This window comes from Streptomyces resistomycificus (assembly GCF_001514265.1).
Lineage (GTDB): Bacteria > Actinomycetota > Actinomycetes > Streptomycetales > Streptomycetaceae > Streptomyces > Streptomyces resistomycificus.
Window position 1 is genome coordinate 1 of sequence record NZ_KQ949003.1, and the last position, 112,935, is coordinate 112,935.

Consider the following 112,935-nt stretch of genomic DNA (forward strand, 5'->3'; position numbering starts at 1 on the left):
CTCGAGGTCTGTGGTGGTCGGCTTGGTGCTCACCCTGGGTCAGGGCTCCTCTCCACATGTCACGCATGTCGAATGCCGGTGCACTGAACGCCCCGGCCGTTGTCGAGCCTACCCCCGTAAGTACGTGCGTTTTTTCGAGTCATTCCAGACTGCCGGGAGTGTCGCGGATCCGCCTCCCCACTGGGTCGTTCCGTGTTCGGCAACTGAATACGGAGCCGCTCGTACGAGTGCTCAATCGAGTGCCACCGGGCTCTTCGGACGGTGCCGCCCAACACGACCCCACCCCCGCGAATGTCGGGGTATGGGCAACGTCTACAGTGGCGTGGTACGCGCGGGCCTTTACCGAGACTTCACACGGCTGAGGCTTGCTGGGATGTCTCTGTAGGGGTGTGCGTGACGGCCGTCGAATCCCGTCCAGCGGGGGTACTCGGTGCGAGCCAGAGGCCGAGCCACCGGCCGTTCGGGGCCCGTGTCAAGGCGTTCGTAGCTCTGACCAAGCCTCGGATCATCGAGCTGCTGCTCATCACCACGGTCCCGGTGATGTTCCTGGCCCAGCAGGGTGTCCCGGACCTGACGCTGGTGCTGCTCACCTGCGTGGGCGGTTACCTCTCCGCGGGCGGCGCCAACGCGCTGAACATGTACATCGACCGTGACATCGACGCCCTGATGGACCGCACCTCGCAGCGCCCGCTGGTCACCGGCATGGTCAGCCCGCGTGAGTGCCTGGCCTTCGGCATCACCCTCGCGGTCGTCTCGACGCTGCTGTTCGGCCTCACCGTCAACTGGCTCTCGGCCTGGCTGTCACTCGGGGCGCTCCTCTTCTACGTCGTCGTCTACACGATGATCCTCAAGCGCCGTACGTCGCAGAACATCGTGTGGGGCGGCATCGCGGGCTGTCTGCCGGTGCTCATCGGCTGGTCCTCCGTCACGAACTCCCTGTCCTGGGCGCCGGTCATCCTCTTCCTGGTCATGTTCTTCTGGACGCCGCCGCACTACTGGCCGCTGTCCATGAAGGTCAAGGAGGACTACGCGCGCGTGGGTGTGCCGATGCTGCCGGTCGTCGCCTCCAACAAGGTGGTCGCCAAGCAGATCGTGATCTACAGCTGGGTGATGGTCGCGGTGTCGCTGCTGCTGACCCCGCTCGGCTACACCGGCCCGTTCTACACGGCGGTCGCGCTGCTGGCCGGCGGCTTCTGGCTGTGGGAGGCGCACGGCCTGCAGAACCGGGCCAAGGCCGAGGTGACCGGCGTCAAGCTCAAGGAGATGCGGCTGTTCCACTGGTCGATCACCTATGTGTCGATCCTCTTCGTGGCGGTCGCGGTGGACCCCTTCCTGCGGTAGGTCCCCCCGACGCCTCCGGCGGCCGGGGTGCGTGGTCAAGGCCACGCACCCCGGCCGTCGCCGTTTGATCTACCCGTCGGTAGCATCCTGGCCATGGCAGACACGCAGCAGACGGACCCCAAGGCCGAGCGCAAGGTGACCCGGCTCGCCCAGCAGATCAGCGGCTTCTCCAAGGCACACGGCGGCGCCGAGGGCCAGGTCGCGTACATCGGGGAGCGCGGCGCCCGGATCGTCCTCGTCGGTGAGGACGGCGCCTGGGGCGACCTCGTCGCACCCTCCTACGCCATCGCCGAGCAGGCAGTGGCGAAGGCCGGCATCACCGTTCACGAGGACTTCGACGGAGAGTTCGCGGCCAAGGTGAAGACGGGACCGTACGAGTGGAGCCGCATGGCGGGCATCCAGGTCGGCGGCCCGAGCAACGACTGAGACCGGCCGGCCGTTCACACGGGGTGTGTCCCTCCAACACCTAGTGCCGGGTTCACCCGTTAGGACCTGTGAAGGACAGAGTCCCAGCGCGGGGAGCCCGGATGATCGAGACGCCGTCCCTCGTGGACCAGTACTGCCACGGGGTGCTGAGAACGGAGCTGGGCCTCGGCACCTTCGAGGCCCAGCTGGCCCGGACGGAGGGGCCGCCCGCACCGGGTACGACACTCTTCGACACCCAGACCGGGTTCGCCGTACGCCGCTGGTGCCCGCCCCTGCTCGGTCTGGAGCCGCACTGTCCGCCGGCCCGCTATCTCGCCCGGCGCCGTGAACTCGGCGTGCTGGAATCGGGCCGCAGGCTGCTGCGGGGCAGCGGGATCACCACCTATCTGGTCGACACCGGGCTGCCCGGCGACCTGACCGGGCCGGTGGAGATGGCGTCCACGGCGGCGGCCGAGGCCCGCGAGGTCGTGCGCCTCGAACTCCTGGCCGAACAGGTCGCCGACACCTCCGGCACCGTCGAGTCCTTCCTCGCCAACCTCGCCGAGTCGGTGCACGGCGCCGCGACCGGAGCGGTGGCCTTCACCTCCGTGGCGGGCGTACGGCACGGCCTCGCGCTCGCCCCCGAGCCACCCGGGCCCGGAGAGGTGCGCGGCGCCGCCGGCCGCTGGCTCGCCGGGCGCCGGGTGGGCGGGGAGCTGAGCGATCCGGTGCTGCTGCGGCACCTGCTGTGGATCGCCGTCGCCTCCGGCCTGCCACTCCAGCTGCACGCCGGACTGGGCGAACCGGGGCTGCGCATCGACCGGACGGATCCCGTGCTGCTCACGGACTTCGTCCGGGCCACGGCCGGCCTGGGCACGGACCTCGTCCTGCTGCACGGCTATCCGTACCACCGGCACGCCGCCCATCTCGCCGGGGTCTTCCCGCACGTGTACGCCGACTCGGGCGCCGCGCTGGTGCGGACCGGGGCCAGGGCCGCCACCGTCCTCGCGGAGATCCTGGAACTCGCCCCGTTCGGCAAGATCCTCTTCTCCAGCGGCGCCCAGGGCCTGCCCGAGTTGCACGTGGTGGGGGCGCGGCTGTTCCGGGAGGCGCTGGGCCGGGTGCTGGGCACCTGGGTCGCCGAGGGAGCCTGGTCGCTGGCGGACGCCCAGCGGGTGGCGGGACTGATCGCGGCGGGGAACGCCCGGCGGGTGTACGGGCTGGAGTGAGCCGGGGCGGCTACGGCCGGGCTGGAGTGAGCGGGGGGCTACGGCCCGGGCTGTGGAGTGAGCCGGGGGGCTACGGCCGGGGGCTCACGCCCGCGTCAGCGCCGCCTCGCTCGTAGGCCCCGGTACCTCGGCCGCCGTCTCCGGCCGCTGACGCAGCGACAGCAGCACGCGGACGACCGCGATCCACACCAGGGCCGAGCCGAGCATGTGCAGGCCGACCAGGATCTCGGGGAGGTCGGTGAAGTACTGGACGTACCCGAGGACGCCCTGCGCCAGCAGGATGAGGAACAGGTCGCGGGTGCGGGCCAGGGGGGCCTTCGGGGCGTCGACCGCCTTGAGGACGAACCACAGGGCGAACGTCAGCGACACCACGATCCAGGCCAGCACGGCGTGCACCTTGGTCACGGTCTCCCAGTCGAGCGGCATCCGCTCGACCTCGCTGGAGTCGCCCGCGTGCGGCCCCGCTCCGGTGACGACCGTGCCGACCAGGATCAGCAGGACGGAGGCCGCGACCAGGAACCACACCAGCTGCTGCACCGCCTTGCCGACCAGCGGGCGGGGCGTTCCGTCGCCCTCCCGGGTGCGCTGCCACATCACCGTGGCGACCGCGATCAGGGCCGACGTCGCCACGAAGTGCGCGGCGACCGTGTAGGGGTTCAGGCCGACGAGGACCACGATGCCGCCGAGGATCGCGTTGCTCATCACGATCCAGAACTGCACCCAGCCCAGCCGGGTCAGCCCACGCCGGGCCGGCTTCTCGGAGCGCGCGGCGATGATCGCCCAGCCGACCGCGGCGCACAGCACGTAGGTCAGCATGCGGTTGCCGAACTCGATGGCGCCGTGGAAGCCCATCTCGCTGGTGGCGGTGAGCGAGTCGGCGGTGCACTTGGGCCAGGTCGGGCAGCCGAGCCCGGATCCGGTGAGTCGCACGGCACCGCCGGTGACCACGATGACCACCGACATCACCAGCGCGGCGAGGGCCGCCCGCCGGACCGTCCGAGGGGTCGGGGTCCAGCGTTCGGCGATGAAGGCGAGAGGGTTGCGGAGGGCCGCCAGGGCGTCGGCACGGGTCACGTTCGGCACGCGCTCCATCGTAGGGGGCCCGCTTGTGCACGCTTTCACGAGGGTCGGCCCCCGCACCTTCTCCGTGCGTGCGGACCTACTCCCAGCGGAAGAAACGCCCCGCCGCGGCCAGCCCCACGACCGCCCACGCGGCGAGGATCGCCAGGTCGCCCCACGGCATCCCGGCACCGTGCTGGAGCACGTCGCGCAGGCCGTCCGACAGGGCCGAGATCGGCAGCAGGCCGAGGACGTCCTGGGCGCCGGAGGGGAACCTGTCGAGCGGGACGATCACCCCGCCCCCGACGAGCAGCAGCAGGAAGACCAGGTTGGCGGCGCCCAGCGTGGCCTCCGCCTTCAGGGTGCCCGCCATCAGCAGGCCCAGGCCCGAGAAGGCGGCCGTCCCGAGGACCAGCAGGAGCAGTACGGCCAGGGGGTTGCCCTGCGGCGACCAGCCCAGGGCGAAGGCGATCACCGTCAGCAGGACGATCTGGAGGACCTCCGTGACCAGCACGGCCAGCGTCTTCGCGGCCATCAGGCCCCAGCGGGGCAGCGGCGAGGAGGCGAGACGCTTGAGAACCCCGTACCGGCGCTCGAAGCCCGTCGCGATGGCCTGGCCGGTGAACGCCGTCGACATCACCGCGAGCGCCAGGACGCCGGGCGTGAGGAAGTCGACCGCCTCGCCGGCGCCCGTGTCGACGATGTCCACGGAGCTGAACAGGACGAGCAGCAGGGTGGGGATGACGACCGTCAGCAGCAGCTGCTCGCCGTTGCGCAGCAGCATCCTCGTCTCGAGCGCCGCCTGGGCGGCGATCATGCGGGGGAGCGGAGCGGCACCCGGTCGCGGTGCGTACAGGCCGGTGGTCATGAACGCAGCTCCTTGCCGGTCAGCTCCAAGAACACGTCTTCCAGGGTGTGCCGTTCGACCGAGATCCGCTCCGGCATCACGCCGTGCTGTGCGCACCAGGAGGTGACCGTCGCGAGCAGCTGGGGGTCGACCTTGCCGCCGACCCGGTAGGAGCCCGGCGTCAGCTCGGCGGCCGTGCAGTCGGCCGGGAGGGCCTTGAGGAGGGAGCCGACGTCCAGGCCGGGGCGGCCGCTGAAGCGCAGGGTGTTCTCGGCGCCACCGCGGCACAGCTCCTCGGGCGAACCCTGGGCGATGACCCGGCCGGCGTCGATGATCGCGACGTCGTCGGCGAGCTGTTCGGCCTCGTCCATGTAGTGCGTCGTGAGGATCACGGAGACGCCGTCGGCGCGCAGGTCCCGCACGAGGTCCCAGGTGGCGTGGCGGGCCTGCGGGTCGAGGCCGGCGGTGGGCTCGTCCAGGAACACCAGTTCAGGGCGGCCGACGACCGCCATGGCGAGCGCGAGCCGCTGCTGCTGGCCGCCCGACAGGCGCCGGTAGGTGGTGCGGCCGCAACCGCCGAGTCCCAGGCGTTCGATGAGCGCGTCCACGTCCAGCGGGTGGGCGTGCAGCCTGGCGACGTGCCGCAGCATCTCGTCCGCCCGCGCGCCCGAGTAGACGCCGCCGGACTGGAGCATGACGCCGATCCGGGGGTTCAGGGCACGGGACTGTCTCACCGGGTCGAGGCCCAGGACGCGTACCGTGCCGGAGTCCGGCTTCCGGTAGCCCTCGCAGGTCTCGACCGTCGTCGTCTTGCCCGCGCCGTTGGGGCCGAGTACGGCGGTCACGCCCGCCCGGGCCACCAGGTCGAGGCCGTCCACCGCGGTCTTCGTGCCGTACCGCTTCACCAGGGCCTGGACCTGGACCACGGGCTCACTTCGCATGGGTCCAGAGTCTAGGTTCGCGGGCCGGGCCCGAGACGGGCGGGTGCGAGATCTCCACTCCGGCCTCCCGCGGGGGGCCTCAGACCTCCTCCTCACGCGACCGGTGCAGCGCCAGCCAGCGCTGCGCGTACGCCACCGCGTCCACCACCGGGAACAGCCGTACGTCGGCCGCCCCCACCTGTCCCCGGACGACGCGGCGGTCCCGTTCGAAGTCGTGGCCCAGCTCGTCGAACCGGTCCGAGGTGATCGACACCTCGGTCACCACCTCCCAGCCGGCCGGGCCCGGGCGGCCCACCTTCACGCGTGGTGACGGGATGCGGTACTCGGCCAGGTGGAAGGCGGTGCACGTGGCGTAGCCGGCGCCCAGCAGGAGGATCCGGGCGCCGAGCGCCTCCAGCCGGGCGAGCGGGCTGTGCTCGCCCAGCTGGCAGTCCGGGGCGTGTCCGCCGGTCACCTCCGCCGCGCGGGGGCCGAGCGCCGCGAACGAGGTCTGGGGGTGCGCGCTGCGCAGGGCGCCCGGCCAGGTCCGTACGGTCTCCGGGATCACCCCGACCCCGCGGGAGGGCGTGACGCGGGGGTCGTAGGCGGGCATGGTGGCCCGGATGGTCTCCCACCACTCCTCGGGCACCGGCGGGTTCTCCCAGTCCGCCGGGTCCGAGAGGTCCCCGGACTGGGTCGGGACCACCAGCGTGCCCTGGGGGCCGAGCGCGTCGAGAAGTCCCCGCACGACCGCTGTGGCACCTCCGCAGACCCAGCCGAGCGAGCTGAGGGACGAGTGGACGAGGAGGGTCTCGCCGGCTCGGACACCCGAATGGCGCAGCTGGGCCGCGATGGTGTCCCGGGTGACAAGAGGGCCGGTGGGAGCGGGTGTGGGCATGGTCCCGGAGTGTCCCGGACGTGACCGCGCGGCGCCACCGATTTGATCGATCAAAGATCGTTTTCGCAGGTCAGATTAGGTAAACCTAAGTGACGTAGGGCACCGTCGCCGCGTCGGGCCGCGGCTTGCCTGCCTCAGAGGAATTACGCAACAATGGCGTTGTGAAATACGTCGGCGAGGCTCGGGAGACCCCCAAGGGGGCCGGGCAGGAGGAGCTAGCGACCGGTGAGCGCTCGACGCGCAACCGGGTCGCGCGATCCATCCTGGACCACGGGCCCTCGACCGTGACCGAGCTGGCCGGACGCCTCGGGCTCACCCCGGCGGCGGTACGCCGGCATCTGGACGCACTGGTCGCCGACGATGTCGTCGAGGCCCGGGAGCAGCGGGTCTACGGAGCGCGGACGCGCGGCCGGCCCGCCAAGGTCTTCGCTCTCACCGACTGCGGCCGCGACGCCTTCGACCAGTCCTACGACAAGCTGGCCGCGGACGCCCTGCGTTTCATCCAGGAGCGGTTCGGCGGGGACGAGGCGGTCGTCGCCTTCGCCCGCGCGAGGATCGCCGAGCAGGCCACCGCGTACCGCGCGGCCGTCGAGGCCGCCGCCCCCGAAGAGCGGACCGAAGCCCTGGCCAAGGCCCTGAGCGCGGACGGGTACGCTGCTACGGCGCGAAGCGCACCGGTCGGCGAGCAGCTCTGCCAGCACCACTGCCCGGTGGCCCACGTCGCGGAAAAGTTCCCGCAGCTCTGCGAGGCGGAGACCGAGATCTTCTCCCAGCTGCTCGGCACCCACGTCCAGCGACTGGCGACCATCGCGCACGGCGACGGCGTCTGCACGACGTTCATCCCCAAGATTTCCCACACCACTGATAACGCATCTGCAAGCACGGCCGGGAGGAACCCCGCATGACTCTCCCCACGGAGACTGCCCACCCCGAGCTCGAGGGACTGGGTAAGTACGAATACGGCTGGGCCGACTCCGACACGGCCGGCGCCTCTGCCAAGCGCGGCATCAACGAGGACGTCGTCCGCGACATCTCGGCGAAGAAGAGCGAGCCGGAGTGGATGACCAAGCTCCGCCTCAAGGGCCTGCGCCTGTTCGACAAGAAGCCCATGCCGAACTGGGGCTCGGACCTGTCGGGCATCGACTTCGACAACATCAAGTACTTCGTACGCTCCACGGAGAAGCAGGCGGAGTCCTGGGAGGACCTGCCCGAGGACATCAAGAACACGTACGACAAGCTCGGCATCCCGGAGGCGGAGAAGCAGCGCCTCGTCGCCGGTGTCGCGGCCCAGTACGAGTCCGAGGTCGTCTACCACCAGATCCGCGAGGACCTGGAGGAGCAGGGCGTCATCTTCCTCGACACCGACACCGCCCTGAAGGAGCACCCGGAGCTCTTCAAGGAGTACTTCGGCACCGTCATCCCGGTCGGGGACAACAAGTTCGCCTCCCTGAACACCGCCGTGTGGTCGGGCGGCTCCTTCATCTACGTGCCGCCGGGCGTCCACGTGGAGATCCCGCTCCAGGCCTACTTCCGTATCAACACGGAGAACATGGGCCAGTTCGAGCGGACCCTGATCATCGTCGACGAGGGTGCCTACGTGCACTACGTCGAGGGTTGTACGGCCCCGATCTACAAGTCGGACTCGCTGCACAGCGCGGTCGTCGAGATCATCGTCAAGAAGAACGCCCGCTGCCGTTACACGACCATCCAGAACTGGTCGAACAACGTCTACAACCTGGTCACCAAGCGCGCCGTGGCGTACGAGGGCGCGACCATGGAGTGGATCGACGGCAACATCGGCTCCAAGGTGACGATGAAGTACCCGGCCGTCTACCTGATGGGCGAGCACGCCAAGGGCGAGACCCTCTCCATCGCCTTCGCGGGCGAGGGGCAGCACCAGGACGCCGGCTCCAAGATGGTCCACATGGCGCCGAACACCTCGTCCAACATCGTCTCCAAGTCGGTGGCGCGCGGCGGCGGCCGTACGTCCTACCGCGGTCTCGTCGAGATCGGCGAGGGTGCCCACGGCTCCAAGTCGAACGTGCTGTGCGACGCGCTGCTCGTCGACACGATCTCCCGCTCCGACACGTACCCCTACGTGGACGTCCGCGAGGACGACGTGTCCATGGGACACGAGGCGACCGTCTCCAAGGTCTCCGAGGACCAGCTCTTCTACCTGATGAGCCGTGGTCTGACCGAGTTCGAGGCGATGGCCATGATCGTGCGCGGCTTCGTCGAGCCGATCGCGAAGGAGCTGCCGATGGAGTACGCCCTGGAGCTCAACCGGCTGATCGAGCTGCAGATGGAAGGCGCGGTCGGCTAAGACCCGCCTCCACAGCAGCCAGCGAATTTCTGACGTAGGAAGAGAGCAGACCGACAGCCATGGCTGAGGCTCAGAACATCCCGGTGGGGTCCACCACCGCCGGCCAGATCGCGGTGGCCGCCGAGTCGACCGTCGCCACGCGCATGAGCGCGCCCCCCTCCTTCGACGTGCGGGACTTCCCGGTCCCGCACGGCCGTGAGGAGGAGTGGCGGTTCACCCCGCTGGAGCGGCTGCGCGGCCTGCACGACGGCACCGCGGTCGCCACCGGCGACGGCCTGAAGGTCGACATCGTGGCGCCCGAGGGCGTCGTCGTGGAGACCGTCGGCCGTGACGACGCCCGCCTCGGCAAGGCGGGCACTCCGGTGGACCGCGTCGCCGCCCAGGCCTACTCGGCGTTCGAGAAGGCCGGCGTGATCACCGTCCCCAAGGAGACGGTCCTCGCCGAGCCGATCCGCATCGCCGTGCACGGCGAGGGCGGCACCGCCTACGCCCACCAGGTCGTCGAGCTCGGAGCCTTCGCCGAGGCCGTCGTCGTCATCGACCACACCGGTGACGCCGTGCTCGCCGCCAACGTCGACTACGTCCTCGGGGACGGCGCCAAGCTGACCGTCGTCTCCGTCCAGGACTGGGACGACAAGGCCGTGCACGTGGGCCAGCACAACGCGCTCATCGGCCGGGACGCCACGTTCAAGTCGTTCGTGGTCACCTTCGGCGGCGACCTCGTGCGCCTGCACCCGCGCGTCGCCTACGCCGGCACCGGCGGCGAGGCCGAGCTCTTCGGCCTGTACTTCACGGACGCCGGCCAGCACCAGGAGCACCGGCTCCTCGTCGACCACAACACCCCGCACTGCAAGTCGAACGTCGCCTACAAGGGCGCGCTCCAGGGCGAGGGCGCCCACGCGGTGTGGATCGGCGACGTGCTCATCGAGGCCAAGGCCGAGGGCACCGACACGTACGAGATGAACCGGAACCTGGTGCTGACCGACGGCGCCCGGGTCGACTCCGTGCCGAACCTGGAGATCGAGACCGGCGAGATCGTCGGCGCCGGCCACGCCTCGGCGACCGGCCGCTTCGACGACGAGCAGCTCTTCTACCTGATGGCCCGCGGCATCCCTGCCGACGAGGCCCGTCGCCTGGTGGTCCGCGGCTTCTTCGCCGAGCTCGTCCAGCAGATCGGCGTCGACGACATCGAAGAGCGGCTTCTCGTGAAGATCGACGAGGAGCTGGAGGCGTCGGTCTGATGGCTGACTCTGCGACGTTCCTACGCGCCTGCGGGCTGAGCGAGCTGGAGGAGGACACCCCCAAGAGGGTGGAACTCGACGGCACGCCGGTCTCGGTCGTGCAGACCGAGGGGGAGGTGTTCGCGATCCACGACATCTGCTCGCACGCGAACGTCTCGCTCTCCGAGGGCGAGGTGGAGGACTGCCAGATCGAGTGCTGGCTGCACGGCTCCGCGTTCGACCTCAGAACCGGCAAACCGTCCGGCCTTCCCGCGACGCGCCCCGTTCCCGTATATCCCGTAAAGATCGAAGGGGACGATGTGCTCGTCTCCCTCTCCCAGGAGTCCTGAGGCACCCATGGCAACGCTTGAAATCCGAGACCTGCACGTCACCGTCGAGGTCGAGAACGGCACGAAGGAAATCCTCAAGGGTGTCGACCTCACCGTGAAGCAGGGCGAGACGCACGCCATCATGGGCCCCAACGGCTCCGGCAAGTCGACCCTCGCCTACTCGCTCGCGGGACACCCGAAGTACACGATCACCGGCGGCACCGTCACCCTCGACGGCGAGGACGTCCTGGAGATGGAGGTCGACGAGCGTGCCCGGGCCGGCCTCTTCCTGGCGATGCAGTACCCGGTCGAGGTGCCCGGCGTCTCCGTCTCCAACTTCCTGCGGACCTCCGCCACCGCGATCCGCGGCGAGGCCCCCAAGCTGCGGACCTGGGTGAAGGAGGTCAAGGGGGCCATGGAGCGTCTCAACATGGACCCCGCCTTCGCCGAGCGCAACGTGAACGAGGGCTTCTCCGGCGGTGAGAAGAAGCGCCACGAGATCCTTCAGCTGGAGCTCCTCAAGCCGAAGGTCGCGATCCTCGACGAGACCGACTCCGGCCTGGACGTCGACGCCCTGCGCGTCGTCTCCGAGGGCGTCAACCGGGTCCGCGAGACCGGCGAGGTCGGCACCCTGCTGATCACGCACTACACGCGCATCCTGCGCTACATCAAGCCCGACTTCGTCCACGTCTTCTCCGCGGGCCGGATCGTCGAGTCCGGCGGCGCCGAGCTCGCCGACAAGCTGGAGAACGAGGGTTACGAGGCATACACGAAGGGTGGCGTATCCGCGTGACGCAGCTGCCGGGCCTCCTCGACACCGAGGCGATCCGCAAGGACTTCCCCATCCTGGACCGCCAGGTCCACGACGGTCAGAAGCTCGTGTACCTGGACAACGCGGCGACCTCGCAGAAGCCGCGCCAGGTGCTCGACGCCCTCAACGAGTACTACGAGCGCTACAACGCCAACGTCCACCGCGGTGTGCATGTGCTCGCCGAGGAGGCCACGGCGCTGTACGAGGGCGCACGCGACAAGGTCGCCGCCTTCATCAACGCGCCGAGCCGCGACGAGGTGATCTTCACCAAGAACGCCTCCGAGTCGCTCAACCTCGTGGCGAACATGCTGGGCTGGGCCGACGAGCCCTACCGCGTGGACCACGAGACCGAGATCGTCATCACGGAGATGGAGCACCACTCCAACATCGTGCCGTGGCAGCTGCTGGCGCAGCGCACGGGTGCGAAGCTGAAGTGGTTCGGCCTGACCGACGACGGCCGCCTCGACCTCTCCAACATCGACGAGATCATCACGGAGAAGACGAAGATCGTCTCCTTCGTGCTGGTGTCCAACATCCTGGGCACGGTCAACCCGGTCGAGGCGATAGTGCGCCGTGCGCAGGAGGTCGGTGCGCTGGTGTGCATCGACGCCTCGCAGGCCGCCCCGCACATGCCGATGGACGTCCAGGCCCTCCAGGCCGACTTCGTGGCCTTCACCGGCCACAAGATGTGCGGCCCGACCGGCATCGGTGTCCTGTGGGGCCGTCAGGAACTCCTCGAGGACCTGCCGCCGTTCCTCGGCGGCGGCGAGATGATCGAGACGGTGTCGATGCACTCGTCGACGTACGCTCCCGCTCCGCACAAGTTCGAGGCGGGTACGCCCCCGATCGCCCAGGCGGTCGGCCTCGGCGCGGCGATCGACTACCTGTCGTCGATCGGCATGGACAAGATCCTCGCCCACGAGCACGCGCTCACCGAGTACGCGGTGAAGAAGCTCGGCGAGGTGCCCGACCTCAGGATCATCGGCCCCACCACGGCCGAGGACCGGGGCGCGGCGATCTCCTTCACGCTGGGCGACATCCACCCGCACGACGTGGGCCAGGTCCTCGACGAGCAGGGCATCGCGGTACGCGTGGGTCACCACTGCGCACGCCCCGTCTGCCTGCGCTACGGAATTCCCGCGACCACGCGAGCGTCGTTCTATCTGTACTCCACGCCGGCCGAGATCGACGCACTGGTCGACGGTCTGGAGCACGTACGGAACTTCTTCGGCTGAGGAGCTGGCTGAGTCGTGAAGCTTGATTCGATGTACCAGGAAGTCATCCTGGACCACTACAAGCACCCCCACGGGCGTGGTCTTCGGGACGGTGACGCCGAGGTGCACCACGTCAACCCGACCTGCGGCGACGAGATCACGCTGCGTGTGAGGTACGACGGCACGAAGATCGCGGACGTCTCGTACGAGGGTCAGGGCTGCTCCATCAGCCAGGCGTCGGCCTCCGTGCTGAACGACCTGCTGGTCGGCAAGGAACTGGCCGAGGCGCAGACGATCCAGGCGACCTTCCTGGAGCTGATGCAGTCCAAGGGCCGCATCGAGCCGGACGACGCGATGGAGGAGGTCCTGGAGGACGCGGTCGCGTTCGCCGGGGTCTCGAAGTACCCGGCCCGCGTGAAGTGCGCGCTGCTGAGCTGGATGGCCTGGAAGGACGCGACGGCCCAGGCCCTGGGCGAGGCCGACGCCGAAAGGAAGACGGCATGAGCGAGACCATCGAGATGAAGCCTGCCTCGGAGGAGGAGGTCCGCGAGGCGCTGTACGACGTCGTCGACCCCGAACTGGGCATCGACGTCGTCAACCTCGGCCTCATCTACGGCATCCACATCGACGACGCGAACATCGCGACCATCGACATGACCCTGACCTCGGCGGCCTGCCCGCTGACGGACGTCATCGAGGACCAGGCCAAGTCCGCCACGGACGGCATCGTCAACGAACTGCGCATCAACTGGGTCTGGATGCCGCCGTGGGGCCCGGACAAGATCACGGACGACGGGCGAGAGCAGCTGCGGGCGCTCGGCTTCAACGTCTGAGACCCACCGGCCGGTTCACCGGCACAGCGAACGGCGACGTCCCCTCGGGACGTCGCCGTTTCGTGTGCTCAGGCCAGCCCGCCGACCAGCCGGAAGGACGAGTCCGCCTGGTACAGGCCGCTGTGCTGGTACGGCTGCAGGCGCAGCTGGAAGTTCTCGTGGCGCAGGAAGCGGCCCGGGTAGTTCACCGACTCCAGCATGACCGCGCCCGGGGAGGAGGCCGTACGGGCACAGAAGGTGGCGTCCTGCTCGAAGAGGGCGGAGCCGTCGTCGTGTTCGGCACGCAGGACGAACTGACGGTGGCGCAGATACCCGCCGTCGGCCGTGGCGAAGGAGTAACAGGAGCTGTCCGCCAGGCCCTTGACCAGCTTGAAGGTGGAGTCCTCGCGGGATTCCGAGCCGCGGACCGGGTCGAGCCTGACCGCGCCGCCGCTGACGTGCCAGTAGCGGTCGGGGTAGTTCACCGAGCGGACCGAACGCCAGGTCGTCGCCGGCGGCTTCGGATTGGCCGAACCGGGCTGCGTGCTCGGAGACTTGGGCGGATCGGCGGGTCGGGTCACGGAGGCCGAGCCCTGGGGCTCGGGGGCGCTCGTGGTGGTCCGGGCGGACGGTGAGGAGCGCTTCGTGGCGGGGGGCGACCCGTCACTCGGGGCCGGGGTGGGGTACGAGATCAGGCCGGGGCCGCTGGGAACCGCGGCGCCCGCCTGGTCCTTCTTGGGTGACGGGTCGCCGGGCTGCTGCTCCGTCACGGTGATCGCCGTGACGCACGCGGCGACCGTGGCTATCGCCAACGCTCCGGCCAGCCACAGACGTCGGGTTCCCGGCACCCGGGTGGCGTCCGGTGACCAGCCGCTCTCCCATGGCTGATGCTGCGGAGGCCGGGACTTGCTTTTTGGCATGCGCTATTCCTCCGGCGGGCACCCGGGATGACGGCTGCGGCCGTGACGGGGAGGTATGTGAACGGTGAAACACTAGTGGAGCCCGTCAACTCGCGGCAGCCGTTTCGGTGAGCCGTTTCCGCTCCCACGGGATTCACACCGCCCCCTGTGTTCACATCCCGTTCTCTTCGCCTCTCCCTTCGTACGGCCCGGTGCCGGCGCACCCGCGCGATGTGTACGCTCGTACACATGGGTTACCTGTTGCTCGCCGGGGCCATCGCCGCAGAGGTCGGCGCGACCACCGCCATGAAGTACACCGACGGCTTCAGCAGGCTGGTGCCCTCGCTGCTGACCGTGCTCGGCTACGTCGTCTCCTTCGCGCTGCTCGCCCAGACGCTGCGGACGATCTCCGTCGGCACCGCGTACGCGATCTGGGCCGGGGCCGGCACCGCGGCCATCGCCACCATCGGGATCGTGTTCCTCGGCGAGGGGATGACCGTGGCCAAGGCCACCGGGATCGCGCTGATCATCGCCGGTGTGGTGGTGCTGAACCTGGGCGGGGCCCACTGATGGCCCGCCGCTACGACCCCGAGCGACGCCAGCGGATCATCGACGCGGCGATCCGCGTCGTCGGGGAGAAGGGGCTCGCCGGGCTGAGCCACCGCTCCGTCGCCGCCGAGGCCGATGTGCCGCTCGGCTCCACGACGTACCACTTCAGGACGCTCGACGAGCTGATGGTCGCGGCGCTGCGTCAGGCCAACGAGGGTTTCGCCCAGGTGATCGCCGCCCGCGGCCGTCTCGCCGACCCGGGCACCGACCTGGCCGCCGAACTCGCCGGCCTCCTCGGCGAATGGCTGGCCGGCGACCGCACCGGCGTCGAGCTGGAGTACGAGCTCTATCTCGCCGCCCTGCGCCGCCCCGCCCTGCGCCCCGTCGCCGCCGAATGGGCCGACGACCTCGCCACCCGGCTCGCCACCCGCACCGACCCGGTCACCGCGCGGGCCCTGGTCGCCATGACGGACGGGATCTGCCTGCAGGTACTGCTCACGGGGGCGCGATACGACGAGGAGTCCGCCCGGGAGATGCTGGCGAGGGTGATCGACGCGGGAGCGTGAGCCGGGGTCGGCCAGGGTGGACGCCCGGGGTCCGGGCGGTGGCCCGAGCCGAGGACGCCGCCGACACTACAGGGAACCCTCCTGTCCGCCTTCCGGGGGAGCGCCGGCGGATACCGCGACGAGGTGCTCCTCGACCCGGACACCTCGGGGGCCCCACGTCGTGCCGCTTGCCGACGTGCATCCGGTGCCGGCTCCGATCGGCGCGACCTCCACTCAAGTTACCGGTCGGTGGCGCTGCACGGCGGCGCCGGGTGGGCCGAGGGAGACGTCGTGGGAGACGGCGTGCTCGGCGGCGCACGGCTCGCGTCGGCGGTGGTCGACGGGAGGGGCCGACGGCCGTGAGCACGGTGTGAACCGCCGGCGGCAGGTGTGACCGGCACCTGAGACGGGGTGTGTACCGGTTCGCCCGGGCGGGGGCCGCCACGTTAGTTTGCCCTTATGACCGACACGACTGCTCTTCGTACCACCGGCGCCGTGGCCGCCGGACTTGCCACCATCGCCGCCGACGGCACCGTTCTCGACACCTGGTTCCCCGCGCCCGAGCTCGCCGGCGAGGCCGGCCCGTCCGGCACCGAGCGCCTGTCCGCCGAGCGGGCCGTGGAGCTGCTCGGCGACGGCGCCGCGAAGGCGATCGGTCCGGACGCCCGCCGGGGCGTCGAGGTGGTCGCGGTCCGCACGGTCATCGGCTCCCTCGACGACAAGCCCATCGACGCCCACGACGTCTACCTGCGCCTGCACCTGCTCTCGCACCGCCTGGTCCAGCCGCACGGCCAGAGCCTGGACGGCATGTTCGGCTTCCTCGCCAACGTCGCCTGGACCTCCCTCGGCCCGGTCGCCGTGGACGACGTCGAGAAGGTGCGGCTGAACGCCCGCGCCGAGGGCCTGCACCTCCAGGTGACGTCCGTCGACAAGTTCCCGCGGATGACGGACTACGTCGCCCCGAAGGGTGTCCGGATCGCCGACGCCGACCGGGTGCGGCTCGGCGCGCACCTCGCCGCGGGCACCACCGTCATGCACGAGGGCTTCGTGAACTTCAACGCCGGCACGCTCGGTACGTCGATGGTCGAGGGCCGTATCTCCGCGGGCGTCGTGGTCGGCGACGGCTCGGACATCGGCGGCGGCGCCTCCACCATGGGCACCCTCTCCGGCGGCGGCAACGTCCGTATCACCATCGGCGAGCGCTGCCTCATCGGCGCCGAGGCGGGCGTCGGTATCGCGCTCGGCGACGAGTGCGTGGTCGAGGCCGGGCTCTACGTCACCGCGGGCACCCGGGTCACCATGCCCGACGGCCAGATCGTCAAGGCGCGCGAGCTGTCCGGCGCCTCCAACATCCTCTTCCGCCGCAACTCGGTCACGGGCGCGGTCGAGGCCCGTCCGAACAACGCGGTGTGGGGCGGCCTGAACGAGATCCTGCACAGCCACAACTGAGCCCTCCAAGATCACGTACGGGTTGCTCAGCGTGACCTCGTGGTGGTTTCGGCAGATGAACGGTTGGACGCAGTGTCCGATCAGACGCCGAAACGACGAACGAGGGGCCGTGCAATGACGAACGAGCGGGCGAGGACCGTGGCGCGTTGGCTGTCCGGGGCGCTGACCCTGGCGGCGGTGTACGGGATGCCGGCAGGGGCCGCCTACGCCGACGAGACCAACAGCGCCTCGCACAACGGCCCGCGGATCGGACTGGTCAACGTGGGCCAGGTGGACGATCCGATGGAGGACGTACTGGAGCACGTGCTGCTGATCGGCGACGGGCACGCCTGGAACTGATCGCGCCCGCTGTGGGACCGGGGCCCGTACCGCACGCCTGTGCGGTACGGGCCCCGGTCCTTCCTGTTTTCTCCCCGCCGGAAACTTTTTTCGCGGGGGTGGCATAGCGGAGGGGGCCCGCACGCGTCATCAGGGGCAACGGGGCGGGTCATCGGTACCGCCGGGGAAGAGAAGGTGACGATGAATGCCGAAAGGCTGGACAGTTTCCGGGAGTTCGTGGACACCAGGTCTTCGGCGCTGCTGAAGACCGCCGTGCTGCTCTGCGGGGGAGACCAGCACGCCGGCGAGGACCTTCTGCAGACGGCCCTGGTCAAGGCGGCGGGCAGATGGCAGCGGATCGACGAGCCCGAGGCCTACGTACGACGGATCCTCTACCGCCAGCAGGTCAGCCGCTGGCGGCTGAAGTGGCGCAGACGGGAGGTCAGCGTCGCCGAGCCGCCCGAGGCGGGAACGGGCGTGGCCGACGCGGCGGCCGCGGCGGAGCTGCGCCTGGTGATGCGCGAGGCGCTGTCCCGGCTCACCGCGCGCCAGCGGACCGTCCTCGTGCTGCGCTACTTCGAGGACCTGCCCGAGGCCGACGTGGCCCGGCTGCTGGGCTGCACGGTCGGCACCGTACGGTCCACCACCCATCGCTCCCTCGCCCGGCTGCGCTCGCTCGCGCCGGAGCTGGCCGCCCTGGGACCCGCCGACGCCGAACGGCGGTCGGCTCCTGACTACGCGCCGGTGGAGGTGCGGCCGTGAACGTCGACGAACTCGTGCGCGACGCCCTGCGTGAGCAGGCCGCGGAACAGGCCCCGGCGGGTGCCGGCCTCGCCGACCGGGTGCTCGCCGTCCGCCGGCGCCGCCGTACCCGACGGATCGCCGCCCTCGCCGCCGCCACAGTGGCCGTGGTCGCCGTCGCGGTGGCCGTGCCGGTGCTGGACTCGGACCGCGGCAACGACGTGCGCCCCGCGGACGTCGTACCGAAGACCGAGGTCACCGCCCATCCCGACCAGTCGCCGCCGCGCGACCTGATCGCGGCGGGGAACACCGCGCTGGCCGCGTACTACATCCCGAAGACCGTCAAGAAGACCTCCGACACCGCGGTCTACCAGCGCACCTACTGGCTGCTGAACCAGAAGACCGGTACGTACGAGAAGACCACCAAGTGGTCCTGGGTCGCCGTGGCCCCCGGCATGAAGACCGCCGCCGTCCTGGAACAGGACCTGCCCGCCTCACGGATCGGGCTGCTCGACCTGACCACCGGCAAGGTGGAGCGGTGGATCCCGGTGGATCACGGGGTCGGCGGACTCGCGTTCTCGCGCGACGGCAGCAAGCTGGTCGCGACGACGTACGGGGAGAACCCCGACCTGCGGGTCAAGATGGAGGGTTCGGACGGCTGGGACCAGAAGCAGCCGTCGAGCCGCACCGGCTTCCACGTCCTCGACGTGGCCTCCGGCAAGGGCTCCTGGAGCGAGGTCGCGCTCGGGAGCGAGAACGACCCCGACGAGCCCATGGGCGGCGGCTTCCTCAACTCCCGCCAGGACTTCGCCCTCACCGGCGACGGCACGCACGTCTGGGCCGGGCACCCGATGGGGGACATCGGCAAGCAGTTCTTCGACCTCTCGGGCGCCGAGGTCTCCGTGCCGGCGAAGGACAAGTACCTGGAGTGGTACGTCGAAGCGGGCAAGTCGCCCGACGGCAGGCTCGTCGCCGGCCAGTTCGCGGGCGAGAAGTGGAAGACCTCCTCCTGGGTCGTCGACGCCGTGACCGGGAAGCGGACCGAGGTGCACGGGCAGCAGCTGCTCGCCTGGGTCGGCAACTCCTCGCTCGTCGCCTGGGACATCGCGAAGGGCGGCAAGAACGAGTTCCACCAGCGGCTCGTGCTGGTCACCATCGGCAGCGACAAGATCGTGCCGCTCAGCGACTTCCGCAAGGGCAGCGACGGGGACGCCGGGCGCTGGGAGCCCGTCTTCGCCGAGCGCTGATCAGGCGGACATGAGCTGTTCGTACACCGCCAGCAGTCCGTCGGCCGTCTCACGGTCGGCGGGCCTGAACGGTGCGCGGACCGGGCCGGCCGGCAGGCCGAGTGCGTTGAGGAGGGCCTTGGCGGTGACCGCGCCGGGCAGGCCCGCCGACATCATCGCCTCGATCAGCGGGGTGGCCTGTTGTTGGAGGCGGGCGGACACGGGGGTGTCGCCCGCCTCGAACACGTCGATGACCGCGCGGATCCGGGCCGGGACGACGTTGGCGACCGTACTGACGTAACCCGCGGCGCCCACCGCGTACAGGGCGAGGTTGTGCTCGTCGCAGCCCGCGTAGTACGCCAGCTCCGTGCGGCCCAGGACCTTCTGGGTGCCGAGGAAGTCGTACGAGCAGTCCTTGACGGCGACGATCCGGGGGTGTTCGGCGAGACGGATCATGGTGTCCGGCTCGATCCGGGTGCCGGTGCGTGCCGGGATGTCGTACAGCACGATCGGCAGTCCCGACGCGTCCGCGACCGCCCGGAAGTGCGCCTCCAGCGCGTCCTGCGGGGGCCTGCTGTAGTACGGGCTGACCACCAGCAGACCGTCCGCGCCCGCCTTCTCGGCCGCCAGGGCCAGCTCGACGGTGTGCCGGGTGTCGAAGGTGCCCACACCCGCCACGACCGACGCCCGCTCGCCCACCGCCTCCCGGACGGCGGTGACCAGCGCGGCCTTCTCCGCGTTCGTGGTGGTCGGCGCCTCACCCGTCGTACCCGACAGGACGAGCCCGTCGCAGCCCTCCGTCACCAGCCGGTCGGCCAGCCGCTGGGCGCCGTCGAGGTCGAGGGCGCCCGCGTCGGTGAAGGGCGTGATCATGGCACAGAGGGCGCGGCCGAACGGGCGAGGTGTCGTCATGGGAGTAGTGTCGGTGCGACCACAGTGAAGCTCCACTTAATTCTTCTACGCGGTATGGATAAGCAAAGCTGAGAGGTTCCGGTGGTTCCGGTGGTCGGGCGGTCCGCGATGCCCTGTGTCCGCTCGGCAGGCCGTCGCGGCGCGGCCTCCGAGGCCCACCTGGGTGGGCTGCCTGTGCGGTCGTGGGTCCGAGTCACTCGGCGGATTCGCCCGGCCGCCGGGGACGGGCCGCGGGTGGTGGCCGGTAGAGGGCTGCCCGTGGCGGCGGGGGACGGCGACGGCGGCGGACGGCGGCGGGGGGGACGGCGGCGGGGGGCGGGCCGCCGCCGAGCGACGGTCCGGGCGTGCCCGACGGGCCGGGGGTGCCCGACGGGCCGGGGGTGCCCGACGGGCCGGGGGTGCCCGACGGGCCGGGGGTGCCCGAACTGGTCGCGGAGACCGCCCGGTTGCAGGCGCGGCACGACTGGTTCCAGGGCCGGCCGGCCCGGCTCGACGAGCGCGGTTCCGGGCGCGGCTCGCAGGGGTAGTGGCGGGCCGGTCCGGGTACCCGGGGGTTCCCAGACCGAGAGGAGGCGGAACAGTGACCGGGACCACGGCCCCCAGGCCAGTACATGACGATCACCAATCGGTGGGCGAGCTCGTCCAGCAAGCCACCGAACAGCTCTCCCGGCTCGCACGACAGGAAGTGGCCCTCGCCAAGGAGGAACTGGCGGAGAAGGGCCGTCGCGCGGGGCGCGGCGGCGGGCTGCTCGGCGCGGCCGGCGCCGTCGGTTACGCCGGTTTCCTCGCCCTGGCCGCCACGGGTGCCGCCGCGCTCTCGCTGGTCCTGCCCGTCTGGGCGGCGGCGCTCATCGTGACGGCCGTGCTGTTCGCGCTCGCCGGCCTGCTCGCGGTGACCGGGCGCGCCCAGCTGCGCCGCGCCACACCGCCCACGCCGGAGGAGGCACTCGGCAGCGTCAAGGCCGATGTCGAGGAGATCAAGGAAAGGGCGCACCGATGACGGACAAGGCAGCGGAGGGGTACGAGTCGGGCGGCGAGGCCGCGCAGGAGGCGGGCGCCAAGGGCCCCGACGAGCTGCGTCGGCAGATCGAGCGGACCCGCAGCCAGCTCGGCGACACGGTCGAGGAGCTGGCCGGGAAGGCGGACGTGAAGGGACGCGTCCAGGCACGGGCCGCCGACATGAGGGACCGGGCCGGCGCGATGACCGTGCAGCTGCGCAGCAGCGCGGCGCAGGCCGGACACACGGTGCAGGGCAAGGCCACGCAGGCGGGCCACGCCGTGCAGGACAGGGCGAACCGTGCCGGTCACACCGTCGAGCACAATCTGCCGGAACCGGTGCGCAACGCGGTCCACGCGGGGGCACGCCACCGCGGGCCGATGGTGGCCGCCGGGGTGGCCGTGGGCGCGGTGGCCGCGGTGGCCGTGCTGCGGCACCGGCGCCACGGTCGCTGAGGTCGGCTGCGCCGGGCGCCGGGTCTCCCGACAGGGGTGACTTGGGCGCCCGGCACCGCTGTGCCCGGGGCCGGGGGCGGCGCCCCCGGCCCCCGACCTGTGCCCACCCGGGTGGGTGGGTGGAGAGGTGAGGTGAGGCAGCGCCCCCCGCCCCGCGGCCGGGTCAGGCTTCCGTGGCGTGAAGGTCCGCGGGGCCCACCTCCACATCGGCGAGCACCCGCACTCCGGGGACGCTCCCGCGGGCCAGCCGCGCCGTGACCAGTGTGGTCAGGGCCTCGTGCAGGTCCCGCTCGTCGCCGGGCGCACACGCACGGTCGAGCGCGGACGGTCTGCCGTCCCGGGCGAGGAAGCGGCGGGTGTCCGAGACCGCTTCCGTGCCGCGGGCCCGGACGACCGCGACCGGGTCGACGACCGTGCAGCGGTAGGTCACCCGGACCGGGAAGTCCAGCGCCGAGTCGCGCGCCGCCAGCGACCAGGCGAGGACCAGCCCCACGTCGCGGCTCAGGTCGACGACGCTCACGGCGCTGGCCCGCGCCGCCAGTGTGGTGTCGGAGAGGCCGGCCGTGTACGCGTCCCGGCCGGTCCGGTACACGAGGATCTGGTCCGCCCCGGCGACCGGGGGCCGCCGGCGCAGCGCCCTCCAGGGGAGGGAGGGCCACAGCTCTCGATGCCGGACGATCGGGTACCGGCGTGTCATATGGCTGGTCATGGCTGGACTCCGAGGTGGGGAAGGGAGTGGGGAAGACGCTTTCGAACGGTGTCGGCGCGGTCAGTACTGCAGCGCTGTCGCCACGTCCCGGCCGATGCGCTCGACGGCGGTGAGGTCGAGGCCGTAGTGGACGTAGCGGCCGTTGCGTTCCACGCGTACGAGGCCCAGGTCGCGCAGGGCGCGCAGATGGCGGGAGACCTGGGGGCGGGTCATCTGCAGCCGGTCCGCGAGGTCGGCGGTGGTCATCGCCTGGCGGGCGATCAGCCGGCACAGCCGCACCCGGCGCGGATCGGTGAGCGCGAGCATGCGGCTGCGGGCCAGGGTGACGCCCACCTCCGGGGTGTCGACCGGGAAGTGCACGACCGGCGGCAGGCCCGGCTCGTCCTTCACCAGCAGGTGCGGGGCTCCGTACCTGGTGGGGATCAGCAGGACGGGCGTACGGACCGGGGTGATCACCGCGTGGTGCACCTTGTCGAAGACGACGCGTGCGGGTCCGGACAGCCGGGAGCTGGACGTGCCGAGCGAGAGCAGGGCCGCCGCGGGCCCTTCGTCCGCGAGCCGTTTCCGCAGACGGTGCGCGGCGCGGGTGAGCTCGGGCTCGGTCTCCCGCCACAGGGAACCGAAGAAGACCCGACGGCACAGATCCAGGAACCCGAGGACGTCCGCGCGCAGCGCCTCCGGGTCGCGCAACAGGTCCTCGGCGAGGGCGAGATGCGGTTCAGGCAGCCCGGAAGCGGCCTGGCGCAGTACCAAGGCCTGCGCCGGATCGTGGCGCAGTCGTCCGAAGTCGAAGCCGCGGTAGCCGCTGGCGCAGGTGTAGGCGGTGAGCTCGGCGAAGCGGTCGAGCGGCAACCGGTCCACGGGGACGTCGAGCCCCGGGTAGAAACCCCGCCACCGCAGCGCCGTCCACAGCGGTGCGAACCGTCGCAGGCCGGCCCGGAAGGCGGGCGGGGCCGCGCGGGTGACCTCCTCGGCCCAGGGCGCGTGCCGGGTGTGGTGCGCGTGCCCGGTCAGCACGTGCAGACTCGCCGCGAGCTCCGCGAGCGGCGACACGGTGACGGCGAAGCGGTCGGGGGAGGCCCCTTCCAGGACGATCACGACCGACATGATCGGGAGTGTAGGTCCGCGGCCCGCTCACGTCAGCACCTCGGCCCCCGCCGCGAACTCCGCCCTCGCGGCCTCCAGCAGTCCCGGCTCCGTGAGCAGTTCGGCGACGACCGTGGCCAGGCCCGTCGCCGCGACCTGCGTACGCTCATGGGCGAAGGGTGTCGCCGCCGCCGCGCACATCGCCTCCGAGTGACTCGGGGTCCCGGCCGGGGCGACCTGGATGTACGGATGGATCACCGGCAGCAGCTTCGAGAGGTTGCCGATGTCGGAGGAGCCGGCCGGACTGTCCTGGTCGCCGGGCTCGATGTCCACGCCGAGCGCGCGTACCGCCTGGCCGAACCGCTTTGCGAGCACGGTGTTGTTGCGGCGCTCCGCGTACAGCGGACCGGTCTCGGAGAGCTCCGCCTGCGTCTCGGTGGCAAGCGCCGCGCCCACCGCGGCCGCGCGCACCCGCTCCACCAGGGCCCGGGCCGAGGCCGCCGTGCGGTCCCGTACGTACAGGTCCACGGCGGCGTGGGCCGGCACGACGTTCGGAGCCTGCCCGCCGTCCGAGACGATCCCGTGGATCCGGGCGCTCGGAGGCACGAACTGCCGCATGGTGTCGAGTGCGTTGAAGAACAGCTGGGCGGCGGCCAGCGCGCTGCGCCCCTCCCAGGGCGACTTCGCGGCGTGCGCGCTCACACCGGTGAAGGCGACCCGCAGATGCGCCGCCGCCAGCGCGTGCGCGGCGGTCAGCGAACGGTCCCCCGGATGGAACATCACCGCCGCGTCGACGCCGTCGAACACCCCGGCCTCGGCCAGCCGCACCTTGCCCGCGCCGCCCATCTCCTCTCCGGGCGTGCCGATCACGGCGACCGTGCCCGAATGCCCGGGCAGGGCGCGTACGGCACCGATCGCGGCCGCCGCCCCGCCGGCCGCGATGAGGTTGTGGCCGCAGCCGTGCCCGACGCCGGGCAGCGCGTCGTACTCCGCGAGGACCGCGACGTACGGCCCGGGCCGCCCACCGGCGTGCACGGCCACGAAGGCGGTGTCGAGCCCGCCCACCGGGGACGTCACCGAGAAGCCCGCCTCCGCGAGCCAGCCGGTCAGCACGTCCCGGGCGTGGAACTCGGCGAACTTCAGCTCCGGCCGCCCGTGCACGGCCAGGCTCACCTCCTCCATCCGGGGCCGTAGCGCGGTGATCTCGGTGACCAGGCTCTCCAGCAGGGGCGACACGGCAGGCGCGGCGGACTGGGCGGACATGGCGGACTGGGCGGACTGGGCGGACTGGGCGGACATGAGGGCTCCCGTCGTACGAGACCGAGGCGACACGCCTCACGTGTCGCGTACGACGAGACTGCGGCCCCGACGGCCGGGGAGGGGGCGGGTTACCGCTCCCCAGGTAATCCTCGGGACGGGCACGTCGGGCGGCTCGGGAGCCGAGAGGCGCGGGCCGGGCCCGAGGTCACTTTCCCCGCGTGGCCCGCAGCCTCGCCGGCCACTTCCGGGTGTCCCGGGGTTCCACGTACGGCTCCTCCGTCGGCGGGGCTCCGTCCGTGATCGCCCGTTCCCGGGCGAGCTCCGCGTCGAACTCCAGGCCCAGCAGAATCGCCAGGTTGGTCAGCCAGAGCCAGATCAGGAAGACGATGGCCCCCGCGAGGGTGCCGTACGTCTTGTTGTACGAGCCGAAGTTGGCCGCGTAGAGGGCGAACCCCGCGGACGCCGCCAGCCAGAGCAGGGTGGCCAGGACGCTGCCGGGGGAGATCCAGCGGAAGCCGCGGCCGCGGACGTTGGGGGCGGCCCAGTACAGCAGGGCGATCATCAGGACGACCAGGAGGAGCAGCACCGGCCACTTCGCGACGCCCCACACCGCGATCACCTCGTCCCCGAGCCCGATGGTCGTGCCCGCCCGCTCGGCCAGCGGGCCCGTGAACACCACGATCAGCGCGCTCGCGGCCAGCATCAGCATCAACACCACGGTCAGCCCCAGCCGCAGCGGGGTCAGCTTCCACACCGGGCGGCCCTCGGGCAGGTCGTACACCGTGTTGGACGCGCGGATGAACGCGGCCACGTACCCGGACGCCGACCAGAGCGCGAAGAGCAGGCCCAGGACGGCCAGCACGCTGCCGGTACCGCCGCTGTCGCCGAGTTGGACCACCGCGTCCCGGAGGATGTCGCGGGCCGGGCCGGGGGCCAGGTCCCCGATGTTGTCGAGGATCTTGTCCGTCGCGGTCTGTCCCACTACGCCCAGCAGGGACACCATCACCAGCAGCGCCGGGAACAGGGACAGGACGCCGTAGTACGTCAACGCGGCGGCACGGTCCGCGAGTTCGTCGTCCAGCAGCTCCTTCGCCGTGCGCCGCAACGCCGCCCGCCACGATCGTGCGGGCAATTCGGAAGGGCTGTCCGTCTCGGTGCCCTCGCTCTGCTCGGCCTTGTCGGCCTTCTCGTCCATGACCAGGCGGGTCACCCGAATTCGCCGCTCGAATCGGCGACTTGACCTGAATCTTGGTTGAGGTTGAAGAGTCGTGGGTGCACGCATCCCGTACCGATCGCCGGAGGCCGCCATGACCCGCCGTACCACCACCCACCCCGACCTCACCCGCCCCGAGACCGGCGCCCCCTTCTTCAGCACCTGGCGCGTGGGCACCCCCGAACGGCAGCGGCAGGCCGTCGAGGCCATCGCCCGCACCTGGGAGCGCCGCCCGTGGCCCGCCGCAGACCTGCTCGGCTACCACGTCTACGCCGGGCACGACGGCGAGACGCTGATGCACCACTCCCAGTGGACGAGCGAGCAGGCGTACGAGGCGTTCGTGCGCAGCCACCGGCAGGAACGCAACGACGAGATCGACACCGCCGTGCCGGGGATCGAACGGCTGTGGCTCGGCCGCTACCGGCGCTACCGCAGCGTGGTCCGGGAAGGTGACGCACGGGTGCCCGGTTGCGTCGTAATCGTCGACGTCGAGTTCGAGGGCCCCGACCCGGACCGGCAGCGTGCCTGGGTCGACGCCGTGCTCGAGGCGCTGGAGAGCGATCCGGACCAGCACCCCGGCGGCATCTCCGCCCACTTCCACCTGAGCACCGACGGCACCAGGGTCCTCAACTACGCCGAGTGGGAGAGCGCCCAGGCCCACATCGACGCACTCGCAGCGCCGGGAGACGGGATCGGCTCGGCCACCGCCCTCTGGCGGCGCGTGCAGACCTGGCCGGGGGTGAAAGGCGGCAGCGTCAGCCGCTACGACCACGTCCTCGGCCTCGTGCCGGACGCAGGCGCACCGGACGCGGATGTACCGGGCTGAGACGCACCGGACGCAGATGTACCGACTGAGACGCACCGGACGCAGACGCGCGGGACGCAGACGTGCCGGGCTGAGACGCACCGAAGAGACGCGGGGACACTCCGAAAAGTCAAACCGTCTGGACAAAAAAAGTGTTCGGTGAGACGGTGGATCCATGCTGGACGTGACCGTGATCGAGGACCCCGAGGCCGCAGCCGCCTCCCTGGACCCCATAAGGGCCCGGCTGCTCGCCGAACTGGCGGCCGGCCCCGCGTCGGCCGCCATGCTGGCCGGAAGGGTCGGACTGCCCCGGCAGAAGGTGAACTACCACCTGAAGTCACTGGAGCGGCACGGCCTGGTCGAGCTGGCCGGGGAGCGCCGCAAGGGCAACGTCACCGAGCGGCTGATGCGCGCGACCGCCGCGTCGTACGTCATCTCGCCGCTCGCGCTCGCCTCCGTGCAGCCGGACCCGGACCGCTTCCGCGACCAGCTCTCCGCCCGCTGGCTGCTGGCGCTCGGCGCCCGCCTGGTGCGGGACGTCGGCTCGCTGATCACCGGCGCGGCCAAGGCGAAGCAGCGGCTGGCGACGTACGCGCTCGACGGCGAGGTGCGCTTCGCCTCCGCCGCCGAACGGGCCGCGTTCATCCAGGAGTTGACAGCGGGTGTCGGCGCCCTGATCCGCAAGTACGACGTGCCCGACGCCGAGGGCGGGCGGGACCACCGGATCGTCGTCGCCGTCCATCCCACCCTGAAGCCGGCGGCCGAGGACCGGCCCGCCCCGGAACTGGACGAGTAGTACTCAGGAGCCCACCATGTCCAAGGAATTCGAGATCGCCCGCGAGTTCGAGGTCGACGCCACTCCGCAGGAGGTGTGGGAGGCGATCACCACCGGAACCGGAGGCTATCTGTGGCCGATGGAGCCGCCGGAGCCCAGGACCGGCGGCAGGGGGCCCTTCGGGTCCACGGTCACCGCCTGGGACCCGCCGCACCGCTACACCAACCGCGTCGAGAACGTCGAGGGCATCACGGAACAGACCGCCAACCAGCTCGACTACACGATCGAGCCGCGCGACGAGGGCCGACGGGCCTGGGTGCGCTACGTGCACAGCGGCATCTTCGTCGACGACTGGGACAACCAGTACGACGGCGCCGCCCGGCACACCGACTTCTATCTGCACACACTGCGGGAGTACCTGGTCCACTTCGCGCCCAGGCCGGCCGCCTTCGCCACCTTCGACGGACCCGAGGAGTCCAAGGCCCCCGACGCCCTCGTCGCCGTCGGCCGGGCGCTCGGCGTGGGGGAGGAGGTGGCGGCGGGCACGCGGGTGACGGTCCGCGGGCCCGACGCGTTCGACGCCGTGGTCGACTTCCGCAACCCGTACTTCATCGGGCTGCGCACGGACCGCGGTCTCACCCGCTTCTTCGGGCGCAACCACTGGGGCTACCCGGTCGGCGTCTCCCTGCACGACTTCACGCCCGGCGCCGACGTCAAGGAATGCGAAGCCGCCTGGCAGAGCTGGCTGAACGAGGTGTTCAGCCGGCCCTGAACCAGGGGGAGTCGCCTACGGCTCGAACCGCAGCACCTGCGGGTCGTGGTCGCTGATCTGGTCGTGGAACTCCGAGTTGACGTGCACGCTGTCGTACTCGAAGTCGCAGGACTTGCGGATCGACGGGCTGACCAGGATCTGGTCGAGGACCTGGGCGTTGCCCTGGTACACGTACGAGTAACGCTCGCTCTTCGGCAGCGACTTGATCGCCGACCAGAGCGCGCCGTCGCCCTCCAGGATCTCGGCCGTGCCGGAGAACTCGAAGTCGTTGATGTCGCCGAGGGTGACGACGTCCGCGTTCTTCTGGGCGGCCAGGATCTCCTTGACGAACGTGTTCACCGCGGTCGCCTGGAGGGCACGCTGGGTCTCCGAGCTGCGCGCCGGCGGCTGGTACTGCGAGGTCAGCCCCTGGTCGCCACCCTTGGAGTTGAAGTGGTTGGCGATCACGAAGACCGTCTTGCCACGGAAGACGAACTCGCCGGCCAGCGGCTTGCGGCTGTTGGCCCAGGCGGCGTTCGCCGGGTCGATCCGGCCCGGCGAGACCGTCAGCGCGGCCTTGCCCTTCGTCCTGGTGACACCGGCGGCGGTCGTGGCGTCGCCGCCCGCCCGGTCGGTGAAGGAGACCCGCTCCGGGTTGAACAGGAACACCTGGCGGATGTTGCCGCCCGGCTCGCCGCCGTCGGTGTTGTTCACCGGGTCGATGGAACGCCAGTCGTACGTCGGGCCGCCGGCCGCCGCGATCGCGTCGATCAGCTTGCGCACCGTCTGGTCGGCGGCGACCGTGCCGTCGTTCTTCGCGCCGTCGTTGTCCTGGATCTCCTCCAGGGACACGATGTCGGGCGAGCGCAGGTTGTGCACGATCGCGGCGGCGTGCTCCTCGAAGGTGGCGTCGCCCGGGTCGAGGTTCTCGACGTTGTACGTCGCGACCGCGAGCTCGCCCTTCTTCTGCTTCTCGGTGGTCTCCCGCGCGAGACCGGCGCTCTTCAGCGTGCCGATCCGGTTGGCGACCAGGGTGTAGCCGCCGAACTGGTTGTAGTCCAGCGGGCCCGCGGTGGTGCCGGTGAGGACGTCGCCGACGTTCGCCTTCGGGAAGTCGGCGGTGGCGCCCAGGGACTGGATCTGGAGCCGGCCGGTGTTCTGCGACGCGTAGGAGCCGTAGACCGTGCCGCCGCGACGGTTGTCGTTCTCGCGCGGCTTCACCGTCACCCACAGCTCGGTGAACGGGTCGGTGGCGCCGACCACGCGGGTGTCGGCGACCTGGACGTTCATGCCCTCCAGGGACTCGTAGTAGTCCAGGGCGTACTTCTTCGGCTGCAGGGTCAGACCGTTGACCGAGCCGTTCGCGGCGGCGTCACCGGCCGGCGCGTAGGCGCTCGGCACCGACCTGGCGCCGACGACGGTGGCCGCCGGAACCGCGTTGCCGCCGGAGACCACGGTGAAGGTCGGCTTGGTGATCTCGGTCAGCGCCTGGTTCCCGGAGGCGGCGCCGCCCGGGACGTACTCCGCGACCGTGCCGGAGACGGTCACCGCGTCGCCGACCGCGACCTTCGGGACGGAGCCGGTGAAGACGAAGACGCCCTCACTGGTGGCGGGGTCGGCGTCCGGGTTCGGGTCCTGGATCCAGAAGCCTCTGGAGGAACCGTAGGTGCGTACGCCGGTGACGATTCCGGCCACGTCCGTGACCGTCTTGCCGGCGTACGGGGATATGCGGGTGGTGCCCTGAATGTCATGGATGCTCACCGACTCCGCGTGCGCGGGCGAGGTGAGGACGACGGTGGACGCCGCGGAACAGACGGCGGCGACGGTGAGCGCGGCGAGGCGCGCGGAAGACTTGCTCGGCAACGGGATCCCTCCGGGGACGTACATGAGCGCCGGGACGAGGGTGAAACGTGGAACCGTGGAGCCGCGACCTGTGGGGCGGAGGCGACGCGCGTAGAAAATACAGTGAACAGATGTCCGCCGGGTTTCTACGCGCGTCAATCTCGTGCCTGGTCAGGCCAGTTGTCAAGGTTTCGGCCATGTACTCCTCCCTACCGGGAGATGAACCGGGCGGCATGGGTGGATATCCGTCTAGGCTGAGCGGCTGAGCCGTACGACCGCCCCGCGGGCGCCGCACGGCCCCGCACAGTCGTAAGGCCTTCGAGGCGTCCTAGGAGAACCAGCCGATGTCAGACAGCTCCCCCCTGCCGCCGGCGCGGCTGCACCCCGAAGCGGAGCTGGCGCGGGACGCCCTGTCCACGCCGCTGCTGTCACGGGCCGCGCGGCTCGCCCGCTGGGCCGGTCCCGAGACCCGGATCGACGCCGGGGGCGGGCTGGTCGAAGAGCAGTTGCCGGCCGCGGCCGAGGTCCTCGGGCTGAGCGGCGAGGAGGCCGCCGCCGAGGCGAGCGAGGCCTGGCGGGTCGCCGTCGACACCGGGCTCGTCGAGGTCGTCGACGAGGAGGCAGGCACCGTCGCCGCGGGCGAGGACCTGGCCCTGCTCACCGGCGGGGCCCCGCACGACGTGCTCGCCGTGTGGCTGGCCGCGCTGGAGACCGTGCTCGCCGACGCGAGCGTGCCGGACCTGGACGACCTGGTCGGCGCGATGAACCCCGAAGACGGCGTCGGTGAGATCGACTTCTCGTCCCTGGACTGGGACCCCGAGGCCGAGGCCGAGTTCCTGGACGGCGTGCTCGGCAACCTCTACCTCCTCACCGTCGGCGAGGAGGGTCCCGGCGGGTCACCCGTGCCGCTGCCCGCGCTGGCCGCCTCGATGATCGTCCCCAGCGACATGGGCGAACCCACCAACGACGTGCTGGAGCAGGTCTCCGACGCGATGATGCGGCTCGACGACCAGTTCCGGCTGCTGGAGCCGGTGGGACTCGTGGCCTACCAGCCCGTCGACGAGGCGCTGATGGCCGACGCCGACGAGGAGCCCGCGTCCCCCGTCGACGACACCGACGTCACCCGCTACGGCATGGTCCGCCTCACCCCGCTCGGCCTGTACGGCCTCAGGGCACGACTGCTCGAGGCCGGGTTCGAGGCACCCGCGGTCGGCGACCTCGCGGACAAGGGTGCCGACGCGCTGCTCGACGGCACGGCCTCCTTCCCGCCCGCGGCCGCCCAGGCCGAGACCGAGCAGTGGCTGGCCCGCCGGGAATCCCTCGCCTCGGCGCGCGAGTTGCTGGCGGCGGCACGGGGCCTGGACGCCGGCGCCCCGCTCAGGCGGCTGCGCTGCCAGCAGGCGCTGTCCCTGGTCGGCGCCGAGGCCGAGCCCGCGCTGCGCGAGGTGCTCGACGACCCCGAGCTCGGCGGTCTGGCCCGGGTCTGGCTGGCCGAGCGGGGCGCCGGCGACGTGCCGGCGCCGTCCGAGGAGCTGGTGTTCTGGCTGACCGTCGACACGCTCGCCGCCCAGCTCGCCGCCGAGGGCAACTCCGACGAGCTGCGCGGCCTCGTGGAGGGGCTGGCCCAGCAGCACAGCGGGTTCTTCGCGGCGGCCTGGCGGGTCGAGCACCCGGCCACCGCGGACGTGCTGGAGGCGATGGGACGGCTGCACCCGGACAAGAAGATCGCCAAGGAGGCACGCAAGGCCGCCTTCAAGGCGCGCTCGCAGCAGGGCGGCTGAGCAACGGCCAGATCGTCTCCGGCGTCGGCTGCATCCAGGGTGCGGGGCGGCACAACCGGAGTCGGGCTCACAACCCTGCGGAAGAGCTGACCGGGACGTCTTCGGTGGCGGTGTGTACGGGTTCACCGAAGACTGCCCGGTGCCGTCGCCCGGCGTTCAACCGGCGTTCAGGCGTGGGCGGGACGGTGGCGCGGACCGAGGTCCGCCACCCTCCACGGCACACCCCCCGTCACAGGAGACACCATGTCGCTCACCCGCAGGGACTTCGCCAGACAATCCGCGCTCACCGGTGCCGGTGTCGCGCTGGCGGGCAGCGTCGGCGCCCTCGCCACCGCTCCGAACGCCCTGGCGTCCACCGAGACCGAGAGCGCGCAGGAGGCGGCGGACCTCCACGGCGGCGTCGGCTACGGACCGCTGATCCCCGACCCGAAGGGCGTCCTCGCGCTGCCCGCCGGCTTCACGTACCGCATCCTCACCCACAGCGGGAAGACCAGGCTGGAGTCGGGCGAGTTCACCCCGTCCAACCACGACGGCACGGCCACCTTCGCCGGCCCGCGCGGCACCACCCTCCTCGTCAACAACCACGAGCTGAAGGGCCCGCGCGCCAACTGGGACCACCCCGTCCCGCTCACCGAGGGCCTGGTCTACGACCCGGCGGCCGCCGGCGGCTGCACGGTCGTCGAGGTACGCCCCGGCGGACACGTCGCCGAATGGGTCGGCATCGCCGGTACCTCCACCAACTGCGCGGGCGGCAGCACGCCCTGGGGCACCTGGCTCACCTGCGAGGAGAACTCCGACCGGGCCGGCACCAACGGCATGACCAAGGACCACGGCTACGTCTTCGAGGTCGACCCGATCGACCGCCGCGCCAACAAGAACCCCAAGCCCCTGAAGTTCTTCGGCCGCTACGACCACGAGGCCGTCGTCATCGACCCCAGGCGGGGCCACGCCTACCTCACCGAGGACGCCGCGAGCCCCAACGGCCTGCTCTTCCGCTGGACCCCGCCCAGGGGCTTCGAGCACGGCCGCGGCAGGTTCCGCACCCTCGCCGACGACGCCGGCGTCCTCCAGGCGCCCAGGTGCTACGACTCCGGCGGCAAGTTCGTCGACGACCTCTCCCGCGCCACGAGGATCGGCACGGTGTACGGCGTCGACTGGATCGACGTCCCCGACCGCGACGGCAAGACCGTCGACGTGCGCGAGCAGTTCGCCGCCGGTGAGATCACCCGCGCCCGCAAGCTGGAGGGCATGTGGTGGGCCGACGGCGGCGCCTACGTCGTCTCCTCCTACGCCCGCGCGGAAAGCCCCGTCCAGCACGACGGCCAGGTCTGGTTCTACGACCCCAAGCGCCGCACCCTGACCCTGAAGGTCCTCCTCGGCGTCAACCCCGACCCGTCCGTCGACGGCGCCCTCGACGGCCCCGACAACATCACCGTCTCCCCGTACGGGGGCCTCGTCATCGCCGAGGACGGCGAAGGCGTCCAGCACCTGTTCGGCGCGACCGACCGCGGACGCACGTACCCGATCGCCCGCAACGAGCTCAACATCGGCACCGAGGAGGAGCCGGAGTACAGCGAGTTCACGGGCGTGACCTTCTCGCCCGACGGAAAGACGTTGTTCGCCAACATCCAGACGCCGGGAATCATGCTGGCGATCACCGGGCCGTGGAAGCGGCAGAAGCGGTAACCCGGACGGGAATTAATTGGCTCGCTCCGTCCGAGCCGCGCCTCCTACAGTGAGATCAGAACGTCACGCACCTCCCGGTGCGATGGCAGCGGCTACTTCTCTTCCAAAGAATCCACAGCCGCAGCCGACTTGATCTCGGGAGGCGCAGCTCATGGTGGGTGCCCGGTGCGCAGGCAACGGATACTTCCGGGACCTGGTCAGAAATGGTGCGGGTTCGAATCCCGTCATCGGCTCAGGGCCGATGTGGCGGAACTGGAAGACGCGCCAGGTTAGTCCCGTCGCCGAATTCTGATCTCGGGCGCCCACCTCTTGCTGCCCTCCTCCGAAACTCCAGCGAATTCGGGGGAATTCAGCATGTCCCGCTTCAACACCAGAACCGCGAGGGCGCAGCCCACCTCGCGCGTCACCTCGACGGGCCGGGTGCTCCGTACCTACGAGGGCGGTCGTGGCCGTGAGCGTGACGCGCGCTCCGAGCTCTTCCTCCTGTCGGTCGCCAACTTCGTGTCGCAGCAGACCTTCTACGAGTCCGGCGCCGACCGCGACGACCGCTTCGCGCGTCTGGTCGGCGAGCTCGCCGTCACCGATCCGACGTGGACCGCGGGCCTGCTCGGCTGGCTGCGCGGCGAGGGCAACCTCCGTACCGCCGCGATCGTGGGCGCCGCCGAGTACGTCAAGGCACGCCTCGACGCGGGCGTCACCGCGGGCCCGTCGAACCGCCAGGTCGTCGACTCCGTGCTCCAGCGGCCCGACGAGCCCGGTGAACTGCTCGCGTACTGGACCGCCACGTACGGCCGCAACGTGCCCAAGCCCGTCAAGCGCGGCATCGCCGACGCCGTACGCCGTCTGTACGGCGGCAGGTCGCTGCTGAAGTACGACACCGCCTCCAAGGGCTACCGCTTCGGCGACATCCTCAACCTCGTGCACGCCGCGCCCGATCCGGAGAAGCCGTGGCAGGGCGAGCTGTTCCAGTACGCGCTCGATCGCCGGCACCACCCGGACACCGCTGTGCCGCCCGCGTCCGACCGCCTCCTGACCGCGCACCGCGAGCTGACGGCGCTGCCGGTCGAGGAGCGGCGCGCGGTCGTCACCTCGGACGGCGGCGCCGAGCGGCTCGCCGCGGCCGGGATGACGTGGGAGGCGCTGGCGGGCTGGCTGCAGGGGCCGATGGACAAGGCGGCCTGGGAGGCGGTCATTCCGTCGATGGGGTCGATGAGCCTGATCCGCAATCTGCGGAACTTCGACGAGGCCGGTGTCTGCGACGAGGTCGCGGCCCGGGTCGCGGCGAAGATCAGCGATCCGGCCGAGGTGGCGCGCTCGCGGCAGTTCCCGTTCCGCTACCTCGCCGCGTACCAGCACGCGCCGTCGCTGCGCTGGTCGTACCCGCTGGAGCAGGCGCTCGGTCACTCGCTGGCCAACGTGCCCGCGCTGCCCGGCCGGACCCTGGTCCTCGTGGACCGCTCGGGTTCGATGTTCTCGCGAGTGTCCGACCGGTCGAGGCTCAACCGGGCCGACGCGGCGGCGGTCTTCGGCGCGGCACTCGCGCTACGGGCGGCGGACGCGGATCTCGTCCAGTTCGGCACCAACAGCCACCAGCTGCCCTTCCGCCGCGGCGAGTCGGTGCTGAGGATCCTCCAGGGCTTCCGCAGCCTGGGCGGCACGGACACCACCGAGGCGGTGCGCCGGCACTACCGCGCGCACGACCGGGTGCTGATTGTCACCGACGAGCAGTACACCTTCAGCCGCCACGGCGACCCGACCGAGCAGATCCCGGCGAACGTGCCGGTCTACACCTGGAACCTGGCCGGGTACCGGGCGGGCCACGGCCCTTCGGGCAAGGCGAACCGGCATACCTTCGGGGGCCTGTCGGACGCGGCTTTCCGCATGGTGCCCCTGCTGGAATCCGCTCGGGACGCCGACTGGCCCTGGGCGGTGTGAGTCGGTGCCCTGGACGGCCGGGGCGCTGACATCTAACATTTCAGTTCATGGAGGCCATCCGACCCGTGGGCCGCACCCTGCTCAGGGACCGTGCCTACGAAGCCATCAGAGACGCCATCGTCGCCGGGGAGATCGAGCCCGGCGCGGTGGTGCGGGACGCCGAGCTCGCCGAGCGGCTCGGGCTGTCCCGGGCGCCGGTGCGGGAGGCGTTCACGCGGCTGGTCGACGAGGGGCTGCTGGAGAGCAAGCCGCAGAGCTACACCCGGGTGACCCCGCTCGTGGCCGCCGACGTCCGGGACGCGGCGGCCGTGGTCGGGGCCATGCACGAACTGGTCACCAGGGTCGCCGTGCCCCGGTTGTTCGCCGCGGACGTGGAGTCGATGCGCACGGCCAACGAGCGGTTCGCGGCGGCCGTCACGGCGGGCGACGTGGACAGCGCGCTGCGGGCGGACGACGACCTGCACGACGTTCTCGTCCGGGTCAGCGGCAATCGGGCCGCCGCCGCCACCGCCGCCCGCTACACCCCGCTCATCCGGCGGCTGGAGCGACGGCGCTTCGGCGAGGGCGGCAACTGCCGTTCGGCCGGCCTGCACGACCGGCTGATCGAGGCCTGCGCGGCTGGTGACGTGGACGCGGCCGTCCGGGTCACCGCGGAGATCTGGCGAGGACTCGCCGAGCTCGCCGACAGCGACTGAGCCGACAGCGACCGATCCGACAGCGACTGAGCCGACGGCGACCGATCCGACAGCGACCGAGCCGACGGCGACCGATCCGAGGAGGATCCATGGCGTCCAAGTCCCTTGCCAAGTCCCTTGCCTCGTACGAGCGTTACCCCCTCCTCTTCGGCCCCTCCCCGGTGCACCCCCTGGAACGGCTCACCGCCCACCTCGGCGGCGCCACGCTGTGGGCCAAGCGTGAGGACTGCAACTCCGGTGTCGCCTACGGGGGCAACAAGACCCGCAAGCTGGAGTACCTGGTCGCCGACGCCCTCGCCCAGGGCTGCGACACACTCGTCTCGATCGGCGGAGTGCAGTCCAACCACACCCGCCAGGTCGCCGCCTGCGCCGCCCGTGCCGGACTCAAGTGCGTGCTGGTGCAGGAGAGTTGGGTCCAGTGGCCGGACTCCGTGTACGACAGGGTCGGCAACATCCTCATCAGCCGGCTCGCCGGGGCCGACGTGCGGCTGGTGAAGGCGGGCTTCGGGATCGGGTTCAAGGAGAGCTGGGAGCAGGCGCTCAGGGAGGTCGAGGAGGCCGGCGGCAAGCCGTACGCCATTCCGGCCGGCGCCTCCGACCATCCCTACGGCGGTCTCGGCTTCGCCGGATGGGCGTACGAGGTCGCCGAGCAGGAGCGGGAGCTGGGCGTCTTCTTCGACACCGTCGTGGTGTGCTCGGTGACCGGGTCCACCCAGGCGGGCATGGTCGCCGGGTTCCGTGCCCTGGAGGAGGCCGGCGGGCGGACCCGCCGGGTGATCGGCGTCGACGCCTCGGCGGCACCCGACCGGACCCGGGAGCAGATCGCCCGGATCGCCCACCATACCGGACAACTCATCGGCGTGGAGCGGGAGTTGACGGAAGCGGACATCGAGCTGGACGACCGGTACCACGCGGGCACGTACGGGATCCCCGACGAGACGACTCTGGCGGCGATGCGGCTGGCGGCACGCACCGAGGGGATGGTCACCGACCCCGTGTACGAGGGGAAGTCGATGGCCGGGATGGTGGACCTGGTGACGCGCGGCGAGATCGCACGGGACTCGACCGTGCTCTACGCCCACCTGGGCGGACAGCCGGCGCTCAACGCGTACAGCGCTCTGTTCTAGGCCCGGCCTGTCCGACGGCCCCCGGTTCCCCGCTCGCAGGCCACGCCGTCGCCTGGGCCCGCTCGGCGTGATCCGCCGGACGGGCCCTCACCCTTGCCCCCGCTCGTAGGATACGGAGAGGGCCCCCGGTTCTGCGAGGAGAAGGTGCTGGATGATGGCGCAGGTCAGAGCCATGCGCGCGGATGCCCGGCGCAACTACGAGCGCTTGCTGGAGGTGGCCGCCGAGGCCTTCGCCGAGCACGGCGAGGGCGCGTCGCTCGACGACATCGCCAAGCGGGCCGGCGTCGGATCCGGCACGCTGTACCGGCACTTCCCGACCCGGCAGGCGCTGCTGGAGGCGGCGTACGTCGACCGGATCGAGGCCATCGCGGCGCGCGCGGACACGCTCGCCGGGCAACTGCCGCCCGGCGAGGCACTGGTGGAGTGGCTGAACGAACTCGGCGCGGGGCTGACGCAGGTCCGCGGCCTGCGGGCGTTGCTGGGCTCGGCCGTCACCGAAGGGAGCTCGGCGGCGGCCACCGTGTGCGCGGGGACGCTCCGCTCGGCGGCGGCGCGGCTGGTGGAGGCGGCGCAGCAGGCCGGGGGCCTGCGGCAGGACGTCGACGCGGTCGACATCCTGCGGCTGACGCACGGGGTGGCCACGGCGGTGGAGCTGGCGGACGGGGAGGGGCAGCAGATCCGGCGCTATCTGGCGTTGCTGGTGGAGGGGCTGCGGGCGTGAGCCCGGCCGGTTCAGCCGGCCGGGCCCCCGCCCGCGCTCCGGTCGGAGGCCGTGGCGCTACAGCGCCTGAGCCCCCGGCTTCACCATGTTGCGTACCGTGCGGGCCTTCACGAAGTCGCCCATCGCCGTCATCTCCCACTCGCCGGAGAACTGCCTGATCAGCTTGGCCATCAGCACGCCGGTCTGGGGCTCGGCGCCGGTGAGGTCGAAGCGGACGAGTTCCTCGCCGGTGGCGGCGTCGAGGAGGCGGCAGTAGGCCTTGGCGACCTCGGTGAACTTCTGCCCGGAGAAGGAGTTGACGGTGAAGACCAGGCCGGTGACGTCCTGGGGGAGGCGGCCGAGGTCGACGACGATCACCTCGTCGTCACCGCCGCCCTCGCCCGTGAGGTTGTCGCCGGAGTGCTTGATCGCGCCGTTCACGATCGACAGCTTGCCGAAGTAGCAGCTGTCGATGTGGTTGCGCTGCGGGCCGTAGGCGATCACCGAGGCGTCCAGGTCGATGTCCTTGCCGCGGAACGCCGGCTCCCAGCCGAGGCCCATCTTGACCTGGGACAGCAGGGGGCGGCCGCCCTTGACCAGGGACACGGTCTGGTTCTTCTGGAGGCTGACCCGGCCCTTGTCGAGGTTGATCTTCCCGGCGCCGGGGGCGGCGGCGGGCGGGGCCGGGGGAGCGGCCGGCGGCGGGGGCGTGGCGACCCGGGGGTCCAGCGGCGGGGCGGACGGCGCGACCGGCGTCTGCACGGTCGGCGCCGGCGGGGCGACCGGCTGGGCCGGCGCGGCGGGCTCCTCGACCGAGACGCCGAAGTCGGTGGCGATGCCGGCCAGCCCGTTGGCGTAGCCCTGGCCGACCGCGCGGGCCTTCCAGGCGCCGTTGCGCAGGTAGACCTCGACGATGACCAGGGCGGTCTCGGTGCCGAGCTGCGGGGGCGTGAAGGTGGCCAGGACGCTGTTGTCGTCCGCGTTGCGGATGGTGGCCGTCGGTTCGACGCCCTGGAAGGTCTGGCCGGCGGCGTCCGGGCTGGCGGTGACGACGATCTTCTCGATGCCCGGGGGCACGGCGCCGGTGTCGACGATGATCGCGTCGGGGGCCGTACCGCCGCCGGAGCGGTAGGTCACGCCCGGTCCCTGGGGCTGGTTGTAGAAGATGAAGTCGTCGTCGGAGCGCACCTTGCCGTCGGCGGTGAGCAGCAGGCCCGATACGTCGAGCCGCACCGGGGCGGCGACGTCCACCGTCACGCGGGCGGCGGACAGGGGGATGTTCGAGCCGGGGGTCATAGCTGTCATGCCCCGAAGAACGAGCGAGGGCGTTTTACCGTTCCCTTACCCGAGGCCAATCGGGTAAGGGATCCGTCGCCGGAGGCCGCACGCGGCCCCCGGCGACGGAGGCGGGCGGCTACTTGAGGTACACGATGCCGTCCGTCGTGACCGCGGGCCGGCCCGCGGTCCCGACCACCACGATCCTGACGGTGTGCCGGGCGCTGGTGGGCCAGCTCTTGGTCCAGATCGCGTCACGGTACTTCGAGGTCGGCGACTTCAGGTCGACCGTCGTCACCTTGGTGCCGTCGACGAAGATCTGAGCCTGGCCGGAGGTGGCGGCCCGGGACACCACCCAGGCGACGGAGCGGCCGGTGAAGGTCCAGGTCAGCGAGGCGTTCTTCTGGGAGGCGGAGAGCGACTTGCCGCCCAGGTAGCTGGTGGAGGACTTGCTCGTCCAGGTGCCGGACCTGACGGCCGAGTTCTCCTGGAGGATGACCGGCGTACGGGAGGCGGACGCGGTCGCGGTGTTGCCCGCCAGGTCGGAGGCGGTCATCGACCAGGTCGTCGCCGTACCGGCCTTGGCCGTGGGGTTCGCGGAGGTCACCGTCGGGCCGTAGGTCGCGGTGGCCGGTGAGGTCAGCTGCACCTGCTTCAGGGCGGCCGCGTCGGTGGCCTTCCAGGTCAGCTTCAGCGGGACGGCCGTGGTGTTCACCGTCCCGGTGCGCAGGACGAGGCTCGGCTTGGCGGTGAACGAGGGGGCGGTGGTCTCCGCGACGACCGTCGCGGCCGCCGAGGTGGTCGTCGCGCCCGACTGGTGGGTGGCGCGCACCTGCACCTTGTGCGAGCCCACCGCCAGGGTGGCCTTCGCCGAGGTGGCGGTGGCGCCGGCGGTGGCCGCGGTCCTCCCGTCGACGAGCAGCTCGTACTTCGAGATCAGCGAGGCGGGTGTGGTGGCCGTCCAGCCGACGGTGACGCCGGCCTTGGTGTAGTACGTGGTGCCCGAGACGCCGCCGCTGACGGACTTGACCGCGAGCCCGGTGACGGGTCCGGCGGCCCAGCCGCGGAGGGTGGGCAGCTTGGCGTAGAGCGAGTCGCCGGGGCACTCGGTGTTGTAGCCGTCACGGTGACCGTGGATGGTCGGGAAGCTCCGCTGGGCGCCGGCGGTCCAGGACTCCCGGAAGTAGTTGGTGCCGGCCGCGCCCGCGGTGAGGGTGGTGGTGGCGGTCGGGCTGACGCCGTACTGGCCGAGCTTCCAGGCGGAGATCCTGGCGACCGAGACCAGCGCGGCCTCGCTCGGCGCCACGTCGGTGTAGGTGCCGAGGACCGAGATACCGGTGGTCTCGGAGTTGAAGCCGTAGGCGTGCGCGCCCATCACGGGCAGGTCCACACCGCCCTTGCGGCCCTCGTAGACGGTGCCGCACTTGTCGACGAGGAAGTTGTAGCCGATGTCCTTCCAGCCCAGCTGCTGGACGTGGTACGCGTAGATGCCGCGTACGACGGCCGGGGCCTGGGCGCACGTGTAGTCGTTGCTCTCGGCGGTGTGGTGGACCACCACCGCCTTGATCTTCCCGCCCGGGAGATAGCCGGGTTCCTCGGGGCTGATCGACTCGTCCGCGGCCCAGCCGGCCCGTGAGGTGATCGCGGGGCGGGGTGCGGTGGACCGCGGGGCGGTGGGCGCGGTGGCGGTCGGGCTCGCGGACGTGGCGGGCGCAGTCGTGCTCGGCGGGGTCGTCGGGGTGCCGCTCGCCGGGGCCGACGTCGTGGGAGCGGACGTCGTCGGGGCCGCCGGGTCGGTGGGCTCGCTCGGCGGGGCCGGGCTCGTGGTGGTGTCCGCGGGAGCGGGTTCGCTGACCTCGGGGGTCGCCGTCGGATCCGTGGTCGGGTCGGCGGCGAACGCCGCCGGCTCCATTTCGCCCTGGGCGGCCCTGCCCGGGTCGATCATGTCCAGGCGCAGTCCGGCGGGCAGCCGGTCGGAGGTACGTCCGCCCGCGGTGACGCGCACCTGAACGCCGTCTGAAGCCCCCACCCACGCCGGTTCGGTACCACCGCGCCGGGCCGTGCTCTCGCCCTGCCCGCTGTCGCCGTCCAGCCGCAGCCAGTCGGACCACTGACCGGTGCCCGCGGTCCGGGTGCGTGCCTCGACGGTTCCCGCGACCCGGACCGAGGGGTCGGTCCAGGTCACGCCGAGCATGCTGAACGGCTTGGTGTCCTGCTGCCGTAAGGCCGCGCGGGTGCCGCCGCCGGCCGTCCGCAGGGCGACGGTGCTGGTCTCGGCCCGGACCGGGCCCGGCTTGCCGTCGGCGGCGGGGCTGTCGGCGGACTCGCCGGGGAGCCCCTGGAGTACGAGTGCGGCGGAGAGCCCGGCGACGGCCGTCGCGGCCGCACCCCAGAGATATCGAGGTCTGCCCATGGTTGTTGTGTGCCGTCCTTCGTGGTGACGTGGGGCGAACGAGGTCGATGGGCACGCCACGCCAGAAGGGAGGGGGCGGCCGGGAGGGAGACTCCCGACATCCCCGAAAGGTTGTGCGATTGGAGCGGCCGTGTCCGGGCCCGCCGTGGGCCGTGACTCCGGAGTATGACGCCCCGTCAGTTAGTGGCCCTCCCGCCACGCTGTGTACGGCCGCCGACGCCTACGGCACCACCACGATCTTCCGGCCGACTCCCGCCGCGAACTGCTCCAGGGCCTGCGGATAGCGCTCCAGCGGGATGCGGTCGCTGATGAAGACCTCCGGGTCCAGCACCCCGTTCGCGAACAGCTCGGCCGCCCGCTCGAAGCTGTGCAGCACCGCCATCGACCCGGTGATGGTGATCTCCTGGTTGTAGATCCGGTACGGGTCGACGCTCACCCGGGTCGCGTAGTCGGCGACCCCGAACTGCAGGAAGGTGCCGGCCTTCGCGACCCGCTCCAGCCCGTCCTGGATCGCCGCCGCGTTGCCCGTCGCGTCGACCACGACGTCCCAGCCCTGCGGCCGTTCCAGCTCGTCCGCGTTCGCCGCCGCTCCGGAGACGCCGAGCCGCCGTGCCGTCTCCAGCCGCGCCGGGTTCACGTCGATCACGTCCACGCTCGCCGCCCCCGTGCGCTTGGCGAGCTCCAGCATCATCAGACCCATCGTGCCGGAGCCGTAGATCAGGACGTGCGCGCCGAGGCGGGAGTTGAGGACGTCGTAGCCGCGCACCGCGCACGACAGGGGCTCCACCAGCGCCGCGTCCTGGGTACGGACGTGCTCGGGCAGCCGTACGCAGTTCGCCACCGGCGCGAGGGCGTACCGGGCCGCGCCGCCCGCCGTCGTCACGCCGATCGCGGCCCACCGTTCGCAGAGGTTGTTGTGGCCGGTACGGCAGTACCGGCACTCGTGGCAGTAGAGCGAGGGGTCCACCGCGACCCGGTCGCCCACCGACACCTCGGTGACCTGGGCGCCGACGCCGACCACCTCGCCCGCGAACTCGTGCCCGGGCACGATCGGCAGCTTCGGCGCGAACTCGCCCTGGAGGATGTGCAGGTCGGTCCCGCACAGCCCGCAGGCGGCGACCTCGACGACGACGTCACGGGGACCCGGCGTCGGGTCCGGGACCTCGGTGACCACGGCACGGCCCACGGACTCGATGACGGCGGCCTTCATTTCACGGCTCCCAAGGACAGGCCCTGGACCAGTTTGTCCTGGGCGGCGAACCCCGCGGCCAGCACCGGCAGGGAGATGACGAGCGACGCGGCGCACACCTTCGCCAGGAACAGGCCCTGGCTGGTGATGAAGCCGGTCAGGAAGACGGGGGCGGTCTCGGCGACCACACCCGTGAGCACCCGGGCGAAGAGCAGTTCGTTCCAGCTGAAGATGAAGCAGATCAGGGCGGTCGCCGCGATGCCCGGCAGGGCGATCGGGGCGACGACCCGCGCGAGGACCGTCGGCAGGCGCGCGCCGTCGACCCGGGCCGCCTCGATGATCGCCACCGGCACCTCGGCGAGGAAGGACTGCATCATCCACACCGCGATCGGCAGGTTCATGGACGTGTAGAGGATGACCAGCAGCCAGATGTTGTCGAGCATCCCGGTGTTCTTCGCGAACAGGTAGATCGGCAGCAGGCCCGCCACCACCGGCAGCATCTTGGTCGACAGGAAGAAGAACAGGACGTCCGTCCACTTCCTCACCGGCCGGATGGAGAGGGCGTACGCCGCCGGCAGCGCCAGCAGGAGGACGAACAGGGTCGACGCGAGGGACGCCACCACCGAGTTGACCAGCGAGGGCCACGGGCTCGCCCCGCCGCCCGAACCGAAGAACTCGCGGTAGCCGTCGAGGGTGAGCGCGGCGGTGAAGGACGGCGGGTTGGTCGCCGCGTCCTCCTCCGAGTGGAAGGAGGTCAGCGCCATCCAGGCGATGGGCAGGAAGAAGACGATGCCGGCCAGCCAGGCCACCAGGCCGAGGCCGGCACCCTTGCGGCGGACTGCTGCGGTCGTCGCGCTCATGCGCGCCCCACCTCCTCGCGGAACAGCGACGACACCACGCGCAGCGCGAAGGTCGCGATGACGATCGAGCCGATCACCACCAGGACGCCCGCGGCCGAGGCGAGGCCGTTCTCGTGGGCCTGGTAGAAGCTCTGGTAGACGGTGTAGGGGAGGTTGGCGGTGCCCAGACCGCCGGACGTGATCGTGAAGACCGCGTCGAAGTTCTGGACGATGTAGATCGAGCCCAGGAGCGCGCCGAGTTCGAGGTAGCGACGCAGGTGCGGAAGGGTGAGGTGGCGGAAGATCTGCCAGTCGCTCGCGCCGTCGACCCGGGCGGCCTCGATCTGCTGCTGGTCACGGCTCTGCAGGCCGGCCAGCAGGATCAGCATCATGAACGGCGTCCACTGCCAGACGAGGGAGGCCTCGACGGCCAGCAGTGGGGTGGTGGAGATCCAGTCGGGCTGTGGTCCGCCCACATAGTGCAACAGCCCGTTGAGCAAGCCGTATTCGGGGTTGTAGAGCACGTGCTTCCACAACAGCGCCGCCGCGACCGGGACGACGAGGAAGGGGGCGATCAGCAGGGTGCGGACCACACCCCGGCCCCGGAACCTCCGGTCGAGGAGCAGGGCCAGCGCGAGGCCCAGGACCAGGGAGGCCAGCACCACCGCGACCGTCAGCAGGATCGTCGTCCACACCGACTGGCGCAGGTCGGCGTCGGTCAGCACCTGCTGGTAGTTGTCGACCCCGGTGAAGTGGCGGGCCTTGGGGTAGAGGGCGTTCCAGTCGAAGAAGGAGATCACCAGCGTGGCCACGAACGGGAGTTGGGTCACGGCGATCATGAAGACGAGGGCCGGGAGCAGCGGGCCCCGGGTGGCCCAGGCGCGCAGACGGTCGGAGGGCTGCCGCACGGTGTGTACGGGTGGGGTGGCTGTCGGAGCCGTGGTGGTCGCGGTCATCGTCCCTCGTACTCCTCGGAGATCCGCTCGGCGAGCTGCTGGGACTTCTTCAGGGCCGACTCGACGGACTGGCGTCCGGCGATGGCCGCGCTGATCTCCTGGGAGACCTTGGTGCCGAGGTCGGTGAACTCGGGGATGCCGACGAACTGGATGCCGGGCGCGGGGCGCGGCTGCACGCCGGGGTCGTTCGGCCGGGCGCCCTCGATGGCCTCCTTGGTCATCTGCTGGAAGGCGGCGGCCTCTTTGACGTAGGCCGGGTTGGTGTACGTCGACGCGCGTTTTCCGGCGGGCACGTTCGACCAGCCGATCTCGTCGCCGACGAGTTGCTCGTACCGCTTTCCGGACGCCCAGGAGACGAACTTCCAGGCCTTGTCGGCGTTTCGGGACGCCTTCTGCATGCCCCAGGCCCAGGTGTAGAGCCAGCCGGAGGATTCGGTCTCCTCGACGGGAGCGGGGGCGTAGCCGATCTTGCCCTTCACCGGGGAGTCCGACGACTCCAGGGAACCGGCCGCGGAGGTGGCGTCGTACCACATGGCGACCTTGCCCTGGGTCATGTTGTTCAGGCACTCGGCGAAACCGGCCTGGGCGGCGCCGGACTCGCCGTGTTCACGGACCAGGTCGACATAGAACCTCGCCGCCTTCTGCCACTCGGGGGAGTCGAGGCGGGCCTTCCAGTCCTTGTCGAACCAGGTGCCGCCGAAGGTGTTCACGACCGTCGTCAGGGGGGCCATCACCTCGCCCCAGCCCGGCAGGCCGCGCAGGCAGACGCCCTTCATGCCGGCCTCGGCCCCGTCCGCCTTCGCGGCCAGATCGGCGACCTGGGTCCAGGTGGGGTGGGCGGGCATCGTCAGGCCCGCCTTCTCGAAGACATCCTTGCGGTACATCAGGAAGGACGACTCGCCGTAGAAGGGCTGGCCGTAGAGCTTGCCGTCGTCACCGGTGAGGGACTGCCGCATCGGTTTGAGGACGTCCCGCTCGTCGTAGGCCGGGTCCCTCGCGAGGTAGGAGTCCATCTCGTGGAGCCAGCCGTTGCGGGCGTAGATCGGTATCTCGTAGTTGGACAGGGTGGCCACGTCGTACTGGCCGGCCTGGTTGGCGAAGTCCTGGCTGATCTTGTCGCGGACGTCGTTCTCGGGCAGCACGGTGAAGTTGACCTTGATGCCGGTCTCTTCGGTGAAGTGGGCCTTGGTCAGCTTCTGGAGTTCGGTCATCTGGGGGTTGTTGACCATCAGGACGTTGATCGAGTCGCCGCCCGACCCGGCCCCGCCGGCCCCGACCCAGCAGCCGGAGAGCAGCGGGGCGAGCAGCGTCCCTGCGACGGCCGTGGCGAGCGTGGCTCGCGGGGGCCGTCGTCGGCTCTGGGTTCGCATGGATCGCTCCTGGACGTATGGGGAGATTCGGGGCGCGTGGAGGCAAGGGGGTGCCCCATGAGGGGTGAGACGGATGAGGTTGAGACCGATGAGGTGAGACGGATGAAGGTGAGACAGGTGAGGGGGAGACGGAGAGGGGGAGGCGGAGAGGGGGAGGCGGGTGTTCAGACGCGGATGACCTGCGGTCCCAGCAGTGAGTAGCGGTGTGCCTCGGCCGTGGGCAGGAGGGTGCTGGTCACGATCGCCTCCAGGACGCCGACCTCGGCGAACCGGCAGAAGCTGACCGCCCCGAACTTGGTGTGCACGCCCGCGAACACCGTGCGGCGCGCCGCACGGACGGCCTGCGCCTTGACCTCGCTGACCGCGGGATCGGGCGTGGTCAGGCCGTGCTCGCGGGAGATGCCGTTGGCGCCGATGAAGGCGAGGTCGACCACGAAGCCGGCCAGCATCTTCGTCGTCCAGTGGTCGACGGTGGCGAGGGTGCCGGAGCGGACCCGGCCGCCGAGCAGCAGCACGGACATGTTCTCGGCCTCGGCGAGCGCGCCCGCGACCGGCAGGGACGCGGTGACCACGGTCAGCGGCCGGTCCCTGGGCAGTGCCTCGGCGATGAGCTGTGGGGTGAAGCCCTCGTCGACGAAGACCGTCTCGGCGTCCCCGAGGAGTTCGGCCGCGGCGGCCGCGACCCGGCGTTTCTCGGGCACGTGGCTGGTGGCGCGGAACGCGAGCGTCGTCTCGAACCCGGCGCTCTCCACGGGGTAGGCGCCGCCGTGGGTGCGGCGGACCAGACCGTGATCCTCCAGGGCGCGCAGATCCCGTCGTACGGTCTCCTTGGCCACGCCCAGCTGTGCGGCCAGCGCGGTGACGTCGACCGAGCCGGTGGCGCGCGCGGCCCGCACGATCTCCCGCTGCCGCTCCTCCGCCGTCCTGATCTCCATGGCCGACACCTGCCTCCGTGCTGCCGCGCTTGCCCGTTCGGGCCCGGTGCGACCCATGGGGGAAGTTCTACAGCGGGGGAGCGGCACTGACCAGGTCTGTTGCGGAGCCGATGCTGACCGTTTCGGTCCGTTTCGCTCGCCGGGTGCCCGCCCCGGACCTGCGCGGCTGTCGGACGCGGAGTGGGACCGGGCAGGTCCGGTGCCCGAACACGGCGGCGGGCGGGCCCGTTCGGTGCCCGCCCGCGTGTGTCGGGTGTCCGTCAGTACGGCATCCGCTGTCCGTCAGTACGGCCAGATCGGCGGGTCGGTGACGAAGTGGCCGCCCAGGTAGGCGTGCGCCTCGTTGTCCGGGTCCAGTTCGCCCTGCTCGGCGATCAGCTTCTCGGCCCACGGCTCGGAGTCGTCCTGCGGTTCGTAGCCGAGCGCCCGCGCGCTGGTCAGGTCCCACCACAGCCGGGTGTTGGCGGAGGAGCCGTGGACGACGGTGTGCCCCACGCCCTCGGCGGTCAGGGCCGCGTGGAAGAGACGGGCGCCGTCGGCGGGGCTCATCCACACCGAGAGCATGCGCACGCTGGTGGGTTCGGGGAAGCAGGAGCCGATGCGCACCGACACGGTCTCGATGCCGTGCTTGTCCCAGTAGAACTGCGCGAGGTCCTCGCCGAAGGACTTGGACAGTCCGTAGAAGGTGTCCGGGCGGCGCGGCGTGTCGACGGGGATGAGGGGGTCGTCGCCCTGGGGGCGCGGCGTGAAGCCGACCGCGTGGTTGGAGGAGGCGAAGACGATCCGGGTGATGCCCTCCTCGCGGGCGGCCTCGTACAGGTTGTACGTGCCCACGATGTTCGCCTGGAGGATCTTCTCGAAGGGCGCTTCCAGGGAGATGCCCGCGAGGTGGATGATCGCGTCGACGCCCCGCACGGCCTCACGCACGGCGTCCTTGTCGGCGAGGTCCACGGTGACGGCGTCCGGATCACCCTCGATGGGGCGCAGGTCGAGCAGGCGCAGTTCGTACCCGAAGGCCGGAAGCAGGTTCTGCATCAGGGTGCCGAGTCCGCCGGCGGCGCCGGTGAGCAGAACGGTGCTGGGAGCGGGCATCCTCGGGTCTCCTTGGTCCGCCGCCTGTGGGCCAGGTGGGCGTATGTGTGGACGGTATTCACATTCGTGGAAACGCTAAGGACCGTTCTCGTATCCCGTCAAGTATCGCGCGGGCGGCGGGATTCCGCTCCAATCCTCTTCTGTGACGCGGGTTTGCGCGCTTGACCGGCCCTGAAGGGGCTCCCTAGGGTGGACGTGTTCATAAACATGGATGAAAGTCATAGACGTGAGCGACTGTTCTAGGGAGAGCCCGTGACGTCAGCCCCCCTCGCCGCTCGGCTCGGCCTGCCCGGCGGGCCCCTGTTCTTCCCCGTCACCGCCTATGGCCCCGACGGCTCCGTCGACCTCGAGACCTATCGCGCGCACGTGCGCGGCGGGCTGGAGGCGGGAGCCGCCGCGGTCTTCGCGTGCTGCGGCACCGGGGAGTTCCACGCGCTCACGCCCGAGGAGTTCGAGGCGTGTGTGCGGGCGGCCGTGGAGGAGACGGCGGGCCGCGTCCCGGTCGTCGCCGGCGCCGGGTACGGCACCGCGCTCGCCGTCCGGTACGCGCGGCTGGCCGAGGCGGCCGGCGCCGACGGACTGCTCGCCATGCCGCCCTACCTCGTGGCCGCCGGACAGGAAGGGTTGCTGCGGCACTACCGCGAAGTGGCCGCGGCGACCCCGCTGCCGGTGATCGTCTACCAGCGCGACAACGCGGTGTTCACCCCGGAGTCGGTCGTGGAGCTGGCCCGCACGGACGGGATCATCGGCTTCAAGGACGGGCTCGGCGACCTCGACCTGATGCAGCGGATCGTGAGCGCCGTCCGCAGCGAGGTACCCGGCGACTTCCTCTACTTCAACGGACTGCCGACCGCCGAACAGACCCAGCTCGCCTACCGCGGCCTCGGCATCACCCTCTACTCCTCCGCGGTCTTCTGCTTCGCGCCCGAGATCGCCCTGGCCTTCTACGAGGCCCATCGCACCGGCGACGACACCACAGCCCACCGGCTGCTCGACGGCTTCTACCGGCCCTTCGTCGAACTGCGCGCCCAGGGCCGCGGCTACGCCGTCGCCCTCGTCAAGGCCGGCGTACGGCTGCGCGGGCTCGACGTGGGGGAGGTGCGGCCCCCGCTGCACGAGCCCAGCGAGGATCATGTCAAGCAGCTCGCCCGGATCACCGAACGCGGATACGCGCTGCTCGACGAGGGCAGGTGACCGCGGAGGACGAGCGCGCGAACGTGAACGATCGGGTGAGCGGCCACGTGAGGACGGAGTGGAGCGCGTGCGCGTGAGCGTGCGCGTGAGGGCGGAGTACGGACGCGTGCGCATGAGCGGGCGCGTGAAGGCGGAGTGCGAGCGCGTGCGTATGAGCGGGCGCGTGAAAGCTGAGTACGCACGCGTGAAGGCGCGGGACACGTACGTGAAGGCGGAGGACAAGTGAAGGCGTCGACGTTCGTCTACCCCTGGGATGTCAACGGGGACCCGGAGGCCGCGGGCCGCGTCGCCGCTCTCGGCGTGCGGCAGGTGACCCTGGCGGCCGCCTACCACTCCACCCGCGCACTGACCCCCCGCCACCCGCGCCACCGCATCGTCACCGCGGAGCACGCGGCCGTGCTGTACCCCATGGACGACCGCTGGCAGGGGCGCGAGCTGCGCCCGTACGCCGCCGGCGACTGGGCTCCCGGGGACGCCTTCGGCGAGGCCGCCGGCGCGCTCGCGGACGCCGGCCTGGAGGTGCACACCTGGGTCGTGCTCGCCCACAACTCCCGCCTGGGCGCCGAGCACCCGGACACCTCGGCCGTCAACGCCTACGGCGACCGCTACCCGTGGGCCCCCTGCATCGCGCAGCCCGCCACGCGCGCGTACCTCGTCGATCTGGCGGCGGAGGCGGCCGTACGGCCCGGCGCACGGGGCACCGAACTGGAGTCCCTCGGCTGGTACGGGCTCCAGCACCTGCACGCCCACGACAAGACCGGCGGGGTCGGCCTGGGGGAGGCCGGGCAGTACCTGATGGCGCTGTGCTTCTGCCCGGCCTGCCGGGAGGGCTACGGCGTTCACGGCCTGGACGCCGACGAGCTGGCCACCGCCGTACGGGCCGCGCTGGAGCCGGTGTGGCAGGGGGCGCCCGACGACGCGGGCTGGGCGGGGGTCGAGAAGCTGCTGGGGGAGGAGACGGCGGCCGCCACGCGCGCGTGGCGCGACGAGACCGCCCGCAGCCTCCAGGAGGCGGCCGTCAGCGCGGTCCGGGCGGCCGCTCCCGACGGCTTCCAGGTCCTCCTGCACGCGGACCCGGTGTCGTACCACGTCGGCGCGAACCCGGGTGTCGACCCCGGGCACATCCTGTCTGTCGCGGACGGTGTGGTCGTGCCCTGTGCGGGCGGGCCCGCCCTGCTGACGCCCTTCGTCCGGCAGCGACGGGAGGCCGCCGTCGTCGCCGCCAACCTCGGTGTCGTCTCGGGCATGGGAGGCAGCCCGGCCACGCTCGCGGCGGACGCGGCGCGGGCCCGGGAACTGGGAGCCACGGAACTGCGGCTGTATCACGCCGGACTGGCGTCGGACGGAGACCTGGAACTGGTACGGGAGGCGCTCGCCGGGCTCTGAGACAACGGCACCGCGGCTTGGTCACGCGGCGCCGAGGACGGCCGGCGGCAGAGGAACACCGCGGGAGCGATGAGTTTTCGCGGTCCGGACGGTCCACCCTCCGAGGGACCCGCAGCAGGGTCCCGCCGTCCCGGAGGAGCAGCAGATGACCGACCAGACGACCGACCCGACGATCCTCGACCTCGGACCCCAGACCCGGATCGTGGCCCGCCTCGCGGAGGGCGTGGGAGACGAGCGGCTGGCGGACCCCACGCCGTGTCCGGACCTCGCGGTGCGCAATCTGCTGGGGCACCTGACAGGACTGGCCATCGCCTTCCGGGACGCCGGCCGCAAGGACCTGGGCGTCACCACGGACACCAGCCCCGACGCCGCCCTGCCCGACATCGGCCCCGGCTGGCGCGAGGAGCTGCCCAAGGTCCTCGACGAACTCGCCGACGCCTGGCGTGACCCGGCCGCCTGGACCGGCATGACCCGCGCGGGCGGAGTGGACCTGCCGGCCGCGGTCGCCGCCGCGGTCGCGATCGACGAACTGGTCGTCCACGGCTGGGACCTCGCCCGCGCGACCGGCCAGGACTACACCCCCGATCCCCTCGCGCTGCGGGCGGCGTACGACTTCCTCCTCGCCTCCGTCGACGATCCCGGCCGCGGCGAGATCTTCGGCCCGGTCGTCCAGGTCCCCGCCGAGGCCCCGCTCCTGGACCGGACGGTGGGCCTGAGCGGCCGGGACCCGGGGTGGACTCCGGTGTCCCAGGCGCACTGATCACGAGCGTTGCCGACACCGGCAGGGCTTGACCATGGCGAGGACCTGGCGAGGACCACCCCCGGTGCCGGGTCCACCGGACGCCGTACGCTCCCCGCATGTCCCTCACCCTCACCGTCCTCGGCACCGCCTCCCCGCACCCCCGGCCGGACCGGCCCTGCTCCGGCTATCTCGTGCGCGCCGGCGGTGCGGAGGTGTGGGTGGACGCGGGCCCCGGGAGCTTCGCGGAATTGCAGCGGCACACTGATCCGGCACGGCTCAGCGCCGTCTGGATCTCGCATCTGCACGCCGACCACAACGCCGATCTGCTGTCCGCCGTGTACGGCCTCGCCTACGGCGGGCTCACCCCGGCCGCCCCGATACCCGTCTACGCCCCGCAGGGCTGCGCCCAGCGTCTGGCCGGGTTCTTCGGACGGCCGGACGCCGGTTTCCTGAGCGGCATCCTCGACTTCCGGACCCTGCACGACGGCCACACCGCACGCCACGGCGACCTGGTGCTCACCTCGCGTGCCGTCGTCCACGACGTCGAGGCCTACGGCCTGCGCGCCGAGAGCGGCGGGCGGGTCCTCGCGTACTCCGGGGACACCGGGCCGTGCGACGCGCTCCCGCGCCTGGCCGCCGGCGCAGACCTGTTCCTCTGCGAGGCCGACATCGACACGCATCACGAAGGCGAACAGGTGCACCTGACTCCGGAGGACGCCGGAGCGGCCGCGCGACAGGCGGGCGCGGGAAAGCTGCTCGTCACCCATGTCGGGCCCACGCTCACTCCTGAAGCGGCGGCGTCCCGGGCTGCCGGATCCTTCGGCGGACCGACCGCCTTCGCCCGCGTGGGGGAGACCCGGACCGTGTGAAACCGGCCCGTCCGCGACCGGTCCGGTCGGCGCCGACCCGCTGACCGGCGGTCTTTACGCGACGCTCAACTTCTCTTGCCGGAAGCATTGACGAAACATCCGCGCCCTCCTACCTTCAAGCCGTCGTACTTCGTACGTCATATATGAGACGCGATACGTGAGATCCGATACGCGAGATCCGAGAGGCGCGCATGACCTCTGTGCCCACGCCGATCCCCTCCCGCACGCAGTACGTGCTGGAAGGGATCAAACACCGCATCCTCACCGGGCAGTTGACCCCGGGGCAGGCTCTGGTCGAGACCGAGCTCGCCGCCCAGTTCGGGGTGTCCAAGACCCCGGTGCGGGAGGCGCTCAAGACCCTGGCCGGCACCGGGCTGGTCGTGATGAACCAGTACAAGGGCGTCACGGTGCGCATGGTGGACGCGGACATGGCTCGCGAGGTCTACGACGTCCGGCTGCTCCTGGAGCCGGAGGCGCTGAAGCGTTCCGTGCGACGAGGCGCCTCCCTGGAGGCCGCCCGCTCCGCGCTGACCAGGGCCGACGAAGCCACCGACACCGCCGAACGCTCCCTGGCCAACCGGGAGTTCCACCGCGCGCTCTACCTGCCGTGCGGCAACCCGCTGCTGGGCCGGATGCTCGACGAGGTCCGCGACCAGGCGGCCCTGGTCTCGGCCGTCGCCTGGGCGGCCTCGCCGTCCTGGGAGCGGGAGGCCGGCGAGCACCGGGAGATCCTGCGGCTGGCCCTCGACGGTGACGCCGACGGCGCGGCACGCGCCCTCCACGGGCACATCGCGTCGTTCGTGCACCGGGCCTTCCCCGGGGTCCTCGAGCAGGAAGGTCAGGAATGAGCAGCGTGACGTTCGAGACCCAGCGGACGGCCCTGGCCGACGTGGTGGCGATCCCGGTGACACCGTTCGCCGCGGACGGCACCATCGACGAGGCCACCCACCGGGCCCTGCTGCGCCGCCTGCTCGACGGAGGGGTCCGCACCCTCACCCCCAACGGCAACACCGGTGAGTTCTACGCCCTCACCCCCCAGGAGCGGCAGCAGGTCACCGAGTGGACCATCGACGAGGCCGGCGACCGTGCCGTGTTCCTCGTCGGCGTCGGCCACGACGTGCCGACCGCGATCGCCTCCGCCCGCCACGCCCGCGAGCACGGCGCCCAGATGGTCATGGTCCACCAGCCCGTCCACCCCTACGTCTCGCAGGGCGGCTGGGTCGACTACCACCGCGCGATCGCCGAGGCCGTGCCCGAGCTCGGCGTCGTCCCGTACATCCGCAACGCCCAGCTGCTCGGCCTGCGCCTGGCCGAACTCGCCGACGCCTGCCCGAACGTCGTCGGGGTGAAGTACGCCGTCCCGGACGCGGCGAGATTCGCGGCGTTCGCCCGCGACGCGGGGCTCGACCGCTTCGTGTGGGTCGCCGGGCTCGCCGAACCGTACGCCCCCTCGTACTTCTCCGCGGGCGCCACCGGCTTCACCTCCGGCCTGGTGAACGTCGCCCCGGCCGTTTCGCTGAACATGATCGAAGCGCTTCGATCCGGTGACTTCCCGGCCGCCATGAAGGTCTGGGAGCAGATCCGCCGCTTCGAGGAACTGCGCGCCGCCAACGGCTCCGCCAACAACGTCACCGTCGTCAAGGAGGCCCTCGCCTCCCTCGGCCTGTGCCGCCGCGACGTCCGCGCGCCGAGCAGGCCGCTGCCCGAGGAGGAGCGGGCGGAAGTCGCCGCCATAGCCGCCGGGTGGTCCGTGTGAACGCGCCGGCCGGCAAGCGCCCCGAAGAGCTCAGAAGCCACCAGTGGTACGGCACCGAGGGCCTGCGCTCCTTCAGCCACCGCGCCCGCACCCGTCAGCTCGGCTACCTGCCCGAGGAGCACCTCGGCAAGCCGGTCATCGCGATCCTCAACACCTGGTCGGACATCAACCCCTGCCACGTCCACCTGCGCGACCGTGCGCAGGCCGTGAAGCGGGGCGTGTGGCAGGCCGGAGGCTTCCCGCTCGAGTTCCCGGTCTCCACGCTCAGCGAGACCTTCCAGAAGCCGACCCCGATGCTCTACCGCAACATGCTCGCGATGGAGACCGAGGAGCTGCTGCGGTCCTACCCGGTCGACGGGGCGGTCCTGATGGGCGGCTGCGACAAGTCCACGCCCGCGCTGCTCATGGGCGCCGCGACCGCCGACCTGCCCGCCGTGTTCGTGCCCGCCGGACCCATGCTGCCGGGCCACTGGCGCAACGAGGTCCTCGGTTCGGGCACCGACATGTGGAAGTACTGGGACGACAAGCGGGCCGGCCTGATCGGCGACTGCGAGATGACCGAACTGGAGTCCGGCCTCGCCCGCTCGCCCGGGCACTGCATGACGATGGGCACGGCCTCCACGCTGACCGCCGCCGCCGAGGCCCTCGGCGTCACGGTGCCGGGTGCCTCCAGCATCCCCGCCGTCGACTCCGGTCACGACCGGATGGCCGCCGCGGCGGGCCTGCGCATCGTCGAACTGGTCCACAAGGACCGCAAGTTGAGCGACATCCTCACCCGTGACGCCTTCGAGGACGCGGTGACGACCGTCCTCGGTCTCGGCGGCTCCACCAACGCGGTGATCCATCTGATCGCCATGGCGGGCCGGGCCGGCGTCAAGCTCACGCTCGACGACTTCGACCGCATCGCCCGCACGGTCCCGGTGCTCGCCAACGTACGGCCCGGCGGACAGACGTACCTGATGGAGGACTTCCACTTCGCCGGCGGTCTGCCCGGCTTCCTCTCCCGCATCCCCGACCTGCTCCACCTGGAGCGCCCGACCGTCTCCTACGACACGATGCGCGAGCAGATCACCGGCGCGCAGGTGCACAACGACGACGTCATCCGCACCCGCGACAACCCGGTCGCGAGCGAGGGCGGGGTCGCCGTGCTGCGCGGCAACCTGTGCCCGGACGGCGCGGTCATCAAGCACATCGCCGCCGAACGGCACCTGCTCAAGCACACCGGCACCGCGGTCGTCTTCGACGACTACAGGACCATGCAGCGCACCATCAACGACCCGTCGCTGGACATCACCGCCGACAGTGTGCTGGTGCTGCGCAACGCCGGGCCCAAGGGCGGCCCGGGCATGCCGGAGTACGGCATGCTGCCCATCCCCGACCATCTGCTCAGGCAGGGTGTGCGGGACATGGTCCGGATCTCCGACGCCCGGATGAGCGGCACGAGTTACGGCACCTGCGTCCTGCACGTGGCGCCCGAGTCGTACGTCGGCGGACCGCTGGCCCTGGTGCGGTCCGGCGACACCATCACCCTCGACGTCGACGCCCGCAGCCTCCGTCTCCACGTCGACGACGAGGAGCTGGAACGCCGCCGGGCCGAGTGGACACCGCCGCCGGTGCGCCACGAGCGCGGCTACGGCGCGCTCTACAACGAGCAGATCACCCAGGCCGACACCGGCTGCGACTTCGAGTTCCTGGCCCGTCCGGGCAAGGTGCAGGACCCGTACGCCGGCTGAGCCGAGCCGTAGAACCGCGCACACCCCTGTCCGTGGAGAAAGCGCTTCCCGCACGACGTACCACGACGTACCGAGAACGGAGAACAGTCATGGCCCAAGCCGCAGCCGTGGCGAAACCGCCCGCGCCACCCCGGCGGCGCCGTGCCTCCGCCACGCCACGCAGGCTCCCGTACCTGCTGATCGCGCCGGCGGCCCTGCTGATGCTGGGCTTCATCGCCTACCCGGTCATCAGCGTCTTCTACTACAGCCTGCAGAACTACAACCCCACCAAGCCGTGGCGGAACGGCTACGCGGGCTTCGACAACTTCGTCCACGCTTTCACCGAGGACCCGGTCTTCTGGGACACGCTGACCTTCAGCGCCAAGTGGGTCTTCGTCGAGGTCGGCCTCCAGCTGATGTTCGGTCTGGCACTGGCCCTCATCGTCAACCAGACCTTCGTGGGCCGATCCCTCGGGCGCGCCCTGGTCTTCTCCCCGTGGGCCGTCTCCGGGGTGCTGACCTCCGCGATCTGGGTGCTGCTCTACAACTCCCAGACCGGCATCACCCGTTACCTCGCGGACGTGGGCATCGGTTCCTACGGCACCAGCTGGCTGTCGGACACCTCCACGGTGTTCTCGGCGGCGATCGTCGCCGACCTGTGGCGCGGTGTCCCCTTCTTCGCCATCCTCATCCTCGCCGACCTGCAGTCCGTCTCCAAGGACCTGTACGAGGCCGCCGAGGTCGACGGGGCGAGCAAGATCAAGCAGTTCTGGCACATCACGCTGCCCCATCTGAAGGACGCCATCATCCTGTCCACGCTGCTGCGCGCGGTGTGGGAGTTCAACAACGTCGACCTGCTCTACACCCTGACCGGCGGCGGACCCGCCGGCGAGACGACGACACTCCCGCTCTACATCGCCAACACCAGCGTCGACGCCCACAACTTCGGCTACGCGTCCGCCCTCACCACGGTGGCGTTCGTGATCCTGCTCTTCTGCTCGATGGTCTATCTGCGCCTGAGCAAGTTCGGAGGTGGAGACAAGTGATCACCAAGGAGGCCACCGCGGTCGCACCGGCTGTCCAGCGCACGGTCCCCGAACCGCCGCGCCCCACCGGCAAGCGCCGGGCCTGGGACGAAGCCCCCCGCTGGCAGATCTACCTGCCGCTGTCGATCTACCTCGTCTTCACCCTGATCCCCTTCTACTGGATCCTGCTCTTCGCGCTCCGCCCGGCCGGCTCGACCTCGCTGGTGCCCTGGCCGGTCACCTTCGACCACTTCGAGAAGGTGTGGACGGACCGCAGCTTCGGGGTCTACTTCGAGAACAGCCTGTACGTCGGTGTCGCCACCCTGGTGATGACCACCCTGGTCGCGCTGGCCGGCGGCTACGCCCTCGCCCGGTTCGACTTCAAGGTCAAGCAGGGCTTCATGCTCGCCCTGCTGTGCTCCCAGTTCGTGCCGGGCGCGCTGCTCCTGGTGCCGCTGTTCGAGATCTTCGCCGAACTCCAGATGATCAACTCGCTGGTCAGTGTGATCATCGCGGAGACCGTGTTCCAGCTGCCGCTGTCGATCATCCTGATCAGCAACTTCATCAAGAACGTGCCGTACTCGCTGGAGGAGGCGGCCTGGGTCGACGGCTGCAACCGGTTCACCGCGTTCCGGATCGTCGTGCTGCCGCTGCTGCGGCCCGGCCTGATCGCCGTCGGCTCCTTCGCCTTCGTGCACTCCTGGAACCACTTCCTGTTCGCCCTGATGTTCCTGAACAACCAGGACAAGCAGACCATCCCGGTCGGCCTCAACACGCTGATGAGCGCGGACAGCGTCGACCTCGGGGCGCTGGCCGCGGGCGGCATCATCGCGGCCGTACCCGTCGTGCTCGTGTTCGCCTTCATCCAGAAGTGGCTGATCACGGGCTTCAGCGCCGGGGCGGTGAAGGGATGAGGAAGCGTCACCTCGCGCTCGCGCTGGGTCTGTCGGGGCTGCTCTGCGTCCCCGCCCAGGCCGAGGCCCGTGACATCAGCCGCGACACCCTGGCCCCGAACGACGGCTGGGCGGCCGCCGACGGAGGCACCACCGGCGGCGCCGCGGCCGACGACGCCCACGTGTACACGGTCACCGACCGCGCCGGGCTGGTCCGCGCCCTCGACGGCGGCAGCGGCACCCCGAAGATCATCAAGATCGCCGGGACGATCGACGCCAACACCGACGACGACGGCGACCATCTGGACTGCGCCGACTACGCCACCGACGGTTACAGCACCAAGAAGTACCTGACCGCCTACGACCCCCGCACCTGGGGACCGGCCAAACCCAGCGGCCCGCAGGAGGAGGCCCGCCAGGCCTCGGCGGCGCGGCAGGCGGCACGGATCGTCCTGCCGGTCGGCTCCAACACCACGATCGTCGGCCTCGAAGGCGCGGTCCTCAAAGGCGCGAGCCTCCAGGTGAAGAACGCGGACAACGTCATCGTCCGCAACCTCGACCTGCGCGACGCCTACGACTGCTTCCCCGTCTGGCAGCCCAACACCGGCGGCCTCGGCGACTGGAAGACGGCGTACGACAACCTGTGGCTGAACGGCGCCACCCACGTCTGGGTCGACCACGTCACGGCCTCCGACAAGGGGCACCCCGACGACCGGGAACCCACCCACTTCGCCCGCAACTACCTGCGCCACGACGGCCTGCTGGACATCACGGGCGGCTCCGACCTGGTCACCGTCTCCTGGAGCCGGTTCGCCGGCCACGACAAGGCGATCCTCATCGGCAACGGCGACACGGCCACCGGGGACCGCGGCCGGCTCCGGGTGACCCTGCACCACAACGAGTTCGACTCGATCGTCCAGCGCGCCCCCCGCGTCCGCTTCGGACAGGTGCACCTCTACAACAACCGCTACGAGGTCCCCGACGAGGGCGACTACCGCTACTCGCTCGGCGTGTCGACGGAGTCCGGCATCTACGCCGAGAACAACGCCTTCCACACCCCCGGCCACATCGAGGCCGCCGACCTGGTCAAGAGCTGGAACGGCACCGCCCTGCACCAGACGGGCACCCTCTTCAACGGCTATCCGGTGGACCTGCTCGCCATTCACAACGCCTACAACTCGGGCAGTGAGCGTGACCTCACGGCCGAGGTCGGCTGGACACCTACCCTGCACACAAAGATCGACAGCGCCGGGACGGCCGACCGAGAGGTGGCACGCGGCGCGGGCGCAGGGAGGACCCCATGAGCATCGACATCGTCCTGGCGGGTGCGCGCGGCCACGGCCGCTGGCACCTCGACAACATCCGCAGGCTGCAGGACAAGGGGATCGTCCGGCTCGCCGGTGTCTGCGAGCTGACCCCACTGGGCCCGGACGAGCTCTCCGAGGGCCTCGGCACGCCCGAGCAGTCCGCCGACTTCGGTGCCCTCCTGGACTCGACCGGCGCCCGGATCGCGGTGATCTGCACACCGATCCCGACCCACACGGACCTCGCGCTGACGGCCGCCGCGCGAGGCGTGCACCTCCTGCTGGAGAAGCCGCCGGCCCCGTCGTACGCCGAGTTCCGCCGGATGGCGGACGGGGTGGCCGCGGCCGGGGTCGTCTGCCAGATCGGCTTCCAGTCGCTGGGCTCGCACGCCCTGCCCGCGATCCGCGAGCTGATCGCCGAGGGCGCGATCGGTGAGCTGACCGGGGTCGGCGGGGCCGGCGCCTGGGCCCGGCCCGAGTCCTACTACCGGCGGGCGCCCTGGGCGGGCAAGCGGCGGCTGAACGGCGTCGACGTGATCGACGGAGCGCTCACCAACCCGCTCGCGCACGCCGTCGCCACCGGCCTCGCCCTGGCCGGCGCCCCACGCGCCGAGGACGTCTCCGGGATCGAGACCGAGCTGCTGCGCGCCAACGACATCGAGTCCGACGACACCTCCTGCGTCCGCGTCACCACCACGCGGGACCTCCCGGTGACGGTCGCCGCGACCCTGTGCGCCGAGGACCCGGACGAGCCGTACGTCGTCGCGCACGGCACCAGCGGCCGGATCACCTTCTGGTACAAGCAGGACCGGGTGCTGATCCAGCGGGCCGGACACGGACCACAGGAGTACGAGTACGGCCGCACCGACCTGCTGGAGAACCTCGTCGAGCACCTCGCCGACGGCGTGGAGCTGCTGGTCACACCGGACGCCACGGGCGCCTTCATGAAGGTCGTCGAGGCGATCCGGCAGGCCCCCGACCCGGCCCCGCTGCCGCGCGACGCCTGGCGACTGCTGCCCGACGAACAGCGCAGGGTCGTCCCCGGCATCGACGGACTCGTCGCTGCCGCCGCGGACACCCTCGCCCTCTACTCGGAGCTGGGCGCCCCCTGGGCCCCGCCCGAAGATCCGGAAGAGGTGAGCACCTGATGACGACCACCAACGACACGCCGGTGCTGCGTGTCGCGGGCCGACCGGTCGGCCGGTACGTCACCCGGCCGGAGCTGCCGGCCCGGCTCTCGCCGCGCCCGTACCTGCACCCCGTCACCACCCTGGCCGGCACGGCGGTCACCGAGCTCAGCCCCGCCGACCACACCCACCACCTCGGCGTCGGTGTAGCCGTACCCGACGTCGAGGGGCACAACTTCTGGGGCGGCCGCACCTACGTCCGCGACCAGGGCCCGACCGAGCTCGACAACCACGGTGCCCAGCGCCACACCACGTTCCAGCTGCGCGACCCCGACGGCTTCGTGGAGGAGCTGCGCTGGGTCGCCGCCGGGGGCGAGCTGCTGCGTGAGCGCCGTACCGTGGCCGCCACCGAACTCACCGACGCCGCCTGGGCGCTGGACTTCACCTTCTCCCTCACCAACGTCACCCCGCACCCGCTGTCGATCGGCAGCCCGGCGACGAACGGACGCCCTGGAGCGGCCTACGGCGGGTTCTTCTGGCGGGCCCGCAAGGAGCGGGAGGCGCCGCGGGTCTTCACCGCCGGCACCGAGGGGGAGGACGAGGTCCACGGAGCCCGCGCCGACTGGCTCGCCATGGCCGGCTCCACCTGGACCCTGGTCTTCGCCGGGGTCACCGAACAGACCCGCCGCGACCCCTGGTTCGTCCGCACCACCGAGTACCCGGGTGTCGGCTCGTCCCTGGCGCACGACCGGCGGGTACCGATCGAGCCCGGCGACACCGTCGTACGACGGATCGTCACCGTGGTGGCCGACGGGCACCTCGACCGGCCCGGAGCAGCGGCCCTCATCCGCAAGGCGGTGAACCTGTGACCCCCGACGCGCACCCGAGCCCCGCCCCGCCCGCCGAGGCGGTCACCACCCCCGGCCCGGCCCCCGAGACCTACACCAACCCCGTCCTCAACGCCGACTGGTCCGACCCGGACGTCGTCCGGGTCGGGGACGACTTCTACCTCACCGCCTCCAGCTTCGGCCGTGTCCCCGGCCTGCCGCTGCTGCACTCCCGCGACCTGGTCAACTGGACCCTGATCGGTCACGCCCTGGAACGCCTGGAACCGGCGGCCGAGTTCAGGGCACCGCGGCACGACTGCGGGGTCTGGGCTCCGTCGCTCCGCCACCACGACGACCGTTTCTGGATCTTCTGGGGCGACCCCGACCAGGGCATCTTCCAGATCAACGCCCCGGAGATCCGCGGCCCTTGGACCCGCCCCCACCTGGTGAAGGAGGGCAAGGGGCTCATCGACGCGTGCCCCCTGTGGGACGAGGAGACCGGCGAGGCCTATCTGGTGCACGCGTGGGCCAAGTCCCGCTCGGGCGTCAAGAACCGGCTCACCGGCCACCGTATGCACCCTGACGGTACGTCGCTTCTCGACGCGGGCAAGGTGATCGTCGACGGGGACCGCATCCCCGGCTGGTTCACCCTGGAAGGCCCCAAGCTCTACCGGCACGACGGCTGGTTCTGGATCCTGGCGCCCGCCGGGGGAGTGGAGAGCGGCTGGCAGGGCGCCTTACGCTCGCGCGGCTTCTTCGGGCCGTACGAGGAGCGGGTCGTCCTGGAGCAGAAGGACACCGACGTCAACGGCCCCCACCAGGGCGGCTGGGTGCGTACCCCGTCCGGCGAGGACTGGTTCCTGCACTTCCAGCAACGCGGCCCCTACGGCCGGGTCGTCCACCTCCAGCCGATGAGCTGGGGCACGGACGGCTGGCCGGTGCTCGGCGCCGACGGCGCCCCCGTGGCCGTACACCGCAAGCCCGGCCTGCCGCCGCAGCCGGCCGCCGCGCCCGCCACCGACGACGACTTCCCCGGCGGACGCTTCGGACGCCAGTGGCAGTGGACGGCCAACCCGCAGGACGGCTGGGCCACCCAGCACTCCGGCGACGGCCTGAGGCTGGCCTGTGTCCGTTCGGCGGACGCGCACGACCTGCGCAAGCTGCCGAACGTTCTCACCCAGCGGCTGCCGGGCACCCCCTCGGCCGTCGAGGTGGAGCTGACGCTGCACGGCGAGGAGCCGGGGGCGCGGGCCGGACTCGCGGTCCTCGGGGACGCCTTCGGCTGGATCGGACTGCAGCGGGGCGCCGACGGGACGGTCCACCTGGTGCACCGGTTCGCCGAGGCCGTGGCCGAACAGGAGCGCGACGCCGACCATCCGCGGCTCGCCCCCGAAGGACGCGTGCGACTGCGCGTCGAGATCGGGGCGGGGGCGCGCTGCCGGTTCCTCGCCGATGTCGGCGAGGGGTTCAGGTCGTCGGGCCCCGTCTTCGCCGCCACCCCCTGGCGCTGGGTCGGCGCCCTGCTCGGCCTGTTCGCCCTCGCGCCCGCCGGGCCGGGACACGCCGGCGCGGCGACGTTCGCCAGGTTCCGCATCACCGACCTGTAACGCATCGCACGTACCCCTTTTGTACGCCTGTTGGGAGCCGCAATGACGCACCTCCATAGCAAGCGCTTGTCGAGACCTGGTCACGGCAAGGTCGTGGCCGCCGTGATCGGCCTCGCGGCCGCGCTGAGCCTCGGGGCGGCCGGGGAGGCGATGGCCGCCCCCGCCCAAGCCCCCGCCTCCGCGCCTGTCGACCGCTGGAGCGACCGGGCACATGGCTTCGCCTCCCTCGCCGGCGGCACCACCGGCGGTGCGGGCGGCAAGGTCGTGACCGTCACCGACCAGGCGTCACTGGCGAAGTACGCGGCGGCCGAGGAACCGTACGTGATCCGGGTGTCGGGATCGATTGCCGTCGAGCCGTTCGGCTCGGAGATCGTCGTGGCCTCGAACAAGACCGTCATCGGCGTCGGCGACACCGGCGAGATCGTCCACGGCGAGCTGCACCTGAACCCCGGCACCCACAACGTGATCATCCGCAACCTGACGATCCGTGACTCGGCGGTCGAGGGCAACTGGGACTGCAAGGACACCGACTTCGACGGCATCCAGATGGACACCGCCCACCACGTGTGGGTCGATCACAACCGCTTCTCGAACATCTGCGACGGGCAGCTGGACGTCCGCAAGGACAGCGAGTACGTGACGGTCTCGTACAACCGGTTCGAGAACAACAACAAGACGTTCGGACTCGGCTGGACGAACGAGGTCAAGACACAGATCACCATCGACCACAACCTGTTCGCCCACACCAAGCAGCGCAACCCGTCCGTGGACAACGCCGCTTACGCGCACCTGTACAACAACCACCTGACGGCGCAGGTGGATCCGGGCGACCCGGTGTGGACGTACGGCAACTGGTCGCGCGGCCGGACCAAGATGGTCATCGAGAACAGCTACTACCGGGACGTCCAGCACCCCTACCAGGCCGACGCCACGGCGGAGTTGGTGGAGCGCGGGTCGATCCTCAGGAACACGACGGGTCGGCACGACGAGTGGGGTGCCGCCTTCGACCCGCGTGACTTCTACGACTACCGGCTCGACCCGGCGGCGGCGGTGCCCGCGTTGGTGAAGAGGTTCTCCGGGCCGCAGAAGCGGATCGGCGACTCGGTGACGCTGCACGTGCCGGCCGACTACCCGACCGTGCAGGCCGCCGTGGACGCCGTGCCCGACGGCAACACCGTCCCGGTGACGATCGCCGTCGCGCCGGGCACCTACCGGGCGAAGGTCCTGATCCCCGCGACCAAGCCGAACATCGTGCTGCGGGGGACTGGACAGGATCGCTCCGACACCGTCATCGTCTACGACACGCCCGCCGAGTACGGCGGCTCCACCGGGAGCGCGACCGTACGGATCGCCGCGAACGACGTGACGGCCCGCAACCTCACCTTCAGCAACGACTTCGACGAGGCCGCGGTCGAGCTGAAGGGCGAGCAGGCGCTGGCGATGAAGACGACCGGCGACCGGATCGTCTTCGAGGACACCGCGTTCCTGGGCAACCAGGACACCCTGATGACCGACAGCCCGAAACTGACCACCGTCAGCCGGGTCTACATCCGCGACTCGTACATCGAGGGCGACGTCGACTTCATCTACGGGCGGGCCACCACCGTGATCGAGCGGTCGGTCATCCGGGCGCTGAGCCGGGGATCGGCGACCAACAACGGGTACATCACCGCGGCCTCGACCTGGAAGGAGAACCCGTACGGGTTCCTGATCACCCGGTCGAGGATCCTCAGCGACGCGCCCGCCGGATCGTTCCACCTGGGGCGGCCCTGGCACCCGGGCGGTGAGCCGGACGCCATCGCCCAGGTGCTGATCCGGGACACGAAGCTGCCCGCCGCGATCAAGGCCACGCCGTGGACCGACATGAGCGGCTTCTCCTGGCGGGACGCACGGTTCACCGAGTACGGCAACTACGGGCCCGGTGCGGCGGTGACGGCGGACCGGCCGCAGCTGGGCGACGCCGAGGCACCGTCGTACACCGTCGCCCGCTATCTGAACGGGTCGGACGGCTGGGCGCCGTACGACCGGCACTGACCCCCCCCACACACCCCACACCTCTCCGTTGGATCCAGAAGAAGAAGAGAGCCGACCGATGAAGATCAGCAATCGCAGCACCAGCACAGGAAGGCGCCGGACGTCGGCTGCCGTCGCTCTGGGGGCCGTGCTCGCCCTGACCGCCACCGCCTGCGGCGACGACGGCAGCGGCGGAGGTGACGGAGCCGAGGGCAGCGGCACCGGGAAGATCGTCTTCTGGGACAACAACGGCGGTGTCCGCACCGACATCTGGAAGGAGATCATCGCCGACTTCGAGAAGGCGAACCCGGACATCAAGGTCGACTACGTCGGGATCCCTTCCACCGATGTGCAGTCGAAGTACGACACCGCCATCCAGGGCGGCGGCCTGCCCGACGTCGGCGGCGTGGGCGCGGCCATGCTCGCGGGCATCGCGGCGCAGAACGCGCTGGAGCCGCTCGAGGGCCGTCTGGCCAAGTCCTCCCTCAACGGCAAGCTCAACGAGGGCATGGTCGAGTCGGTGAAGGTGGCCGGCGGTTCGGACGACGCCGTGTTCTCGATACCGACCTCCGCGAACAACGGCACCCTCTACTACCGCACCGACCTGTTCAAGAAGGCGGGTCTGGAGGCGCCCACCACGTGGGACGCGTTCTACGAGGCCGCCGAGAAGCTCACCGACGCCAAGCAGAACGAGTTCGGTTACACCATCCGCGGCGGCGCGGGCTCCATCGCGCAGGCGCTGGACGCGATGTACGGGCAGTCCGGCATCACGTCCTTCTGGGACGCCGGCGGCGAGAAGACCACGGTCAACGACCCGAAGAACGTCGAGGCGCTGGAGAAGTACGCAGACCTGTACAAGAAGTACACGCCGGCCGCAGACCTCAACAACGACTTCACCAAGATGGTCTCCCAGTGGGACTCCGGCACGATCGGGATGCTGAACCACAACCTGGGCTCCTACCAGGACCACGTGAAGGCGCTCGGCACCGAGAAGTTCCGCGGCATCCCGCAGCCCACCGGTCCCGGCGGCAAGCGGGTCCAGGTCTCCAACCCCGTCGACGGTCTCGGGCTGTTCAAGGCCTCCAAGAACAAGGAGGCCGCCTGGAAGTTCATCGAGTTCGCCGCCTCCCACGAGTCCAACTCCCGGTGGAACGAGTCGGCCGGCGCCATCCCGTCCAACACGGAAGCCGCCAAGGACACCTGGATCTCCAAGGCCGAGCCGACCAAGCTCGCCGCCGAGGCCCTCAACGACGGTTCCACCACCATCGTCCAGCTGCCGTACTACCTGCCGGACTGGAACACCATCTCCAAGGCCGACAACGAGCCCAGCTTCCAGAAGGTCCTGCTCGGCGACCTGAGCGCCAAGGACTTCCTGGACAAGATGGCCGAGCAGCTCAACGCGGCGCAGAAGGAATGGAACGAGCAGAAGGCCTGACCCCGGCCCGCTGACTCCCCCCACACCCCATCGGACAGGCCGGCGGCGGACACCGATCGTGCCCGCCGCCGGCCCCCACCCCGCGCCTCCCGCGCACCCGAAGCACGAGGTCCTACCGAACGAACCCGCACCACCGCCTCGAAAGGCCGCCCCCATGTCTCTCACCCGCAGACAGCTCGCCGCCGCGGCGCTCATCGCCGCCGTACCCGCCGTCGCCGCGTCCCCCGCGCACGCGGCCGCCTTCTCCCACGGTGGCTCCCGCCGCACCCGCACCCTCTACATCGCCGGCGACTCCACCGCCGCCCAGAAGTACGCCGACGCCGCCCCCGAGACCGGGTGGGGCATGGCACTGCCGTTCTTCCTCCAGCAGACCTTCAAGGTGTCCAACCACGCGGTGAACGGCCGCAGTTCGAAGAGCTTCGTCGACGAGGGCCGCCTGGACACCCTCCTCGCCGCCATCCGGCCCGGCGACCTGCTGCTGATCCAGTTCGGCCACAACGACGCCAAGGCCGAGGACCCCACCCGCTACACCGAGCCCTGGACGACGTACCAGGACCACCTGCGGCTGTACATCGCCGGTGCCCGGGCACGTGGCGCGCGCCCCGTGCTGGCCACGTCCGTGGAACGCCGCAGGTTCGACGCGAACGGCACCGCCCGGACGACCCACGGCGAATACCCCGCGGCGATGCGGACGCTGGCCAAGGCGGAAGGCGTGGCACTGCTCGACATCCAGGCCCTGTCGATCGCGCTGTGGCAGGAGCTCGGGGTCGAGGAGACGAAGAAGTACTTCAACTGGACCGAGACCGAGCAGGACAACACGCACTTCAACCCGCCCGGCGCGATCGCCGTGGCGCGGCTGGTGGTGCGGGAACTGCTGCGCACCCGGGTTCTGGCGTCGCGCGACGTGCGCCGGCTGGACGACGACATTCCGGAGTCCTGGATCACCTGGCCGCAGCCCACCGCCTGACCCACCCCCCCGCCCCGCACGAGGAGAGCCGCACCATGAACGCACAGACATGGCATGGGCATGCCACAGTGAGAGCCGCCGCCCTCATCGGATGCACCGCCCTGGTGCTGTCCCTGACCGGCACCACCGCGCAGGCGGGCGGCCGGGACCCCGGCCGCGAGGTACTCGCCGCGAAGGACGGCTGGGCCTCCCAGGGCGCGGGCACGACCGGCGGCTCGGCCGCCGACGCCGCGCACGTCTACACGGTCACCACCTGGGAGGAGTTCAAGGACGCCCTGGCGGCAGGCGGTGCCGCTCCCAAGATCATCAAGGTCAAGGGGATGATCGACGCCGTGGCCCAGGGCTGTGAGGCCTTCGAGGCCGAGGGCTACGACTTCCAGCAGTACCTCGCCGACTACGACCCCGCCGTCTGGGGCTACGACACCCCGGTCAGCGGTGAGCAGGAGAACCTGCGGGACGCGTCCGCGGACAACCAGGACAAGGCCATCAAGGCGAGCGTCCCCGCCAACACCACCATCGTCGGCGTCGGGAAGAACTCCGGGATCCTCGGCGGCAGCCTCCAGATCAAGGCCGTCGACAACGTCATCCTGCGCAACCTCACCATCGAGGCCCCGATCGACTGCTTCCCGCAGTGGGACCCGACCGACGGCGCCACCGGAGCCTGGAACTCCGAGTACGACGCCGTCGTCGTCTACGGCTCCACCCATGTGTGGATCGACCACAACACCCTCACCGACGGCCGCTACCCCGACAGCTCCCTGCCGACCTATTTCGGCGAGATCTACCAGCAGCACGACGGGCTGGCCGACATCGTTCGCGGCTCCAACTACGTGACCGTGTCCTGGAACTCGTTCGAGAACCACGACAAGACCATGCTGATCGGCAACAGCGACAGCGCCGCCGCGGACGACGCCGGCAAGCTCAAGGTCACCCTGCACCACAACCGCTTCAAGGGCATCGTGGAGCGGGCCCCGCGCGTGCGGTTCGGGCAGGTCGACTCGTACAACAACCACTTCGTGGTGACCAAGGACCAGCCGTACGTCTACTCCTACGGCATCGGCATCGAGTCGCGGCTGTACGCCACGGACAACGCCTTCACGCTGTCGAAGGGGGTCAGCGCGGCCCTGACCCTGAAGAAGTGGAAAGAGGCGCCGCTGACCGCCGAGAACAACTACGTCAACGGCAGGCTCACCGACCTGATCGCCGTGCACAACGCGGAGATCCCCGAGGAGACCCTGCAGTCCGGCGCCGGCTGGACGCCGACCCTGCGCACCCAGGTCCACCCGCCGCAGGTGGTCCCGTGGCTCGTCGACCACCGTGCGGGCGCCGGCCGCCTGCGCTGACGTCACCGGCACGTCCGGGCCGGGGCGGACCGCCCCGGCCTCCACCCCCCCCATGCGAGGAATCACCGCCCGAGCCGCACCCCCCAAGGAGCACCCGCATGTCCTCGCCCCACCTCCAGACCTCCCTGCCCAGAAGGGGATTCCTGTTCGCGGGCGCCGGCGCCGCGGCCGCGCTCGCCGTCGGGGCGGGGGCCGCCCCCGCCCAGGCCGGGCCGCGCCCCTTCGGCCGGTACGGTTCGCCGACCGCCCGCCTCACCCCGCTGACCCTGTACGTCGACCCGCACGGCCGGGGCGACTTCACCTCCGTCCAGGCCGCCGTGAACGCCGCCACCGGCAGCGGCCAAACCCTCGTCCTGGCCCCGGGCACCTACCGGGAGACGGTCTCCGTCGATCGCTCCCGCACCGGGATGACCTGGCTGGGCGCCGGGAACCGTCCGCGTGACGTCGTCATCGTCTATGACAACGCGGCCGGCACCCCGAAGCCGGACGGCTCGGGCACCTACGGGACCACCGGCTCCGCCACCACCACCGTCCGGGCCGACGGCTTCACCGCCCACCGGATCACCTTCGCCAACGACTTCCTGCGCGCCGAGCACCCCGACATCGCCGGTACCCAGGCCGTCGCCATCAAGGTGCAGGGCGACCGCTCGGCCTTCCACCACTGCCGCTTCCTCGGCCACCAGGACACCCTGTACGCCGACTCCAACGCGGCGAACCTGGTCGCCCGCCAGTTCTTCTCGCACTGCTATGCCGAGGGCGACGTCGACTTCGTCTTCGGCCGGGCCACGGCCGTCTTCGAGCACTGCCACTTCCGCACCCTGAACCGCGCCGACGCGACCGGCGCCCCCTACGGCTTCGTCTTCGCCCCCTCCACGGAGGGCGACAACCCGCGCGGCTACCTCGTGACGCGGAGCCAGGTCAGCAGTGAGGCCCCGCGCGGCTACTACAAGCTGGCCCGCCCCTGGGTGCCCAGCTCAAGCACCACCGTCCGCCCGATGCTCACGGTGCGCGACACCTGGCTGGGCCACGGCATCGACGCGGTCGCGCCCTACGCCAACATGCGGGACGAACATCCGTGGCAGGAGCAGCGCTTCGCCGAGTACGACAACACCGGCCCGGGTGCCGTCGTCACCGTCCCGGAGAACCGGCCCCAGCTCACCGACGAGCAGGCCGCGTCCGCGACCCGTGCCGCCTGGTTGGGCGACTGGCGGCCGGCGGAGGTGTGCTGACATGCGCCGACGCACGCTCCTGATCGCCGGCGTCGCCGGCGGCCTGACCGGCGCCGGCCCCCGGCCCGCCTCCGCCGCGCCGGGGCGACGGGCAGGCCCCCGCGTCCTGCACGTACGCCCCGGGGACTCCGTCCAGCAGGCCGTGGACGCCGTCGACGGGCCGGGCTGGACGGTCGTCGTGCACCCGGGGACGTACCGCGAGGTCGTGAACATCCCGGCCGGCACCGGCGAGTTGACCCTGCGCGGAGCCACCCGCGACCCGCGTGACGCCGTCATCGTCTTCGACAACGCCAACGGCACGAAGAAGCCCGACGGCACCACGTACGGCACGGCCGGCTCCGCCACCTTCACCTCGGCGGCCCCCGGTCTCACCGTCCGTGACCTCACCCTCGCCAACGACTGGCTGCGCGCCGACCACCCCGACATCACCGGGACCCAGGCCGTGGCGGCGTACACCTGCGGCGACCGCACGCACTTCGAGAACGTCCGGCTGCTCGCCCACCAGGACACCCTGTTCGTCGAGACGACCGCGCTGGACACCTTCGACCGGCAGTACTTCCACCGCTGCCACATCGAGGGAGACGTCGACTTCGTCTTCGGCCGGGCGACGGCCGTCTTCGAGGAGTGCCACTTCCACACCCTGCGCCGGGACGTGACCTTCACCCCCAAGGGCATGGTCTTCGCCCCCTCCACGGCCCGCGCCAACCCGCACGGCATCCTCGCGGTCCGCTCCCGGATCACCTCGGCCGCCGAGGACGGGGCCTACAAGCTGGCACGGCCGTGGGTGCCGACGTACGAGACGACCGCCTGGCCGTCCCTGGTCGTGCGGGACACCCGGATCGGGCCCGGCATCGACGCCGTGGCGCCGTACACGAACATGCGGGAGGCCCACCCCTGGCAGACCATGCGGTTTCGGGAGTACCGGAACCAGGGGCCGGGGGCGGCGATCCCGGTCCCGGAGAACCGGCCGCAACTGACGTCCGCCGAAGCCCGGTCGCACACGAAGAAGGCGTATCTCGGCGACTGGTGTCCCCGTGCGTAGGGCGACGGCCGCCCTGTTGCTCGCCCTCCTGACGGCATGGGCACCGGCACCGGCCGCCTCCGCCTCAGTCGCCGCCTCCGCCTCCGTCGCCGAGCGGGGGCCCGTCGGCTGGGCCGCCGCCGGCACCGGTACCACCGGCGGCACGGGCGGCACGACCTGGACCGTGCGCACCCGCGCCGAGCTCAAGGAGGCCCTGGCCAACGACGGCGACCCCGTCGCGCCCAAGGTGATCCGGGTCGTCGGCGCCGTGGACGGCCATGAGGCGGACGACGGTTCGCCGCTCGGCGAGCAGGACTACGCGCCGGGGTACGACCTGGCGAAGTACATGTCCTGCTTCGGCGACGACGGCACCACCTGGTCCGACACCCGCCACGACTACTGCAGGCAGCAGCGGCAGCTGCGGCAGACGGGATCGAACCGGGAGAAGGCACAGATCCAGCTGACGGTGCCGAGCAACACCACCCTCGTCGGCGTGGGCCGCGACGCGCGGCTCCTCGGGGTCTTCCTGACGGTCAACACGGGCACGAACATCATCGTCCGGAACCTGCGCCTCGAAGCCCCGGTCGACCACTTCACCAGCTGGTCGCCGGGCGACGGGAGCCAGGGCAGCTGGAACGCCCGCTTCGACGCGATGACCGTGATCACCGGGAGGAACATCTGGGTCGACCACTGCACCTTCACCGACGGCCGCTTCCCGGACCGCGAGGCACCCCTCGGCTTCCACGGTGAACCCGTCCAGCGGCACGACGGACTGCTCGACATCGAGGACGGCTCCGACTTCGTCACGGTCTCCGACAGCCACTTCGCCGACCACGACAAGGCGATCCTGATCGGCTCGGGCGACGGGCGCGGCGACCGGGACCGCGGACACCTCAAGGTCACCCTCGTCCGCAACCTGTTCACCGACATCGTGCAGCGCGGCCCCCGCGTCCGCTTCGGCCAGGTGCACGTCGTCAACAACGTCTACCGGGGCCGGGCCGCCGGCACCCTGTACGCGCTCGGCGCCGGACTGGAGTCCGCGATCTTCTCCGAGCGCAACGTCTTCAGGTACCCGCACGGCAGCCGGGGACTGGCGGTCGCGGACTACGGGGGCGAGCACTTCCGGGACACCGGCTCCTGGTTCAACGGCCGGCCCGCCCGTCTGAACGCCGTGGCCGGCGGCCTCGGCCTGACCGACGACGTCGGCTGGAACCCCGCCGACGTCTACGGTTACCGGCCCTTCACCACCCCGTCGGCGGTCGAGCACCACGTCCTGCGTCACGCCGGCAGCGGGAGGCCCCATGCGTGAGCTGTTCGGCCGCCGTGCCTTCGTGGCGGGAGCCACCGCGGCGGCGCTCACCCATGGCGCGTCCGGTCCGGCGCGGGCCGCCGCAGCCGAGCTCGTCGACGGCAACCTCCCCGACTTCCACCCGGCGTTGAAGGACCGGCTGCGCTTCCCCCTCGCCTGGGGCACCTCACCCGTCCGCGACTTCGGGTCCTGGCGCCGCACGGCCCGTGCCAAGGTCGAGGAGCACCTCCTCGTCGAGCGGCAGCACCGCACGCCGTACGCCCCCGAGTTCACCGCCGGGCCCCAGGGCGAGGGATACACGAGGGAGTCGGTGACGCTCTCCCTCACCTCGTACGAACGCGTCCGCGGCCTCCTGCTCACCCCGCACGGCACCGGCCCCTTCCCCGCCGTGCTCCTCCTGCACGACCACGGAGCGAGGTTCGACATCGGGAAGGAGAAACTCGTCCGGCCCTGGTACGACGACACGCGCCTCGCCTCCGCCCGGGCGTGGGCCGACAAGTACTTCAGCGGACGCTTCGTCGGCGACGAACTGGCCCGGCGCGGATACGTGGTCCTGTGCCTGGACGCGCTCGGCTGGGGCGACCGCGGCCCGCTCACCTACGAGCAACAGCAGGCCCTCGCCTCCAACTTCTACAACCTGGGCTCCTCACTCGCCGGGCTGATGGCCCGCGAGGACGCCCGCGCCGCACGGTTCCTGGCCGGCCTCGACCGGGTGGACGCCCGCCGGGTCGCCGCCCTCGGGTTCTCCATGGGCGCCTACCGGGCCTGGCAGACGGCCGCGCTCAGCGACGACATCGCCGCCGCGGCGAGCGTGTGCTGGATGACCGGCCTCAAGGAAATGATGGTGCCCGGCAACAACACGCTGCGCGGGCAGTCGTCGTACTACATGCTCCACCCCGGGCTGCCCCGGTTTCTCGACTTCCCCGACGTGGCGGGCATCGCCGCACCCAGGCCGATGCTCTTCTTCAGCGGCGCACTGGACACCCTCTTCCCCGCCGACGGCGTACGGGTGGCCCACGACAAGCTGCGGGCCGTCTGGCGCTCGCGCCACGCCGAGGAGCGGTTGCACCTCAGGACCTGGCCCGACCTCGGCCATGTCTTCGTCGACCGCATGCAGGACGAGGTCTTTCGCTGGCTCGACTCCGTCCTGTGAACCACTCCCGCTCGTCTCTCCCCCCCCCGAAGGTCCCCTCCCCGCACGACGAAAGGACCCGCACCCCCATGTCGCGTCGTACCGCTCTCGCCGTCCTGCCGGCCCTCACGCTCGGCGCCGGCCTCGCCGTCCTGCCCACCCAGGCCCAGGCCGCGACCGTCGTCGTGAGCAACTCCACCGACCTGTCCAACGCGCTGAAGAACGCCACCGCCGGCACCGTCATCCAGGTCCGCGGCGGCACCTACTACCCGACGGCCACCCTCCAGTCCACGGTCAACGGCACCTCCTCCTCGCCGGTCACGCTCACCGCGTACGGCTCCGAGACGGTGAAGATCGACGGCTCGTCGCTGCCCTCCGGCTCGTGGATCTTCAAGCTGACCGCCGACTACTGGAACGTCTCCAACATCACCTTCCAGAACTCCCCGGACAGCGCGGTCGTCTGCCAGTCCTGCACCGGGACGGTCTGGAACAACATCAAGACCATCAACGGCGGCGACTCCGGCTTCACGCTCACCGGCGACGGCACGGTCAACAACACGGTGCGCAACATCGACAGTTACGGCCACTACGACCCCGCCAACCACGGTGAGAACGCGGACGGCATCGCCGTGAAGTTCGGCTCCGGGACCGGCAACCTGATCACCGGGGCCCGCCTGTACAACAACTCCGACGACGGCCTGGACTTCTGGTCGTTCTCCTCGCCGGTCACCGTCGAACACACCTGGGCGATGGGCAACGGCAAGAACCGCTGGTCCGACTCCGCCTTCGCGGGCGACGGCAACGGCTACAAGCTGGGCGGCGACGGCGAGGTCGTCGCGCACGTCGTCAACAACTCGGCCGCCTGGGACAACGCCGGCAACGGCATCACCGAGAACAGCAACAAGGGCGCGATCGTCATCAACCGCACCACCGCCTACGCCAACGCCAAGTGGGGCTACTACTTCGCCACCGGCACGGCCAAGCTCGGCAAGAACCTGGCCGTCGGCAACGGCGGCGGCTCGGTCAGCAAGAGCTCCTCGGTCGCCTCCTCCGGCAACAACTGGGACAGCGGCGTCAGTACCCCCGCCTTCCGTTCGACGGACGCCGCCAGCACGTACAACGCCCGCGGTTCGAGCGGCACGCTGCCCGCGACGACGTTCCTGACCACCGGTTCCACCAGCATCGGAGCCACCATGAACTGAACGCTCCGGGGCGCTTGACCCGTTTTTTGCCCGGCGGGTCTCGCGCTGACGGGGGTGACGCGCGTAGAAACCTGTGTCATGCATAAACCACTGCGCATCGCCGCCGTCGCCACCGTCTGTGCCGTCGCCGGTGCCGCCCTGTACGGCGCCGGCGCGGCCACCGCCGGACAGTCCACGGCCAACTCGACGCACGAGCCCTACAACATCGGGCTGCTGGTCAAGGACATCGACACCTACTACGGCACCACCCCGGACGCGAACGGCGTCTACCAGGCGTCCCCCGACAGCCCGTACGCCAAGGACCTCGCGCGCATCGACGCGGCCGCGAGGAAGTACATCGACCAGGCGGCCCGCAAGGCGCTGCACAAGGGCGAGAAGCCCGCGGTCGTCTTCGACATCGACGACACCCTGCTGCTCAGCCTCGACTACGAGAAGCGCTACAACTACACCTACAACTCGGCCAGCTGGGCGGCCTACGTCAACAAGGCCGACCGCCCGGCCGTCTTCGGCAGCCCCGAGCTCGTGCGGTACGCCGAGAAGCGGGGCGTCGAGGTCTTCTACAACTCGGGGCTCGGCGAGGCCCAGCGCCCGGCGGCCGTGGAGAACCTGAAGAAGGTCGGCGCCGACGTCAACCTCGACGCCAACCACATGTTCCTCAAGGACACCGCCAACCCGCCGTCCTACCTGAGCGGATGCGCCACGCCGGGCACCTGGACCTGCACCACCGTGCAGTACAAGTCCGGCACCCGGCAGCACATCGAGAAGGACCTCGGGTTCGAGATCGTCGCCAACTTCGGCGACCAGTACTCCGACCTCGACGGCGGCCACGCCGACCGGACGTACAAGCTCCCGAACCCGACGTACTTCGTCAGCTGAGGCCGCTCACCTCCGGACCGGCCTGATCGACTCCAGGGTCGGCACCACCGGCTCGATCGTGCCGTCCGCGGCGAACTCCATGCGGTCGATCGTGGTCTCGCGGTGCATGCCGTCGCCGCCCGGCCTGCCGGGGCCGTTCAGGGCGAACCGGTGGTAGACGACGTACCAGTCGTCGGTGCCCGGCACGTTCACCACCGAGTGGTGGCCGGTGCCGAGGATGCCGTACTCGGCGCGCTTTGACAGGATCGTCCCGCGCTTGGTCCACGGGCCGAGCGGGGACGGTCCGGTCGCGTAGGCGACGTGGTAGTTCTCGCTGCGGGTGTCGTCCTCGGACCACATGAAGTAGTACGTGCCGTTGCGCTTGATCACGAAGGACCCCTCACGGAAGTTGTCCGGCGTGATGTCCTTCACCTCGCCCGCGTCGAACGACACCATGTCGTCGTTCAGCGGCACCACGTACCCGTGCCCGTTGCCCCAGTAGAGGTACGACGTCCCGTCGTCGTCCGTGAAGACCGCCGGGTCGATCATCTGGCCCTTCAGCGAACCACCCTTCGCCACCAGGGGCTTGCCGAGCGCGTCCTTGAAGGGGCCGGCGGGGGAGTCCGCCACCGCCACGCCGATCTGCTGCTCGGCGCAGTAGTAGAAGTAGTACTTACCGTCCCGCTCGGCGATCGCCGGCGCCCACGCGTTCTTGTCCGCCCAGGCCACGTCCGGCCCGAGGTCCAGGATCACGCCGTGGCCCTTCCAGTGGACCAGGTCCTTCGACGAGTACGCCGTGAACCGGGTCCCGCTCCAGCCCGGGAAGCCGTCCGTCGTCGGGTAGATCCAGTACTCGCCGTCCAGATAGTGCACGTCGGGGTCGGCGTTGAGGCCGGGCAGCGTGGGGCTGCCGGTGCGGACCGCCTCCACCGTCCACGTGCGGGTCGTGCCGTCGGCGGCTGTCACGGTGTACGTCTGCGGCTTGCGGAAGTCCCGCCGGGTACCGGACCGGGGGCTCACGGTCGCCCCCTCGGCCGCCCAGAGCTTCGGGGCGAGGCCGCGCAGATCCGCGTCCGGGGCCATCGGCAGCACGACCTTCGAGGCGGCCTCGGTGACGATCGAGTACCCCTTCTGGCCCGTCGCCGTCGCGTCCACGACCGACGTGGGCGCCGACGGGTACGCGGCCAGCAGCCGGTCGTACTCCGCCTGGGTCACCGGCAGGACCGTGCCGTGGCGCGGGCTCGCGGGCAGCTGGTAGTTCGTGGACATCGTCCACTTCCCCGAGTCCAGGTCGGTGGTCTCGAACGGGACGTAGCCGCGGCCTCCGTACTCGTCGACGAACAGGTACCACTTCTTCTCGGTGTTCGACCTGAAGACCGTCGGCCCCTCGCCGCGGTCGATCGACCCGCTGCCGATGCAGTCGGAGACGAACTCGTACGACGTGTCCGTCAGGCTCTTCGACTTCTCCCCGGTGATGAACTTCGAGCAGGGCGAGCTGGAGGAGGGGTCGCGCTCGTCCTTGGTGTAGCGGTAGTAGGTGTCCTTGTGCTTCACGACCGTCGAGTCGATGACCGAGTAGCCGGGGTCGTCCCAGACCTTCGGCTCGCTGAAGGTGCGGAAGTCCCTGGTGGTCGCGTAGAGCATCTTGTTGTACGTCGATCCGGTGTGGCCGGGGTCGTCGTCGGCGTACAGCTTCGACGCCCAGAACACGACGAACTCACCGAGGGAGTCGTCCCAGTAGGCCTCCGGGGCCCAGGTGTTGCCCGCGTTGTCGGGGGCAACCTTCACCAGGCGCTGGTCGGTCCAGTGGACCAGGTCGGTGGACTCCCAGACCATGATCGACTTGCTGCCGTGCCGCTGGACCTGGTCCCAGCTGCCGCTGCTGTTCCGGTACATCCGCAGGTCGGTGGCGATCATGTAGAACCTGTCGCCCTCGGGGGAGCGGATCACGAAGGGGTCCCGCAGCCCCTTCTCGCCGATCGTGGAGGTCAGCACCGGCTTGCCCGCGTTCAGTTCCCGCCAGTGCAGCGCGTCGTTGCCCCGGCTGAGGGCGTAGCGGATCTGCTCGCCGTCGGAGGTGCCCTCGCCGGTGAAGTAGGCGAAGAGGTAGCCGGCGTACTTGGGCTGTTTCACGGGTGGTGCTCCTGAGTGGGCGGAACCGGGCGGTGCGGTGAGGAGGGCCAGGAGAAGCGACAGACAGGCGGCGAGGAGGAGTCGTGGGCGCATGCCAGTCCTCTGTGTGAGTGTGGGGGTTTGTGTTGAGTGGTGCGCGCCTTTGGAGTGTTGCGAGTGGGAAACAGCACGTCAATCGGTGCGTGGGCGAAGCCGGGCAGCGAAAGTTTCGCTCGCCTGCGCCGAGGTGCGGCAACCTGTCTGGGCCGCGGTGACGACTGGAGGGCGTCCCATCCCCAAGGAATGTCCCCAAGGAATGTCCCCGAGGAAAGGAACGCCCCGTGCGTCTTGCCACCGGACGGCACCGCCGGACCCGCACCCTCTCCATCGCCGCGGCCGTGGCCGTCGCCGCGGGGGCGGGCGGTGTCCAGCTCGGCCTGTCGAACGGCGGGGCCCAGGCCGCCTCGGCGGCGGTGACCGTCTCCAGCACCGCCCAGCTGGAGTCGGCCGTGAGGAACGCCTCCGCCGGGACCGTCATCCGGATCCGGGGCGGCACGTACACGCCGAAGGCCACGCTCGAGTCGACGGCGAGCGGCACCCGTTCGGCGCGCATCACCCTCCAGGCGTACGGCGGCGAGAAGGTGCGGATCGACGGCTCCAAGCTGGCGGACGGCTCCTGGCTCGCCGGGATACACGGCGACTACTGGACCGTGCAGAACCTCACCTTCCAGAACTCGCCCGCCCAGGGCTTCGTCGTGACCTCCTCGGTCGGCGGTGTCTTCAAAAACCTCGTCACCGCGGACAACGGCGACTCCGGCTTCACCCTGCGCGGCGACGGCACCAGCGACAACCTGGTGCAGAACCTGGACAGTCACGGCAACTACGACGCCGCCGGGCACGGGCGGAACGCCGACGGCATCGCCGTGAAGTTCGGCTCCGGCACCGGTAACCGGATCACCGGGGCACGGCTGTACGGCAACTCCGACGACGGCCTCGACCTGTGGCAGTTCTCCTCGCCGGTCACCGTCGAGCACACGTGGGCCTTCGGCAACGGCGAGAACCGGTGGGACGACTCGGCGTTCCAGGGCGACGGCAACGGGTTCAAGCTGGGCGGGGGAGGCGTCAGAGTCGCGCATGTCGTCAACGACAACGCGGCGTGGGGCAACACGCTGCACGGGTTCACCGAGAACTCCAACCCCGGCGCGATCGTGCTGAACCGCAACACCGCCTACGCCAATGCCGAGGCGGGCTTCCACTTCGCCACGGGCAGGGCCCGGCTGGCCCGGAACCTCGCGGTGGGCGACCGGGGAGGGGCGTCGAAGCTGGGGCCGTCGACGGTCTCCGCCGCGAACAGCTGGGACGCCAAAGTGGCCACGCCTTCGTTCAGGTCGACCGACGCCACGGCCGCGTACGGCGCGCGCAAGCCGGACGGGGCGTTGCCGGCCACGACGTTCCTCACCACCGGGTCGGCCTCGATCGGCTCCACGATGAACTGATGGCCGCGCCTCAGGAAGCGCGAGAACGCCCCCGTCGGTCGTCACCGACGGGGGCGTCCCGCTTACCAGTCGAGGGGGGCTCGACCAGTAGGGGTTCGGCCGGCCCAAGGGGGGCTTGGCCGGCCGGTCCGGGTCGTCGGACGATCGTCCGACGACCCGGAGTCAGGAAATCACTGGTACGTGATGTCAGATGACGAGAACCTGCACGACGTTCCGTCCGGGCCGACACCGAGCTGTGCGGGTTCCTTGCCGGCGTTGTCGCCCTGAAGCGGACGCAGGGCGGCTCCGCCGGTCACCGCCCGTCGCCCGGTGACCCGGCGGCGGTGGCGGACGCGCTGTTCAGCTCGTGCAGTCATGCCCATTCCTTGTGTGGGAGAGGAACCTTGCGCTTCCTGGTCGCCACCGGTGAGGAAAGGGTTGCCGTGCTGTCGTGACGTGTCTACGAGTCGCCCTCGTCGCCTTCACGAGCGGCGAAGTCGCCCGCCACGGCACGCTGTTCGCCGCCCGCCCGCGCGGTGATCGCGTAGCTGTCGTCCTTCGCGTCCCGGCCGCCCCGCTCGTGGCTGTACTGACCGGCGAACACCCACTCGCCCTTGGCGACCGTACGGCCCTCCTTGAGCACCCAGGTGTAGACGACGAAGCCGTCCTGCTCGCCGACGGTCAGCGTGAAGTCGTCCTCCGGCAGCGAGCGCCAGGCACCGGCCGAGGTCACCCCGCCGGTCTGCGCCACCCTCAGCCGCACGGTGAGCGCCGTCAGTTGCCGGGACGTCTTGAGGGTCACGTTGCTCTGCGCCCAGAACTCGTTGCTGTGCGGGTCCACCGAACCGTCCGACCACAGGGGGCCGTCCTCGGTGCCCGAGGCGGCGGGCGGCCGCGCGGTGACGGAGGAGTCGGGTGTCGGCGAGGCCGACGTGCTCGGCGCACCGGACGTCGGCGGGCGGCTCGGCGTCGGGTCGGCCGGCGGCGCCGGCGCGCGGCTCGTCGCGTCCGGCGACGGCGTGGGCGTCGCGGTGACCGCCACCTGCTGCGGGGGAGTGTCCTCCTTCACCGCGGACGCCACCGCGTAGCCGCCGACACCGAGTACACCGGCGACCGCGGTCGTGGCAGCGACCACCCGCACCCAGCCGAACACCGGCGGACGCGTCGCCCGGTGGTCAGGGCGGAACTCCTCGCTCATGCCGCGCTCGAGGCGGGCCAGGATGCGCGCGCGGTCGGGCTCGTGTGTCTCCGCCGCCTCGTGCAGCCGGGCGCGCAGCGCGTCGTGCACGTCCCGCCGCATGGTCATCGGTCCCTTCCTCCGGCGTCGCCGGTGCGCGCCATCGCCGCGTGCACCCTGTGCTCAGCCGCCGGTGTCCCGAGCAACCGCTGCAGTTCCGCCATTCCCTTGGAGGTCTGGCTCTTCACCGTACCGACCGAGACGCCCAGGGCGAGCGCGGTGTCCTTCTCCGAGAGGTCGAAGGCGTGCCGTAACACCACGCAGGCACGTTTGCGGAACGGGAGTCTACGCAACGCCTCCTGGACGTCTACGGCCCCCGCCACGTCCGGGTTCTCGGTCTTCTCCTCGCGCTGCGACCAGAACAGGGCGACGCGTCGCCGTTCGCGGACCGCGCTGCGGATGCGGGTGCGGGCGAGGTTGGCGACCACACCGCGCGCGTACGCCGCCGGATGGTCGGCCGCGCGGACCCGGTCCCAGCGGTGCCACAGCGCCAGCAGCGCGTCCGCCGCGAGGTCGTCGGCGGCGTCCGCCTCTCCGGTCAGCAGATGGGCCAGGCGGGCGAGTTCGGCATAGTGGCGCTCGAAGAAGGCGTGGAACTCCACGGAGGCGGCGTTGTCGACGACTGTGCCCACGGGCTACCTCCTCACGACGGCTCGGGCACCTTCGGGCCTGTGCGTGTCATGTGTATGACATGTGATCGTCCGGAGTGGGCCGGGACGAGATCCGGAAGCGTAGCAGTGATCGAACACGTGGCTCGTACGGGCCTTCGAACGGTGTATGGTCCGCCGACCCTGATTCCGTAACACGGGGAAAACCTGAAAGCGGTTCAACAAAGGAACAATCCAGCCAGCATCCGCGCACCGATCAATCAGGCACCAAGGAGCAGCAAACATGTCCGAACCGCAGAAGGTGGCCGACCGGCCCAGCGGCCCGCCACCGGCGACGAACAGCGTCGACCGGTTCTTCAGGATTTCCGAGCGGGGGTCCACCTTCGCTCGTGAGATACGCGGCGGCCTCGCCACGTTCTTCACGATGGCCTACATCCTTGTCCTGAATCCGATCATCCTCGGCAGCGCCAAGGACAAGTTCGGCGACCAGCTGGACGCCGTCCAACTCACCACCGCCACCGCCCTGGTGGCCGCCGTCATGACCATCATCATGGGCGTCGGCGGCAATCTGCCCCTCGCCCTCGCCGCCGGCCTCGGCCTGAACGCGGTCGTCGCCTTCCAGATCGCCCCGCTGATGAGCTGGGACGACGCGATGGGCCTGGTCGTCCTCGAGGGCCTGCTGATCTGCGTCCTGGTGGTGACCGGGCTGCGCGAGGCGGTCATGCACGCCATCCCGCAACCGCTCAAGCAGGCGATCAGCGTCGGTATCGGCCTGTTCATCGCCTTCATCGGCTTCGTCGACGCCGGCTTCGTCAGCCGGATCCCGGACGCCGCCAACACCACCGTCCCGGTCCAGCTCGGCGGCACGGGAACCCTCACCGGCTGGCCGATCCTGGTGTTCTGTCTGGGCGTGCTACTGACGATCGGACTGCTCGCCCGCAAGGTGAAGGGCGCCATCCTGATCAGCATCGTCACGATGACGGTCATCGCGATGATCATCAACTCGGTCGCCGACATCAAGGCCTGGGGCCTGACCACGCCCGCCTGGCCCGACAAGGTGGTCGACACCCCCGACTTCGGACTGATCGGTCACTTCAGCCTGTTCGGCGCCTTCGACGCGCCCGGTGTCGGTGTCGTCACCGTCGTCCTGCTGATCTTCACGCTGATCCTGTCCGACTTCTTCGACACCATGGGCACGGTCGTCGGCATCAGCGCCGAGGCCGGACTGCTCGACGAGGAGGGCAAGGTGCCCAACCTCGGCCGGGTGCTGCTCATCGACGGTGCGGCGGCGGTCGCGGGCGGCGCGGCCTCGTCCTCCTCCGCCACCTCCTACATCGAGTCGGCGGCCGGCGTCGGCGAGGGCTCGCGCACCGGCTTCTCCAACCTGGTCACCGGCGGCCTGTTCACCCTCGCGCTGTTCCTGACGCCGCTGCTCACCATCGTCCCGCTCCAGGCGGCCGCCCCCGCCCTGGTGGCCGTCGGCTTCCTGATGATGACCCAGGTCAAGAACATCGACTGGGACAGGTACGAGATCGCCATCCCGGCGTTCCTGACCATCGCCGTGATGCCCTTCACCTACTCCATCACCAACGGCATCGGCGCCGGCTTCCTCGCCTACGTCGTCATCAAGACGGTCCTCGGAAAGGCCAGGGAGATCCACTGGCTGCTGTGGGCGACCTCGGCACTGTTCGTGGTGTACTTCGCGATCAGCCCGATCGAGCAGATCCTCGGCGTGAAGTAGCGCGGTGGTGAGGCGGGCAGGTACGACCCGCTGAGGCGGCCGGATCCGGGGACAGCCCTCGTCGGGGCTGTCCCCGGAGCTCTCAGCTCCTGAGCGCCGCCTCCATCACGGACCGGGCCACCGGCGCGGCCAGCCCGTTGCCGCTGACCTCGGAGCGGGCCGCGTTCGACTGCTCGACCACCACCGCCACGGCGACCTCCTTGCCGTCGGACTTCCCGAACGACGTGAACCAGGCGTACGGCGTCTTGCTGTTGTTCTCGCCGTGCTGGGCCGTACCCGTCTTGCCGCCCACGGTCGCCCCGGAGATCCGGGCGTTCGTGCCGGTGCCCTTCTCGACGACCGTCTGCATCGCCGACTGCAACTGCTCGGCGGTGTCCGAGCTGACGATCTCCTTGGTGTCCGCGTTGTCGTCGTAGTTCTCCAGGACGTCACCGCCGCCGTCGGTGATCTGCGACACCATGTGCGGCGAGACCAGCTTGCCGCCGTTGGCGATCGCCGCCGACACCATGGCCATCTGCAGCGGCGTCGCCGTCACGTCGAACTGGCCGATGCCGGACAGGGCCGTCTGCGCCTTGTCCATGTCCTTCGGATAGACGCTCTCGTACGCCCGCACCGGCACGTCCTGCGAGGCGTCGTCGAACCCGAACTTCTCCGCCGTCGCCCGGACCTTGTCCTGGCCGAGGTCGACGGCCATCTTGGCGAAGACGTTGTTGCAGGAGTACTGCAGAGCCACCCGGATCGAGGCGTTCTCACAGGGCGCCGAGGGGTTCTCGTTCGACAGCACGTCGTTGGACAGGGGCAGTTGGTACGGGTCCGGGCTGTCCGTCCTCGCGTCCACCGAGGAGTACAGGCCGTCCTCCAGTGCGGCCGCCGCGACGACCAGCTTGAACGTCGACCCCGGCGGCAGCGGCTGGCGCAGCGCCCGGTTCGTCATCGGCTTCTCGGAGTCCTTGGTCAGTTCGCTCCAGGCGTCGCCGGTGCCCGTGGTGAGCGTCGACGGGTCGTACGACGGCGTGGACACCACCGCGAGGATCCGGCCCGTGGCCGGGTCGATCGCGACGGCCGCGCCCTTCTTGTCGCCGAGCGCGTCGTACGCAGCCTTCTGCACGTCCGGGTCGATCGTCGTGATCACGTTGCCCGGGTCGGCCCGCTTGCCGGTGACCGTGTCCAGCACGGTCTTCAGACGGGTGTCCGTTCCGTCGAGCAGGTCCTGGTAGATGCCCTCCAACTGTGTCGCCCCGTACACCTGCGAGCTGTAGCCGGTGACGGCGGAGTACAGCTTGCCGTCGGTGTACGTCCGCTTGTACTTGAGGTCGCTGCCCCTGGTGGGCGCCGAGCCGGTGACCGACCTGCCGCCCACGATGATGTTGCCGAGCGGCTCGCTGTACAGCTCGATCGCGTTGCGCCGGTTGTTCTTGTCGTCCGCGAGCGCCGTGCCGTCGTAGAACTGCACCCAGGTCGCCCGAATCAGCAGAGCGAACACCAGGAGCAGCGTGAAGACGGAGGCGCGCCTGATTGTCTTGTTCATCCCGCTCAGAAGGACGAGCGGCGGCGGACGGATCGTTCCCTTCGGCCCGAATTCTCATCGTCCGTTCATGAAGCCCGCCTCGTACGCCGCGATCACCGCCTGGGTGCGGTCGCGGGTGCCCGTCTTCGCCAGGACCGCCGCCACGTGCGACTTCACGGTGGCGGGGCCGACCTCGATGCGGCGAGCGATCTCCGCGTTGGTGAGACCGGCCGCCATCAGCCGCAGCACCTCGCTCTCCCGTCCGGTGAGCCGGGCCACCCAGGGCGGCGCCGCCGGGTACGCGCGCGCGTGCTCGGCCGCCAGCCGCCGCAGGGCCGACGGGAACAGCAGGGTGTCGGTGCGCGCGACCAGACGTACCGCCTGGACGAGGGCGTCGGCGTCGGCCCGCTTCAGCAGGAACCCGGCGGCGCCGGCGCGCAGCGCGTCGTACACGTAGGAGTCGTTCTCGAAGGTGGTCACCACCACGATCCGGGGCGGCTGGTCGAGCGTGGCGAGGATCTGCTCGGTGGCGCGGATGCCGTCGACGTCGGGCATACGGACGTCCATGAGGACCACGTCGGGGGTGAGGTCCCGGACCACCGACACCGCCTCGGCGCCGGTCGCGGCCTCGCCGACGACCTCCAGGTCCGGCTCTGCGGAGAGGATGGCGCGCAGGGCGGTGCGGACCATGCGTTCGTCGTCGGCGAGGACGATCCGGACGGGTGTCATGCGGATGCGGATCCCTTCATGGGCAGGCGTACGTACAGGCGCCAGGTGTGCTGCTCCGGTCCCGCCCGCGAGCAGCCGCCGAGCAGCCGGGCACGGTCCGCGACGCCCCGCAGACCGTGCCCGCCGCCGGCACGGGAGGCAGGCACCTCGACGAGCGGGTTCTCGACGGTGATCTCCAGGTCCGCGTCGGAGGCGCCGATCAGCAGGGTCACGGCGGCGCCGGCCCCCGCGTGCCGCAGGACGTTGCTCAGCCCCTCCTGCACGATCCGGTAGGCCTCCCGGGACAGGACCGGCGGCAGCGCCCCGGGATCGACGTCGACCCTGGCCGTCACCGGCAGCCCGCTCGCCCGGGTGCGGCGCAGCAGGCCGTCCAGGTCGGCGGCGAGGGTGGGGGCGGGCGCCGTACCGGGTGCGTCGCCGTCCCTCAGCACGCCGAGGACGGCGTCCAGTTCGCCGACCGTGCGCCGGGTGGTGTCCTCGATGGCGGCGAGGGCCTCGCGGACGAACTCGGGATCGGTGTCCAGGACCCGGCGGGCCGCGCTCGCCTGGAGGGTGACCGCGCTGAGGGCGTGCCCGACCGAGTCGTGCAGCTCACGGGCGAGCCGGTTGCGTACGGCGAGGTCGGCGGCGCGTGCCTCGGCCGCCGCGAGCCGGTCCTCGGGGGCCGGCCCGAGCAGCGCGGGCGCCCAGCGGGCCAGCAGCACACCAACGCCGGCCGCGCAGGCGGTCAGCGCGAGGAGCGCCAGCACCCCGACGACCGGGGCGAGCGCCAACGCCCAGCCCTGGTCGAGGACTTCGGGCAGCCCGAGCCTGGAGTCCCGCAGCCACACGAACACGGGCAGCACGATCAGCACGGCGGCGAACGGCGGCACCGCCAGCGACATCCCGGCGATGATCCCGCCGAACCCCAGGTGCAGCGTGAACCAGGCCGCCGTGCGTGCCCGCGCGGCCCGCGTCCTGGCCGGCCCGAACGCGAGCCGCTCCTCGTCCACCCCGCACAGCCACCGCACGGCCCCCGCCTCCAGCGGCCGGGTCAGCGGGAACAGCGAGGTGAGCGCGGCCAGCGGCAACCCCACGACGAACGCGAGGAGTTGCAGCGGGAAGGAGCCGGAGACGTTCGCCGAACCGCCGACCGGCCCGAGGACCAGCTCGCCGACCAGGACGTACGGCATGGCCAGCGCGCCACCGAGGATCAGATGGACCCAGCGGCGGCGCGCCCGCCGCCCGAGGAGGAACCGGAGGACGCTCACGCCGGCCGCTGCCGCCCGGCCTCGGCGGACCGTGCCGTGAGGAGACGGGTGGTGCCGACGGCGACGAGGATCCCGGCGATCATCCGGCCAGCGTAGGCGAGGTTCGTCAGCTGGGTCGGCCGGTCGGCGATGTCGCCGAACCCGACGAGGGAGGCGGTCACGCGTCCACGCTGCCGCGCGCGAGGCGGCGGGCGGCTCGTGCGCGGTGACGATCCCCCTCCGCCGCACGGGGGAGCGTGCCCTCACCCGTGCAGCGTCAGCACGACCTCGTCGATCTCCTCGCCGCGGGCGTCGGCGTATCCGGTGGCGAGGGCCGCCGGGCGGAAGCCGCACTTGCGCAGGACGCTCAGGGAACCCTCGTTGTCGGCGGCGGCGCGGGCGTACAGCGGGCGTTCCGGCACCTCGGTGAGCAGACCGCGCAGGGCGGCGGTGGCGATGCCCCGCCCCCAGTAGGCGCGGTCCACCCAGTACGTCACCTCGCGCTCGCCCGGCTCCCCGTACACCGCCGCGCTGCCCACCACGTCACCGTCCGCCAGGACCGTCCGTGTCACGGCGGTCGACGAGCGGATCCGCTTCCACCGGGCGTCGAAGGCGTCCCAGTCGGCCGGATCCGCCGGCGTGAAGGCCGCCATGCGCAGCGCCTCCGGGTCGTTGAGCTGCCGGAAGAAGACCGGCAGGTCGCTGTCGTGGACCTCGCGCAGTACGACCAGCATCCTTCAGAGCCTCCGGGTGGCGAGCGTCAGTCGGTCACGGGCGTCGAACAGCGCGTCCTTCACCAGCTGCTCGTGCGCGGGCGTCAGCCGCGCCACCGGCACCGAGCAGCTGATCGCGTCGCGGGCCGGAGTGCGGTAGGGGATCGCCACGCCGAAGCAGCGCAGCCCCAGCGTGTTCTCCTCGCGGTCCACCGCGAAGCCCTGGTCGCGCACCAGGCGCAGCTCCTCGATGAGCTTCTCCCGGTCGGTGATGGTGTGCTCGGTGAGGGCCGGCAGGGTCTCCGGGAGCATCTTGCGGACCTGCTCGTCCGAGTAGGTGCTCAGCAGCGCCTTGCCCAGGGACGTCGAGTGCGCGGGCAGCCGGCGGCCGACCCGGGTGAAGGGGCGCAGGTAGTGCTGCGACTGCCGGGTGGCGAGGTAGACGACGTTGGTGCCGTCCAGCCGGGCCAGGTGGATGGTCTCCGTGGTGTCGTCGGACAGCCGGTCCAGGGTCGGCCGGGCCGCCGCCACCACCTCGTCGCCGTCGATGTACGAGGTGCCGACCAGCAGCGCCCGCACCCCGATGCCGTAACGCGTGCCCGTCGCGTCCGTCTCCACCCAGCCCAGCTCCACGAGCGTGCGCAGCAGCATGTACAGGCTGGACTTGGGGTACCCGACGGCCTCCTGGACCGCCGCCAGGGAGTGCATACCGGGGCGCCCGGCGAAGTACTCCAGCAGTTCCACGGTCCGTACCGCGGACTTGACCTGCGCCCCGCCGCCTGTCTCGGCTGCCGACATCGCCCTTGACCCCTTCGTTGGACGGGAAATAGTCTCCAACAGCATATTCATCATCAGAGACGGCGTTCAGCATATCGAACGACCCTGGTGAATGACCCCAGCAATACGTGGAGGGACCGCGGTGGCAGCAGCACCAGTCTGGAGTGTCGACCCCCGAACCGGGAAGCAGCGTGAACAGGTTGCGGTGGAGGCCACAGCCCAGGAGGTGGACGCCGCCGTCCGCGCCGCGCACGCCGCACGCGGCGCCCTGGCCGACCGGGCGGTCCGCTCGGCCTTCCTGCGCGCCGCCGCCGAGGGCCTGGAGGCGTCCAGGGACCACCTCGTCGAGGCCGCCGACGCCGAGACCGCTCTCGGTCCGGTCCGGCTGACCGGCGAGCTCGCCCGCACCTGCTTCCAGCTGCGGGCCTTCGCCGACATCGTCGACGAGGGCGCCTTCCTCGACGTCGTCATCAACCACCCCGACGACACCGCGACCCCGCCGATCCCGGACCTGCGCCGCTACAAGGTGCCGCTCGGCGTCGTCGCCGTCTACTCGGCCTCCAACTTCCCCTTCGCCTTCTCGGTCGCCGGCGGCGACACCGCGAGCGCGCTGGGCGCCGGCTGCCCGGTCGTCGTCAAGGCCCACCCCGACCACCCGGCGCTGTCCGAGCTGGTCGCGTCCGTGCTGCGACGGGCCGCCGCCGCGCACGGCATCCCCGAGGGCGTCGTCGGTCTCGTGCACGGCTTCGAGGCGGGCATCGAGCTGATCAAGCACCCGCTGGTCGCCGCGGCGGGCTTCACCGGTTCCGTCCGGGGCGGGCGGGCCCTCTTCGACGCGGCGGCCGCGCGGCCGGTGCCGATCCCCTTCCACGGTGAGCTGGGTTCGCTGAACCCGGTCGTGATCACGGAGGCGGCCGCGGCCGAGCGTGCCGAGGCGATCGGCGCCGGTCTCGCCGGTTCGATGACGCTGGGCGTCGGCCAGTTCTGTGTGAAGCCCGGTCTGGTGCTGGCCCCGTCCGGCGCGGCCGGCGACCGGCTGCTGAAGTCCCTCACGGACGCCGTCAGCGACAGCGAGGCCGGTGTCCTGCTCGACCACCGCATGCGGGACAACTTCGTCGCCGGGGTGGCCGAGCGTGCCGAACTGCCCGAGGTCGACTCGCCGGTGACGCCGGGAGCGGGCGGCGAGCACACGGTGAGCGCGGGCTTCCTGACGGTGGCGGCGGACAAGCTGGCCGCCGAGGGCGCCCACGACCTGCTCCTCGAGGAGTGCTTCGGGCCGGTGACGGTGGTGGTGCGCTACGACGACGACACGCAGGCCCAGGCCGTGCTGTCCCGGCTGCCCGGCAACCTCACCGCCACCGTCCACCTGTCGAGCGAGGAGGCGGCCGGCGAGGGACGCGGCGCCGAGATCCTCGCGGAGCTCACGCCGCTCGCCGGCCGGGTGCTGGTGAACGGCTGGCCGACCGGCGTCGCGGTGGCCGCGGCGCAGCACCACGGTGGTCCGTACCCGGCCACGACGTCGACCTCGACCTCCGTCGGCGGCACCGCCATCGAGCGGTGGCTGCGGCCGGTGGCCTACCAGGGCGCGCCCGAGGCGCTGCTCCCGGCGGAGCTGAAGGACGACAACCCGCTGGGGCTGCCCCGCCGGTTCAACGGGCGCCTGGAGCGTTAGGGCCTGTTCCGGTGACGCAGGGGCGCGGTGGACCGCCGACGGCCGGTCGTGTGCGGCCGGCCGTGCGGTTTCCCGCGCCCCTGAGTCACCTCAACGGTCCTGGGACGATCAGCTGATGGACGTCGACCTTCCCGAACTGCCCTTCCTCCTCCGTACCTACGGCCCCGACGGCCACTGGTCCTACGAGGACGGCGCGCTCACCGGCTGGGCCGGGCCCCGGCAGGACCGGTTCGTCACCCCCACGGGGGAGGCGCTCGACCCCGCCTCGGACGCGCCGCGGCTGCTCGGATCGCCGGAAGGGGACTTCCAGCTCATAGCCCACGTCACCGTGGGGTTCTCCGCGTCGTTCGACGCGGGGGCGCTGTACGTCCATGTCGGCGAGCGGGCCTGGGCCAAGCTCTGCCTGGAGTACTCCCCGGACGTGCCCACCGTCTGCACGGTGGTCACCCGGGGGCACTCCGACGACGCCAACTCCTGGACGGTGAACGGCAGGTCCGTCTGGCTCCGGGTGAGCCGCACCGGCCGGGCCCTCGCCTTCCACGCCTCCCGCGACGGGCAGCGCTGGACCTTCGTCCGCCTCTTCACGCTGGGCGACGAGAAGGAGACCGGCGCGGCCCTGGTCGGCTTCATGGCGCAGTCGCCGATGGGGGAGGGGTGTGTGGTGACCTACGACCACATCGAGTTCAGGCCTTCCTGGCCGAGCGACCTGCGAGACGGAAGCTGAGGGCGAAGGTCACCGCGAGCAGGGCCGCGCTGACGGCGAGGCTCAGCCGCATGCCCGCGACGAACCCGTCGGCGACCAGTGCGCCGAACACGGCGATGCCCAGGCCTCCGGCAACCTGCCGTGCCGCGTTGAGCACGCCCGCCGCCAGGCCCGCGCGTTCGGCCGGCACGGCGTCCATCATCGCCGCCGTCAGCGGCGGCACCGTCAGTGCGCAGCCGAGGGCCATCGGCACGAGCAGCACGGCCACCAGCGCCGGCGGCGTGCCGGCGTCGACGTACAGCAGCCCGAGCAGTCCCGCGAGGGCCAGCCCCTGTCCCACCAGCATGGGCAGCCGGGGGCCGTGGCGGCCCGCGAGCTTGCCCGCGATCACGTTCGTCACCGCGATCAGCCCGGTCATCGGCAGGAACAGCAGTCCCGCGGTGAGCGCCGACAGGCCCTGGACCTGCTGGAAGAAGAGCGAGAAGACGAACACCAGGCTGTAGAAGGTGACGCTGACCGCCGCTCCGGCCGCGACCGCCACGCTCACGGTCCGGTCGCGGAAGAGGCCGAGGGGGACGACCGGATGCGGCCCGCGCGCCTCGATCCTGAGGAACGCCGCGGCACTGACGACGGCCACCGCCAGCGCCGCCCAGCCCGCCACGCCGCCCTCGATCACCGCGAAGGTCAGGGCCGTCAGCGCCACCACGGCCGTCACCTGGCCGGGCAGGTCCAGCGGAGCCGGACGGCGCCGTGAGCGCGGGGCCCGGACGAGCAGGACCAGGATCACCATCCCCACCGGGAGATTGACGAAGAAGATCCCCCGCCAGTCCCAGGCCGTGGTCAGCACCCCGCCCGCCACCGGACCCAGCGCCACCGCCGCCGAGCCTCCCGCCGCCCACAGGGCCACCGCGCGGGCCCGCCGGGCCGGATCGGTGTAGGCCTGCCGCACCAGCGCGAGCGACGCCGGGAGCACCACGGCCGCCGCCACGCCCTGCACCACCCGCGCGCCGATCAGGGCCGGCAGGTTGGGCGCCAGCCCGCAGGCCGCCGAGGCGAGCGCGAACACCGCGGTGCCGAGCGCGTAGGCGCGGCTCGCCCCCGCCCGGTCCGAGAAGGCCCCGGTGGACAGCATCAGCGCGGCGAAGGCCAGCGTGTAGGCGTCCACCACCCACTGCAGGCCGGACATGCCGCTGCCGAAGGATGCGCCGATCGCGGGCAGGGCCACGTTCACCACGGACGCGTCGAGGCAGATCAGCCCGAAGCCGAGCAGGGCGGCGGTGAGGGTGAGCGTGGAGGAGGGCCTCTTGGGCGCCAACTCGCGCTCGGCGGCGGCGGTTTGGCCGACCGGTCGGGTCTGGTTCGTTGACATGGCTCCATGCTGCGGATCTGCGCCGTCGTACAGTAGTGGCCGGAATGCCATACACCCGGAGGTTCTGGCCATGTCCCAGCGGTCCGCCCCGCACCGCATCGCCGTCATCGCGCCCTCGCCGGTGTCGATGTTCAACCTCGCCATCCCGGAGATGCTGTTCGGCCGGGTGGAACGCGACGGGCGACCGGGCTACGAGGTGGTCGTCTGCGCGGCCGAGCCGGGACCGGTCCCCACCACCGGGGGCCTGGACCTGTACGTACGGCACGGCCTCGACGCGGTGCGAGGCGCCGACACGGTCCTGGTCGCGGGCACCGGCGCGCCGTTCGAGCCGGAGTCGCGGATCGTGGCCGCCGTCCGTGAGGCGGCAGCCGACGGCAAGCGGATCGCCTCCCTCTGCACCGGCGCCTTCCAACTCGCCGAGGCGGGCCTGCTGGAGGGGCGCAGGGCCACCACGTACTGGGCGCACGCGGAGGAGCTGCGCCGGCGCTACCCGCGGGTCGACCTCCGCGACGACGTGCTGTACGTGCAGGACGGCCCGTACGTGACCTCGTCCGGCTACGCCGCGGGCATCGACCTGTGCCTGCACGTCATCCGCACCGACTACGGCGCCGCCGTCGCCAACGAGGTCGCCCGGCTCGCCCTCGTCGCCCCCGTACGCCCCGGCGGCCAGACCCAGTTCACCCAGACCCCGCTGCCGCCCGAGCGCGGCGCCGTCTGCGCCGACACCCGCGGCTGGGCCATGCGCAACCTCGACAAGCCGCTCACCCTGACCGACCTGGCCCGGCACGCGGGGGTCTCCGTGCGGACGCTCACCCGCCGCTTCCACGCCGAGAGCGGGGTCAGCCCCCTCCAGTGGCTGCTGCACCAGCGCATCGAGCGGGCCAAGGAGCTCCTGGAGACCACCGGCCTGCCCATGGACCAGGTGGCCCGGGCCTGCGGCCTCGGCACGGCCGACTCGCTGCGCGCGCACGTGGTCCGGCGGACCGGGCTGACGCCGAGCGCCTACCGGGCGCAGTTCAGCCACCGGGGAACCACCGCCGACGCGGCCTCGTCTTCCGCCGCGTGATCAGAGAACATCGGACGGTCGAGTCCCTGGTGATCCGGACCGCCGTACCCGCCGACGCACCGGCCCTGACCGCGCTGCACGCGCGGGCCCGGGCGACCTACTACCCGGACGGGGTCCCTGCCGACGGCACCGACTGGTCCGCCGCCTGGCGTACGGCCGTCGAGCGGCCCGACGGCCAGGTGCTGTGCGCGGTCGAGGGGGGACGCGTCATCGCCCTCGCCTCCTTCCGCACCCCCGAAGGGGGATCGGCGGACACGGTCAAGCTGTTCCAGTTCCACGTCGACCCAGACCACTGGCGCCGGGGCGTCGGTGCCGCCCTGCACACGGCCTGCGTGGAGCACTGGCGGGCCGACGGCCGGCGGACGGCCGTCCTGGACGTGCACGTCGACAACCGCCGGGCCCAGGCGTTCTACGCCCGGCACGGCTGGGTGCCGGACCCGCCAAACCCGCCCCGCGAGGGGGATCACCACCTCCTGCTGCGCCGCTCCGTGGACGGGGAATGAAACGGGACGGTTGAATGTTCACGCAACCGGCGGAGGGAGTCTCCGTACCCGCACGACCCGGAAAGAGCCGACACTATGCGCGTCGAGATCTGGAGCGACATCGCCTGCCCCTGGTGCTACGTGGGCAAGGCCCGCTTCGAGAAGGCGCTGGCGGCCTTCCCGCACCGTGAGCAGGTCGAGGTGGTGCACCGGTCGTTCGAGCTGGACCCCGGCCGCGCCAAGGGCGACATCCAGCCGGTGCTCGCGATGCTCACCAAGAAGTACGGCATGAGCGAGGCGCAGGCCCAGGCCGGCGAGGAGAACCTCGGCGCGCAGGCCGCCGCCGAGGGCCTGGAGTACCGCACCCGGGGCCGCGACCACGGCAACACCTTCGACATGCACCGCCTGCTCCACCTGGCCAGGGAGCACGGCGTCCAGGACGAGCTCATCGGCCTGTTCTACCGGGCCAACTTCGCCGAGGAGCGGTCCGTCTTCTCCGAGGGCGAGGAGCGGCTGGTGGAGCTGGCCGTCGCCGCCGGACTCGACGCCGACACCGTCCGCGCGGTGCTCGCCGACCCGGGCGCCTACGCCGACGAGGTCCGCGCCGACGAGCGCGAGGCCGCCGAGCTCGGCGCGAACGGCGTGCCCTTCTTCGTCCTCGACCGCAAGTACGGCGTCTCCGGCGCCCAGCCCGCCGAGGTCTTCGCCCAGGCCCTGACGCAGGCGTGGGGCGAGCGCCCGCCGCTGAAGCTGGTCGACGGCGGCGACGCGCAAGCGTGCGGTCCCGACGGGTGCGCGGTGCCGCAGCACTGAGGGGCGCGGGAAGCGCGCAGGTCAGGGCGGACGTATAAGCGTTGCTTGGCGAGACCCCGTAGAAATTCGCAATGGACGGGAGATGGGCCGGGGCCCACAGTGGTCTCATGGAGACCTTCGAGAGCCGCGTCCGTGCCGAGTTCGCCCCGAAGAACACCTTTCTCAACACCGCCAGCAGCGGGCTGCTGCCCGCCCGTACGGTGGCCGCGCTGCAGGACGCCGCGCAGATGAGGGCCGACGGCCGGCCGCTGGACCCGCTGCACGCGGACGTGGAGGCCGCCCGGGCCGCCTTCGCCCGGCTGGCCGGTGTCCCGGCCGGCCGGGTCGCGGCCGGCTCCTCGGTCGCCGCCTACTCCGGGCTGGTCGCCGCCTCGCTGCCCGCGGGCGCCGAAGTGCTCACCGCCGAGGACGACTTCGCCTCCGTGGTGAACCCCTTCCACACCCGCGGCGACCTCAAGGTGCGGGCCGTGCCGCTGGAGCGGCTCGCCGAGTCCGTCCGCCCGGGCACCGCGCTCGTCGCCGTCAGCTCCGTGCAGTCCGTCGACGGACGGATCGCCGACCTGCCCGCCCTGCGGCAGGCGGCCCGGGAGCACGGCGCCCGTACGTACGTCGACGTCTCCCAGTCCGCCGGCTGGCTGCCGGTGGAGGCGGACGCCCACGACTACACCGTCTGTGTCGGATACAAGTGGCTGCTCGGGCCGCACGGGGTGGGCTTCCTCGTCGTGCCGGAGGACTTCGAGGAGCTGACGCCGATCCTCGCGGGCTGGGTGGCCGGGGAGGCCCCCTGGGACAGCTGCTACGGCCCCGTCACCGAACTCGCCCACTCCGCCCGGCGTTTCGACCTGCCGCCCGCGCTCTTCTCGTACGCCGGTGCGCGCCGCTCCCTCGAACTCCTCGGGGAACTCGGTGTGGACGCCGTGCAGGCCCACGACCTCGCCCTGGCCGACCGCTTCCGCGCGGGGCTCGCCGGCCTCGGTCACGCACCGGTCCCCGCACCCGGCTCGGCGATCGTGTCGGTGCCCGGACTCGGTCACCGCCAGCCCGAGTTGGCCGACGCGGGCATCCAGGTCTCCCACCGCGCGGGCAACCTGCGGGCCTCCTTCCACCTGTACAACACGACGGCGGACGTCGACCGACTGCTGGACGTCCTGGTCGGCTGAGAACCGCCGGCGCGGGCGCCCTGCGGAACACACAGGAGCGGGCGGTGTCGGAAGGCGCGGGCCGCAAACCCGACGCCTTCTGACACCGCCCGCTCCGGGTCGGCCTACTTCACCGGTGTGAAGTCCCGGGCCCCGATGAACTCGGGCCGCCGCACCGGTGCCGCGAACGGCTCGACCGCCTCGTTCTCCACGCTGTTGAACACGATGAAGACGTTGCTGCGCGGGAAGGGCGTGATGTTGTCACCCGAGCCGTGCATGCAGTTGCAGTCGAACCAGGTCGCCGAACCGGCCTTGCCGGTGAACAGCTTGATGCCGTACTCGCTCGCCATGGCGGTCAGCGCCTCGTCGGAGGGCGTGCCCGCGTCCTGCATCTGGAGCGACTTCTTGTAGTTGTCCTTCGGCGTGGCCCCCGCGCACCCGAGGAACGTGCGGTGCGACCCCGGCATGATCATGAGACCGCCGTTGGTGTCGTAGTTCTCGGTGAGCGCGATCGAGACCGACACCGTCCGCATGTTGGGCAGACCGTCCTCGGCGTGCCAGGTCTCGAAGTCGGAGTGCCAGTAGAAGCCGCTGGCGCCGAAGCCCGGCTTGACGTTGATCCGCGACTGGTGGACGTACACGTCCGAACCGAGGATCTGGCGGGCCCGGCCGACGACCCGCTCGTCACGCACGAGCTTCGCGAAGATCTCGCTGATCTTGTGCACCTCGAAGACGGAGCGGATCTCCTGGGACTGCGGCTCCACGATGGAACGCTCGTCGGCCCGGATCGCGGGATCCGTGACGATCCGCTCCAACTCGCGCTGGTACAGGGGTACCTCGTCCGGGCCGATGAGCTGGTCGATGGCGAGGAAGCCGTCCCGCTCGAACGACTGGAGCTCCATGTCGGCGATCGGCCCGGCGGTGCCGGGAGCGGACCACACGACCGGGTCCTTGCGCGGGGTGGCCACCTCGGTGGCGCCGCGACTGGGGTAGAGGTCGGGAATCGTGGTGGCGGTGGTCATGGTGATCTCACACCTCCTCGGTGAGCAGCGGGTACACGCCGTTCTCGTCGTGGTCCTCCCGGCCGGTCACGGGCGGGTTGAACACACAGATGCAGCGGAAGTCCTTCTTGATCCGCATCGTGTGCCGCTCGTGGCCGTCGAGCAGGTACATGGTCCCGGGCGTGATGGTGTACTTCTGCCCGGTCTCGTCGTCGGTGAGCTCGGCCTCGCCCTCCACGCACACGACGGCCTCGATGTGGTTCGCGTACCACATCGACGTCTCCGTGCCCGCGTACAGGATCGTCTCGTGCAGGGAGAAGCCGACCTTCTCCTTGGCGAGGACGATGCGTTTGCTCTCCCAGGTGCCGGACTCGGCCTTCACGTGCCGGTCGGTTCCTTCGATGTCCTTGAACGAACGGACGATCACGGTGCTGCGATGCCTCCTAGGTGGATGTGCTGATTCGGTCAGGCGGTTTCCCGGACGGCGCGGGCGAGGATGCTCAGCCCCGCGTCCAGTTCCTCGGGCGTGATGGTGAGAGCCGGCAGCAGCTTCACGACCTCGCTCTCCGGGCCCGACGTCTCGATGAGCAGGCCGAGTTCGAAGGCGCGCTTCGCGATCCGGCCGGCCCGCTCCTTGTCGTGGAACTCCATGCCCCACACGAGGCCCCGGCCCCGGTACTCCTTCACGTCGGCGAGGTTCTCCTCCGTGATGGAGATGAAGGCCTGCTCGACCTGCTCGCCGCGGGCGCGGGTCTGCTTCTCCATCGCGGAGCCGTCCGCCCAGTACGCCTCCAGGGTGGCGGTGGCGGTGACGAAGGCGGGGTTGTTGCCGCGGAAGGTGCCGTTGTGCTCGCCCGGCTCCCAGATGTCGAGCTCGGGCTTGAACAGGCACAGCGACATCGGCATGCCGTAGCCGCTGATGGACTTGGACACGGTGACGATGTCGGGCGTGATGCCGGCCTCCTCGAAGGAGAAGAAGGCGCCCGTACGTCCGCAGCCCATCTGGATGTCGTCGACGATGAGCAGCATGTCCTGCCGCTCGCACAGCTCGGACAGGGCGCGCAGCCACTCCGGGCGCGCGACGTTGATGCCGCCCTCGCCCTGCACGGTCTCCACGATCACGGCGGCGGGCTTGTTGAGGCCGGATCCCTGGTCCTCCAGGAGCCGCTCGAACCAGAGGAAGTCCGGGACCTTGCCCTCGAAGTAGTTGTCGAACGGCATCGGGGTGCCGTGGACCAGCGGGATGCCCGCGCCGGCCCGCTTGAACGCGTTGCCGGTCACGGCCAGCGAGCCGAGCGACATGCCGTGGAAGGCGTTGGTGAACGACACGATGGCCTCGCGGCCCTTCACCTTCCGCGCCAGCTTCAGCGCGGCCTCCACCGCGTTGGTCCCCGTGGGGCCGGGGAACATGACCTTGTACGGCAGGTCGCGCGGCCCGAGCACCAGGCTCTGGAAGGACTCCAGGAAGGTCCGCTTGGCGGTGGTCGACATGTCGAGCCCGTGCGTGACGCCGTCACGCTCCAGGTAGTCGATCAACGCGCGTTTGAGGACGGGGTTGTTGTGGCCGTAGTTCAGTGACCCGGCTCCGGCGAAGAAGTCGAGGTACTCGTGGCCGTCCTCGTCGTACATGCGGCTGCCCTGGGCGCGGTCGAAGACGGCGGGCCAGCCGCGGCAGTAGCTGCGCACCTCGGACTCGACGGTCTCGAAGACGCTGAGGTCGGGCTGGGTGATGGTCACGACGAATCGCTCCTCGTTGCGTGGGGGGTCAGGCAGACGGCGTGAGGGAAAGGGGCCCGATGCGGTACAGCACCTCGGGGTCGTGCGGGCCGTCCGGGAACACAGCGGTGTCGAACAGCACCTCGCGCTCCAGCCGGGCGCCGTGGCGCTCGGCGAACGACGTGAACAGGCGCTCCGAGGCGGTGTTGCCCGGGGTGATGGTGGTCTCGACCGTGGTCAGCCCGCGCTCGGCGGCGACCCGTGCGACGAGGCCATCCAGCAGGGCGGCGGCGAGCCCGCGTCCGCGGTGCGTCTCGTCCACCGCCACCTGCCAGACGAGCAGGGTGTCCGGGCGGTCCGGGCGGAGGTAACCGGTGACGAAACCGACCGGCTCGCCGTGCTCGTCGCGCGCCACGGCCGAGGTGTCGGCGAAGTCGCGGCACCACAGCAGATAGCTGTAGGACGAGTTCAGGTCGAGAACCTTCGAGTCCCTTGCCATCCGCCACAGCGCGGCTCCGTCCGCCACCTCCGGGCGGTCGATTTGCAGGTCTGCTTGTGCGGCAGTCATGCAAATTGAATTTACCGAGGGAAATTGAAAAATGCATCGCCGGGTGGGGTTACGTACTGGCGCCTTCTGTGTTATCCGCGCGGGCGTACGCTGGGCAATGTTCCGATTTGCCCCGGAAATAAGGTGCATAACGGGTGGCATGTGTAACGCGTCACAGCCATGTAACCTGCACGAGATCTGCCCGCATTTCCCCGGCTGGCGTTCGCAGAATCTTTGCGTTTAGGTCGAGAAAAAGCGGGAAGAAGATTACGGGAAGCTACGCGGAATTACTTTACCGGAATTACCCGGGAATTAAGCTCCGGTGACCCCGTCTATCCGCTCCCGCACAATGTCGGCGTGACCGTTGTGCCGCGCGTACTCCTCGATCATGTGGACGTACACCCAGCGCAGGCTGACCTCCAGCCCGGCCATGAACCCGTCGGCGATCCGCCCCACGTCGTCCAGCGACCGCCCCGCGCACACCTCGTCCCCCCGCGCGATCTCCCGCCGCCACACCTCCAGCGCCTCGTCGAGCCCGCGCTCCGGTTCGAGGGCGTAGCCGTTCCCCTCGCCGTACAGCGGCGGTACGTCGAGCCCCGCGGCCACCCGCTGGAACCAGTTGCGTTCGACCTCCGCGAGATGCTGCACCAGCCCGAGCAGCGTGAGCGAGGACGGCTTCGCGGACGCGGTCCGCACCTGCGTGTCGTCCAGCCCCGCGCACTTGAGCTCCAGCGTGGCGCGGTGGAAGGCGAGCCAGCTCTCCAGCATGGGGCGCTCTTCGCCGGTCAGGAGGGGGACGGGGCGGCCGTCGGGAAGGGTGAGGGGCGTTTCGGCGGTCATGCCGGCGAGCATGGCACGCGGGTGGGACAACGGCGCCCGGCACAGGCGCCGTTCAGCCACGCCGCCCTCCGCCCCTGGGGCCCTAACGCCAGGCGCTGTCCACCGCCCGCAGCGCCCCCTCCACGTCCACACCCAGACCCTGCTCACGCAGTGCGGCCCCGAGCGCCGCCAGGCTCGCCCGGACCGCCCCCTGGGTCGCCTCCACCCCGTAGTGGTTGACCCGGATCATCTCCCTGGCCAGCGCGCCTGAGCCCGCCACCAACGGCACCGCCGGGTCCGACTCCAGGGCCCGGGCCACCAGCTCGGACGCCACCACCCCCGACGGTGCCCGCAGGGTCGTGGCGACCGGCGCGGCCTCGGCGTCCTCGTACACGTACGGCTCCAGACCCCCGCCCAGCGCCCGCGCCCCGGCCCGCGTCGCCAAGGCCGCACGACGGTGCCGGTCCATCACGGCGACCAGCCCCACCGCCTCGATCCGCTCGACGCAGGCCTCCAGCGCCAGCATCTCCAGCTGCGCCGGCGCGTGCAGCAGCGTGGTGCGGCCGCCGTCGATCCACCTCTCCTTCCAGTCAAGCAAGGAGAGGTACGACCGGCGCGGGGCCCCGGGCGTCGCCGCCATCCGCGCCCACGCCCGCTCGCTCACCGACACGGCCGAGACGCCCGCGGGGCCGCCCATCGCCTTCTGCGCCCCGATCACGCACAGGTCGACACCCCACGCGTCCGGCAGCACCGGCTCGGCCCCGACGGAGGCGACGGCGTCCAGGTAGAACAGCGCCCCGTGCCGCCGTACGACCTCGCCGATCTCCGCGACGGGGTTGGTGTTGCCGGTCGCGGCCTCCGCGTGCACCAGGGACACGAAGTCGATCTCCGGGTGCGCGGCGAAGGCGTCCCGGATCTGCTCGGCGGTGACGGCGGTGTGGAAGGGCACCGCCAGGTCGATCACGGTCGCCCCGCAGTCGCGCAGCCAGTCGCCGAAGGTCTGCCCGTACGGGCCGGTGATGACGTTGAGGGCCGTGGTGCCCGGCCCGGTGGTGGAGCGGATCGCGCCCTCCAGCGGCAGCAGCGCCTCGCCCTGGGTGATCACCACGTCCTGCTCGGTGCTCAGCAGCCGCGCCACGCGGTCCTCGATCGACGCGAAGCGCGCCGCGGTCAACGGGGCCAGGTCCAGGAACGGATGCGTCACGGCGGTGCTCTCTTCGCTCACGGGTAACGAGTTTCACTCAGGAGGTAACGAGTCTCACTCACGGGGTAGAGGAGTCGAGGGTAACCGGCCCCCTCCCCACCCCTCCCACTGGCGACTTCTTAGGCCGGACAGCTCCGCAGCCATCGGTTTGGTTTGAGAGACCCCAACACATCCTTATAATCGGAACCCTCAGTTCCCCCACAGGAAGGCCCGCCGTGAACACGCTCCTCGGCCGCCGGACCCGCGTCCTGGCCGCCATCACCGCGACGGCCGGGCTGGTGCTCGTGTCCGCGTGCACCTCCAGCGACGACGGCGGCAGCGGCTCGAAGACCGCCGCCGGCGGGGTCGAACTGGTGAAGGCCGGGCAGCTCACCACCTGCACGCACCTGCCCTACCCGCCCTTCCAGTCGGAGATCGACGGCAAGGTGCAGGGCTTCGACGTCTCGCTGATCGACCTGGCCGCCGACGACCTGGGTGTGAAGCAGGAGATCCTCGACACCCCGTTCGAGAACTTCAAGACCGGCGCCTTCCTCAACTCCGGCGAGTGCGACCTGGCCGCGGCCGGCATGACCATCACCGACGAGCGCAAGAAGAACGTCGACTTCTCCGACCCGTACTTCGAGGCCACCCAGGCGCTCCTGGTCGACAGGAAGAGCGGTGTCACCTCCCTCGCGGACCTGAAGTCCAAGGGAGCCAAGCTGGGCGCCCAGGCGCAGACCACCGGCGAGGACTACGCGAAGGGCCAGGGCCTTGACCCGGTGTCCTTCGAGTCCTCCGACGCCGTCCTCAACGGCCTGCGCTCCGGCCAGGTCAAGGCCGTCGTCATCGACTACCCGGTGGTCCAGGGCTGGCTCAAGGACAAGGCCAACGCCGACGCCTTCCAGGTCGCCGAGCAGATCAACACCGGCGAGCAGTACGGCTTCACCGTCAAGAAGGGCAACGCCAAGCTCCTGGCCGCCCTCAACAAGGCCATCTCGGACGCCAAGGCCGACGGCACCTACAAGAAGCTGTACGAGAAGTGGATCGGCCCGTACGAGGAGTCCGCGGCCTCCCCGTCCGCCTCATGAGCGATACCGAGCTCCGGAGCGCGCCCCGCAGGAAGGGCCTGACCCGGCGGCAGAAGCGCAGTCTGTCGCGCGGCGCCCAGTACGTCGTCTTCGTCGCCGCCGTGGTCGCCTTCGCGGTCTCGGCGGACTGGGGGCAGCTGAAGAACCAGTTCGCGCAGGCCGACATCGCCGAGCAGATGTTCCCGGACGTCATCACACTGGCGCTGAAGAACACCGTGCTCTACACCCTGTCCGGCTTCGTCGTCGGCCTGGTGCTCGGCATGGTCATCGCCCTGATGCGGCTGTCGTCGGTCGGCCCGTACCGCTGGTTCGCCGGCGTGTACATCGAGATCTTCCGCGGTCTGCCCGCCCTGCTGATCTTCATCTTCATCGGCGTCGCCGTCCCGCTCGCCTTCCCGGGCACCGAGATCATCGGCGGCACCTACGGCAAGGTCGCCCTCGCGCTCGGCCTGGTCGCCGCCGCCTACATGGCGGAGACGATCCGCGCGGGCATCCAGGCGGTGCCCAAGGGGCAGATGGAGGCGGCCCGTTCGCTGGGCTTCTCACCCGCCCGCGCCATGATCTCGATCATCATCCCGCAGGCGTTCCGCATCATCCTCCCGCCGCTCACCAACGAACTGGTCCTGCTCTTCAAGGACTCCTCGCTGGTGCTGTTCCTCGGCGTCACCCTGGAGGAACGCGAACTGTCCAAGTACGGCCGCGACCTGGCCAGTACGACCGCCAACTCCACGCCGATCCTCGTCGCCGGCCTGTGCTACCTGCTGGTCACGATCCCGCTCGGCTACGTAGTCCGCCGTATGGAGTCGAAGGCCGGGGAGGCCGTGCGATGAGCCGTCCCGAGATCGAAGTACGCGGTCTGCACAAGTCCTTCGGCGACAACGAGGTACTGCGCGGCATCGACCTGGAGATCGGCCAGGGCGAGGTCGTCTGCGTGATCGGCCCGTCGGGTTCGGGCAAGTCGACGCTGCTGAGGTGCGTCAACCTCCTGGAGGAGCCGTCCAAGGGGCAGGTCCTCGTCGGGGGCACCGAGCTGACGGACCCGGACGTCGACATCGACGCCGTACGCCGACGCATCGGCATGGTCTTCCAGCAGTTCAACCTCTTCCCGCACCTGTCGGTGACCGAGAACCTCACGCTGCCGCAGCGCAGGGTGCTGGGGCGGGACAAGGCGCAGGCGGCCAGGGTGGCGGCCGAGAACCTGGAACGGGTGGGACTGGCCGAGAAGGCGAACGCCTACCCCGCCTCCCTCTCCGGCGGCCAGCAGCAGCGCGTGGCGATCGCCCGCGCACTGGCCATGGGCCCCGAGGTGATGCTGTTCGACGAACCGACGTCGGCGCTCGACCCGGAGCTGGTGGGTGACGTCCTCGCGGTCATGCGGATGCTCGCCCGGGAGGGCATGACGATGATGGTGGTGACCCACGAGATGACCTTCGCCCGCGAGGTCGCCGACCGGGTCGTCTTCATGGACGGCGGAGTGATCGTCGAGGACGGCACCCCCCGGCAGGTCATCGGCAGCCCCCGCCACGAACGCACCCGCCACTTCCTCTCCCGGCTCCTTGACCCCGCGATGGCGGAGGTCGAGGAGGAGACGTCGGACCAGGTGGGCGACGGCGGCTGACCCGAAGGCCGGATCGGGTAGACGCACCTATGTCACCCAGAGTCTGAGGAACGTCATCACTCGGGCATCAATCGCCTCCCTGGCCGCCCACGCCGAGTACGCCAAGGGGCTCGGAGCCCAGGGCTTCGCCCCCTGCCCCTTCTGACCTGGGCGGCCCGACAGGCCGGGCGCGCCCTCGGTGTCGAGGCCGCGGTCCTCTTCGACGTGCACCAGCTCGCCTTCGAGGGCCCACCGCCGTGGGAGCGGTGACGCCCGGCTGACTAGTGTGCGGTGCATGAGCGATCACGCGGTGCTGCACGTGAAGGGCCGGGTCCTGGTCGGACCCGACGACGTCCGGGACGAGGTGTGGGTCGTCGACGGGAGGATCTCCCACGACCGTCCCGTCGCGGCCCGTGACGTCCGTACGGTCTCCGGCTGGGCCCTGCCCGGACTGGTCGACGCCCACTGCCATGTCGGCCTCGGTTCGCACGGACCGGTCGACGTCGACGTCGCGGAGAAGCAGGCGCTGACCGACCGGGAGGCGGGCACCCTGCTGATCCGCGACGCGGGTTCCCCCTCGGACACCCGCTGGACCGACGACCGCCCCGACCTCCCGAAGATCATCCGCGCCGGCCGGCACATCGCCCGCACCCGCCGCTACATCCGTGGCTACGCCTGGGAGATCGAGCCGGAGGACCTGGTCGCGTACGTCGCCCAGGAGGCCCGGCGCGGCGACGGCTGGGTGAAGCTGGTGGGGGACTGGATCGACCGGGAGGCCGGCGACCTGGCGCCCAGCTGGCCGCGGGACGCGGTCGAGGCCGCGATCACGGAGGCACATCGCCTCGGCGCCCGGGTGACCGCCCACTGCTTCGCCGAGAACTCCCTGCGGGACCTGGTCGAGGCGGGCATCGACTGCATCGAGCACGCGACGGGCCTCACCCAGGACCTGATCCCACTGTTCGTCTCCCGAGGCGTCGCGATCGTCCCGACCCTGGTCAACATCGCGACCTTCCCGAAGCTGGCCGAGGGCGGCGAGTCCCGGTTCCCGCGGTGGTCGGCCCACATGCGCCGCCTCCACGAACGCCGTTACGACACGGTGCGCGACGCCTACGACGCCGGCATCCCGGTCTTCGTCGGCACGGACGCGGGCGGCACGCTGCCGCACGGGCTGGTCGCGGCGGAGGTGGCGGAACTGGTGAAGGCCGGGATCCCGCCGGTGGAGGCCCTCGCGGCGACCACCTGGACGGCCAGGAAGTGGCTCGGCCGCCCCGGCCTGGAGGAGGGCGCCCCGGCCGACCTGGTGGTGTACGAACGGGACCCCCGCACCGATGTCGGCGTGCTGGGGGACCCGTCGAGGGTGGTGCTGAACGGGCGGGTCGTCGGCTGACCACCGTCCGGCGGTCTCTTCATCCGCGCGGGCGAGGCCCGGACTGTGGCCTGCCGCTGCTCTCGCTCGTCGAGCTCGGCACGGTCACCTCGAAGGCGACGTGTGCGGCAGGAAAGACCCCGGTCGCCACCTCGAACCTGCTCGGTTCGGTGACGGTGCTGGGCAAGAAGGTCACCCTCACCGTCGGCGGCACGACCGACGTGAAGGTTCCCGGCGTCGGCGAGGTCCGCCTGGACCTGTCGAGGACCGGGACGACCTCCCGCACCGCGGCCGCGACGGCCCTCGAACTCAAGGTCGACGTCAACCCGTTGGACCTCAACGTCGCCGAGGTGACCGGGACCGTGACGCTGGCGAAGGCCACCTGCGAGGCGCCTGAGGAGCCGCGGGCGGCAGCGGGCACGACACCCGCCGACGGCGGCGTGCAGCCCCAAGGAGCCCCCGCCGAGGCCGGGTTGGCCAAGACCGGCGGCGGAGCGGCGACGCCCTATCTCGCGGCCGGCGCGATCGCGCTGCTCGTGGCGGGCGGGGGAGCGGTCGCGGTGGCGCGGCGCCGCAGGAGCTGACCGGCCGCACCCGGCAGTCAACAGCCAACTCTGTCAGGGCTGTTGACTGCCGAATGAAAGCGCTTTAATTTTCCCTCACTCCGACTTCGAGACGTGAGGGGGCCCCGTGGCCGCTGTACTACGGGAACGTGCAGGTACGGAGGAGGTCGGCACGGCTCGCCCACGGACGAGTGACCCGCTGCGGCGACGAAAACGCTTCCAGAGCAGGGGCCTGTTCCTGCTCATGCTGCCCGGCCTCGCCTACTTCCTGCTGTTCCACTACGGCGCCCTCGTCGGCAACGTCATCGCAGCCAAGGAGTACGTCCCCTTCGACGGCCTCTGGGGCAGCCCCTGGGTCGGCGTCGACAACTTCCGCCGGATGTTCGAGGACGGCGCGTTCTGGGACGCGGTGCTCAACACCGTCTGGATCGCCGTCCTGCAGTTGGTCTTCTACTTCCCGGTGCCGCTCGGCCTCGCGCTGCTCCTGCACAGCCTGACCTGGAGCTCGGTGCGCCGCTTAGTGCAGTCGGTGGCGTATCTGCCGCACTTCATCTCGTGGGTGATCGTCGTCGCCCTGTTCCAGCAGCTGCTCGGCGACACCGGACTGCTCAACTCCTCGCTGGACGGCATGGGGTTGAGCACCGTCGACGTCATCGGCAACCCGGACGCCTTCAGACCGCTCGTGGTCGCCCAGGTCGTCTGGAAGGACGCCGGCTGGGGCACGATCATCTTCCTCGCCGCCCTCGCCCAGGTCGACGAGCAGCAGTACGAGGCCGCCGCGATCGACGGGGCCGGACCCTGGCGGCGCTTCTGGCACGTCACGCTGCCCGCCATCCGCCCGGTGATCGTGCTGCTGCTCATCATGCGGCTCGGCGACATCCTCTCCGTCGGCTTCGAGCAGATGCTGCTCCAGCGGGACGCGGTCGGCCCCGAGGCCGCCGAGATCATCGACACCTTCGTCTACTACCAGGGCATCGTCGGCGGCGACTACGGATTCGCGGCCGCCGCGGGCCTGTTCAAGGGCGTCGTCGGCGCCCTCCTCGTCTACGCCGCCAACAAGGTCGCCCACCGCCTGGGCGAACAGGGGGTCTACAAGTGAGCAGCCACGTCCGGCCCGGCTGGCTGGAGAAGCCCAGGCCCCTGACCCAGGCCGCCAAGGCCCTCGCCCTCGCCGGGGTCGTCCTGCTGGTCTGTGTGCCGTTCCTCGTCATCGTCTCGACCTCGCTGGCCTCCACCGACGAGGTCGTGGCCAACGGCGGCTGGGTGCTGTGGCCGACCGAGCCCACGCTCGACGCCTACCGCGACATCCTCGACGGCGGCATCGTCACCCACGCCCTCGGCGTCAGCGCCGGCGTCACCCTGGTCGGCACGCTGCTCAGCCTCGCCTGCACGGTGACGCTCGCCTACGCGCTGTCCCGCCCCGGCGTCTTCGGCGGCAAGCCGGTCCTGCTCCTGGTCCTGTTCACGTTCCTCTTCCCGCCCGGCATGATCCCCAGCTTCCTGCTGGTCAAGGAGCTGGGCCTGCTGGACAGTTACGCCTCGCTGGTCCTGCCCGTCCTGGTCAACGTCTTCAACCTCGTCGTCCTGCGCGGCTTCTTCCAGGGCATCCCCGAGGAGCTGTACGAGGCGGCACGGCTGGACGGGGCGGGGGACTGGCGGGTGCTCGTCTCGGTCGTACTGCCGCTGTCCAAGGCCGCGTTGGCCGTGGTGGGACTCTTCTACGCGGTGGCGTACTGGAACTCCTGGTTCTACGCCTCGCTCTACCTGGAGAGCGACCACTGGCCCCTCCAGCAGGTCTTGCGCACCTATGTGGTGGCCGGTTCCGGGCTCACCGACGCGACGACCGGCGAGGGCACGGTCACCGCTCCGCAGACCGTGCAGATGGCGGTCCTCGTGATCGCCACCGTGCCGATCCTGCTCGTCTACCCGTTCCTGCAGAAGTACTTCACGAAGGGCGTGCTCACGGGCGCCATCAAGAGCTGAGCGGTGATCCGGAGCCGTGATCCGGAGCCGAGCCGTGATCCGGAGCCGAGCGGCGATCCGGAGCCGAGCCGCAGCAAGAGCCCTGTCCGAACAAGAGCCCTGTCCGAAAGGTGACCTGCCCATGTCCAGCATGTCCCGACGTACCCTGCTGCGCTCCGTGGCCGCGGGCGGCGCCGCCGTCGCCGTCCCGGGTCTGCTGACCGCCTGCTCCACGAGCTCGGGCGACAGCGACGTCTCCAACGCCGGCAAGAAGCTCGCCCCCTGGCCCGCGTACCGCCCCACGACCGCCGCTCCCAAGCCGGACCTGGCCCCCACCGACGCCGGGGTCCAGGCCGGATACACCGCCTACCCGTCCGACCTGGTCAAGTCCGTCGCGCGGACACCCGGCGACGGATCCACCGTCAAGGTCATGTCGGTGTCGTTCGGCACCCCGCCCAAGCCCGCCTCCGCCAACCGGTTCTGGGCGGCCGTGGAGAAGGCGCTCGGCGTGCGGATCGAGTACACGATCGTCTCCCAGGCCGACTACCAGAAGAAGATGGCCACCGTGATGGCCGGCGACGCCGACACCCTGCCGGACATCATCAACCTGTTCTCCGGCTTCGTGCTGCCCCGCGAGGCGGAGTTCGTGCAGCGCCGCGCGGAGGACCTCACGCCCCACCTGTCCGGCGAGGCGATCGCCGACTACCCCAACCTCGCGAACATCCCCACCCACGCCTGGCGCGACATGGGCCGCATCGGCGGCCGTCTCTTCGGTATCCCGCTGGAACGCCCGCTGCCCGGCTCCACCCTCTGGCTCAACCAGGGACTGTTCGCCGACGCGGGCATGACGGAGGGCTGGAGCGCCGACGACTTCGCCGCCGTGGCGAAGAAGGCGACGAGCGGACGGACGTACGCGCTCGGCGCCGCCACCGGCTCCCTGTTCGGCAACGCCGTGCACTCCGCCGCCCACAACGCGCCCCAGGAGTGGGCCGTCACAGGCGACGGCACCTTCCTGCCGGGCTGTGCCGACGAACGCTTCAAGGCGTCGATCGCCTTCCAGGCCCGGCTGCGCAAGGACGGCTCGTACCATCCGGACGCCACGTCGATCTCCCAGATCGACCTGACCACCCTCTACTACAACGGCACGGTCGGCTCCATGCAGGACGGCTTCGGCGCCTACCTGCCCAAGTACCGTGAGTCGCAGGGCAAGCTGACGCCCGCGGCGGCCCTGCCCTACGGCGTCGGCGGTGAGCCGGGCGGCATCGTCGCCGCCCGCCGCTCCTTCGGCTACACCGTGCTGAAGAAGGCCAAGAAGGAGCGCGTCCAGCTGCTCCTTCGCATCCTCGACTACCTCGCCGCTCCCTTCGGCAGCCGGGAGTGGGAACTCGTCCACTACGGCGTCGAGGGAACACACTTCACCCGCGGGGAGGACGGCTCCCCGCAGCCCACCAGACTGGGCGAGGTGGAGAACAACACCAACCTCCCGCTGAAGTACCTCGCCGAAGGACCCCAGGTGCTGTTCGTGCCCGGCATGCCCGACGCCGTACGGGCCCTGCACGCCTGGCAGGTCAAGACCGTCCCGCACGCCGTCCGCAACGCCTCCTACGGCCTGCAGTCCCGCACGAAGAACGCCCAGGGCACCACCCTCAAGGCACTCCTCGACGACACCGTCACCGGGATCGTCGCCGGGCGCCTGCCGCTGTCCGCATGGGACGGGGCGGTGAAGAAGTGGCGGGCCAGGGGCGGCGACAGAATGGCCGAGGAGTTCGCGAAGGACCACGCGGCCAACACGTGACGGGCCGCAGGCAACAGAGGAGACGCGGGGGATGGACAACGACATGGACGAGCCCAGGCGGCGGGTCACCATCCGGGAGGTCGCCGAGCGGGCGGGCGTGTCGATGGCGACCGCCTCCCGGGCGCTGAGCGGCAACCACCCCGTGCCCCCAGCGACCCGCGCGCGCGTCCTGCGCGCAGCCCGCGACCTCGACTACGTGGCCAACGCGCACGCCCGCGCCCTGGCCGGCGGCGGCCGCAAGATGGCCGCCGTCGTCGTCCGCCAGGTCACCAGCCCCTTCTACGCCCAGGTCGCCGAGGGCGTCGAGGCGGAGGCCGCCGACCGGGGCTGGCTGTGCGTGGTCGGGGCGACCGGCGCGGACCCGCAGCGCGAGATGGAGTTCGTGCAGCTCATGCGGGAGGAGGGGGCCCGCCTGGTGATCCTGGTCGGCGGGGTCGTCGAGGACGACGCCTATCGCGAGCGGGTCGCCCACTACGCGCAGGCCCTGGACGCGTCCGGCGCCCGGCTGGTGCTGTGCGGGCGTCCGGCGCCGGACCCCGAGATCCCGGCGCTCGTGGTGGAGTTCGACAACGAGGCGGGAGCCCGGGCCATCACCGGGCACCTGCTGTCCGCGGGCCATCGGCGGATCGTCTTCCTCGGGGGCCTGCCGGGCAACACCGCGCTCGACGCCCGCGTCGCCGGGTACCGGGCCGCGCTCGCCGAACACGGGCTGGGTCCGGACGCCGCACATGTCGTCGACTGCGGCCTGGGCCGCGCCGCCGGCCTGCGCGCGATGGGGGAACTCCTCAAGGAGACACGGGAGTTCACCGCCGTTTTCGCCGGGGACGACATGGTCGCCGCGGGAGCGCTGCGCGCCATCGCCGACGCGGGGCTGCGGGTCCCCGAGGACGTGTCCGTCGTCGGCTACAACGACATCCCGCTCGCCGAGGACTTCAACCCGCCCCTCACCACCGTCCGCACACCCGCCGAGGAACTCGGCCGGGCCGCGGTGCGGATAGCGCTGAGGGACCCCGGCAGCGCCGCCGGGAGCCACCACCTGCTGGGCACGCACATCGTCGTACGCCGCAGTGTCGCGCCGCCGGGCGCCGCGCAGGCGGCGCCGTCATGACACCGCGGGTGACGGGTGGCCGGTCGCGCCGTTCCGCGCGCCCCGCGGGCCGTCTCACCCCCTCGACGGACGGAGGAACCGCCCCCGTATGACCGCTTCGCATGTGTCGCTCTGCGGCGACCCGACGCGTCTGCTCCCGCCCCCCGACCACCTCCTGTCCCCGGTGACCGGCTGGACCCGGGCCCACTGGGAGGCGATCGCCGACCGGCTCCTCGACGGACTGCTGCCCTACGCGACCCCGGGCCTCGCCCAGTACCGGCTGCCCGGACCGGCCAGCCACTCCGGGCCCTGGTCCGACGGTCTGGAGGGCTTCGCGCGGTCGTTCCTGCTCGCCGCCTTCCGCATCGCCGGCTCGGGCGGACAGGTGGCACCCGCCCTCATCGAGCGGTACGCCGCCGGACTCGCCGCCGGCACCGACCGCCACCACCCGGAGCACTGGCCGCCCATCACCGACCGGGCGCAGCCCATGGTGGAGGCGGCCTCGGTCGCCATCGCCCTGCACGAGTCCCGCCCCTGGCTGTGGGACCACCTCGACGACACCGTGCGCCACCAGGTCGCCGACTGGCTGGGCGGCTTCGTCGGAGCCGACGTCAACGACTCCAACTGGCGTCTGTTCCAGGTCATCACGGAGGAGTTCCTGGCCTCCGTCGGCGCCCCGCACGACCGCGGCGAGATCGACGCCGGGCTCGCCCGGCTGGACGACTGGTACCGGGGCGGCGGCTGGTACACCGACGGCGACGGCCGGAAGTTCGACTACTACAACGCCTGGGCGCTGCACCTGTACCCCGTGCTGTGGGAGCGGATCGCGGGCCCGCGCGCCGACGCCGGCACGGTGACCCGGCAGCGGGAGAGGCTGCGCCAGTTCCTCTCCGCCCACCAGCACTTCTTCGGCTCCGACGGCGCCCCCGTCCACCAGGGACGCTCCCTCACCTACCGGTTCGCGACCACCGCCCCGCTGTGGGCGGGCGCCCTCGCCGACGCCACCCCGCTGCCGCCGGGCCGCACCCGCCGCCTCGCCTCGGGCACACTGCGGCACTTCGCCGAGCGAGGCGCCCCGGACGAGCGGGGCCTGCTCACCCTCGGCTGGTACGGGCCCTTCCGACCCGTCACCCAGCGCTACTCGGGCCCCGCCTCCCCTTACTGGGCGAGCAAGGCCTTCCTAGGCCTCCTCCTGCCCGCCGACCACCCCGTGTGGACGGCCACCGAGGAGCCAGGCCCGGTCGACCTGACCGACACCACCCTCGCCCTGCCCGCCCCCGGCTGGCTGCTGCACTCCACCGCGGCCGACGGGATCGTACGGCTCGTCAACCACGGCAGCGACCGGCTCCCGCCCCCGCCCGCGCGTGACGAGGACAGCCCGCACTACGCCAAGCTCGCCTACTCCACCGCCACCGCCCCGGACACCCCGACGGGCCCCGACAACCACATCGCCCTGCTCGCACCCGACGGGACGCCGTCGCCGCGCGGACGCATCCGTCCAATGGGCGCCGACGGCCGTCGCGCCGCCTCCCGGCAGGACGCCGGCATCGAGACCGTCAGCGTGGTGCACGGCCCCTGGGAGGTGCGGGTGCACCGCGTCGACGCCCCGCCCGGCACCCCGGTGCGCGAGGGCGGCTGGGCGGTGGCCGACGACACCGCGCCGCCCCTCGCCCAGACCGGCCCCGGCCGCGCACTCGCCCGCCGCGGCGACGGCCTGACCAGCGCGATCGTCGGCCTGTACGGCTGGGGCGACGCCGCGGGGACGGTCGTACGCACCCTGGACGCCAACGCCTGCGGACGGCACTCGGCGACCCCCGTCCTCGAGGGCGCCGGCCCCCTCCTGGTCACCCTCGTCGCGCTCGGCGTGCACGCCCCGGCCACGGGAGTGAGCGTGTCGGTCGACGACGACGCCACCGTGGAGATCCGCTTCCCGGACGGCACCCGGGAACGGGTGCCCCGTGTCACGCCCCGGCCAGCGTCACCGCCCGGTCCAGCGCCTGAAGGAAGGAGTTGACCGTCGCCCGGTCCCGCACCGCCAGCCGCAGCCACTCCTCGCCCAGACCGGGGAAGGTGTCCCCGCGCCGGACCGCGAACCCCAGGTCGCGCAGGTGGGCGCGGACAGCGGCGGCACGCGGCAGCCGCATCAGGACGAAGGGCCCCTCGGCCGGCCCCGCCACCCGCAGGCCGTCCGAGGCGAACTCCTCCAGACCGGCGACGAGATGGGCCCGGTCGGCGGCGACGCGGTGCGCCGCGTGGGCCGCCTCCGCCAGCGCGCGCGGCGACACGCACGCCTCGGCCGCCGCGAGGGCGGGGGTGGAGACGGGCCACAGGGGCTGGGCCCGCTCCAGGTCCGCGACGGTCTCCGGGGCCGCGAGGACGTAGCCGACGCGCAGCCCGGCCAGTCCCCAGGTCTTGGTCAGGCTGCGCAGGACCACCAGGCCGGGCACGTCCGTCCGCCCGGCCAGCGCCTCCCGCTCGCCCGGCACCGCGTCCATGAACGCCTCGTCCACCACCAGCGTCCGCCCGGGACGGGCCAGTTCGGTGATCGCAGTGGCCGGGTGCAGGACCGACGTCGGGTTCGTCGGGTTGCCGATCACCACCAGGTCGGCGTCCTCGGGGACGGCCGCGGCGTCCAGCCGGAAACCGTCCTCCTCCCGCAGCAGCACCCTGTCGACGGAGTGCCCCGCGTCCCGCAGCGCCGCCTCCGGCTCCGTGAACTGCGGGTGCACGACCACCGGCCGACGCACCTTCAGGGCACGCGCCAGCAGCACGAAGGCCTCCGCGGCGCCCGCCGTCAGCAGCACCCGCTCCACCGGGAGCCCGTGCCGCTGCGCGACCGCCGCCCGCGCGGAGCGCCCGTCCGGGTACGCGGCCAGCGAGCCGAGCGAGACGGCGATCCGCTCCCGCAGCCACACCGGGGGCGTGTGGGCGCGGACGTTCACGGCGAGGTCGGTGAGCGCCGCCCCGTCGTCCCGCACCTCGGCGTCACCGTGGTGCCGCAGGTCGTGTCCCTCAGTGCGCATGGGAGTGGGCGCCGTGGTGGTGTCCGTGGTGGTGACCGTCGTCGTCGGGGTGGAAGTGCGGCTGCTGCGGCAGCCCGACCTTGTCCTCGAACCCGGGCAGCGCGATCCGGTACACGCACGAGTCGCAGTTCATCCGCAGATCGCCCTCGACGGCCTCCGCATACCGCTCCATCACCAGGTCGAGCAGCTCCGGCTCCGGACCGATCACGTCCGCCGAGTGCACCTCGACGTCCGGGTGGGCCGCCGCCCAGCCCTCGGTCTGCTGCCGCACCCGGTCCGGCAGGATGCCCGTGAACAGGAAGTACGGCAGGACGACGATCCGCTCGGCGCCCAGCCGGACGCACCGGTCCAGTCCGCTCGGCACGTCGGGCGCGGCCAGCGACACGAACGCCGTCTCCACGCCCGCGTAGCCGCGGCCCTCCCACAGCAGCCGCGCCGCCTTGAGGACCTCGGCGTTCGCGTCCGGGTCCGTGGAGCCGCGCCCGACCAGCAGCACGGTCACGTCGGCACGGTCGCCGGGCGTGCGGGCGCCGCCGCCGAGCGCCTCGTCCAGCCGCCGCTCCAGCACGGACAGCAGCGCCGGGTGCGGGCCCAGCGGGCGGCCGTACGCGTAGGTGATCCCGGGGTGCCGCTCCTTCTCGCGGGCCAGCGCCGCCGGGATGTCGCCCTTGGCGTGGCCGGCGGACACCAGCATCAGCGGGACGGCGGCGAAACGGCGTACGCCGCGCTCCACCAGCTCGGTGACCGCGTCGCCGAGCGGCGGCGGGGACAGCTCGATGAAGCCGCCCGCGACGGGCAGTTCCGGGTGGCGGCGCCCCAGCTCCCGGACGAAGTCACGGAACGCCTCGGCACCGGCGTCGTCCCGGGTGCCGTGGCCGGCGATGAGCAGGGCGGGCGGCGGGGTGGTCACGATGTCTCCTTGGGATGCGAAGTGG

The 112,935-nt window shown here is 71.3% G+C and carries 108 protein-coding genes and 1 pseudogene; 71 read left to right on the plus strand and 38 right to left on the minus strand.

Going from position 1 to position 112,935, the window contains the following annotated elements; translation table 11 throughout:
• Nucleotides 1-387 precede the first annotated feature (387 nt).
• The 3 genes from AQJ84_RS34965 to AQJ84_RS34975 all read left to right on the plus strand — a co-directional run bounded on the left by AQJ84_RS34965 (nt 388) and on the right by AQJ84_RS34975 (nt 2,975).
• Nucleotides 388-1,341 carry a heme o synthase gene (locus tag AQJ84_RS34965; RefSeq protein WP_030039946.1) on the plus strand — a complete coding sequence of 318 codons (954 nt, stop codon included), beginning with the start codon at nt 388-390 and terminating at the stop codon, nt 1,339-1,341.
• A 93-nt stretch (nt 1,342-1,434) separates the two neighbouring features.
• Entirely contained in the window at nt 1,435-1,767 is a 333-nt protein-coding gene (locus AQJ84_RS34970) for a hypothetical protein (RefSeq protein ID WP_030039947.1), read from the plus strand.
• Nucleotides 1,768-1,868: 101 nt separating this feature from the next.
• Entirely contained in the window at nt 1,869-2,975 is a 1,107-nt protein-coding gene (locus AQJ84_RS34975; RefSeq protein ID WP_053190203.1) for an amidohydrolase family protein, read from the plus strand.
• An 84-nt stretch (nt 2,976-3,059) separates the two neighbouring features.
• Here AQJ84_RS34975 and AQJ84_RS34980 read toward each other — a convergent pair whose 3' ends face one another.
• The 4 genes from AQJ84_RS34980 to AQJ84_RS34995 form a co-directional block, all read right to left on the minus strand.
• The gene (locus AQJ84_RS34980) at nt 3,060-4,067 is read right to left on the minus strand and encodes a COX15/CtaA family protein (protein WP_051869819.1); all 1,008 of its coding nucleotides are present in this window, start codon (nt 4,065-4,067) and stop codon (nt 3,060-3,062) included.
• Nucleotides 4,068-4,134: 67 nt separating this feature from the next.
• Entirely contained in the window at nt 4,135-4,902 is a 768-nt protein-coding gene (locus AQJ84_RS34985; RefSeq protein ID WP_030039949.1) for an ABC transporter permease, read from the minus strand.
• Entirely contained in the window at nt 4,899-5,822 is a 924-nt protein-coding gene (locus AQJ84_RS34990) for an ABC transporter ATP-binding protein (protein ID WP_079022589.1), read from the minus strand. Before AQJ84_RS34990 ends, AQJ84_RS34985 begins: the two co-directional genes overlap by 4 nt.
• A 79-nt stretch (nt 5,823-5,901) precedes the next feature.
• A complete protein-coding gene (locus tag AQJ84_RS34995; protein ID WP_030039950.1) occupies nt 5,902-6,699 on the minus strand; it encodes an aminoglycoside N(3)-acetyltransferase in 798 nt (265 codons plus the stop codon).
• 161 nt (nt 6,700-6,860) lie between these two features.
• Between AQJ84_RS34995 and AQJ84_RS35000 the strand changes: the two genes are divergently transcribed.
• The 8 genes from AQJ84_RS35000 to AQJ84_RS35035 are packed head-to-tail and all read left to right on the plus strand — an operon-like array spanning nt 6,861 to nt 13,429.
• Nucleotides 6,861-7,604 carry a helix-turn-helix transcriptional regulator gene (locus AQJ84_RS35000; RefSeq protein ID WP_030039952.1) on the plus strand — a complete coding sequence of 248 codons (744 nt, stop codon included), beginning with the start codon at nt 6,861-6,863 and terminating at the stop codon, nt 7,602-7,604.
• A complete protein-coding gene (sufB, locus tag AQJ84_RS35005; protein ID WP_007381220.1) occupies nt 7,601-9,022 on the plus strand; it encodes a Fe-S cluster assembly protein SufB in 1,422 nt (473 codons plus the stop codon). The genes AQJ84_RS35000 and sufB overlap by 4 nt, the downstream gene beginning before the upstream one ends.
• Nucleotides 9,023-9,081: 59 nt before the next feature.
• Entirely contained in the window at nt 9,082-10,263 is a 1,182-nt protein-coding gene (gene sufD, locus AQJ84_RS35010) for a Fe-S cluster assembly protein SufD (RefSeq protein WP_030039953.1), read from the plus strand.
• Nucleotides 10,263-10,592 carry a non-heme iron oxygenase ferredoxin subunit gene (locus AQJ84_RS35015; RefSeq protein WP_030039954.1) on the plus strand — a complete coding sequence of 110 codons (330 nt, stop codon included), beginning with the start codon at nt 10,263-10,265 and terminating at the stop codon, nt 10,590-10,592. The genes sufD and AQJ84_RS35015 overlap by 1 nt, the downstream gene beginning before the upstream one ends.
• A 7-nt stretch (nt 10,593-10,599) precedes the next feature.
• The gene (gene sufC, locus AQJ84_RS35020; protein WP_030039956.1) at nt 10,600-11,364 is read left to right on the plus strand and encodes a Fe-S cluster assembly ATPase SufC; all 765 of its coding nucleotides are present in this window, start codon (nt 10,600-10,602) and stop codon (nt 11,362-11,364) included.
• A complete protein-coding gene (locus AQJ84_RS35025) occupies nt 11,361-12,617 on the plus strand; it encodes a cysteine desulfurase (RefSeq protein ID WP_030039958.1) in 1,257 nt (418 codons plus the stop codon). The genes sufC and AQJ84_RS35025 overlap by 4 nt, the downstream gene beginning before the upstream one ends.
• A 15-nt stretch (nt 12,618-12,632) precedes the next feature.
• The gene (gene sufU, locus AQJ84_RS35030) at nt 12,633-13,100 is read left to right on the plus strand and encodes a Fe-S cluster assembly sulfur transfer protein SufU (protein WP_030039959.1); all 468 of its coding nucleotides are present in this window, start codon (nt 12,633-12,635) and stop codon (nt 13,098-13,100) included.
• Nucleotides 13,097-13,429 (plus strand): metal-sulfur cluster assembly factor, encoded by a 333-nt coding sequence (locus AQJ84_RS35035; protein ID WP_030039960.1) that lies wholly within the window; start codon nt 13,097-13,099, stop codon nt 13,427-13,429. The genes sufU and AQJ84_RS35035 overlap by 4 nt, the downstream gene beginning before the upstream one ends.
• Nucleotides 13,430-13,497: 68 nt before the next feature.
• On the opposite strand, the gene AQJ84_RS35040 is transcribed toward AQJ84_RS35035, so the two are convergent.
• The gene (locus AQJ84_RS35040) at nt 13,498-14,328 is read right to left on the minus strand and encodes an AbfB domain-containing protein (protein ID WP_030039961.1); all 831 of its coding nucleotides are present in this window, start codon (nt 14,326-14,328) and stop codon (nt 13,498-13,500) included.
• A gap of 228 nt (nt 14,329-14,556) precedes the next feature.
• Here AQJ84_RS35040 and AQJ84_RS35045 point away from each other — a divergent pair, with 228 nt between their 5' ends.
• The 6 genes from AQJ84_RS35045 to AQJ84_RS35070 all read left to right on the plus strand — a co-directional run bounded on the left by AQJ84_RS35045 (nt 14,557) and on the right by AQJ84_RS35070 (nt 19,156).
• Nucleotides 14,557-14,877 carry a DMT family transporter gene (locus AQJ84_RS35045; protein WP_030039963.1) on the plus strand — a complete coding sequence of 107 codons (321 nt, stop codon included), beginning with the start codon at nt 14,557-14,559 and terminating at the stop codon, nt 14,875-14,877.
• Nucleotides 14,877-15,422 (plus strand): TetR/AcrR family transcriptional regulator, encoded by a 546-nt coding sequence (locus AQJ84_RS35050; RefSeq protein WP_030039964.1) that lies wholly within the window; start codon nt 14,877-14,879, stop codon nt 15,420-15,422. Before AQJ84_RS35045 ends, AQJ84_RS35050 begins: the two co-directional genes overlap by 1 nt.
• 438 nt (nt 15,423-15,860) lie before the next feature.
• A complete protein-coding gene (dapD, locus tag AQJ84_RS35055; protein WP_030039965.1) occupies nt 15,861-16,850 on the plus strand; it encodes a 2,3,4,5-tetrahydropyridine-2,6-dicarboxylate N-succinyltransferase in 990 nt (329 codons plus the stop codon).
• Nucleotides 16,851-16,964: 114 nt separating this feature from the next.
• Nucleotides 16,965-17,189, plus strand: coding sequence for a hypothetical protein (locus AQJ84_RS35060; protein ID WP_030039966.1), 225 nt, complete (start codon nt 16,965-16,967; stop codon nt 17,187-17,189).
• A gap of 180 nt (nt 17,190-17,369) precedes the next feature.
• On the plus strand, nt 17,370-17,930 hold the full coding sequence (locus tag AQJ84_RS35065) for a SigE family RNA polymerase sigma factor (RefSeq protein ID WP_053190206.1): 561 nt from the start codon (nt 17,370-17,372) through the stop codon (nt 17,928-17,930).
• Nucleotides 17,927-19,156, plus strand: coding sequence for a hypothetical protein (locus AQJ84_RS35070; protein ID WP_053190205.1), 1,230 nt, complete (start codon nt 17,927-17,929; stop codon nt 19,154-19,156). Before AQJ84_RS35065 ends, AQJ84_RS35070 begins: the two co-directional genes overlap by 4 nt.
• Here AQJ84_RS35070 and dapA read toward each other — a convergent pair whose 3' ends face one another.
• Nucleotides 19,157-20,047, minus strand: coding sequence for a 4-hydroxy-tetrahydrodipicolinate synthase (gene dapA / locus AQJ84_RS35075; RefSeq protein WP_030039969.1), 891 nt, complete (start codon nt 20,045-20,047; stop codon nt 19,157-19,159).
• A 344-nt stretch (nt 20,048-20,391) separates the two neighbouring features.
• Here dapA and AQJ84_RS35080 point away from each other — a divergent pair, with 344 nt between their 5' ends.
• The 3 genes from AQJ84_RS35080 to AQJ84_RS35090 are packed head-to-tail and all read left to right on the plus strand — an operon-like array spanning nt 20,392 to nt 21,499.
• Nucleotides 20,392-20,574: a hypothetical protein gene (locus tag AQJ84_RS35080; protein ID WP_059198899.1), complete on the plus strand. Its 183-nt coding sequence runs from the start codon at nt 20,392-20,394 to the stop codon at nt 20,572-20,574.
• A gap of 53 nt (nt 20,575-20,627) precedes the next feature.
• The gene (locus AQJ84_RS35085; protein ID WP_030039970.1) at nt 20,628-21,047 is read left to right on the plus strand and encodes a phage holin family protein; all 420 of its coding nucleotides are present in this window, start codon (nt 20,628-20,630) and stop codon (nt 21,045-21,047) included.
• Nucleotides 21,044-21,499, plus strand: coding sequence for a DUF3618 domain-containing protein (locus AQJ84_RS35090; RefSeq protein ID WP_030039971.1), 456 nt, complete (start codon nt 21,044-21,046; stop codon nt 21,497-21,499). The genes AQJ84_RS35085 and AQJ84_RS35090 overlap by 4 nt, the downstream gene beginning before the upstream one ends.
• A 163-nt stretch (nt 21,500-21,662) precedes the next feature.
• Here AQJ84_RS35090 and AQJ84_RS35095 read toward each other — a convergent pair whose 3' ends face one another.
• From AQJ84_RS35095 to AQJ84_RS35110, 4 genes are all read right to left on the minus strand, one after another.
• The gene (locus AQJ84_RS35095; RefSeq protein WP_128092249.1) at nt 21,663-22,208 is read right to left on the minus strand and encodes a hypothetical protein; all 546 of its coding nucleotides are present in this window, start codon (nt 22,206-22,208) and stop codon (nt 21,663-21,665) included.
• Between the two features lie 60 nt (nt 22,209-22,268).
• Nucleotides 22,269-23,315, minus strand: coding sequence for an ArsR/SmtB family transcription factor (locus AQJ84_RS35100; RefSeq protein WP_053192826.1), 1,047 nt, complete (start codon nt 23,313-23,315; stop codon nt 22,269-22,271).
• Between the two features lie 27 nt (nt 23,316-23,342).
• Nucleotides 23,343-24,593 carry an amidohydrolase gene (locus AQJ84_RS35105; RefSeq protein ID WP_225889236.1) on the minus strand — a complete coding sequence of 417 codons (1,251 nt, stop codon included), beginning with the start codon at nt 24,591-24,593 and terminating at the stop codon, nt 23,343-23,345.
• Nucleotides 24,594-24,759: 166 nt separating this feature from the next.
• Entirely contained in the window at nt 24,760-25,749 is a 990-nt protein-coding gene (locus AQJ84_RS35110; protein WP_037802758.1) for a YihY/virulence factor BrkB family protein, read from the minus strand.
• A gap of 112 nt (nt 25,750-25,861) precedes the next feature.
• Between AQJ84_RS35110 and AQJ84_RS35115 the strand changes: the two genes are divergently transcribed.
• The 3 genes from AQJ84_RS35115 to AQJ84_RS35125 all read left to right on the plus strand — a co-directional run bounded on the left by AQJ84_RS35115 (nt 25,862) and on the right by AQJ84_RS35125 (nt 28,119).
• On the plus strand, nt 25,862-26,593 hold the full coding sequence (locus AQJ84_RS35115; protein ID WP_030039974.1) for an antibiotic biosynthesis monooxygenase: 732 nt from the start codon (nt 25,862-25,864) through the stop codon (nt 26,591-26,593).
• A gap of 154 nt (nt 26,594-26,747) precedes the next feature.
• Entirely contained in the window at nt 26,748-27,368 is a 621-nt protein-coding gene (locus AQJ84_RS35120; protein WP_053192828.1) for an ArsR/SmtB family transcription factor, read from the plus strand.
• A 16-nt stretch (nt 27,369-27,384) separates the two neighbouring features.
• A complete protein-coding gene (locus AQJ84_RS35125) occupies nt 27,385-28,119 on the plus strand; it encodes an SRPBCC family protein (RefSeq protein WP_030039976.1) in 735 nt (244 codons plus the stop codon).
• A gap of 15 nt (nt 28,120-28,134) precedes the next feature.
• Here the strand turns inward: AQJ84_RS35125 and AQJ84_RS35130 are convergent, their stop codons facing one another.
• Nucleotides 28,135-29,961, minus strand: a complete 1,827-nt coding sequence (locus AQJ84_RS35130; RefSeq protein WP_030039977.1) for an endonuclease/exonuclease/phosphatase family protein — start codon at nt 29,959-29,961, stop codon at nt 28,135-28,137.
• A 323-nt stretch (nt 29,962-30,284) separates the two neighbouring features.
• Here AQJ84_RS35130 and AQJ84_RS35135 point away from each other — a divergent pair, with 323 nt between their 5' ends.
• From AQJ84_RS35135 to AQJ84_RS35160, 6 genes are all read left to right on the plus strand, one after another.
• Nucleotides 30,285-31,721 carry a hypothetical protein gene (locus AQJ84_RS35135; protein ID WP_030039978.1) on the plus strand — a complete coding sequence of 479 codons (1,437 nt, stop codon included), beginning with the start codon at nt 30,285-30,287 and terminating at the stop codon, nt 31,719-31,721.
• A gap of 243 nt (nt 31,722-31,964) precedes the next feature.
• Nucleotides 31,965-33,407 carry an alkaline phosphatase PhoX gene (locus AQJ84_RS35140; RefSeq protein ID WP_030039979.1) on the plus strand — a complete coding sequence of 481 codons (1,443 nt, stop codon included), beginning with the start codon at nt 31,965-31,967 and terminating at the stop codon, nt 33,405-33,407.
• A gap of 354 nt (nt 33,408-33,761) precedes the next feature.
• The gene (locus AQJ84_RS35145; RefSeq protein ID WP_030039980.1) at nt 33,762-35,342 is read left to right on the plus strand and encodes a TROVE domain-containing protein; all 1,581 of its coding nucleotides are present in this window, start codon (nt 33,762-33,764) and stop codon (nt 35,340-35,342) included.
• Between the two features lie 47 nt (nt 35,343-35,389).
• Complete coding sequence (locus tag AQJ84_RS35150) at nt 35,390-36,037, plus strand: GntR family transcriptional regulator (RefSeq protein WP_030039981.1); 648 nt, start codon at nt 35,390-35,392, stop codon at nt 36,035-36,037.
• A gap of 89 nt (nt 36,038-36,126) precedes the next feature.
• The gene (locus AQJ84_RS35155) at nt 36,127-37,164 is read left to right on the plus strand and encodes a 1-aminocyclopropane-1-carboxylate deaminase (RefSeq protein WP_030039982.1); all 1,038 of its coding nucleotides are present in this window, start codon (nt 36,127-36,129) and stop codon (nt 37,162-37,164) included.
• A gap of 154 nt (nt 37,165-37,318) precedes the next feature.
• On the plus strand, nt 37,319-37,885 hold the full coding sequence (locus tag AQJ84_RS35160) for a TetR/AcrR family transcriptional regulator (protein WP_030039983.1): 567 nt from the start codon (nt 37,319-37,321) through the stop codon (nt 37,883-37,885).
• 57 nt (nt 37,886-37,942) lie between these two features.
• Here AQJ84_RS35160 and AQJ84_RS35165 read toward each other — a convergent pair whose 3' ends face one another.
• From AQJ84_RS35165 to AQJ84_RS35200, 8 genes are all read right to left on the minus strand, one after another.
• Nucleotides 37,943-39,160, minus strand: coding sequence for a TerD family protein (locus AQJ84_RS35165; protein ID WP_030039984.1), 1,218 nt, complete (start codon nt 39,158-39,160; stop codon nt 37,943-37,945).
• 118 nt (nt 39,161-39,278) lie between these two features.
• Nucleotides 39,279-41,552: an N-acetylmuramoyl-L-alanine amidase gene (locus AQJ84_RS35170; protein WP_030039985.1), complete on the minus strand. Its 2,274-nt coding sequence runs from the start codon at nt 41,550-41,552 to the stop codon at nt 39,279-39,281.
• A 220-nt stretch (nt 41,553-41,772) separates the two neighbouring features.
• Nucleotides 41,773-42,762, minus strand: coding sequence for a zinc-dependent alcohol dehydrogenase family protein (locus AQJ84_RS35175; RefSeq protein WP_030039986.1), 990 nt, complete (start codon nt 42,760-42,762; stop codon nt 41,773-41,775).
• Entirely contained in the window at nt 42,759-43,601 is an 843-nt protein-coding gene (locus AQJ84_RS35180; protein ID WP_030039987.1) for a carbohydrate ABC transporter permease, read from the minus strand. Before AQJ84_RS35180 ends, AQJ84_RS35175 begins: the two co-directional genes overlap by 4 nt.
• A complete protein-coding gene (locus AQJ84_RS35185; protein WP_030039988.1) occupies nt 43,598-44,536 on the minus strand; it encodes a carbohydrate ABC transporter permease in 939 nt (312 codons plus the stop codon). Before AQJ84_RS35185 ends, AQJ84_RS35180 begins: the two co-directional genes overlap by 4 nt.
• Nucleotides 44,533-45,906, minus strand: coding sequence for an ABC transporter substrate-binding protein (locus AQJ84_RS35190; RefSeq protein WP_030039989.1), 1,374 nt, complete (start codon nt 45,904-45,906; stop codon nt 44,533-44,535). The genes AQJ84_RS35185 and AQJ84_RS35190 overlap by 4 nt, the downstream gene beginning before the upstream one ends.
• Nucleotides 45,907-46,070: 164 nt before the next feature.
• Nucleotides 46,071-46,841, minus strand: coding sequence for a DeoR/GlpR family DNA-binding transcription regulator (locus AQJ84_RS35195; protein WP_030039990.1), 771 nt, complete (start codon nt 46,839-46,841; stop codon nt 46,071-46,073).
• Between the two features lie 282 nt (nt 46,842-47,123).
• The gene (locus AQJ84_RS35200) at nt 47,124-47,933 is read right to left on the minus strand and encodes an NAD-dependent epimerase/dehydratase family protein (RefSeq protein ID WP_030039991.1); all 810 of its coding nucleotides are present in this window, start codon (nt 47,931-47,933) and stop codon (nt 47,124-47,126) included.
• A 252-nt stretch (nt 47,934-48,185) separates the two neighbouring features.
• Here AQJ84_RS35200 and AQJ84_RS35205 point away from each other — a divergent pair, with 252 nt between their 5' ends.
• From AQJ84_RS35205 to AQJ84_RS35315, 24 genes are all read left to right on the plus strand, one after another.
• Nucleotides 48,186-49,127, plus strand: coding sequence for a 5-dehydro-4-deoxyglucarate dehydratase (locus AQJ84_RS35205; RefSeq protein WP_030039992.1), 942 nt, complete (start codon nt 48,186-48,188; stop codon nt 49,125-49,127).
• 73 nt (nt 49,128-49,200) lie between these two features.
• Nucleotides 49,201-49,353, plus strand: a complete 153-nt coding sequence (locus AQJ84_RS43290) for a hypothetical protein (protein ID WP_157875018.1) — start codon at nt 49,201-49,203, stop codon at nt 49,351-49,353.
• Nucleotides 49,350-50,513 carry a hypothetical protein gene (locus tag AQJ84_RS35210; protein ID WP_053192832.1) on the plus strand — a complete coding sequence of 388 codons (1,164 nt, stop codon included), beginning with the start codon at nt 49,350-49,352 and terminating at the stop codon, nt 50,511-50,513. The genes AQJ84_RS43290 and AQJ84_RS35210 overlap by 4 nt, the downstream gene beginning before the upstream one ends.
• Before the next feature lie 145 nt (nt 50,514-50,658).
• Nucleotides 50,659-51,273 carry a TIGR03086 family metal-binding protein gene (locus AQJ84_RS35215; RefSeq protein ID WP_030039995.1) on the plus strand — a complete coding sequence of 205 codons (615 nt, stop codon included), beginning with the start codon at nt 50,659-50,661 and terminating at the stop codon, nt 51,271-51,273.
• A gap of 98 nt (nt 51,274-51,371) precedes the next feature.
• Complete coding sequence (locus AQJ84_RS35220; RefSeq protein ID WP_030039996.1) at nt 51,372-52,124, plus strand: MBL fold metallo-hydrolase; 753 nt, start codon at nt 51,372-51,374, stop codon at nt 52,122-52,124.
• 191 nt (nt 52,125-52,315) lie between these two features.
• Nucleotides 52,316-52,972, plus strand: a complete 657-nt coding sequence (locus tag AQJ84_RS35225; protein ID WP_030039997.1) for a GntR family transcriptional regulator — start codon at nt 52,316-52,318, stop codon at nt 52,970-52,972.
• Nucleotides 52,969-53,880, plus strand: coding sequence for a dihydrodipicolinate synthase family protein (locus tag AQJ84_RS35230; RefSeq protein ID WP_030039998.1), 912 nt, complete (start codon nt 52,969-52,971; stop codon nt 53,878-53,880). Before AQJ84_RS35225 ends, AQJ84_RS35230 begins: the two co-directional genes overlap by 4 nt.
• On the plus strand, nt 53,877-55,613 hold the full coding sequence (araD, locus tag AQJ84_RS35235) for an L-arabinonate dehydratase (protein WP_037802759.1): 1,737 nt from the start codon (nt 53,877-53,879) through the stop codon (nt 55,611-55,613). Before AQJ84_RS35230 ends, araD begins: the two co-directional genes overlap by 4 nt.
• A gap of 89 nt (nt 55,614-55,702) precedes the next feature.
• Nucleotides 55,703-56,638 carry a carbohydrate ABC transporter permease gene (locus tag AQJ84_RS35240; protein WP_030040000.1) on the plus strand — a complete coding sequence of 312 codons (936 nt, stop codon included), beginning with the start codon at nt 55,703-55,705 and terminating at the stop codon, nt 56,636-56,638.
• Entirely contained in the window at nt 56,635-57,531 is an 897-nt protein-coding gene (locus AQJ84_RS35245) for a carbohydrate ABC transporter permease (protein WP_030040001.1), read from the plus strand. Before AQJ84_RS35240 ends, AQJ84_RS35245 begins: the two co-directional genes overlap by 4 nt.
• Nucleotides 57,528-58,814 carry a pectate lyase family protein gene (locus AQJ84_RS35250; protein ID WP_030040002.1) on the plus strand — a complete coding sequence of 429 codons (1,287 nt, stop codon included), beginning with the start codon at nt 57,528-57,530 and terminating at the stop codon, nt 58,812-58,814. Before AQJ84_RS35245 ends, AQJ84_RS35250 begins: the two co-directional genes overlap by 4 nt.
• A complete protein-coding gene (locus AQJ84_RS35255; RefSeq protein WP_030040003.1) occupies nt 58,811-59,962 on the plus strand; it encodes a Gfo/Idh/MocA family protein in 1,152 nt (383 codons plus the stop codon). The genes AQJ84_RS35250 and AQJ84_RS35255 overlap by 4 nt, the downstream gene beginning before the upstream one ends.
• Nucleotides 59,962-60,810 (plus strand): DUF6807 domain-containing protein, encoded by an 849-nt coding sequence (locus tag AQJ84_RS35260; RefSeq protein ID WP_030040004.1) that lies wholly within the window; start codon nt 59,962-59,964, stop codon nt 60,808-60,810. The genes AQJ84_RS35255 and AQJ84_RS35260 overlap by 1 nt, the downstream gene beginning before the upstream one ends.
• Nucleotides 60,807-62,375 carry a glycoside hydrolase family 43 protein gene (locus AQJ84_RS35265; RefSeq protein WP_051869821.1) on the plus strand — a complete coding sequence of 523 codons (1,569 nt, stop codon included), beginning with the start codon at nt 60,807-60,809 and terminating at the stop codon, nt 62,373-62,375. Before AQJ84_RS35260 ends, AQJ84_RS35265 begins: the two co-directional genes overlap by 4 nt.
• Nucleotides 62,376-62,417: 42 nt before the next feature.
• Nucleotides 62,418-64,409: a pectinesterase family protein gene (locus AQJ84_RS35270; protein ID WP_030040006.1), complete on the plus strand. Its 1,992-nt coding sequence runs from the start codon at nt 62,418-62,420 to the stop codon at nt 64,407-64,409.
• 58 nt (nt 64,410-64,467) lie between these two features.
• Nucleotides 64,468-65,823, plus strand: coding sequence for an ABC transporter substrate-binding protein (locus tag AQJ84_RS35275; protein ID WP_030040007.1), 1,356 nt, complete (start codon nt 64,468-64,470; stop codon nt 65,821-65,823).
• Between the two features lie 154 nt (nt 65,824-65,977).
• Nucleotides 65,978-66,790 (plus strand): rhamnogalacturonan acetylesterase, encoded by an 813-nt coding sequence (locus tag AQJ84_RS35280; RefSeq protein WP_030040008.1) that lies wholly within the window; start codon nt 65,978-65,980, stop codon nt 66,788-66,790.
• Nucleotides 66,791-66,825: 35 nt separating this feature from the next.
• Nucleotides 66,826-68,133, plus strand: coding sequence for a pectate lyase family protein (locus AQJ84_RS35285; RefSeq protein WP_053191873.1), 1,308 nt, complete (start codon nt 66,826-66,828; stop codon nt 68,131-68,133).
• A 98-nt stretch (nt 68,134-68,231) separates the two neighbouring features.
• Nucleotides 68,232-69,362 carry a pectinesterase family protein gene (locus AQJ84_RS35290; RefSeq protein WP_053191875.1) on the plus strand — a complete coding sequence of 377 codons (1,131 nt, stop codon included), beginning with the start codon at nt 68,232-68,234 and terminating at the stop codon, nt 69,360-69,362.
• A 1-nt stretch (nt 69,363) separates the two neighbouring features.
• The gene (locus AQJ84_RS35295; protein ID WP_030040010.1) at nt 69,364-70,404 is read left to right on the plus strand and encodes a pectinesterase family protein; all 1,041 of its coding nucleotides are present in this window, start codon (nt 69,364-69,366) and stop codon (nt 70,402-70,404) included.
• Nucleotides 70,397-71,692, plus strand: coding sequence for a pectate lyase family protein (locus tag AQJ84_RS35300; RefSeq protein WP_030040011.1), 1,296 nt, complete (start codon nt 70,397-70,399; stop codon nt 71,690-71,692). Before AQJ84_RS35295 ends, AQJ84_RS35300 begins: the two co-directional genes overlap by 8 nt.
• Nucleotides 71,685-72,845 (plus strand): dienelactone hydrolase family protein, encoded by a 1,161-nt coding sequence (locus AQJ84_RS35305; RefSeq protein WP_053191877.1) that lies wholly within the window; start codon nt 71,685-71,687, stop codon nt 72,843-72,845. The genes AQJ84_RS35300 and AQJ84_RS35305 overlap by 8 nt, the downstream gene beginning before the upstream one ends.
• Before the next feature lie 68 nt (nt 72,846-72,913).
• The gene (locus tag AQJ84_RS35310; protein WP_030040013.1) at nt 72,914-74,026 is read left to right on the plus strand and encodes a right-handed parallel beta-helix repeat-containing protein; all 1,113 of its coding nucleotides are present in this window, start codon (nt 72,914-72,916) and stop codon (nt 74,024-74,026) included.
• 78 nt (nt 74,027-74,104) lie between these two features.
• Nucleotides 74,105-74,902 carry an HAD family acid phosphatase gene (locus AQJ84_RS35315; protein WP_030040014.1) on the plus strand — a complete coding sequence of 266 codons (798 nt, stop codon included), beginning with the start codon at nt 74,105-74,107 and terminating at the stop codon, nt 74,900-74,902.
• Between the two features lie 6 nt (nt 74,903-74,908).
• On the opposite strand, the gene AQJ84_RS35320 is transcribed toward AQJ84_RS35315, so the two are convergent.
• Entirely contained in the window at nt 74,909-77,107 is a 2,199-nt protein-coding gene (locus AQJ84_RS35320) for a family 43 glycosylhydrolase (RefSeq protein ID WP_030040015.1), read from the minus strand.
• Nucleotides 77,108-77,334: 227 nt separating this feature from the next.
• Here AQJ84_RS35320 and AQJ84_RS35325 point away from each other — a divergent pair, with 227 nt between their 5' ends.
• Entirely contained in the window at nt 77,335-78,489 is a 1,155-nt protein-coding gene (locus tag AQJ84_RS35325; protein ID WP_030040016.1) for a right-handed parallel beta-helix repeat-containing protein, read from the plus strand.
• A 170-nt stretch (nt 78,490-78,659) separates the two neighbouring features.
• Here the strand turns inward: AQJ84_RS35325 and AQJ84_RS44510 are convergent, their stop codons facing one another.
• The 3 genes from AQJ84_RS44510 to AQJ84_RS35335 all read right to left on the minus strand — a co-directional run bounded on the left by AQJ84_RS44510 (nt 78,660) and on the right by AQJ84_RS35335 (nt 80,337).
• Nucleotides 78,660-78,845, minus strand: a complete 186-nt coding sequence (locus tag AQJ84_RS44510; RefSeq protein WP_078631836.1) for a hypothetical protein — start codon at nt 78,843-78,845, stop codon at nt 78,660-78,662.
• Between the two features lie 83 nt (nt 78,846-78,928).
• On the minus strand, nt 78,929-79,774 hold the full coding sequence (locus AQJ84_RS35330) for a hypothetical protein (RefSeq protein ID WP_030040018.1): 846 nt from the start codon (nt 79,772-79,774) through the stop codon (nt 78,929-78,931).
• Complete coding sequence (locus tag AQJ84_RS35335) at nt 79,771-80,337, minus strand: SigE family RNA polymerase sigma factor (protein WP_030040019.1); 567 nt, start codon at nt 80,335-80,337, stop codon at nt 79,771-79,773. Before AQJ84_RS35335 ends, AQJ84_RS35330 begins: the two co-directional genes overlap by 4 nt.
• Nucleotides 80,338-80,596: 259 nt before the next feature.
• On the opposite strand from AQJ84_RS35335, the gene AQJ84_RS35340 reads away from it, so the two are divergent.
• Nucleotides 80,597-82,054 carry an NCS2 family permease gene (locus tag AQJ84_RS35340; RefSeq protein WP_053191879.1) on the plus strand — a complete coding sequence of 486 codons (1,458 nt, stop codon included), beginning with the start codon at nt 80,597-80,599 and terminating at the stop codon, nt 82,052-82,054.
• 82 nt (nt 82,055-82,136) lie between these two features.
• Here AQJ84_RS35340 and AQJ84_RS35345 read toward each other — a convergent pair whose 3' ends face one another.
• The 6 genes from AQJ84_RS35345 to AQJ84_RS35365 all read right to left on the minus strand — a co-directional run bounded on the left by AQJ84_RS35345 (nt 82,137) and on the right by AQJ84_RS35365 (nt 87,030).
• Nucleotides 82,137-83,582, minus strand: coding sequence for a peptidoglycan D,D-transpeptidase FtsI family protein (locus AQJ84_RS35345; protein WP_030040022.1), 1,446 nt, complete (start codon nt 83,580-83,582; stop codon nt 82,137-82,139).
• 54 nt (nt 83,583-83,636) lie between these two features.
• Nucleotides 83,637-84,290 carry a response regulator transcription factor gene (locus AQJ84_RS35350; RefSeq protein ID WP_030040023.1) on the minus strand — a complete coding sequence of 218 codons (654 nt, stop codon included), beginning with the start codon at nt 84,288-84,290 and terminating at the stop codon, nt 83,637-83,639.
• Nucleotides 84,287-85,540 (minus strand): sensor histidine kinase, encoded by a 1,254-nt coding sequence (locus AQJ84_RS35355; RefSeq protein WP_030040024.1) that lies wholly within the window; start codon nt 85,538-85,540, stop codon nt 84,287-84,289. The genes AQJ84_RS35350 and AQJ84_RS35355 overlap by 4 nt, the downstream gene beginning before the upstream one ends.
• Nucleotides 85,537-85,701 carry a hypothetical protein gene (locus AQJ84_RS43295; RefSeq protein WP_157874965.1) on the minus strand — a complete coding sequence of 55 codons (165 nt, stop codon included), beginning with the start codon at nt 85,699-85,701 and terminating at the stop codon, nt 85,537-85,539. Before AQJ84_RS43295 ends, AQJ84_RS35355 begins: the two co-directional genes overlap by 4 nt.
• An 81-nt stretch (nt 85,702-85,782) precedes the next feature.
• Nucleotides 85,783-86,253 (minus strand): GNAT family N-acetyltransferase, encoded by a 471-nt coding sequence (locus tag AQJ84_RS35360; RefSeq protein WP_030040025.1) that lies wholly within the window; start codon nt 86,251-86,253, stop codon nt 85,783-85,785.
• 3 nt (nt 86,254-86,256) lie between these two features.
• Nucleotides 86,257-87,030 carry an IclR family transcriptional regulator gene (locus tag AQJ84_RS35365; protein WP_030040026.1) on the minus strand — a complete coding sequence of 258 codons (774 nt, stop codon included), beginning with the start codon at nt 87,028-87,030 and terminating at the stop codon, nt 86,257-86,259.
• A 121-nt stretch (nt 87,031-87,151) separates the two neighbouring features.
• On the opposite strand from AQJ84_RS35365, the gene AQJ84_RS35370 reads away from it, so the two are divergent.
• A complete protein-coding gene (locus tag AQJ84_RS35370; RefSeq protein WP_078631838.1) occupies nt 87,152-88,681 on the plus strand; it encodes an aldehyde dehydrogenase (NADP(+)) in 1,530 nt (509 codons plus the stop codon).
• A 115-nt stretch (nt 88,682-88,796) separates the two neighbouring features.
• On the plus strand, nt 88,797-89,405 hold the full coding sequence (locus AQJ84_RS35375; protein ID WP_030040028.1) for a DUF1349 domain-containing protein: 609 nt from the start codon (nt 88,797-88,799) through the stop codon (nt 89,403-89,405).
• Here AQJ84_RS35375 and AQJ84_RS35380 read toward each other — a convergent pair.
• The gene (locus AQJ84_RS35380; protein ID WP_030040029.1) at nt 89,365-90,753 is read right to left on the minus strand and encodes an MFS transporter; all 1,389 of its coding nucleotides are present in this window, start codon (nt 90,751-90,753) and stop codon (nt 89,365-89,367) included. The two genes, AQJ84_RS35375 and AQJ84_RS35380, sit on opposite strands and share 41 nt — an antisense overlap.
• 70 nt (nt 90,754-90,823) lie before the next feature.
• On the opposite strand from AQJ84_RS35380, the gene AQJ84_RS35385 reads away from it, so the two are divergent.
• The 4 genes from AQJ84_RS35385 to AQJ84_RS35400 all read left to right on the plus strand — a co-directional run bounded on the left by AQJ84_RS35385 (nt 90,824) and on the right by AQJ84_RS35400 (nt 94,274).
• Nucleotides 90,824-91,819, plus strand: a complete 996-nt coding sequence (locus AQJ84_RS35385; RefSeq protein WP_053191881.1) for a GlxA family transcriptional regulator — start codon at nt 90,824-90,826, stop codon at nt 91,817-91,819.
• On the plus strand, nt 91,819-92,322 hold the full coding sequence (locus tag AQJ84_RS35390) for a GNAT family N-acetyltransferase (RefSeq protein ID WP_374935406.1): 504 nt from the start codon (nt 91,819-91,821) through the stop codon (nt 92,320-92,322). Before AQJ84_RS35385 ends, AQJ84_RS35390 begins: the two co-directional genes overlap by 1 nt.
• A gap of 75 nt (nt 92,323-92,397) precedes the next feature.
• Nucleotides 92,398-93,114 (plus strand): DsbA family oxidoreductase, encoded by a 717-nt coding sequence (locus AQJ84_RS35395; RefSeq protein WP_030040031.1) that lies wholly within the window; start codon nt 92,398-92,400, stop codon nt 93,112-93,114.
• 107 nt (nt 93,115-93,221) lie between these two features.
• Nucleotides 93,222-94,274 (plus strand): aminotransferase class V-fold PLP-dependent enzyme, encoded by a 1,053-nt coding sequence (locus AQJ84_RS35400; protein WP_030040032.1) that lies wholly within the window; start codon nt 93,222-93,224, stop codon nt 94,272-94,274.
• A gap of 104 nt (nt 94,275-94,378) precedes the next feature.
• On the opposite strand, the gene thpD is transcribed toward AQJ84_RS35400, so the two are convergent.
• The 6 genes from thpD to AQJ84_RS35430 all read right to left on the minus strand — a co-directional run bounded on the left by thpD (nt 94,379) and on the right by AQJ84_RS35430 (nt 99,561).
• A complete protein-coding gene (thpD, locus tag AQJ84_RS35405) occupies nt 94,379-95,275 on the minus strand; it encodes an ectoine hydroxylase (protein WP_030040033.1) in 897 nt (298 codons plus the stop codon).
• 7 nt (nt 95,276-95,282) lie between these two features.
• The gene (locus AQJ84_RS35410) at nt 95,283-95,681 is read right to left on the minus strand and encodes an ectoine synthase (protein ID WP_030040034.1); all 399 of its coding nucleotides are present in this window, start codon (nt 95,679-95,681) and stop codon (nt 95,283-95,285) included.
• A 38-nt stretch (nt 95,682-95,719) separates the two neighbouring features.
• The gene (ectB, locus tag AQJ84_RS35415) at nt 95,720-96,991 is read right to left on the minus strand and encodes a diaminobutyrate--2-oxoglutarate transaminase (protein ID WP_030040035.1); all 1,272 of its coding nucleotides are present in this window, start codon (nt 96,989-96,991) and stop codon (nt 95,720-95,722) included.
• Between the two features lie 28 nt (nt 96,992-97,019).
• Nucleotides 97,020-97,538: a diaminobutyrate acetyltransferase gene (ectA, locus tag AQJ84_RS35420; protein WP_030040036.1), complete on the minus strand. Its 519-nt coding sequence runs from the start codon at nt 97,536-97,538 to the stop codon at nt 97,020-97,022.
• A 291-nt stretch (nt 97,539-97,829) separates the two neighbouring features.
• A complete protein-coding gene (locus AQJ84_RS35425; protein ID WP_030040037.1) occupies nt 97,830-98,357 on the minus strand; it encodes a DinB family protein in 528 nt (175 codons plus the stop codon).
• 82 nt (nt 98,358-98,439) lie between these two features.
• On the minus strand, nt 98,440-99,561 hold the full coding sequence (locus AQJ84_RS35430; protein WP_225877216.1) for a pyridoxal-phosphate-dependent aminotransferase family protein: 1,122 nt from the start codon (nt 99,559-99,561) through the stop codon (nt 98,440-98,442).
• Nucleotides 99,562-99,755: 194 nt separating this feature from the next.
• On the opposite strand from AQJ84_RS35430, the gene AQJ84_RS35435 reads away from it, so the two are divergent.
• From AQJ84_RS35435 to AQJ84_RS35485, 10 genes and pseudogenes are all read left to right on the plus strand, one after another.
• Nucleotides 99,756-100,607 (plus strand): transporter substrate-binding domain-containing protein, encoded by an 852-nt coding sequence (locus tag AQJ84_RS35435; protein WP_030040039.1) that lies wholly within the window; start codon nt 99,756-99,758, stop codon nt 100,605-100,607.
• Nucleotides 100,604-101,437, plus strand: coding sequence for an amino acid ABC transporter permease (locus AQJ84_RS35440; RefSeq protein WP_030040040.1), 834 nt, complete (start codon nt 100,604-100,606; stop codon nt 101,435-101,437). The genes AQJ84_RS35435 and AQJ84_RS35440 overlap by 4 nt, the downstream gene beginning before the upstream one ends.
• Nucleotides 101,434-102,225, plus strand: coding sequence for an amino acid ABC transporter ATP-binding protein (locus AQJ84_RS35445; protein WP_053191883.1), 792 nt, complete (start codon nt 101,434-101,436; stop codon nt 102,223-102,225). Before AQJ84_RS35440 ends, AQJ84_RS35445 begins: the two co-directional genes overlap by 4 nt.
• A 274-nt stretch (nt 102,226-102,499) precedes the next feature.
• On the plus strand, nt 102,500-103,591 hold the full coding sequence (locus AQJ84_RS35455) for an amidohydrolase family protein (protein ID WP_030040043.1): 1,092 nt from the start codon (nt 102,500-102,502) through the stop codon (nt 103,589-103,591).
• Between the two features lie 47 nt (nt 103,592-103,638).
• Nucleotides 103,639-104,154: pseudogene (locus AQJ84_RS35460) on the plus strand (SCO1860 family LAETG-anchored protein); the annotation flags it as partial.
• 223 nt (nt 104,155-104,377) lie between these two features.
• Nucleotides 104,378-105,232: an ABC transporter permease gene (locus tag AQJ84_RS35465; protein WP_030040045.1), complete on the plus strand. Its 855-nt coding sequence runs from the start codon at nt 104,378-104,380 to the stop codon at nt 105,230-105,232.
• Entirely contained in the window at nt 105,229-106,116 is an 888-nt protein-coding gene (locus AQJ84_RS35470) for a carbohydrate ABC transporter permease (protein WP_030040046.1), read from the plus strand. Before AQJ84_RS35465 ends, AQJ84_RS35470 begins: the two co-directional genes overlap by 4 nt.
• 121 nt (nt 106,117-106,237) lie before the next feature.
• The gene (locus AQJ84_RS35475; protein WP_030040047.1) at nt 106,238-107,890 is read left to right on the plus strand and encodes a type 2 periplasmic-binding domain-containing protein; all 1,653 of its coding nucleotides are present in this window, start codon (nt 106,238-106,240) and stop codon (nt 107,888-107,890) included.
• A gap of 31 nt (nt 107,891-107,921) precedes the next feature.
• On the plus strand, nt 107,922-108,998 hold the full coding sequence (locus AQJ84_RS35480; protein ID WP_053191885.1) for a LacI family DNA-binding transcriptional regulator: 1,077 nt from the start codon (nt 107,922-107,924) through the stop codon (nt 108,996-108,998).
• A gap of 88 nt (nt 108,999-109,086) precedes the next feature.
• On the plus strand, nt 109,087-110,991 hold the full coding sequence (locus tag AQJ84_RS35485) for a DUF2264 domain-containing protein (protein ID WP_053191887.1): 1,905 nt from the start codon (nt 109,087-109,089) through the stop codon (nt 110,989-110,991).
• On the opposite strand, the gene cobC is transcribed toward AQJ84_RS35485, so the two are convergent.
• Together cobC and AQJ84_RS35495 are read right to left on the minus strand one after the other, a co-directional pair.
• A complete protein-coding gene (gene cobC / locus AQJ84_RS35490; protein ID WP_053191889.1) occupies nt 110,939-112,000 on the minus strand; it encodes an Rv2231c family pyridoxal phosphate-dependent protein CobC in 1,062 nt (353 codons plus the stop codon). The genes AQJ84_RS35485 and cobC overlap by 53 nt on opposite strands.
• Nucleotides 111,990-112,910 (minus strand): sirohydrochlorin chelatase, encoded by a 921-nt coding sequence (locus AQJ84_RS35495; RefSeq protein WP_030040051.1) that lies wholly within the window; start codon nt 112,908-112,910, stop codon nt 111,990-111,992. Before AQJ84_RS35495 ends, cobC begins: the two co-directional genes overlap by 11 nt.
• Nucleotides 112,911-112,935 lie beyond the last annotated feature (25 nt).

Bases quoted from the DNA above. Each gene is read 5' to 3' on its own strand.
- AQJ84_RS34970 (WP_030039947.1), top strand. From the start codon at position 1,435: ATGGCAGACACGCAGCAGACGGACCCCAAGGCCGAGCGCAAGGTGACC.
- AQJ84_RS34975 (WP_053190203.1), top strand. From the start codon at position 1,869: ATGATCGAGACGCCGTCCCTCGTGGACCAGTACTGCCACGGGGTGCTG.
- AQJ84_RS34980 (WP_051869819.1), bottom strand. From the start codon at position 4,067: ATGGAGCGCGTGCCGAACGTGACCCGTGCCGACGCCCTGGCGGCCCTC.
- AQJ84_RS34985 (WP_030039949.1), bottom strand. From the start codon at position 4,902: ATGACCACCGGCCTGTACGCACCGCGACCGGGTGCCGCTCCGCTCCCC.
- AQJ84_RS34990 (WP_079022589.1), bottom strand. From the start codon at position 5,822: ATGCGAAGTGAGCCCGTGGTCCAGGTCCAGGCCCTGGTGAAGCGGTAC.
- AQJ84_RS34995 (WP_030039950.1), bottom strand. From the start codon at position 6,699: ATGCCCACACCCGCTCCCACCGGCCCTCTTGTCACCCGGGACACCATC.
- sufB (WP_007381220.1), top strand. From the start codon at position 7,601: ATGACTCTCCCCACGGAGACTGCCCACCCCGAGCTCGAGGGACTGGGT.
- sufD (WP_030039953.1), top strand. From the start codon at position 9,082: ATGGCTGAGGCTCAGAACATCCCGGTGGGGTCCACCACCGCCGGCCAG.
- AQJ84_RS35015 (WP_030039954.1), top strand. From the start codon at position 10,263: ATGGCTGACTCTGCGACGTTCCTACGCGCCTGCGGGCTGAGCGAGCTG.
- sufC (WP_030039956.1), top strand. From the start codon at position 10,600: ATGGCAACGCTTGAAATCCGAGACCTGCACGTCACCGTCGAGGTCGAG.
- AQJ84_RS35035 (WP_030039960.1), top strand. From the start codon at position 13,097: ATGAGCGAGACCATCGAGATGAAGCCTGCCTCGGAGGAGGAGGTCCGC.
- AQJ84_RS35040 (WP_030039961.1), bottom strand. From the start codon at position 14,328: ATGCCAAAAAGCAAGTCCCGGCCTCCGCAGCATCAGCCATGGGAGAGC.
- AQJ84_RS35045 (WP_030039963.1), top strand. From the start codon at position 14,557: ATGGGTTACCTGTTGCTCGCCGGGGCCATCGCCGCAGAGGTCGGCGCG.
- AQJ84_RS35050 (WP_030039964.1), top strand. From the start codon at position 14,877: ATGGCCCGCCGCTACGACCCCGAGCGACGCCAGCGGATCATCGACGCG.
- dapD (WP_030039965.1), top strand. From the start codon at position 15,861: ATGACCGACACGACTGCTCTTCGTACCACCGGCGCCGTGGCCGCCGGA.
- AQJ84_RS35060 (WP_030039966.1), top strand. From the start codon at position 16,965: ATGACGAACGAGCGGGCGAGGACCGTGGCGCGTTGGCTGTCCGGGGCG.
- AQJ84_RS35065 (WP_053190206.1), top strand. From the start codon at position 17,370: ATGAATGCCGAAAGGCTGGACAGTTTCCGGGAGTTCGTGGACACCAGG.
- dapA (WP_030039969.1), bottom strand. From the start codon at position 20,047: ATGACGACACCTCGCCCGTTCGGCCGCGCCCTCTGTGCCATGATCACG.
- AQJ84_RS35090 (WP_030039971.1), top strand. From the start codon at position 21,044: ATGACGGACAAGGCAGCGGAGGGGTACGAGTCGGGCGGCGAGGCCGCG.
- AQJ84_RS35095 (WP_128092249.1), bottom strand. From the start codon at position 22,208: ATGACCAGCCATATGACACGCCGGTACCCGATCGTCCGGCATCGAGAG.
- AQJ84_RS35100 (WP_053192826.1), bottom strand. From the start codon at position 23,315: ATGTCGGTCGTGATCGTCCTGGAAGGGGCCTCCCCCGACCGCTTCGCC.
- AQJ84_RS35105 (WP_225889236.1), bottom strand. From the start codon at position 24,593: ATGTCCGCCCAGTCCGCCCAGTCCGCCCAGTCCGCCATGTCCGCCCAG.
- AQJ84_RS35110 (WP_037802758.1), bottom strand. From the start codon at position 25,749: ATGGACGAGAAGGCCGACAAGGCCGAGCAGAGCGAGGGCACCGAGACG.
- AQJ84_RS35115 (WP_030039974.1), top strand. From the start codon at position 25,862: ATGACCCGCCGTACCACCACCCACCCCGACCTCACCCGCCCCGAGACC.
- AQJ84_RS35120 (WP_053192828.1), top strand. From the start codon at position 26,748: ATGCTGGACGTGACCGTGATCGAGGACCCCGAGGCCGCAGCCGCCTCC.
- AQJ84_RS35125 (WP_030039976.1), top strand. From the start codon at position 27,385: ATGTCCAAGGAATTCGAGATCGCCCGCGAGTTCGAGGTCGACGCCACT.
- AQJ84_RS35135 (WP_030039978.1), top strand. From the start codon at position 30,285: ATGTCAGACAGCTCCCCCCTGCCGCCGGCGCGGCTGCACCCCGAAGCG.
- AQJ84_RS35140 (WP_030039979.1), top strand. From the start codon at position 31,965: ATGTCGCTCACCCGCAGGGACTTCGCCAGACAATCCGCGCTCACCGGT.
- AQJ84_RS35145 (WP_030039980.1), top strand. From the start codon at position 33,762: ATGTCCCGCTTCAACACCAGAACCGCGAGGGCGCAGCCCACCTCGCGC.
- AQJ84_RS35150 (WP_030039981.1), top strand. From the start codon at position 35,390: ATGGAGGCCATCCGACCCGTGGGCCGCACCCTGCTCAGGGACCGTGCC.
- AQJ84_RS35155 (WP_030039982.1), top strand. From the start codon at position 36,127: ATGGCGTCCAAGTCCCTTGCCAAGTCCCTTGCCTCGTACGAGCGTTAC.
- AQJ84_RS35160 (WP_030039983.1), top strand. From the start codon at position 37,319: ATGGCGCAGGTCAGAGCCATGCGCGCGGATGCCCGGCGCAACTACGAG.
- AQJ84_RS35165 (WP_030039984.1), bottom strand. From the start codon at position 39,160: ATGACCCCCGGCTCGAACATCCCCCTGTCCGCCGCCCGCGTGACGGTG.
- AQJ84_RS35170 (WP_030039985.1), bottom strand. From the start codon at position 41,552: ATGGGCAGACCTCGATATCTCTGGGGTGCGGCCGCGACGGCCGTCGCC.
- AQJ84_RS35175 (WP_030039986.1), bottom strand. From the start codon at position 42,762: ATGAAGGCCGCCGTCATCGAGTCCGTGGGCCGTGCCGTGGTCACCGAG.
- AQJ84_RS35180 (WP_030039987.1), bottom strand. From the start codon at position 43,601: ATGAGCGCGACGACCGCAGCAGTCCGCCGCAAGGGTGCCGGCCTCGGC.
- AQJ84_RS35185 (WP_030039988.1), bottom strand. From the start codon at position 44,536: ATGACCGCGACCACCACGGCTCCGACAGCCACCCCACCCGTACACACC.
- AQJ84_RS35190 (WP_030039989.1), bottom strand. From the start codon at position 45,906: ATGCGAACCCAGAGCCGACGACGGCCCCCGCGAGCCACGCTCGCCACG.
- AQJ84_RS35195 (WP_030039990.1), bottom strand. From the start codon at position 46,841: ATGGAGATCAGGACGGCGGAGGAGCGGCAGCGGGAGATCGTGCGGGCC.
- AQJ84_RS35200 (WP_030039991.1), bottom strand. From the start codon at position 47,933: ATGCCCGCTCCCAGCACCGTTCTGCTCACCGGCGCCGCCGGCGGACTC.
- AQJ84_RS35215 (WP_030039995.1), top strand. From the start codon at position 50,659: ATGACCGACCAGACGACCGACCCGACGATCCTCGACCTCGGACCCCAG.
- AQJ84_RS35220 (WP_030039996.1), top strand. From the start codon at position 51,372: ATGTCCCTCACCCTCACCGTCCTCGGCACCGCCTCCCCGCACCCCCGG.
- AQJ84_RS35225 (WP_030039997.1), top strand. From the start codon at position 52,316: ATGACCTCTGTGCCCACGCCGATCCCCTCCCGCACGCAGTACGTGCTG.
- AQJ84_RS35230 (WP_030039998.1), top strand. From the start codon at position 52,969: ATGAGCAGCGTGACGTTCGAGACCCAGCGGACGGCCCTGGCCGACGTG.
- AQJ84_RS35240 (WP_030040000.1), top strand. From the start codon at position 55,703: ATGGCCCAAGCCGCAGCCGTGGCGAAACCGCCCGCGCCACCCCGGCGG.
- AQJ84_RS35250 (WP_030040002.1), top strand. From the start codon at position 57,528: ATGAGGAAGCGTCACCTCGCGCTCGCGCTGGGTCTGTCGGGGCTGCTC.
- AQJ84_RS35255 (WP_030040003.1), top strand. From the start codon at position 58,811: ATGAGCATCGACATCGTCCTGGCGGGTGCGCGCGGCCACGGCCGCTGG.
- AQJ84_RS35260 (WP_030040004.1), top strand. From the start codon at position 59,962: ATGACGACCACCAACGACACGCCGGTGCTGCGTGTCGCGGGCCGACCG.
- AQJ84_RS35270 (WP_030040006.1), top strand. From the start codon at position 62,418: ATGACGCACCTCCATAGCAAGCGCTTGTCGAGACCTGGTCACGGCAAG.
- AQJ84_RS35275 (WP_030040007.1), top strand. From the start codon at position 64,468: ATGAAGATCAGCAATCGCAGCACCAGCACAGGAAGGCGCCGGACGTCG.
- AQJ84_RS35280 (WP_030040008.1), top strand. From the start codon at position 65,978: ATGTCTCTCACCCGCAGACAGCTCGCCGCCGCGGCGCTCATCGCCGCC.
- AQJ84_RS35285 (WP_053191873.1), top strand. From the start codon at position 66,826: ATGAACGCACAGACATGGCATGGGCATGCCACAGTGAGAGCCGCCGCC.
- AQJ84_RS35290 (WP_053191875.1), top strand. From the start codon at position 68,232: ATGTCCTCGCCCCACCTCCAGACCTCCCTGCCCAGAAGGGGATTCCTG.
- AQJ84_RS35295 (WP_030040010.1), top strand. From the start codon at position 69,364: ATGCGCCGACGCACGCTCCTGATCGCCGGCGTCGCCGGCGGCCTGACC.
- AQJ84_RS35305 (WP_053191877.1), top strand. From the start codon at position 71,685: ATGCGTGAGCTGTTCGGCCGCCGTGCCTTCGTGGCGGGAGCCACCGCG.
- AQJ84_RS35310 (WP_030040013.1), top strand. From the start codon at position 72,914: ATGTCGCGTCGTACCGCTCTCGCCGTCCTGCCGGCCCTCACGCTCGGC.
- AQJ84_RS35315 (WP_030040014.1), top strand. From the start codon at position 74,105: ATGCATAAACCACTGCGCATCGCCGCCGTCGCCACCGTCTGTGCCGTC.
- AQJ84_RS35320 (WP_030040015.1), bottom strand. From the start codon at position 77,107: ATGCGCCCACGACTCCTCCTCGCCGCCTGTCTGTCGCTTCTCCTGGCC.
- AQJ84_RS44510 (WP_078631836.1), bottom strand. From the start codon at position 78,845: ATGACTGCACGAGCTGAACAGCGCGTCCGCCACCGCCGCCGGGTCACC.
- AQJ84_RS35330 (WP_030040018.1), bottom strand. From the start codon at position 79,774: ATGACCATGCGGCGGGACGTGCACGACGCGCTGCGCGCCCGGCTGCAC.
- AQJ84_RS35340 (WP_053191879.1), top strand. From the start codon at position 80,597: ATGTCCGAACCGCAGAAGGTGGCCGACCGGCCCAGCGGCCCGCCACCG.
- AQJ84_RS35345 (WP_030040022.1), bottom strand. From the start codon at position 83,582: ATGAACAAGACAATCAGGCGCGCCTCCGTCTTCACGCTGCTCCTGGTG.
- AQJ84_RS35350 (WP_030040023.1), bottom strand. From the start codon at position 84,290: ATGACACCCGTCCGGATCGTCCTCGCCGACGACGAACGCATGGTCCGC.
- AQJ84_RS35360 (WP_030040025.1), bottom strand. From the start codon at position 86,253: ATGCTGGTCGTACTGCGCGAGGTCCACGACAGCGACCTGCCGGTCTTC.
- AQJ84_RS35365 (WP_030040026.1), bottom strand. From the start codon at position 87,030: ATGTCGGCAGCCGAGACAGGCGGCGGGGCGCAGGTCAAGTCCGCGGTA.
- AQJ84_RS35375 (WP_030040028.1), top strand. From the start codon at position 88,797: ATGGACGTCGACCTTCCCGAACTGCCCTTCCTCCTCCGTACCTACGGC.
- AQJ84_RS35380 (WP_030040029.1), bottom strand. From the start codon at position 90,753: ATGTCAACGAACCAGACCCGACCGGTCGGCCAAACCGCCGCCGCCGAG.
- AQJ84_RS35385 (WP_053191881.1), top strand. From the start codon at position 90,824: ATGTCCCAGCGGTCCGCCCCGCACCGCATCGCCGTCATCGCGCCCTCG.
- AQJ84_RS35395 (WP_030040031.1), top strand. From the start codon at position 92,398: ATGCGCGTCGAGATCTGGAGCGACATCGCCTGCCCCTGGTGCTACGTG.
- AQJ84_RS35400 (WP_030040032.1), top strand. From the start codon at position 93,222: ATGGAGACCTTCGAGAGCCGCGTCCGTGCCGAGTTCGCCCCGAAGAAC.
- thpD (WP_030040033.1), bottom strand. From the start codon at position 95,275: ATGACCACCGCCACCACGATTCCCGACCTCTACCCCAGTCGCGGCGCC.
- ectA (WP_030040036.1), bottom strand. From the start codon at position 97,538: ATGACTGCCGCACAAGCAGACCTGCAAATCGACCGCCCGGAGGTGGCG.
- AQJ84_RS35425 (WP_030040037.1), bottom strand. From the start codon at position 98,357: ATGACCGCCGAAACGCCCCTCACCCTTCCCGACGGCCGCCCCGTCCCC.
- AQJ84_RS35440 (WP_030040040.1), top strand. From the start codon at position 100,604: ATGAGCGATACCGAGCTCCGGAGCGCGCCCCGCAGGAAGGGCCTGACC.
- AQJ84_RS35445 (WP_053191883.1), top strand. From the start codon at position 101,434: ATGAGCCGTCCCGAGATCGAAGTACGCGGTCTGCACAAGTCCTTCGGC.
- AQJ84_RS35455 (WP_030040043.1), top strand. From the start codon at position 102,500: ATGAGCGATCACGCGGTGCTGCACGTGAAGGGCCGGGTCCTGGTCGGA.
- AQJ84_RS35465 (WP_030040045.1), top strand. From the start codon at position 104,378: ATGCTGCCCGGCCTCGCCTACTTCCTGCTGTTCCACTACGGCGCCCTC.
- AQJ84_RS35475 (WP_030040047.1), top strand. From the start codon at position 106,238: ATGTCCAGCATGTCCCGACGTACCCTGCTGCGCTCCGTGGCCGCGGGC.
- AQJ84_RS35480 (WP_053191885.1), top strand. From the start codon at position 107,922: ATGGACAACGACATGGACGAGCCCAGGCGGCGGGTCACCATCCGGGAG.
- AQJ84_RS35485 (WP_053191887.1), top strand. From the start codon at position 109,087: ATGACCGCTTCGCATGTGTCGCTCTGCGGCGACCCGACGCGTCTGCTC.
- cobC (WP_053191889.1), bottom strand. From the start codon at position 112,000: ATGCGCACTGAGGGACACGACCTGCGGCACCACGGTGACGCCGAGGTG.